The organism is Aliiroseovarius lamellibrachiae (genome assembly GCF_018599245.1).
GTDB lineage: Bacteria > Pseudomonadota > Alphaproteobacteria > Rhodobacterales > Rhodobacteraceae > Aliiroseovarius > Aliiroseovarius lamellibrachiae.
On sequence record NZ_JAHEVJ010000001.1, the window covers coordinates 222,684 to 335,852 of the forward strand.

Sequence of the window (113,169 nt, forward strand, 5' to 3'; positions counted from 1 at the left end):
ACCTATGGCACCGGGCTTCAGACCGTGGAATACACATCGTCAGCATTGGTGGACCTGGCGTTTCACGCAGGCGATGCCCCGGCGGACCCAATGGCAAAACAGGCCGACGTGTTGGCCGATCTGGGCATGCCCCACGCGATCCGTATGCGCCACGCCACGCCCCATTTCGCCCATGTGTTTTCCGGTGACGGCTACAGCTCTGGCTACTACAGCTACATGTGGTCCGAGGTGATGGATGCCGACGCCTTTGAAGCCTTCCAAGAGGCCGGCAGCGCGTTTGATCCCGAGATGGCGAAAAAGCTGGAAACCCACATTCTGTCGCGTGGCGGATCGGTGGAGGCCAAAGACCTCTACCTTGCGTTTCGTGGTAAAATGCCCGGCGTTGATGCGCTTTTGAAAGGGCGCGGGCTAAGCTGACCAAATGGGGGGGCTTCGCGGCCCCCTTTTTCTTGCCAGAAGCACCTCGGGGTGAACGAGCTTGCCTCGTGAGGGGCAGCGCCCCTTACCGCCGTTTGCGGCTGGGATCATCGGGATGTGGTTCCACCCCCACTGGATCCTTGTGCAACATCACATCAGAACGCGGATAGGCGTGCAAAATCCGGCGACGCAGACTGGCGCCAATCGCATGGGCCTCTTCCAGCGACAGGGTGCCGTCCAGCTCAATATGCAGGTTCACAAAGATCACTGACCCAGAGCGACGGGTTTTTAGCTCGTGAAACCCCTGAATGCCGGGATGCGCGCGGGCGATCTCTTCGATGCCGGTGATCATATCATCGGGCGCCGCGCGGTCCATCAACCCGTCCCACGCGGTTCTGAAAATCTGTACGGCCCCAATGGCGAGCATGATTGCAGCGCCAATCGCCACCACGCTGTCAATCACTTCCATGCCAAACAGATTGGCAGCCCAAAGCGACAGGATCGCGCCAATGTTTGGGATCAAATCGCCCAGATAATGCAGGCTATCGGCCTTAACAACGGCCGATCCGGTGGCGGACGCGACACGCCGTTGCCACAGCACCAGCGCCAGCGTCAGCACAATCGACACGACCATCACCACGATGCCTTTGTTGTGGGCCAGGATCGGCGCGGGTTCGCCAGACATCAACCGGACGATCGCCGCCCAGGTGATGATGCCGGCGGAGACTAAAATGAACAAAGATTGTCCAAGTGCGGCCAAATCCTCGGCCGCCGTATGCCCAAAGGTGTGATCCTCATCGGCGGGGCGTGAGGCATACCAAATCGCCGCGAGCGCCCCCAGCGACACCATCAGATCCATCGCTGAATCCGCCAAGGATGCCGCCACCGAAAGCGCGTTGGTTTCCCCCAAGGCCCACAGCTTCAATGCCACCAAAGTGATCGCCACACAGGCCGATGCGATCCCGGCGGAGAGGTTCATTTTAGTCGCATTTTCAGTCATTTAACAGGGTCTTCGCTGTTGGTTCGGTGCGGATCAAAGGATTAACGCCACATGGTTTTGTCGTAAAGACGGGCCAGAAACCGTTTGGCAAACACCTCTTTGGCGGGCTCAAATCCGTGCTTTTGCAAGCTCCAGTAAAAGTACTTTTCATAAGGAAAGTCGAACATCGCCAACGTGCCATACTCCAGCGCCTCGCGCAGATCCGCACGGTTTTTCGCGGTCAGCGTGGCGTGCCAATAGGGGGATTTCGCACAGGTGATCACCGGGCATTTTTGCATCAAAGCTTCAAAGCCTGCGGTGGCGTTCTGGGTGATCACCAGGTCAGAGGCTTCGACCAAATCATGGGTTGAGGCTTCGGACAGTTTCACGTTTGGATAATCCTGCGTGACGGCCATAACATGACGGCGTTCATCTTTGCTTTGATCAAGCGAGAGTTTCACATAGACGGTGGATGTCGTGTCAAACTCCGCTGCCGTGCGGATCATCTCTTCGGTGGTCAAATAGGCGGCATCCGCGGTGTCTTTCGCCTGAGCCTGACAAAACACCGTGGCCTTTGCCCCCTGCAATGTGCCACGCATCCGGTGCTCTTGCGGGTCAATCGACACGTTTTCGCGCAGCATATAGCCGCTGACCCCGTTGAAGAAATAGGTGGCGCGCTCTTCGTCGATGTTATGGCTGTCAAATTCGCTGAGACGGAGCGAGGATTGCCAGCCCGCGCCCAGTTCGTCCAAATGCCAAAACCCCCAGATCGGTGCCTGTGACAGATGCAGGATACGCGGCCCAAACAGGGCCGGTGCCCCCAACATAATATGCGCGGCGTCCGGGTCCAAAAGGGCAATCTCGGCCGCTTTGCTGGCGTGTTTGATCAGATGGCAGGGGATGGATTTTCCGGCCAAAACCTCTTCGATCTGTTTGAAAATCGGCGCGCTGTTGGCGTCAATCTGCGCCAGCCAATCGTCGGTGGCGTGAAACACCACCCTGCGGGCGCCAGTTGCGCGTGCTTTGCGAGGGGCGGTGACCAGCTCCATCTAATCCACCACCTCATCTGGGCGCACGCCCCAAAGGTTCGGCTTCACCGTCCAGCCGCGAATGCCATCGGCGGTCAACCGGCACCAAACGGGGCCACATTTCTCGATCCGGGCAATCACGCCGGCCTCAAGATAGGCGTTCACTTGTGACGTCTCATCCGCCCGACTGAAAAGCGGCGTCAGGTCGGTTTCAATGATCGCGTGGCGCGCGCCGGACAAAAGCGAGTAATGCATCCAACCGCCCACACCATCGCGGTCGCGCACTTGGCGCCAGTGGCCAAATTCACCGACAATCTCAAGCGGCATACCGGGGCGTTCAAACACCCAGTCAATCCGGTGGCGCAGGCTGGGCCCACGGCGCACGTTGCCTTCGGATGTTTTCAGCGACACAAAACGCGGGATCGGCAGGTTGGTCACCTTTCCGCGCGGCTGCTCTGGCGCGGCCTCGGCTGACATCACGGGCGACATTGCCCCAGACACCGCCAAAGACAGCCCAAAGCCTGACAGCGCCAAAAACAGAACAGTAAAAAATCGCATGAGAGTTCTTTTTATCTATTGCAGCCCCCGTTTTGCGCAATATTATTGCGTGTGCGTCACGGTGGCGGCTTGTGCCTGACCTCGTTCGCTGTCACTTTGGCAGGGAGATGCGCAAAAGGGAAGTGAAAGGGAGTGCCGCAATGGCCGCTGAACGTCTGAGTGTTGTTGTCACGCGACGGTTGCCCGAGGTTGTCGAGACCCGGATGAAAGAACTTTTTGATGTCACCCTGCGTGACGATGATGCGCCCATGTCGCGTGCCGCGCTGGCGGAGGCGATGAAAACCTGTGATGTTCTGGTCCCCACAATCAACGATCAAATTGATGCGGGTATGCTGGCAAGTGCCGGAGAACGCTTGAAATTAATCGCCAACTACGGGGCGGGTGTGGATCACATTGATGTGGGGTCGGCGCGCCAACGGGGCATTTTGGTGTCCAACACGCCGGGGGTGTCGTCAGATGACACAGCCGATATGGCGCTGGCGCTGATCCTGGCTGTGACCCGGCGATTCCCCGAGGGGATTCGCATGATGGCCGATGATAAATGGACCGGTTGGTCCCCCACCGCGATGCTGGGGCGCCGCATTCAGGGGCGCCGCGTGGGCATCCTTGGCATGGGGCGGATTGGTCAGGCCGTGGCCGAGCGGGCCAATGCCTTTGGGATGCAGGTGCATTACCACAACCGAAAACCCCTTCACCCCGATATCGAGGCGCGCTGTAAGGCGACCTATTGGGAAAGTCTGGATCAGATGGTGGCGCGTATGGACGTGATTTCCATCAACTGCCCGCACACGCCATCGACCTTTCACCTGATGAACGCGCGACGTTTGAAGTTGATGAAACCCGAGGCGGTGATCGTGAACACGTCACGCGGTGAAGTGATTGACGAAAACGCGCTTGTGCGGATGCTGAAGGCGGGTACCCTCGCCGGGGCCGGGCTTGACGTTTATGAAAACGGCAAAGAGATCAATCCAGAGCTGCGTGGGCTGCCCAATGTGGTGGCTTTGCCGCATATGGCGTCAGCCACTGTCGAAGGGCGTGCCGAGATGGGTGAAAAGGTCATCATCAACATCAAAACCTTTGAAGATGGCCACCGCCCACCGGATCAGGTTGTGCCGGGCATGCTGTAACCGGGCTGTTTCGGGGATGAATTTGACATTAAAACCGGGCGCAACACGTCCGGTTTTTTTGCGTTTGCGGTCCGGTTCGTGGGCAAACCGCCAGCCAAGACCCGAAATCCGCCAGTTCAATCTTGGCCCAATGTCGTTTTCGCCCCGTTTTCGGTCGGGCAGACTTTGAGATCTGTTGCGTCTTGCGGCATCACTATCCCAACAAATAGCCCCAAGGGAGTCGGCTGATGAAAACGGATGTGAAAGCGCTTGTTGTTGGCGGGGGGGCTGTTGGTGCCTCGATCGCGTATCACTTGGCCAAAGCTGGCTGGAACGATGTGATGCTCTTGGAACGTGACGAGCTGACGTCCGGCTCGACATGGCACGCCGCTGGTCTGCTGCCGCTTTTCAATATGTCCTATGCCACCACCCATATTCACGACTATTCGGTCAAGTTCTATAAAGAGCTTGAGGAAGAAACCGGGCTGAATGCAGGGTTTTCCGTGGTGGGCAACCTGCGGATGGCGCAGACGGATGAACGTATGGACGAATACCAGCTGTACGCGTCGACCGCCGATTCCGTGGGCATCAACTATGAATTCCTGACCCCGGATCAGATCAAGGAACGCTGGCCGCTGATCGAAACTTCGGATCTTAAAGGCGCGCTTTATCACACCGAAGATGGTTACATTAACCCCGCCGATGTGACCCAGGCCATGGCCAAAGGGGCGCGTCAGCGTGGCGTTGAGATTGTGCGTAAGCTACAGGCCGATGCCTTCCACTGGACCGGCACCCATTGGGAAGTGACCTGTTCCAAAATGGTGGAAAAAGGCGGCAATCTTATCGCCTCTGATGAAACCGTTGTGATTACTGCTGAACACGTCGTGACCGCCTCGGGCAACCACGCCCAACGCACCGCCAAAATGCTGGGCATCAAAATGCCCGCCATCCCGGTGGAACACACCTTTATCGTCATGGACAAAGACCCCGAGCTGGTGAAATGGCGCGAAGCTGGCAACCCCGAGCACCCTGTTGTGCGTGACGCCGACAACGAAAGCTATGCCCGTGAAGAGCGTGGCGGCTGGATCCTTGGCATCTATGAACGTGGCGCCCCGGCGCGTTTTGAACATGGCGTGCCCGACAGCTTCCGCGCGGACCTGTTCCCGCTGGATCTGGACCGGATTGCGGATCAGTATATGGCGATGGCCGAACGCGTGCCGTCCTGTGCTGACTCGGGTCTGAAAGACGACTTTAACGGCCCTATTTGCTACACCCCTGACGGCAACCCACTGGTGGGTCCGGCCCCCGGTCTACGCAATATGTGGTTGGCCGAAGGGTTCAGCTTTGGCATCACCGCGGCGGGCGGCACTGGCTATTACCTCGCGCAAATGATGGTGGATGGCGAGGCCGAGATCGACATGGCGTCGCTTGACCCCAAACGGTATTCGTCGAACTGGATGACCACCGAGTTTGCCGCGCGCAAAAACGAAGAATGCTACGAACACGTCTACATCCTGCACCACCCGGACGAAGAGCGCCCAGCGGCACGGCCCTTGCGCACCTCGCCCGCGTACGATCGCCAAGCCGCACGCGGTGCGCAATTTGGTTGGGTGAACGGATGGGAACGTCCAAATTACTATGCGCCACTTGGGTTTAACGACCATGACAGCCGCTCGTTCCGACGCGGTGGATGGTGGCAATATGCTGTGGAAGAGGCAAAAGCCATCCGCGAAGGCGTGGGCCTTGTGGATGCCACCGCCTTTACCAAACATGTCGTCAAAGGCCCCGGCGCCACCCAGTTTCTGGATTGGTTCACCTGTAACAAACTGCCAAAAATTGGCCGGATCAACCTGACCTATGCGCTGACCTCACACGGCACAACGCGCACCGAATACACCATCGTGCGCAATGGCGAAAACGACTATTACCTCGTTTCCGCCGGGGCCTGGACCGAGTATGACGCCGACTTCCTGCGCAAAGCTGCCGAAGACAAAATGGAAGAGTTTGGCTATATCGAAATCCAGGATGTGACCAGCCAATGGGGCGTGTTTGCCATCGCCGGGCCGAAATCGCGTGACGTGCTGAACGAGGTGATCGTGGACGCCGATCCGGCCACCGCGCTGACCAACAAACGCTTCCCGTGGCTCAGTGCCAAAAAGATCGAACTGGGCATGTGTCCTGTGAATGCGATCCGTGTGGCCTATACTGGCGAACTGGGTTGGGAGCTTCACCACCCGATTGAAATGCAAAACTATCTCTTTGATTTGCTTGAAAAAGCAGGCGAGAAACACGGCATGAAACTGGTTGGCGCGCGGGCGCAAAACTGGCTGCGGATGGAGAAATCTTACCGTGCATTTGGCACCGAGCTGGGGCGTGATGCGACCCCCGCCGAGGCGGACCTGCCGCGCTTTATTGATCTGGAAAAAGACTTCCACGGCAAAGAGGCGATGGTTGAAAAGGGTGTGCGTTTCAAGTGCTGCACGCTGTTGATCGACGGGCCGGATGACGCGGATCCATGGGGCCGCGAGGCGCTGTTCCTGGATGGTAAAAAGGTCGGTCGTTTGACCTCTGGCGGCTATTCGGTGGCGTTTGAGAAATCAATCGGCATGGGCTATCTGCCGCCCGAACTCGCCGTGCCCGGCACCAAGGTTCAGGTGAAAATCATGGGTGCGCTGTATGACGCCGAAGTCACCGTCGACAGCCCTTATGATCCGAAAAACGAAACCATTCGGAAAAACGCCGACGCTGCCTAATGTTTTGGTGTCTAACATGTTGGTTCAATTGAAAATAAAAGCCCCGGTGTGATGCCGGGGCTTTTCTCGTTTCGGGAATAAAACCGCGCAGGTTACCCCTGAAGCTTTTCCATAATGTCATCCACCATCGACCCGTCGCCATCCGCATCCAAAAAGGATGTGAGCATGGACAGATCCGGTGCGCCCGCTTGGGATTTGCCCATCAGGCCCCCCAAAAGCCCCATAATGCCACTGGCCCCTTCGGGTTTTGGCGCCATCGCGTTAAGGGCGGCGTCCGGCATGGTTTTCTGCATCCCGCCTTGTGCCATCGCCGCCAGAGCAGGCAAAAACGCCGAGACCTGGGCCAGATCAATTCCGGTGCGCTCTGCCGCTTGGGCGGCCAGATTATCCGCGCCACCATTGCCCAAAATACCGTTCAGAAAGCTCGCCCCTTGGGCTTGGCCGGCGTCCGTGACCGCCTCAATTGGGTTGTCATACATCGCGGCCTGATCTTCGCCCTGAAGCGCGCCAATGATGCCCGACAATCCGCCGCTTTCGGCCTGTGTTTTGGTGGCTTTTCCGATGACCGGCGCCAAAAGGGCCGTCAATTCACCGGCTTGGGCACTGTCGATCCCAATTTTGCCGGCCAATTCCGACAAGCCCTGACCGTTTTGTGCTTGTTGCAATAATTGCAATAGGGACATGATTTCCTCCTGAGAAATACGATTTTCCCCAACCTGCCAGATTGCGCTTGCTTGACCAAAGGGGAAAGCTTGCGGGATTTTACCCGTTCTGCAAAGCTGGCAGTTACGTTGCATCAGGTTTCAATGAGAAAACGGAGCGCAGTTATGACCGACGCACAAGATATGATCCAAGGCGCCTGCCACTGTGGCGCCGTCACGTTTGAGGTGAGCCGCCCCGAGTTTGCGGTGCGCTGTAATTGCTCGACCTGTCGCCGATATGCGGCCATCTGGGCGCATTGCCCGCCCAATACCGGCGCGATTTTGACCGGGCAAGATCATGTGCATGGGTACAGCTGGGGGGATCGCGGGATCACCTTTCACAGCTGTAAAACCTGTGGCTGCCTGACCCATTGGGGGCCGGGTGACAATGCCCAAGGCGACCGGTTTGCGGTAAACCTGAACATGGCGGATCCCAAAGATCTGGACGGGCTGCGCGTGCGCCGCTTTGACGGGGCGGACAGTTGGGAATTTCTCGACTGAGCCTTGGGGCGGGCGTTTTGGCCTGTCTTTGGGGTGCCGCTACACCGCAACCAGATGATTGTCCCACGACAACCGCTCTGCGCCCGCATCCACATCGGCGCCGGGGACCGGAATAAACCGTTCTTGCCGCTGACGACGAAGCATCATGCCGCCATCACAGGTGATCATCACGCCCCCGGTGCGCAGCTGCGCGGCCCCTGACGCTGTGCCATAGTGGCTGGACCCATCCGGGCCGCCGTGACGGTCAAAATACAGCACCGCACCGCCCTTGGGACCGGTCACAACAAAGCTGTCATCCTCGCCGTCAATGGCAATGGATCCTGCGTAGTTTTTCAGCGCCAGCTCGTCCGGGTGCGAGATCAGTTCCAACGCCTCTCCGCGTCTATGACGTGCCACCATCGGCACGCGCATCATCGGATTTCCCTGCCATTGCAAGGCGATAACCACCGTTCCATTGGGCGATATATCCATGTGTCGGATCGAATTTTGGTGCATGGTGCCGTCCATTTCCACCTGATCTTTCACGCCACCGTCCGGGGTCAGATAGGTCAGATTGGGGCGCATGGTGGGCAGGTTCAGCTTGCTGCGGGCCAGATCAGGATGGGTCTGAATGCCGCCATTGGCCACGACAAATCCACCATCTGGACGGCGCAAAATTTCATGCGGACCGATGCCACCAGAGGGGCGTTCACCGATCCGTTTATACCCTGCGCTGACGTCCCAAACACCCAGCACACCGGCGGGCGCGTCATAGTCATTCTCGGTTGTGAAAAGCGTCGTGCCATCCGCCGAAAACGCGCCGTGGCCATAGAAATGACGCCCCTCGGGGCTGTGCAGCCGGGCCACCTCTGCGCCTGTTTCGCAATCCAAAACCACGGCAAAGCGACCGGGGCGGCGCGCAAAACCCACCACTTCGGGGCGGTTGGGGTGCACGGCGGCGGCGTGGCCGCGACCGGGAATGGCGATCTGAAACCGGATGTCGCCGTCTTGCGTCAGCCCCACAAGGGACGAGGATTTATCGCCCTTGTTTGCCGCGGTAATGAAATCCGGCGCACCGGCCGCGGCCCATCCGGGGGAGGCCGCAAAAACTGCGGCTGCGGCTAAAAACTCACGACGTTTCATACTCAATCCCCATCACCCGCGCTGAACCCGGTTTCCACCCCAAGCCCGGGGCCCACGTCCTGATCCAATTGCCGTTGCAGATAGATCAGCTTGCTTTGCAGCCCTTCGATGCGCACCCGCATAGTGGGATCCTCAACCGCGTCTTTAATCGGCGCGCCGATCTTGTCCACTCGGGCTTGGGTGTCGCGAATGACCTGCACAATCCACGCGTGGGTCGGGTTGAACAATCCACCGGCAAATCCGCGGTCCACGATGGCAATCATCCCACCCAGTTGCGCGTTGATAATCTCATTGGTCAGCCCAGACCGCCATGCTTCGGCACGCTTGGGAAAGGCGCGTTCAAAGGTGCCAAGGGGGCGCCCCAAACGGTGCTCTTTGATGCGCAGAATGGAAAATCCAAGGGCGGTATAGATCTGTTTGGTGAACTCTTCATCACTGAGGTAAGTCGGATTGTCCGGCCCCGCCGTGCGCACCAGATCGGCCCAACCGCCATCGGAAAACCAGCCGTCATAAAGCGCGCTCGACACATTGGCGAGATTGCCTGTGATCCCAACCAACAGCGGGCAAGGGGATGTTTCGCCGTCGTAAATCAACCGCTCTATCGCGGGCAGGCCTTGGGTGGCCACACTTCGTTTGGCAATCACGGCGGGGGTCGCCTGATCCGCCTCTGACAGCTTGCGCGAGGCGCGTAAGGCCCGCGATACAAAGCCCTTTTTGTCGGGAAAGAAATTCACCGTCAGCGCGGCACCCTGCGTTTCAATCGGCCCAAACTGATAGGCGTCCAAAGGTGCCCACGCGAGCCATGTGTCGCGGAATGTGGCTTTCACCGTGTCCAGCGATCCCGCTTGGGCGCAATAGGCCGAGGCCGCCCCGGACAACTGATGCGCCGCCGTTTGAAACGCGCCAAATTGCCCCTCCAACACACCCAGCACACGGGTTTGCATGGCCTTGTGATCGGTTGGGCGCGGGGCGTCCGCCGCGCTGGCGGTGACGGGCAATAGACAGGCCAAAAGGCCAGAAAGGATAAGATGTTTCACGTCATAAAGACTCCAAAAAGGCGATTAATGCGTCACGGTCTGGGGCATCCATCCCGCGCAGGCTGTTTCGTGCAGACGTCGCCTCGCCGCCATGCCACAGGATCGCCTCCAGCAAGGTTTCGGCCCGGCCATCATGTAAAAATCCACGCGCGCCCGAGACGGTTTTGGTCAGGCCAAGCCCCCACAGGGGCGGGGTGCGCCACTCTTGCCCGTCGGCTTGCCACTCTGGTCGCTGATCCGCCAGCCCCGCCCCCATGTCATGCAGCAAAAGATCCGTGTAGGGCCAGATCAGTTGAAACGACCGCGCCGGGTCCTGTTCCAGCCGAGGGGTGACGTATTTCGGTGTGTGGCAACCGGTGCAACCGCTTGAATAAAAAAGCGCTTTGCCGCGCAGAACGTGTGCGCTTGCCACGTCCCGTCGGGCCGGAACCGCCAGATGTGTGGTGTAAAGCGTGATCAGATCCAGCGTGACTTGGCCCAGTTCATAATTGCCCTGTTCGGGCGTGTTGCCATCGCGCGCGTTGCGGCAGCCCACCTGCGCCTCGGTGCAATCGCCCCATGCGTTTGGAAACAGCGGGTTGGACAGTCCGATGTCGCCATTGGCCGCATCTGCGGATTGCTGACGCACGGTTGGATTGCCCGCTTTATGGCCAAACCGGCCCAGCATCCATTGGTCGTGTTCGCGCGACCAGACCCGGTTGGGGCGGCCTGAAATGCCATCATTATCGTTGTCATCAGGGTCGGCGCGGGCCAGAATATCCGCCTCGGAAATTGCCTCAAGCAGGCCCAGCCCAATCATCTGCGGCGCAATGCGCGGCGAGGTCATCAGGTCCGGTGAGGCAGCCCCATGCGCAAGGTCTCGCATTTCATAACGCGGCGCGCGCAGCTCAACCACGGTTCCATCGTCCAAAGTGATCGGCAGCGGCGTGTAGACCACGCGCAACTTCGCCTCGGCCGGTTGGCCCGCAATGGCGCGGTCCTGCAACTGCGCGCCGTAAATGGGCGCTGGCACAAAGGGGGCTTTCCCCGCGCTGCCGGGCACAGACAATCGCAGCATCAACCCCGGTGTTTCTTGGTCGTCCGAAGGGGGCACCGCGCGCCCATCGTTCACATGACAGGCCGAACAGGCGCGCGCATTGTAAAGCGGCCCCAACCCGTCAGAGGATATGGTGGACGAGGGCGCCACCACCCAGAGCTTTTCAAAAAGGGCCTCACCAAGGGTGAAATCCAACCGCAGATCTTCGGGCAGGATTGGCGAAGGGTGCGAAAACGGCGCGCGGCCAAAGGGTGGCATCAAGGTGCCAGCCCCGGCACTGCGATCTTCAAAGGCTTCTGCTTGGGTGAAACCCTTGGGCGCGCCCAGCACCGATGCTGTCTTGGCGGCGTCGCCGTCTTGGGGCGACAAGATCGTCAGATGCGGCATGCCCCACGGGCCAACAGCCGCCTGCGCCCAAAGGGGGGCGGGGGCCAACAGCGCGAGAAAGCCGGCGCTGTAACATGCAAGGCGTGGCAAGAGGGGCATCAGGATCACATCCGTTTTTGCCGCTTTTAGGCCGGGATCATCCTTGGGTAAAGCAAAAAGTTGAGTAAAATACTCAGGTAATCGACCCCAAACCCCATCTTACCCCACGCTCTGTGACGGTTTTATGATGCTCAGCTGAGTTTGGCGTTGTTGCGCACCAAAGCCTCGATCATTTGGGCCGGAATGGCACCCGCATGCCGTTTCACCTCGCGGCCGTTTTGATACAGCAACAGCGCCGGAATGCCGCGAATATTGTGCTTTTGCGAGACCTTGGGGTGGTCTTCGGTATTGATCTTCGCCAATCGCGCCTGTGGGGCCAGGCTGCGGGCTGCCTGTTGAAACGCCGGGGCCATCTGGCGGCACGGGCCACACCACGGCGCCCAGAAATCAATGAGCAGCGGAACGTCATCGTTTTTCATCGCTTTGGCCAGCGTGGCGGGGTCCAATTCACGCACTTTGCCGTCGTTCATACGCGCGCCACAGGTGCCGCATTTCGGCCCCGCGCTCAGCTTGTCACTGGGCACGCGGTTCACCGCACCACATTCAAAACAGGTCATTTTAAGGGGGGATGCCATGGGGGCCTCGCTTTATATATTCGTTATGACGCATATGTAGGGCGCCAAAGGGGAACGTCAAGGGAAGGGCATCACCTGAATGTCCCTGCACGAAAAGGCAAGACCCGCACGCAAATGTGACCCGAACGCCAAGGCCGGACGGGTCACAAAAGATCAGCCAATAAAGTCTTTATACTTGGCTTCAGACATATAATCGTCCATCGGGGACAGATCGGACGCCTTGATTTTGAAAAGCCACGCCTCGCCTTCGGGGTCGTCATTCACCGCATTTGGGTTGTCCACAAGGGCGTCATTCACTTCCGAAATCTCGCCGTCCAGCGGGCTCAGGATGTCTGACGCCGCCTTGACGCTTTCGATCACCACCACCTCGTCATCCACCGACACGGTGTCACCAACCTCGGGCAGTTCCAGAAAAACCACGTCCCCCAGTTGCTCAGCCGCATGGGCGGTGATGCCAACCACAATGTCGCCGCCCTCGACGCGCAGCCATTCGTGTTCTTCGGTGTATTTCATTGATGCTCTCCTGATCGTGTTCTGAATTTGGTAGCGGTCTTGGCCGGGACTGGCAATCCCCTCTGTGTGGCCCTTTTGTGGGGCGACGCCGCGCTTTCCAGGCTCTTGCAAAGACGGCACCGGCCCGGCAGGGTGGCGGGATGAATATTCCTGTGAAAGATCCGTATTTCTTTGGCTATGGGTCGCTCGTGAATGCGCGCACGCATGACTATGAAAATGTGCAAGCGGCAAAGCTGAAAGGCTGGCGGCGAGCGTGGCGGGCCTCGCCCTTGCGCGCGGTGTGTTACCTGACCGCGGTGCCTTGTGCGCAAAGTGAAATCGACGGTTTGATTGCCTCGGTTCCCGGCGCCGATTGGGATGCGTTGGACCACCGCGAACGGGCCTATGCGCGTGTGCCATTGGCGGGCGAAGTCACCCATCAAGCAGGGGACGTGGAGGTGGCGGTTTACGCGATTTCCGAAGGCGCGCATTCAGAACCCACGGCTGAAAACCCGGTGCTTCTCAGCTATTTGGACGTGGTGGTGCAGGGGTATTTGCACATGTTTGGCCGCGCTGGCGTGGACCGGTTTTTCGCCACAACCGATGGCTGGCACGCCCCCATTCAAAACGACAGGAACGCGCCGATTTACCCGCGCGCACAGTCCCTGACAACGGCCGAGCGCGCTTTGGTGGATGATTGGCTGGCCAGTTTACCGGCGGAAACTAAACAACGCCTGTAGCCGCCCCTGGCGCGCAAATTGGTCGGTTTGCGGGGTGCACGTCTCATGGTTCAGCATCCGCATAAACAGGATCAACGCGATCACCGCAAAGACAAAACCACCGACATTCCAACCGATCAACACCCCCGGCGCCCCCCAATATTGCCCACCAAGAATGACAAATGGCACGGTGCCCACCGTGTGACGTCCCCAGTTGATCAGGGTCGAGCGGAACGGATGGCCCAGATTGTTAAAGCCCGCGTTGGTGACAAAAATCACCCCGTTAAAAAACCACATCAGCGCAAGGGGACCACAAAAGAGATAGACCAGATCGCGGGTCAGCCCTTGGGCGTTGAAAAGATCCGCAATGGGCGCGCGGGCAAGGAACAGACCGGTGCTGACGACGCCGACAACAATGGCCGTGAACAAGATGCCTTCGCGAAAGGCCAGCCGCACCCGGTCCATTTTGCCAGCGCCGAAATTCTGGCCTATCACCGGCCCGATGGCACCCGACAGCGCGAAAATAATGCCAAAGGCGACCGGCACCAAACGCCCGGTGATGGCCATGCCCGCCACCGCATCTTCGCCGTGGCTCGACATGGATTTTGTCACATAGGCCTGGCCGATGGGGGTGGCGAATTGGGTCAGGATCGCCGGGATGGCGATCTTCATAAGATCTGGAAAATCCAGGCTGAATTCCGCCTTGGTGGGTTTGTCCAACCCGCCGTGATGGCGATAAATCGGCACCAAAGACAGCGCGCCAATGGTCAGGCGCGCCGCAACCGAGGCAAGGGCCGCCCCGGTCAGATCAAGCCCCAGCCCAAAGATCAGGATCGGGTCGAGCACCGCGTTCACGCCGCCGCCCCAGATGGTTGCATACATCGCCCGGCGCGCATCCCCATGGGCGCGCAAAATCGCCCCGCCGACCATGCCCATGATCAGAACAGGCAGCGATGGAATGATGATCTTAAGATAGGTTTCCGCAAGGTCCAGCGTATCCCCAGAAGCGCCCAAAAGTTCGGCCAAGGGACGCACGTTAAACCAAACGGCGGCGGCAAATATGGCCCCAAAGCCCGCGCCATACAGCACCGCGGTCGCCGCGCGTCTGCGCGCCTTTTGTGCGTCCCCTTCGCCCAAAGCCCGTGCCACCAAAGCGCCCGCCGCAATCGACATGCCGATGCCAAAGGAGGACGTGAAAAACAGGATTGCACCCGCATATCCCACCGCCGCCGCCAGCTCATCCCGGCCCAGCCATGAGATGAAAATCATGTCCACAAGGTCGACCATAAAGATCGCCATCAGCCCCACCGATGACGTCAATGCCATCACGGTGATGTGCCGCATCAAACTGCCGGTTAGGAATTTTGCCTGTGGGTTTTCGGGGGGGCTGCTGTCACTCATCACATTCTCCTGTTGCGCAGATCACTGTGGCGCAATTGCGGACCGGGCGCCAGTGGCAGGGATGCAGGGGGGCTGTGCGGGAATGCAGAGGGCGCGACCGTTGCTTGACCGCATGCCCCGACGCAGGCAGGCTCATTGGACTTTGACACCTGACCCAAAAAGGAGAACGGCATGTCCTGGCTACCCACTCTGATCACCGCAACGCCCGAAGAGGGCTATGATCTGGCGATCAAATTATCCCGAATGGCGGTGAAGAAAACCCAGCCCGATGACGACGCGCGCACAAAGATGCGCCCGGATTATGCCAACAGCGCCGACAGCCTGACGCAGGTGTCGGGGGTTGTGGCGACCAACTTTCAGACCGTGGCGCAGGCGAATAATTACTGGCGCTAAGCCCGCCGATATCTGTATCCCGAGCGAAGAAACGAGAAAAGGCCGCCCTAATTGGCGACCTTTTAGAATTTACCCCTTTGCGCGGATCACTTGCAGCAAGGGCAGAAGCGCGGACATATCCGGGCCGTGGTCCATGCCGGTTAGCGCTTTGCGCAGCGGCATGAACAGCCCGCGCCCTTTGCGACCGGTGGCGGCTTTCACCTCTTTGGTCCAAGCGCCCCATGTGTCGCCCGTGAAAGGACCGTTGGGCAACAAACCCAGCGCCTCAGCCACAAACTCTTTGTCTTCATCGGCAATCACCGGGTCGGCGCCGGTGGAACACAGCTCCCACCACGGGGCCAAGTCTTTGAGAACGGTGATGTTTTCGCGCGCCACATTCCAGAAGGCTTCGCCCTGATCCGCTGGCACACCCAAGGCGGTCACAGTGTCCGCGACATCCGCGTAAGGCTTGGCCGCCAAATGGTGCGCGGTCAGTGGGAACAGATCTTGCTCGTCAAATTTGGTGGGGGCCGCACCAAAGTTTGACAGATCAAACCCGTCCGCAATCTCATCCAACGACGACATCAGTTCAACCGGTTGGCTCGACCCAAGGCGCGCCATCAGCGACAGCAGGGCCAAAGGTTCCACACCCTGTTCGCGCAGATCGCGCAGCGCCAACGTGCCCAGCCGTTTCGACAGTGCCTCGCCTTGTGGACCGGTCAAAAGCGAATGATGGGCAAAGCTTGGCACCGTGCCCCCCAGCGCCTCGATGATCTGAATTTGCGTCGCCGTATTGGTGACGTGATCCGACCCGCGCACCACGTTTGTGATGCCGAAATCAATATCGTCACAGACCGAGGCCAGCGTGTACAGAAACTGACCATCGCCGCGAATAAGCACCGGGTCTGACACCGACGCCGCATCAATGGAAATGTCGCCCAGAATGCCGTCGGTCCAGGTGATGCGTTCTTGATTAAGCTTAAAGCGCCAATGCCCTTGGCCACGTTCCGCGCGCAGCTTGGCTTTTTCCTCATCAGACAAGGCCAACGCCGAGCGGTCATAAACCGGCGGCTTGTGCATATTCAGCTGTTTTTTGCGTTTGAGATCCAGTTCAACCGGCGTCTCGAAGCATTCATAAAACCGACCGTTATCGCGGAGTTCCTGGGCTGCCGCCTCATAACGCGCCAACCGATCCGATTGCTTTTCAACCCGGTCCCACGTCAGGCCCAGCCATTCCAGATCCTGCATGATCGCGTCGGCATATTCCTGCTTTGAACGCTCAGGGTCCGTGTCGTCGAGACGCAGAATGAACTGGCCGCCGGATTTGCGGGCGATCAGGTAATTGAAAAGGGCGGTGCGCAGGTTGCCCACATGGATGTATCCGGTGGGGGATGGCGCGAAACGGGTGGTGGTCATGGGTCGTGTCTCCTTGCCGCGTCGTCCTTTCACAATGCGGTGGATTTGTCCACCAGAAGCGTGCCAGGGCATGCCAGACGCGTGGATGGGGCATCAGGACCGATCTGGCGAAAACCCGCAAAATCGCGCGTGGCTTGTGTTTCATCAAGGCGCGCTGGCCGCGCGGTGTTAGCGTTGGGCAAAAGAGACCAGTGACGGAAGAGCAGATGTTTTACATGATTCTCTCGCTGCACCTGATTGGGGCGGCGATCTGGACCGGCGGGCATATTATCCTGGCGCTGACCGTGTTGCCGCGTGCGCTGGCCGCGCGGGATCCCGGCATTCTGACCCGATTTGAACAAGGGTTTGAACGGGTTGGCATGCCGGCGCTGTTGGTGCAGGTCGCGGGCGGGCTGTGGCTCGCCCATGATCTGGAGCCGGATTACGGGCTTTGGTTCAGCTTTTCTGATGCGCTTGTGACGGGTATTGCGGTCAAGCTGATCCTGTTGGCGGTGACGGTCATCTTTGCGATCAACGCCCGGTTCCGGGTGATCCCGACCCTGTCGGCTGACACGCTTTCGATCATGGCGTGGCACATTCGCGCGGTCACTGTTTTGTCGGTGCTTTTTGTCCTGACGGGTGCGTTTTTACGGACCGGTGGGTTTTAGGTTTTATGCCTCCGGCGGGGATATTTTTGGAAAGAGGAAAAGGCGCGGATCGGTTCGCGGGATCAGTTTGGATGGACGGGCCAGATTTTATCCAGGTCGGCAAGGCCGGTCTGGATGAGCTTGGCGAGGACATCGAGGTCGATGTCGTCTAGTTTATTGATATAAAGGCAGGATACGCCGGTTTTATGTTTGCCCAAACGGGCGAGGGTATCACGGTAATCCTGATATCCCGGCATGATGTAGATCGAAAGCGCGGCTTTGCGTGGGGAAAATCCTGTGGCGAGAAAATCGCCCTCGCGCCCGGTTTCATAGCGGTAGTGATAGCGCCCGTAACCGATGATTGATGGTCCCCAAAGCTGCGGATTAAATCCAGTGATGTGCTGAAAAAGCGCATTCAGCGTTTCGGCGTCTTTGCGGCGCCGTTCGGGTGTGACCGCGGCAATGAAATCCACAACAGAGGCCCCGGTTGGTTGGGTTTTGTTTTGGGTCATCTGTGGCTCCTTTCTTGTCACAATTATGTGACGCGCGTCATTGTGGCGTGGATTTGAAGTATACTGCGCCGGTCTGTTTTCGCGAAATTTGATCTGAGGGAGAGAGTTCATGTCCAATTCATTCCGTATCCAACGACGCCGTTTATTGCTGACGGCGGGGGCTGCGCCTTTGGCGGTGTTATCTGCGGCTCCGGTGCTGGCAAGTGCCGCGCAAATGGCCATTCCGACCGTTGATTTTCGCCGGTTTCGGGTGGGCCAGTTTGAGGTGACAACCTTGCTGGCGGGGATGCGTACGGTGGACAATCCACAGGCGATTTTTGGTATGAATGTCAGCGAAGAGGATTTTGCAGATGCCTCCACGGCGGCCAATATCCCCACCAATGCCGCGCAGTTTTTCTTTACCCCAACGCTTGTGAACACCGGGGCGGATCTGGTGTTGTTTGACACCGGGTTGAACCCCGCCGGGATCACGGCGGCCATTGGGGCGGCGGGCTATACGCCGGATCAGGTGGATATTGTGGTGCTGACCCATATGCATGGCGATCACATTGGCGGACTGTCAGGGGATATGGGCGTGACCTTTCCCAACGCGTCTTACGTCACCGGCGCGGTTGAGTTTGATCACTGGGCTGCCGCTGGCAACGATGGGTTTGACGCAAAAGTCGCCCCTTTGGCCGAGAAAATGCGGATGATTTCCGGCGGTGACGCGGTGGTGTCGGGCATTGAAGCGGTCGAGGCTTTTGGTCACACGCCCGGCCACATGGCGTTTCGGATCGACAGCGACGGGCAATCGCTTTTGATCGCGGCGGATTTTGCCAACCACTATGTCTGGTCCTTGGCCTATCCGACGTGGGAGGTGAAATTTGACAGGGACAAAGAAGCCGCCGCCGCAACCCGGCAATCCCTGCTGACCATGCTGGCGGCTGAGAAAATGCCCTTCGTCGGCTATCACATGCCGTTCCCCGCGCTGGGCTATGCCGAAGAACGCGCGGGCGGCTTTCATTATGTGCCGCACAGCTATCAGCTGTTGATGGGGGGATAGCCCGATTGGCGGGGGTGTTTACGACATGTCCCGCCAGCGGCTGACAATTGGATAACGGCGATCAAGCCAGAATGCGCCTTTGGTCAGACGCGTTCCGGGGGCCGATTGAAAGCGTTTGTATTCCGAGATGTAGATCAGGTGTTCGACCTTTTTCACGGTGGCTTTGTCAAAGCCCTCGGCGACCAGCTCGGCCACCGATTTTTCGTCGTCAATCAACCTTTCCAGAATGGCATCCAGCACCTCATAGGGGGGTAGGCTGTCTTCGTCTTTCTGGTCGGGGCGCAGCTCGGCCGAAGGGGGCTTGTCGATGATCGACACCGGGATCACCTCGCCCGCCGGGCCCATCATCCAGTCACGGTGATGTTCATTGCGCCAGCGGCATTGTTCAAAAACGCGGATCTTGTAAAGGTCTTTGATCGGATTGTAACCACCTGACATATCACCATAAATTGTGGCATACCCCACGGCGACTTCGGATTTATTCCCGGTGGTCAACAGCATCGCCCCGGTCTTGTTGGACAGCGCCATAAGCAGCAACCCACGCAGACGCGACTGGATATTCTCCTCGGTCACATCCGGTTTGGTGCCCTCAAAAAACGGTGCCAAAGTGTTGGTGATCGCATCGCGCCCTTCTTTGATCGGCACAAAATCATAAGGGCAACCCAAGCGCCCCGCGATGTCTTTGGCGTCATCCAATGACCCCTGCGAGGTATATTCAGACGGCAACATCACACAGCGCACATTTTCCGGCCCCAAAGCGTCCGCCGCGATGGTCGCGACAATGGCGCTGTCGATGCCGCCGGACAGCCCCAAAAGCACCTGTTTGAAACCCGTCTTGCCCATGTAATCGCGTAAGGACTCGACCATCGCGCGGTAGTCCTGTTCCCACGCGTCGGGCTGCGGGGCAACCTCTCCGGCCCGAATGCGCCAACCGTCGTCGGTTTGGTCAATGTCGATATGGCGGATCTCTTCATCAAAGACCGGCAGGCGCAGCGCCAGTTCCCCGCCGGGATTGAGCGCAAATGTCCCGCCGTCAAACACCTGATCGTCCTGACCGCCGACCATATTCAAGTAAATCAGCGGCAGTTCGCTTTCGACCACGCGCGCAACCATGTGATTAAGGCGCACGTCGTATTTGTTGCGGAAATAAGGCGAGCCATTGGGGATGAGCAGGATTTCAGCACCACTTTCCGCCAGCGTCTCGCACACATCATCCGCGTGCCATGCGTCTTCGCAGATCGGGCTTCCGATGCGCAACGGGCCAATGGAATAAGGGCCTTGAGGGTCGGCAGAGGTGAAGTGGCGCACCTCGTCAAACACGGTTTCATTGGGCAAGCGCTGTTTTAAGACGCGGGTTTTCACCGCGCCGCCGTCCAGAATGTAATACGCGTTATAAAGGTTGCGACCGTCGTGATACGGCCCGCCGATGCCCATCGCAGGGCCGTCGGCACACTCCGCAGCCAGCGCATCAATCAGACCCATTGCGTCTTGGTAAAACTGTGGGCGCATCACCAGATCCTGGGTCTGATAGCCGGTCACAAACGCTTCGGGCAAGGCCACCATCTGCGCGCCTGCGTCTTTGGCGTCTTGCCACGCGGCGCGCGCCTTGTCGGCGTTGGCCCGCAAGGCCCCCACGGTTGGGTTCAACTGGGCCAGGGTCAGGCGGAATGTCTCACTCATCGCGCGTCTCTTTTACCGTTTCACATTTCTCGGATCAGATGTAGCAGCATTTGGCCGAGGTTAAAGTGTTTCGCGAAAATCCCCACGGGGAAAATCCGAAATGCTATACCGACCGGGTAGGGGAAAAGCGTTGTTTCGGCAAGAGGCGTCCTTTACTCTGCCCCGCAAGGATCCCCGTTCACCGCCGCTGTTTGGCCGTGCCCCGTTCAGATGATGAGGTTGAAAATGCACCAGTTTTTACGAGTTGCCAGTCTGGGGATTTGCCTTGCCGCGCCTTTCGCCGCGCAGGGACAGGTGGAAACCAAGCAATATGAAGATGGCGCAATTTATGAGGGCAGCTTTAAGGGCGGGCTTCAGCATGGCATGGGCACTTACCGGCTGCCATCGGGCTATGAATACACCGGCGAGTTTGTGGACGGCGAGATTGTCGGGCAGGGGGTGGCGCGCTTTCCCAATGGGTCGGTTTACGAAGGGAATTTTGCCAAGGGCAAACCCGAAGGCTTCGGGCGCATCACATTTGCCGATGGTGGCACCTATGAAGGCGACTGGGTGGACGGTAAAATCAACGGGTCCGGCATGGCGATTTACGCCAATGGCGTGAAATACGAAGGCGGGTTTCGCAACGCGCTGCACCACGGCAAGGGCCGGATGGAAAGCCCAACGGGTTATGTCTATGAGGGCGATTGGGTGATCGGCGTGAAAACCGGTCGCGGCGTGGCCACCTATTCGGATGGGTCGGTTTACACCGGCGAGATGCGCGATGATGAACGCGACGGCGAGGGGACGCTGCTGGCCGCCGATGGAATGACCTATGAAGGACGGTGGGTGAAGGGCCAGATGAACGGCGTTGGCGTGCTGACACAGGTGAATGGTGACGTCTATGAAGGCGCGTTTGTCGGCGGCGCACGGCAGGGCAAAGGCAAAGTGACCTATGCCAACGGCGATGTCTACCTGGGGGAGTTTGCCGACGATAAACGGCAAGGCAAGGGCGCGTTCACCGGCGCAGATGGCTATCGCTATGACGGGACATGGGTGGCTGGCGTGATCGAGGGCGACGGGGTTGTGACCTATCCTGATGGCTCGGTGTATCAGGGGCAGTTTCGTGCCGGTTTGGCCGATGGGGTTGGCATGATCGTCTATCCCGACAGCAGTTCCTATGAAGGGGGCTGGGTCGGTGGTGTGATCGAGGGCAAAGGCATCGCGCGCTATGCCAATGGCGCGGTCTATGACGGCCAGTTTGTTGATGCACTTTATGATGGCGACGGGACGTTGACCGCCGCAGATGGCGCCAGCTATGTGGGTCAGTGGCAGGCGGGAAAACCGCATGGGGTTGGGGTCTCCACGCTGGCGGATGGCACGACCTATAAAGGCGCTTTTGTGGGGGGCTTGCGCGAAGGTGGGGGCAAGTTGACCACCCCCAAGGGCTTTACCTATGACGGCAACTGGCTGTCGGGTGAATTTCACGGCGAAGGCAAAGCGCTTTATGCAAATGGTGACCGATATGAAGGCGGGTTTGCCAAAGGAAAACGGCACGGCACCGGGGTTGTCATCCGTGCTGATGGCACGCGCGAAGATGGCGTCTGGCAGGATGGTGTGCTGCAGGGCGCGGTGAGCGCAGCAGAAACGCCTGTCGCGGCCCCCGTGGGCGCGGCTGAAGCCGACCAGAACGGCAGTGATCAAAACGGCACAGCCACTTCAAACTGACGCAACACAGGCCACGGGAAATGTAATAAGGGTACTGTAACGGGAACTGTAACCGGACCATTCAGCCTATCCAAATGGCCCGGATTTTTAACCGCATTTCGCGGCGGCGTTGTCAGCGAATTTTGTTTATTTTCAAAAGCTTCATTAATAGACGCTCGTAAAAAGGTTCGGAAACGCCTTTGCGAATTTTGCGCATGAAGTACCATTCAAACCCCAGTTTGGCCCAATGCACCCACCGTCCATACGAGACCCAGTTCACATTGCGCGGTGGGTTTTGTGGCATCGCCAGAAAGGCTGCCCCACGGTCGCCAAAATCGGCCAAGCATAGCGCGTTCCAGCTGGGCAGGTTGTTGGGGGCCTGCCCCTCTATCACGCGGGGCAAATTATGCGCGGTGGCGGTGACCATGCTTTCAATCATGAAACCGGTTTTCGGCACGCCGGTAGGCACCGGGGTGGCCACCGGCGGGGCGATGGCGATGCACACCCCAATGGCAAAGATGTTTTGAAACGTCGGGTTGCGCTGATATTCATCAACGATGACAAAGCCGCGCGGATTGACCAAACCCTCGATCCCCATCAAGGCGGGAATGCCACGAAACGCGGGCAAAAGCATCGCGTATTTCTGCGCGATCTCGTGGGTTTTCTTCTCGTTGCCCTGCTCGTCCAGCTCGGTCACATAGACCATGTCTTCGGTGAATTTTTCGGTGCGTGCATTGACCACCCAATTCACCGACCGTTCGCGCAGCATGCTTTCCAAAAGGCCCTTGGTGTCCCCCACGCCGCCCAGTCCAAGGTGGCCGATATAGGGTTCAGAGGTGACAAAGGTGATCGGTACCTTGTCACGGATTTTCCGCCGCCGCAGATCGGTTTCCACAGTGAACAGATATTCATAGGCCGGGCCAAAACAGCTTGCCCCCGGGGCGGCACCAATCACAATCGGGCCGGGGTTTGCACAAAATTCTTCCCATTGGTTCCCCGAGACTTCGGCGTGTTCAATGGTGCAGACCGAATGGGTGTGTCCGCCCTGATCCGCGGGGCCAAAGCCCTCGATTTCATCAAAGGCCAGCTCAGGGCCGGTGGCAATGACCAAATAGTCGTAATCCACCACGCGCCCACTGGCGAGATCAATCTGGTTGTCCTCAGGGCGCAGTTTTGTCGCCCCGTCGCAGATGAAATCAATGCCGCGTTTTTTCATCGTTGGCGCCAGTTCGATCACAATTTCATCGCGTGACCGCCACCCCACGCCCGCCCATGGGTTTGACGGGGTAAACTGGAAATATGACTTGTTGGAAATGACCGTCACCTTGTCTGATTTCGACAAGCTGTCCTTGAGTTCATAGGCTTGGATTGTCCCACCCAATCCGGCGCCCAAAATAACAATATGTGCCATGTTCTTCCTCTTGTTGTCATTCTGTCGGCAGCCGCCGCCAGAAGAGTGTGCCGCCTGCGTCCCGGCGGGAGTCCGATTTATATGTTAAAGACTTGTCTGGACGTATAGCAAGGGTTGATGGGAACATATAGGAATATTTGAATATAAATGTGAAGGTGAAAATTGTGAAAAAGGGGCTTTCCCCTCCGGAAATCCGCCCTATAGTCACCGCCATGGAACCGCAGACACATATCATCGCATCCGCCCCCTTGGGCCTAGCTGCACTTCTGCTTCTTAGCCGCCTCTGAGCGTGCCTTTTGGCGCGACCGCTCAGAGGAGACGCCCCGCGCCAAACACCGCCTGAAGATCCCGACACAATCGGACATTTCACAGGCCCCCAAGGGCACTGCTAAGCCATAATTTATCAAGATAAAGAGACACGACCATGACGAATGTACCTTCGGACAATGTGCTGATTTTTGACACAACCCTGCGCGACGGCGAACAATCCCCCGGCGCAACCATGACCCATGATGAAAAGCTCGAAATCGCTGAAATGCTGGACGATATGGGCGTGGACATCATCGAGGCGGGCTTCCCAATCGCCTCAGAAGGCGATTTTGCCGCCGTGTCAGAAATCGCGAAACGGTCCAAACAAGCGACAATTTGTGGGCTGTCGCGCGCAATGGTCAAAGATATTGACCGCGCCGCCGAAGCCGTGCGCCACGCTGGGCGTCCTCGCATCCACACCTTTATCGGGACCTCGCCGCTGCACCGCGCGATCCCTAACCTGACCATGGATGAAATGGCCGATGTGATCCACAACACCGTCAGCCACGCACGCAATCTGGTCGACGATGTGCAATGGTCACCGATGGATGCGACCCGGACCGAACATGACTACCTGTGCCGCGTGATTGAAATCGCCATCAAGGCCGGGGCCACCACCATCAATATTCCCGACACCGTGGGCTATACCGCCCCACGCGAAAGCGCCGATCTGATCAAGATGCTGCTGGAACGGGTGCCGGGCGCCGATGAAATCATCTTTGCCACCCATTGTCACAATGACCTGGGCATGGCGACCGCGAATGCGCTGGCCGCTGTAGAAGCAGGCGCACGCCAGATCGAATGCACCATCAACGGGTTGGGCGAACGGGCCGGCAATACCGCCTTGGAAGAGGTGGTGATGGCGCTGAAGGTCCGCCACGATATCATGCCGTGGAAATCACGCGTGGACACCACCAAGATCATGCAAATCTCGCGCCGCGTGGCGCAAGTTTCGGGCTTTGCGGTGCAGTTCAATAAAGCCATCGTTGGCAAAAACGCCTTTGCGCATGAAAGCGGCATCCACCAGGACGGCATGCTGAAAAACGCCGAAACATTTGAAATTATGCGCCCCGAGGATGTGGGCCTGTCTGCGACGTCGCTGGTGCTGGGCAAACACTCGGGACGCGCCGCACTTCGTGACCGTCTGAACCAGCTGGGGTTCGAGGTGGGCGACAACCAGATGAAGGACGTGTTTGTCCGTTTCAAAGAACTGGCCGACCGTAAGAAAGAGATTTACGACGATGACCTGATTGCGCTGATGACCGATGGATCGGATGCGGAAAATGACCGCCTTCAGGTCAAATTCCTGCGGGTGATCTGTGGCACAGAGGCGCCGCAATCGGCAGATCTGACCATGGAAATCGACGGGGTGGATCACCAGAAAACCGCCACCGGCGACGGCCCTGTGGATGCGACGTTTAACGCGATCAAAGAGCTGTTTCCGCATGAGGCCAGCCTGCAACTTTATCAAGTGCACGCCGTGACCGAAGGCACCGATGCGCAGGCCACCGTAACCGTGCGCATGGAAGAGGACGGCAAGATCGTCACCGGCCAATCGGCGGACACAGATACGGTTGTTGCCTCGGCGAAAGCCTATGTGAACGCACTTAATAACCTGATCACGCGCCGCGAAAAGACCAAACCTGACGCAGAATAAGCCTTTGTCGAATGTTCGGTAAGGACTGTTTTATCGGTGTTTTCAGCGCCAATAGCGGTGGTGATGTTGGTAAAATACAAGAGTGACCGTACCCGGTGGCGATAAGCCGCCGGGCACCACTCATTAGGGGTTTCACCCAAGCCACAGGACACTTATATATCCTCCGTCTGCCCTCATCAGAGTCGCGGACTTTTATTGATTTACGACAGGGATAGGCATCACAGATGGCAGGGTTTGCAGGATTGTTCTCGTCAGATATGGCAATTGACCTCGGGACCGCGAACACGTTGGTCTATGTCAAGGGCAAGGGCATCGTGCTGAACGAACCCTCGGTGGTGGCCTATCACGTCAAAGACGGCGTTAAAAAAGTGTTGGCTGTGGGCGAAGACGCCAAGCTGATGCTGGGGCGCACCCCCGGATCCATCGAGGCCATTCGCCCGATGCGCGAAGGGGTGATCGCGGATTTTGACAGTGCGGAAGAGATGATCAAACACTTCATCCGCAAGGTCCATAAACGCTCGACCTTCTCTAAGCCAAAGATCATTGTTTGCGTGCCTCACGGGGCAACGCCAGTGGAAAAACGCGCGATCCGCCAGTCGGTTCTGTCCGCCGGTGCGCGCCGCGCAGGTCTTGTGGCTGAACCCATTGCTGCGGCGATTGGCGCGGGCATGCCCATCACCGATCCCACCGGCAATATGGTGGTTGATATCGGCGGCGGCACCACCGAGGTGGCGGTTCTGTCGCTGGGCGATATCGTCTATGCGCGCTCGGTGCGCGTCGGCGGTGACCGGATGGATGACGCGATCATTTCCTATCTGCGTCGCAACCACAATATACTGGTGGGCGAGGCCACGGCCGAGCGGATCAAAACCGAAATTGGCACCGCCCGGATGCCCGATGATGGACGTGGCGCCAGCCTGATGATCCGTGGTCGTGACCTTCTGAGTGGTGTGCCAAAAGAAACCGAGATCAACCAAGCCCAAGTGGCCGAGGCACTGGCCGAACCGGTGCAGCAAATCTGCGAAGCGGTGATGACCGCGCTTGAGGCAACCCCGCCCGATCTGGCCGCTGACATCGTCGATCGCGGCGTGATGCTGACCGGGGGTGGCGCGCTTTTGGGTGAACTTGATCTCGCCCTGCGTGAACAAACCGGCCTGTCCATTTCTGTGGCTGACGAAAGCCTGAATTGTGTGGCGCTGGGCACCGGCAAGGCGCTTGAGTTTGAAAAACAACTGCGCCACGTAATTGACTACGACAGCTAAGCGCGGGATCCTCATAGGGATCCCAAGAGGTCGGAGGCCAATGTGGCGAAGCATAAGCAACAAAACCAGGACTACGCAGGGCCGCTCAAACGGCTTTTCGTTGGGATCTTGTGCCTTGCCCTGTTTGCCGTCTTTCTGGTCTGGCGCATTGACAGTCCGCGTGTGGAACGGTTCCGCGCGGGACTGATCGACCGGGTGGTGCCCAGCTTTGAGTGGGCCTTGGTGCCGGTGACCAAAGTGGTCGGCATGGTCGAAGGCTTTCAAAGCTACCATCGGATTTACGAACAAAACCAAGAACTTCGCCGCGAATTGCGCCAGATGAAAGCCTGGAAAGAAGCCGCCCTTCAGTTGGAACAGGAAAACGCCCAACTGTTGAACCTGAACAATGTGCGCCTTGATGCACAGCTGAGTTTCGTGACCGGCGTGGTGCTGGCCGACAGTGGATCGCCCTTTCGCCAATCGGTGCTGCTCAATGTGGGAACGCGGGACGGAATTGTGGACGGATGGGCGGCAACCGATGGGCTGGGACTGGTGGGGCGGATCTCTGGTGTGGGCAAGCAAACAAGCCGCGTTGTGTTGCTGACCGACAGCAACAGCGCGATCCCCATTACCGTGCAACCCTCTGGCCAAACTGCGCTTTTGGTGGGCGACAACACCGCCGCCCCCCCCATCCAGTTTCTGGAAGCCCCCGACAAAACGCGCCCCGGCGACCGGGTGATCTCCTCCGGGGACGGCGGGGTGTTTCCGGCGGGGCTTTTGGTGGGACATGTGGCCATGGGCGCCGATCATCGCCTGCGTGTGCGTCTGTCGGCAGATTACGAGCGGCTTGAATTCCTGCGTGTGTTGCGCAGCCATCCGGGCGAACGGGTGATCGACCCCAGCGCGTTGATTGTGACCAGCCCGGCCGCCCAAATGCCGCCGAAACCACAGACCCCGACCATATCCACGCCCGCAGATGCATCGCCAACCGAGGGCGGGCAATGATTGACCGGCTGACCCTCTCGCGTTGGTTTTACCGCCTTGTGCTGGTGGCGCTCGCGGTGGCGATCCTGTTTGCGCGCCTATTGCCGCTGGATCTTGGCGCGGGGCGCCTTCCAGGACCGGATCTTTTGCTGGTTTTGACATTTGCCTGGGTGGTGCGTCGCCCGGATTACGTGCCGCTTTGGCTGATTGGCCTGCTGTTTTTCCTCACCGATATGATGCTGTTAAACACGCCCGGCCTGTGGACGCTGATGGTGGTCATCGGCACTGAATTTCTGCGCGGTCGCGAAGGCAGCCTGCGCGAACAAAGCTTTTTGGTGGAATTCGGCATGGTCGCGGGCACGTTTGTCTTGATGATGCTGGGCCAAAGATTGCTGATGAGCGTCTTTTTGGTGGACCAGGTCAGCCTTGGCCGCGCTATTCTCTATCTGCTGGCAACCATCGCCGCCTATCCGCTGGCCGCCGCCGTCACCGTCTATGTGTTTGGCATCAAAAAGCTGCAACCGGGCGAAGATGAAATTTCGGGGCATTACGCATGAGACGCTCGCCAATTGACACCGATAAAAGTGCCCGCACGATCACCCGTCGTGGGTTGCTTTTGGGCGGGCTACAGGTGTCTTTTGCCGGGCTTTTGGCGGGGCGGATGCGATTTATGCAGGTGGATCAGGGCGAAGAATACCGCCTTTTGGCCGAAGAAAACCGCATCAATATTCGCCTGATCCCCCCCTCGCGCGGGTTGATCCATGATCGCAACGGCGTGCTGATTGCGGGCAATGAACAGAATTACCGCATCGTCTTGGTGCGCGAAGATGCGGGCGATCCAGAAAAAATCCTGACCCGACTGGCGAATATCATCTGGCTTAGCCCCGAAGATATTCAGGATGCCCTAAAAGAGATCAAACGCCGCAGCCCCTTTGTCCCCGTCACCGTGGCCGATCGCGTCAGTTGGAACGACGTGGCCGAGGTCGCGGTGAACACCCCAGCCCTTCCCGGTGTCACAGCCGAAGTGGGCCTGTCGCGCATTTACCCGCAGGGACCGGATTTCGCCCATATCACCGGCTATGTCGGCCCGGTGTCCGATTACGATCTGTCCAAAATCGAAGATCGGGATCCTTTGCTGCAAATTCCGCGTTTTCAAATCGGTAAATCCGGGGTTGAGGTCAAGATGGAGCGGCGCCTGCGCGGATCGGCTGGCAACCGCGAGGTAGAGGTCAACGCCCTTGGCCGTGTGATGCGCGAGCTGAGCCGCCAAGAGGGGAAATCCGGCGACAATGTCCAACTGACCATCGACGCCAAGCTGCAAGCCTATGTGCAGGCACGCCTGGCGGGCGAAAGTGCCGCTGCGGTGGTGATTGATACGCAAACCGGCGATGTGCTGTCGCTTGGCTCTGCGCCCAGCTTTGATCCGAATAAATTCGTGCACGGGATCTCGTCGGCGGACTATAAAGGGCTGCTCGACGACCCTTATCGGCCCTTGGCAGCAAAATCTGCTCAGGGGGCCTATCCGCCGGGATCAACGTTCAAAATGGTCACCGCCCTGGCCGCCCTTGAGGAGGGTGTGATTGACGTGAATGAAAGCGTGAATTGCCGCGGTCGGGTTGAGGTTTATAACCGCTATTTCCATTGTTGGAAACGGGCGGGGCATGGCAAGGTCGATCTGGCCAAAAGCCTGCGTGAAAGCTGTGATATCTATTATTATGAAATCGCACAACGTGTTGGTATTGAAAAGATTTCCGCGATGGCGCGGCGGCTGGGGCTGGGCACTAGATTTGATCTGCCGCTGTCAGCCGTGGCACAGGGATTGATGCCCACCAAAGCTTGGAAGCTGGACGTCAAAAAGGCCGAATGGGTGGTGGGCGACAGCCTGAACGCCGGGATCGGGCAGGGGTTTGTGCTGGCCTCGCCCTTGCAACTGGCGGTGATGACCGCGCGTCTGGCGACGGGCATGGCGGTGGAACCGCGCCTTGTGCGCTCGGTGAATGGGGTTGAAATTCCAGTGAAAGAGCAGGCCGCTCTGGGCATCAGTTCGCAAAACATCAACGCCATTCGCGGTGGCATGTATGAGGTGGTGAACGCGCGCCGCGGCACCGCGGGTCGGTCAAAAATTATTGGTGATGATTTTCGCATGGCGGGCAAAACCGGCACCAGTCAGGTGCGCAATATCACCAAGGCGGAACGTGCGCGCGGTGTGACGCGCAACGCGGATCTGCCGTGGAACCGTCGTGACCATGCGCTGTTTGTGTGTTTCGCCCCGCATGATGCCCCGCGTTATGCGGTGTCCGTGGTGGTCGAACATGGCGGCGGTGGATCCACGGCCGCCGCGCCAATTGCGCGTGATATCATGCTGCAAACGCTTTACGATGGCCGCCCCCCGCTTGAGGCGTATCCAACCTCGCAGCGCGCCACCATCCGGTCCCGTCAACGCGATATAGAAGAGTTGATGAACCGCCCAGACGCCCCCCCCTCAGACGGGAGCGAGCGCGCATGAGCTATCTGGAATACAGCGTCAAATATGTCCCCTCGGGCCTGCGCAAAATCCTCTATATCAACTGGTTTCTGGTGCTGTTGCTCACGGCGGTGGCGGGCGTTGGCTTTATGATGCTCTATTCGGTGGCGGGGGGCGATCTGCAGCCGTGGTCGATGGCACAGATGAAGCGGTTTGGCCTTGGCATGGGGATGATGTTTTTCATCGCGATGGTGCCGATTTGGTTCTGGCGCAATATGGCCGGGCTTGGCTATGTGGTGTCTGTGGTTCTGTTGGTGCTGGTGGAACTGATCGGCACAACCCAGATGGGCGCGCAGCGTTGGATTGACCTTGGCTTCATGCGCCTGCAGCCATCGGAACTGACGAAAATCACCCTGATCATGATGCTCGCCGCTTATTATGACTGGCTGGATGTGAGCAAGGTTTCGCGCCCCTTATGGGTGCTGGTGCCGGTGCTGTTGATTATCGTGCCAACCGCGCTTGTGCTGAAGCAACCCGACCTTGGCACCTCGATCCTTTTGCTGACCGGCGGCGCAACCATCATGTTCCTTGCCGGTGTCAGCCTGTGGTATTTCGCGGCGGTGATTTCCTCTGGTGTGGGCTTGGTGGCGGCGGTGTTTTTCAGCCGAGGCACGCCGTGGCAGCTGTTGAAAGACTATCAATATCGCCGGATCGACACATTTCTGGACCCGTCATCGGATCCGCTGGGCGCGGGCTATCACATCACCCAATCCAAGATCGCCTTGGGGTCTGGCGGTTGGACCGGGCGGGGGTTCATGCAAGGCACGCAATCGCGGCTGAACTTTCTGCCGGAAAAACACACCGACTTTATTTTCACCACATTGGCTGAGGAGTTCGGCTTTCTGGGGGGGGCATCCTTGCTGACCCTCTACGTGCTGATCCTGGCCTTCTGCGCCGTGTCCGCATTCCAAAACCGCGACCGGTTCTCGTCGCTGTTAACACTGGGTATCGCGGTCACGTTTTTCCTGTTTTTCTCGGTAAATATGTCGATGGTGATGGGGCTGGCACCCGTCGTGGGCGTGCCACTTCCGTTGGTCAGCTATGGGGGGTCGTCGATGCTGGTTTTGCTGATTGGCTTTGGGTTGGTGCAAAGCGCGCATGTGCACAGGGCACGACAGAAATAATATTCAAGAACAGGGGTTAGAGATGAGCGTGAACGTCCTTTTTGCCGCGCGCGACGCGATGTGGCCGATCTATGAACCTGCCTTGAAATCCGCCTTTGCCAAGGCGGGGATCGACGCGGATTTACGTCAGGATTTTGCGCCAAACGACGTGGATTACATCATCTACGCACCGTCGGGCGCAATCCGCGACCTGTCCCCCTACGTGAATTGCAAAGCGGTTCTTGGCCTGTGGGCGGGGGTCGAAAGCATCATCACCAATCCAACCCTGACCCAGCCCTATGCGCGTATGGTCGACACCGGATTGACCGAAGGCATGACCGAATGGGTGGTTGGCCAAGTGCTGCGCCACCATCTGGAATTGGATCTTGATATCTGCCGCAGTGACGCGAAATGGGTCGCGCATATCCCCCCCTTGGCGCGGGATCGTCGGGTCGGTGTCTTGGGGTTGGGCGAGTTGGGGCGCACGGCTGCCAAGGCTCTGGCACAGTTGAATTTTCAGGTGTCAGGCTGGAGCCGCAGCGCCAAAGAGATCGAGGGTATCACCTGTTACCACGGCGATGCGGGCCTGCGCGATATTCTGGCCACCAGCGATATTTTGGTGCTGCTTTTGCCAATGACGGCGGCAACCGAAAACCTGCTCGACGCCGAGCATATTGCGTTGATGCCGAAAGGCGCGGTGGTGATCAACCCGGGCCGCGGACCGCTGATTGATGATGACGCACTTCTGTCTGCCCTTGATCAGGGTCATCTGGGCCATGCCACGCTTGACGTTTTCCGGGTCGAACCCTTGCCCAAAGAGCACCCGTTCTGGGCGCATCCCAAGGTCACCGTGACGCCGCATATCGCCTCAGAAACCCGCCCCTCAACCGCATCAGAAGTGATCGCCGAGAACATCCGCCGGGGTGAGGCAGGGGAGCCGCTGTTGCATTTGGTGGATAAAACGCAGGGATATTAAGGGGGTGACCCTTCGGAAAACCAGAATACTAGTTTTCTAGTTTTCTAGTTTTCTAGTTTTCTAGTTTTTGGCCGAAATCCTCATCGTGGCCCCCCTAATTCTCCATCCAGATCGTGATCGGCCCGTCGTTCACGAGGCTCACCTTCATGTCTGCGCCAAACTGCCCTTGGGCAACGGGCAATCCCTGCGCACGCATTTGATCCGCGAAGTATTCATACAAAGGTTCACCAACCGAAGGATGTGCTGCGGTGGAAAACCCGGGGCGGTTGCCGCGCGATGTGTCCGCCGCCAAGGTGAACTGGCTGACCACCAAGACCGACCCGCCAATATCCAACACAGAGCGGTTCATTTTGCCGTCATCATCGGTGAAAATCCGCAGTTTCGCGACCTTCGCGGCCATTTTGTCCGCATTCGCTTCCTCGTCGCCCTCCATCGCACAGATCAGCACCAATAGCCCCTGCGCAATCTCGCCGACAACCGCGCCGTCCACACGCACGGCGGCCTCGGACACCCGTTGGATCAAAGCTCTCATGTTGCGTCTTCCTCTGTTTTTCCGTGCCAAGTGACCCATTCTGTCAAGGGCGCGCGTTCGGTGCGGAACTGATTGATCGGCGCGTCAGCCGCGCGGCCAAAGGCGATGCCACAGAGGATCACACGATCCTCGCCGATCCCAAACCAATCGCGCAAAAACGGCGCATAGGCGGCCACGGCGGCCTGCGGAATGCTGCCAACCCCGCGCGCTTGCGCGGCCAGTGTGAACCCGGTGACAAAGCCGCCGCAATCCAGATAAGCATAGGGGCCAAGCTCGGCCGGGGCGGTGATCAGCGCCATATGTGGTGCCCCAAAAAGCCGAAAGTTCTCAAGCATTTGCGCGCCAGATGCTGCGCGATCCCCGCGGGTGATCCCCACGCTGTCATAAAGTTGCAAGCCACAGGTTTTGCGCCGCCATTGATGCACGCCAGAGTACCGTTCAGGCCAGTCGATTTCGGGCGCATAAGGGGCGTCTTGCGCGTGGGCGAAAAGCGCCTCGCGCAGCCGGTCAGTTTCGGGTTTTTCGGTGATTTCAACCTTCCACGGCTGGGCATTGCACCAGCTGGGCACGCGTTGCGCAGCCTTTAATATCGCCTCAATATCCGCACGCGACACCGCCTCATCTGTGAACGCACGGCACGAATGGCGGCTGCGCAAAAGCGCATCAAACGCCTCAAAAGTCATTTCAGCCATAGGGGCCTCTTTTATTGGTTTTGTGCCACAATATAGCCGATGATCCCGGCGGCAATCAGCCCCAAAACCACCGCAAAGGCGATCTTCCACGCGGAATAGGGCCGTTCCCCTTCGACCTTACCGGTTTGTCCGTTGACCACAAAGCGGTAGGTCTTGCCACGGTATTTATAGGCCGCCAACCAGACCGGCAGCAGGATGTGTTTGAACGTCACATCCGCAATCGACGTATCCAGGCTTGCCACCCGTTGCCGGTCGCCGCCAATGTCAAATTTCACGTCCCGCAGGATCACCCGGTCCATGTAATCACGGGCCTCAGAAAACCCATCTGTCAGCTCAACCGTATAGCCTTCAGCGCGAAATCCAGCGAGGTATTCCGGGCTGTAAGGCTCCAACCGCGACAGATCCCAAGGGGCGAGCGCCGTGGTGTATTTTTTCGGCAATCCGCGCGAGGCCATGATCAGCACATCGTCGAAAAACCGCGCCACACGACCACGGGCGGGGTGCCAGCGCACATGCTGCTTGCGTCGGGTCTGGCGTTTGCCGTCGACCATCACGGTGTGTTCGGTGTAATACACCTCTCCGCGTTGGCCCGTATATTGGGTTTTGGTGTCCGCATCAAACGTCCAATACGGCACATAAATGCCGGACATTTTACGCCCCTTGCGGGCATATTCAGTCAGGCCGCCGGGGGCAAACCACAGCTTGCCCAACCACTTGCCCATCGCCGCGCGCGCGTCGCCTTCGGTCAGTGCAAAAGGCAGCGCGCCTTTGGGTTTCAGATGCCGATGCGTCCCCGTGTCGGTGACCACGGGGGTTGCGCAAAACGGGCATTCGGCGGCATGGATATCGGCGTCAAATTCGGTTTGGGCGGCGCAGTTTGGGCAGGACACAACCCGCGTTTCCTCAACCTCGTTGTCGGGAAAATCCTCGGTGATGGCGCGCTGGTAATCCAGTTCAGAGATTGCGTGTGGTCCGTCCTCACGCAGAGCCGCCTGAAACCCGCAATGGTCGCAAGACAACTGTCCTGTGCGGGGATCAAAACGCAAATCCGCCCCGCATTGATCACAGGGAAACCGGTGTTCTTGGGTCGGTGTGGCGGTGTCTTCGGCGGGAAAGGCCATGCCGGGTCCTTTACAGGTATTTGTGCAAAATGCGTGGGGTCATGATGCGTAATGCGTTGTCTTTCAACACAAAATGACGCCAGAGGTGAAAGGCCACATGGGCCGCAATTGCGATCATCATCGCGTCAAATGCAATCTCATGCACCTCTTCGGCAAACTCATGAATGCCCTTGCTGCCCCATGCCGGATTGATCTGAACCAGATCAAAAGCGCGGATCGCAAAGGGGGCGGCCAGCCCCGCAAACGCACCCGTGGCCACCGTCACCGGCAGGCCAATTTGCAAGACCTTATGCGACAGCGCGTGAAAGCGTTTGCCCCAACCTGGCAGTTTTGGCCCCGCCCGCCCCGCAAGCCCCTTGAACAGAAACATGCCAAGCCAGATCGCCGCGACCAACGCCAGCAAAACCCCAACCCCCGAATGGGTGGTCAGACCAAGGCCGGGATTGCCCCGCACCTCATCAGGTTCCACCAAAAAGAAATAGAGCATCAGCCCAGCGGCCAACCAATGCAGCCATTTGATCACGCTTCGACGGTTCATAATTGTCCTATGTGTTTACGCACCGGGCGGAGGGGGCGGCGCGATGGTGAAAAGCTGCGCCAGTTCTGCCACGTCTTCGGCCCGTTTCCAACCGTCCTGACCAGGGGTCCAGACAAAGCTGTCGCGGCTAAGATCGCCGGCCGTGGCCATCCGTCCAAGGCGCGCTTTGGAAAATGGCCCAGAGGTCTCGCCGCCTTCGGCCACATGCCAGACATGTTCCACCGGTGGGGGCGGGGGGGCGATTGGCGCGGCCTGTGGGGCCGCTTGGGGTGCGGCTTGCGGGGCCACTTGTGGGGCGGCCCCCCACGGGCCAGATTGTGCCATCGCCATGCCCATGCCAGCACCCATGCCAGCCCCCATCGACGCGGCCATGGCCGACCCTTCGGTCCCCCCCGAGCTCAGTGCCTCGGCGGCGTTGAACTTCATGTAATTGTCCAAATTGCCCGCGATCCCCATCGAGGTGCGCTTGTCCAACACCTCTTCCACCGCAGGCGGCAACGAGATGTTCTCAATATAAAACTCAGGAATGCTCAGCCCGTAATCGGCCACAACTTTGCTGATTTCCGTGGCGACAATTTTGCCCAGATCGGCGGTGTTGGCGGCCATGTCCAAAACCGGAATGCCGGCCCCCGCGATCACGCGGCTAAAGGCCTGCACGATGATGTTGCGGATCTGAAAACTGATCTCATCCATGGTAAACTCGCCGTCCGTGCCGACAATCTCGGTCAGGAACCGCGCGGGGTCCGACACGCGCACCGAATAGCTGCCAAAGGCGCGAATGCGGGTCGGGCCAAATTCCGGATCACGCAGCATAATGGGGTTTTTGGTGCCCCATTTCAGGTCGTTAAACCGGGTCGTGTTGACGTAATAAATCTCCGACTTGAACGGCGATTTAAACCCATGATCCCAATGGTTTAGCGTGGTCATGATCGGCATGTTATTGGTCTCAAGCATGTAAAGACCGGGGGTGAACACATCGGCCAATTGCCCTTCGTGCACAAACACCGCCGATTGCCCTTCGCGCACCGTCAGCTTGGCACCATATTTGATCTCATGCCCCTCGCGTTCAAACCGCCACACCATCGTGTCACGGCTGTCATCGACCCAATGGATCACGTCAATAAATTCGCCGGTTAGAAAATCGAAAATTCCCATTTGCTCCTCCTTCAAGGGCGCGGATTGGTGTAAATCTTAATTGGGTGACGGGGCATTTTCGCCCGCAAGATGATCGGTGAGCGCATCCACAAACGTCTCAAACGCCTCATCTTTGGAAAACATTTGACGGGCGACCGAGAGTTTACCGCCCGAGTGGTGAATGTGCAAAAAAACCTGGTTCTGAACCGAGGTCCGCTCCAACCCGGTAATGCTGTCGAGCGGCACGGTGACAAGGCGTGCGTTAAGCCCGGATTTTGGACAAATCACTGCCTCAGACGTCAATTCCAGAACGTTTTTCGAGGTCAGCCCACGCCAAAACCCAACGCAGCCCGCCAACACAAAAAGCGCACTAAGCACCGTCAAGACGCCGTAAAAATAGCTCGCCCCTTGCGGGCCAAATTCAATCACGCGCATTAGGCGCACCCCTTGGGTGTTGGTCAGCGTGGCCTGAAACAACACCGCAGCACAGGCCCCGAAAAAAAGCACAACCAAGCCCATCAACCAGGGTTTGGGCTTATACGAAAAAGCTAGGGGTAATGTTTGTTCGTGCATTCGTTTTCCTCTAGACGGCACCGCTGCCGGTCAATTCCGCCGCGATCTGGGTGACAATTGGCCGGGCCTCAGCCGCGGACATGCCGGGGCGCAGACGTGGGTCATAGAGGATGCGCAGAAGCATTTCGTCATGGGTGGTCAACAGGCCAAATTCCTCGTCATCGTTAAAGATCGACGGGCGCGCTTGTGGGCTGTCATTGGACAGGCCAAGCCCCTGCGCGATCTCTTCATGGTAACAGGCTTTGCGCATCAGATCCGGATGCTCGGCCCGGATCACCGCCACCGCCTGTTGCAATCGCCCGCTGCCCATGCTGTCGCCGGTAAACACCACGCAATAGGTGTCGCGCGGCATGTTAATGACGGCGTTCACGGTGGTGGAACTGATGCCCGGCACCACGCGGCGCAGCTCGGGTCCCATCGCGCGGCGTTCATCCTCATCCAGCACATAAACGCGGAAATTTCCGTTTTGCGCCAACGAGATAGGGTGGCCGGTCACCCGCCCCAGCCGGCTGGCATAACGTGCGGTAAAACCGCGGTCTTTGTTGCGAATATCCTCCGGCACCGAGGCGCCAAAATGCATCGACAGCCGCACCCCGTTGGGCCAGCGCGACATATGCACCGCGCTTTCGCGCGCCACATAAAGCCCGCCCGAGGTGCTGTATTCATTATAAAACGCAATGCGCATAAAGTTGCGCGCCAGCATCATGCCGGTGAACGGCACATCCGCCCCACCACCGTCCACCCGCAACAACCCTTGGGTCAGCAGGCTGCGTTGAACCGAGACGTAATACTTCGCCATCGCAAGGCTGTTTTCTGACGGCACATAGGCCACAGGGGCCGGGCGCGGTTGCGGTGTGGGCGACCTGCGCACCGGGTCGGTGCCGTTGCACCCCGCCACCACAAGCGCCATGAAGACGCCGGTTGCGCAGACGGAAAACCGCCCCCGCATCCAACCCGATATGGCGCGCCCCATCATGCGTTAGCCCGCGCGCGGCGCGGTGCGGCTGGTTTTGGCCGCGGCGAGTGTGGATTTCAACTCGGCCTCCATTTTCACCAATTCGTCTTCGGCCGCGGCCCGTTTGGCTTTGCCTTCATCGGCGATCTCAAGACTGTCTTCAATTGTGGCAATCAGGTCTGCGTTGGCCGATTTGATCGCCTCAATGTCAAACACCCCACGTTCCATTTCGCGGCGCACCATGGCGTTGGCTTCGCGCAGGTTTTCGGCGTTGGCTTTTAAGAGCTCATTGGTCAGATCGGTGGCATCCTTCACCGCCGCTGCCGCTTCGGTAGAGCGCTGGATGGTCACCGCTTGGGCCAATTGGGTTTCCCAAAGCGGCACGGTGTTGACCAGGGTCGAGTTGATTTTGGTGACCAGCGACTTGTCATTTTCCTGTACCAAGCGGATGGATGGCAAGGACTGCATCGTCACCTGACGGGTCAGTTTCAGATCATGCACCCGGCGTTCCAGATCATCGCGCGCGGATCGTAGATCCCGCAATTCCTGCGCCTTCAACACACCCTGATCGTCCGGCGCCGCGGCGACTTCGGCCTCTTTTTCCGGAATGGTCTGCGCGTCCAGCTCGTCGATTTTCGCCTCACCCGCCGCGATGTAAAGCGCCAGCTCGTCGTAGAATTCCAGCGTTTTCTCGTAAAGCTTATCAAGCGATTTGATGTCTTTCAAAAGCGTGTGTTCATGGCCCAGAAGATTGTCGGTGATCTGGTCGATCTGCCCCTGAACATCCTCATATCGCGCCATAAATTTGGCGGCAGGCGCCATCCGACCCAACAGTTTTTCCCACCACGACCGCTTGCGCCGCATATCGAGTTCCGAGATGGAAAATCCGCGAATGGTGGTGACAATCCCGCGCAGCCCATCGCCCGCCGGACCCAGATCCTTGTTGCGCACACCTTGCAGCATGTCTTGCGAAATCACCTGTAATTCCGATTGCGCCGCGGACCCAAATTCGATGATCGACTGGCTGTCACCCATGTCAATTTCGGCCATGCGCTTTTCAATTTCTTCGCTGGTGCCGGCGTCTGCGGCCTCAAGCGTGACCAACTCGCCCACCGGTTCGGGCAGGGTCACGGCGGTCACATCCTGGAGTTCCTTCAGGGCTGTTTCACTGGGCAATTTCGACATCATAAAATCCTCTCGGGTCAATCCATACGCACGCCCTCACGGGCGAGCCTGTCACGAAGCACTTCGATCTCAACATCAAGATCGGTGCGGTTGTCTGTTAGTAATGCGTTGGTTTTGGCGGTGAAATTCCGTTCCAGATCATCCAACAGCGCCTCGTAATCTGCACGCGTATTGCTGTCGCGGCTTTGGGCGTAAAGGTCTGAAAACTTCACCGTCGCATCGCGGGCACCGCGCAAATAAACCGACAGGTATTTGCGCGCCGCCACCAGATCGCGCGGGTCATTTTCCACCGCGCGAAACATGTCGCGCGCGGTGATTTGAAAGCGTTCAACACGGGATTTCAGCCGCGCGTCCCGCGTGCGCAGGATCGCGTCCGCCATGCCGGACAAAAGCGCCTCGGCGTCATTCACGGCGCGGGCCACGCGGTCGGTTTGAAACGCATCCACCCCTTCGCCGCCCTTGGATCGCATCGGATCAAGCCCAAAGGAGAACATGTGCAGACCCGCGCCCAAAATGCCGTATGCCGTCGCCAATCCAATTGTACCATCAACCAATCCGGCCATCGCAAGCCCCGCACCGGTTAAAACCGATCCAAAGATTTTGCGCGGAATGGCCGGCCGGCGGGCGATTTTGCGTGCGTCAAACGCTTCGTGTGCGCGCACCCCGTCGCGGGTCAGCCAGGCCGCCGCCATCAACGTGGCAAAGCCCGCAAGCGACAGGATCATATCCGAAGGCGCGCGGAAAAACGCCAAGACCATCAGCGGCAAAGGGGCGATGAACAAAAGGTTCAAACGCGCCCCCGCGCGCGCCGGGGTTTTACCCTCGAGCGGGGAGCGTTTGCGCGGGGCGTTTTCTGCCTCGGCATGTCCGCCCCGATCCGCTTTCCCCTCAGGGCTATAGGCCCCGCCATACCGCTCTGCCATCACGCGCCCCCCGTCATCGAGACATAGGTGATCAGCGCAATCAGAACGAAAAATGCGGTTTTCTGAAGTCCGCTTCCTGACATTGTTTCCGTCCCCTTTTTGGCCGTTTCATGACCGCGTTATTGGCCGTGATTTTGGCCGATGTGCTGGCGATGTGCTGGCGATGTGCGTTTAATATAGGCATGGTTTTGCCCATTTGCCACGCGACTTAATGCTTTTGCGCAGCCGTCCGCTCGGCGGCGAGTTTGCGCGAGTACCCCGACTGGATCGCCTCAACCACAAACAGCACCACAACCGAGAAATAGAAGGTCGATTTCGACATCGGCACAATGTCATAGCCAAAGACCTTGATGGTCAGGCTGTCGTCGTGCATCGCATGGGCCGCCGCTGGGCCCGCTTCGCCGAGCAACACCACGCCGACGATCAACAGGATGAACAGGCCGAGCACCTCATACATCCGGTTCTTTTCCAGAAATCGCGTCACGCCATCCGCCAAAAGCAGCATCGCAAGACCCGAAAGCAGGATCGCTGCGGCGAGCACTGGAAAGACGTCGGTGATCGCAAGCGCGGACAACACCGAATCAAAGCTGAAGATCAGGTTCATCAACACAATCATCGCCACCACTTTGGCCGCCGATTTGCCGGATTTATGCGACACATCGGTGTTCAGATGATCCACCGACAGCATGTGGCTGATTTCTTTCACCGCCGTGTAGATGATGAAGATGCCGCCAAAGACAAAGACGAGGGTGGCAAAGTTCACACCGCCCTCAAGCAGGCCGGGAAAGTTGAAGGTGAAAAACGGTTCAGACATCGCGCCGATCAGTTTGATCATCGCAAACAAAAGCACCACGCGCAGGATCACGGCCAAGATAATGCCCCAGAACCGGACCGCCGCCTGATGCGCCACAGGGGCACGTTGGCTTTCGATCGAAATATACAAAAGGTTATCGAACCCCAGCACCGCTTGCAAAAAGCAAAGCATCAAAAGGTTGCCCGCGTTCTCAAAGCTTAAAAGCCCAGACAGTTGTCCAGCCATCCAATCCATTTATCCATCCCTTCAACATGTTTGCGCTCACCATAAGGGGGGGTGGGGGGCAGGCAAGGGGGAAATCTGGGCCGGGTTTGTCAGGGGTGAGTGTCAGGGGGATTGTCAGGGGGCGTGCGGCAGGTGCAAAGGGGCCGCAAAAAACTTTAAAGTTTTGCAGAGCACGCCCGGAAAACTTTAATGTTTCGCGTTTCGTTCCCTTTAAAGAGTTTACAGTTTTGCTGTTTGAAACATTAAACAGTTTAAAGATTTTCGGCATTGTCCGGTTGGGTTCGGATGCGGTTCCAATTGGCCAGCGCACGCCCCATCACCCGGTTCCAAAGGGTCGGCATCAAGGCCAGCGTTGCCATGGTCGGCAATGAATAGGGCAGCATCGGTGCCTGCATCGCGGTGGGCAATCTAAGCGCCGGGTAAGGTCGCGCCGGATGGGCGTGATGATCTGAATGGCGCGGGGCGTTCATCATCAAATGCGAGGTGAACCAATGCGGTGAATTCCAGCTGTGGTGATCGCCCACGGGTTCATAGCTCCCGTTCTCACGTTTTGCCCGCATCAGCCCATAATGTTGAACGTAATCAGATAGTAAGAGCTGTAGTTGCGCGTGCGCACAGAGCGCGAGATAGACCAGAACGGCGCCAAATCCGCCGATCAGATAGGCAAGCACCAGCATCAAAATAGCACCCGCGATATAAGTCACATAGGGGTTCAGGCGGCGTTTTTGCGACCGCGCATTATCCGCCTTTTCCATCTCATATCCGGCGACAAACGACCCAATCCAAGCGCGCGGTGCAAAGGCATAAAAGCTTTCCCCTTCGCGGGCGGAATTGGGATCGTCTTCTGAGGCGACAAAACGATGATGTACCTTGTTGTGCGCGGATGTGTGATGGCCAAACAAAAGCGAGATATAGACCCATTTCCCCATATTAAACAGGCACTTATCGGTGCGGTGGATCAATTCATGCGCGTTGGAATTGGACACTTGGCCAAAGAAAAGTCCCGCCGCAATCAGCAACGCCAAGCTGGCCCAAACACCAATGCCCGTCCCGCCAGAAATGGCAAAAACCACCAGTGGCAACAGTATAAAATGTGCGCCCGCCAGCATGGCCGACAGGCGATTGGCGTCGGTGAAATCCTCATCCGCGTCCGCCGTTCCGGCGATTTTGCTGACCCCTTCGTCCAGAAAAAAAGACAGTAAGGTGATGTAAAGCAAAGATAAAACGGCAAAGAACCCGCCGAAAACAGCCCCAAGCGCAATCAGCACCACAGGCGTTAAGGCGGCAATCGCAAAGAATCGCAGCGGATGTGTCATCAGAATTCCCCTTGGTGGCCCCTCAGCCACGAAACCTATCGCACGCGTGCAAACTATCGGTAAATTTTCGCGCCAAGGCAACGCGATACCGCACAGGATCCGCCCGCAGATACGCAATCTGTTACATCTATGTCGTTTTTGGCTCGCTCGTCGTGCTGCGCGGGCGTTAAGTTAGGGGCGAACGGTTGATGGAGTGGGCAATGGCTCTCGATGAGAAAAAAGGCATCTGGAAAAACGCGCGTGGCAAAGGTCGGCGTGTGCCCAAGGGGCGTCAGGTGGATATGGATGCGCTGGATGAAATCCTTGCCTTGTTGGGCGACCGCGCACGCCGCCGCGATCACTTGATCGAATTTTTACATTTGATCCAAGATACTTACGGGCATTTGTCCGCCCGCCATATTCGCGCTTTGGCGCAGGAAATGGGCTTGGGTCAGGCCGAGATTTATGAGGTTGCCAGTTTTTATGCCCACTTTGATGTGGTCAAAGAGGATGACACCCCGCCCCCCGCGCTGACCATTCGGGTCTGCGACTCGCTGTCATGTGAACTGGCCGGGGCCGAGCAGCTTCAAAAGGCGCTGGAAGACGGGTTGGATGCGTCAGAGGTTCGCGTCTTGCGCGCGCCCTGCATGGGCCGCTGTGACACAGCACCTGTGCTGGAAATCGGCCACAACCACATTGATCACGCCACACCGGAAAAGGTTCTGGCCGCGATCAAAGCGGATGACACCCACGCACATATCCCAGAATATCAAACACTTAGCGCCTATCAGGCCGAGGGTGGCTATGCCAAACTCACCGATCTGCGCGCCGGTGGGGATTGGGACAAAGTGCAAGACGAGGTGCTGACCGCTGGGCTGCGTGGCCTTGGTGGTGCGGGCTTCCCGTCGGGCAAAAAATGGGGCTTTGTTCGCATGAACGAAGGCACGCGCTATCTGGCCGTCAACGGCGACGAAGGCGAGCCGGGCACATTCAAAGACCGTTACTATCTGGAACGCACCCCGCATGAGATGCTCGAAGGTATGTTGATTGCCGCTTGGGCGGTCGAGGCGGAAACCTGTTTCATCTATATGCGCGACGAATATCCGGCCGTGTTGAAAATCCTTGCCGATGAGATTGCCGCGCTGGAAACAGCGGGCATTGTGACCCCCGGATATATTGAACTGCGCCGGGGCGCGGGGGCGTATATCTGCGGCGAAGAAAGCGCGATGATTGAATCGATTGAGGGCAAGCGCGGCATGCCCCGTCACCGCCCGCCCTTTGTGGCGCAGGTGGGGATTTTTAACCGGCCGACGCTGGTGCACAACGTTGAAACTTTGCTTTGGGTCACGCGGATTTTGCGGGACGGCCCAGAGGTGCTGACTTCGGTTGAGAAGAACGGCCGCAAGGGTCTACGCTCGTTCTCAGTCTCTGGTCGTGTGGCCAACCCCGGTGTGCATTTGTTGCCCGCGGGATCCACCATTCTGGATGTGATTGAGGCCTGTGGCGGCATGGCGAATGGCCATGTATTTAAGGCCTATCAGCCCGGTGGGCCCTCGTCTGGATTGCTGCCAGCAGATATGTCCGACATCCCGTTGGATTTTGATATGTTGCAACCGCATGGCACCTTTATTGGCTCTGCCGCTGTGGTGGTTTTGTCGGATCAGGACAGCGTAAAAGACGCCGCGATCAACATGCTGAAATTCTTTGAGGATGAAAGCTGTGGGCAATGTACGCCGTGCCGTGTGGGCTGTGAAAAAGCCGTGAAACTGATGCAGGCGGACAGCTGGGATCAAGGGCTTTTGGGCGAGCTGTGTACCGCGATGCAGGACACGTCGATCTGTGGCTTGGGGCAGGCGGCGCCGAACCCGATTTTGCTGACGATGAAGCATTTCCCAGATGATATCTGACGATATCTAAGGGTGTGACGCCTATGGGCGCAGTAAAAGATAGATGAAACGCGCGGCAGGGCAACTTGCCGTGCGTTTTCATTTTAAGTCTTTGCGCTGTGTTTTGACGGCTACCCGGCCGGTTCCGTCAACGTCAGGCTTGACCCACACAGCGAACCTGCGCATCGATTGGGCATGATGACATCTCTGTTTCCCGCCTATCTTGGCCTCGCGATTGCGCTGATCTATTTGCCCTTTACCAATGGGGGCGTGTCGTGGCGGCGATCCATCCACAAAACGCTGCCGCTTTTGCTGTTCGCACTGGCCGCCTACCTCACGGATGCGCCCGCGTTTTTGGTGGCGGGATTGTTCTTATCCGCGCTCGGGGATTTTGGGCTGTCACGCGACGGGAACAGCGCGTTTCTTTACGGATTGTCCGCCTTTGCGTTGGCGCATGTGCTTTATATCCTTCACTTTTTGTCATTGGCCCACGCCCCCTTGTGGGAGGTGTTTAGCGTCGCCCCCATGCCCGCCATCGCCTTGCTTGCCTTGCTTGTGTCGACCGAACTTTGGCTTGCCCCGCACACCGGCGCCCTGGGGCTTCCGGTGCGGATCTATGTGATGGTGATTGGCGCGATGGGTCTGTCTGTTCTGATGATCCCTGTGGGGCTAAGCACCTTGGGGGCGGGGCTTTTCATCCTGTCTGATCTGATCCTCGCGGTAGAGCTTTTTCGCATGAAAGAGGATCACCCGCAAAAGCCCCTCGCAGGGTATCTTGTGTGGGTCTTTTACATTGCCGGGCAGGGGCTGATCCTGTTTGGTGGCATCTGAGGCATTCTCGCGACTTAAACGGCCACAGATCGGCTGACCTCTTCCATCTGCGCCCATTGTGTCTTAGGTGATGGGAAAGAACCGGAGGCACCTATGGCGTTTTTCTCAAAGCTCAAGGATCGTTTGTTTAAATCCTCGTCCAAGCTCGAAGAGGGGCTTGAGGCGATTGTCGAGGACGGCGGCGAAGAAGAGGTGGTGGCAGATGCGCCGCAGCCGGATGTCGTGCCCGTGGAACGCGACGGTGCCGCCCAAGAGGGTGTCGTCGACGATGCGATTGACGATGGCCCCGCGCAGCCCCCGGTCGACATCAGTGCCCATGATGGGGCGCCCGTTGAAGACAATACGCCCGCGCCCGCGCCCGTGAAATCAGCCCCACAGGCCGAAGAGATCACGACACCGGCAATCCCACCGGCAATCCCAGAGAGCGCCTCCCCCGCCAAACCCACCGAGAAACCGGGCCTGATTGGGCGCATGCTGGGCCGCAGTGGCGCCACCAGCGCGCCAAGCGCTGTCACCCGCCGTTTGGTGGATGACGACATGCTTGAAAACCTCGAAGACCTGATGATCACCTCTGATATGGGCGTCGATACCGCGATGCGCGTGACGGCCAATATTTCGGCGGCGCATTTCGGTAAGAAGCTGTCGGTGGATGAAATCAAAACCGTGTTGGCCGGCGAAGTGACCCGCATTATGGACCCCGTCGCCGTGCCGATGCCAATCTATCCCAAGCGCCCCCAAGTGGTGCTGGTGGTTGGCGTGAACGGGGCTGGGAAAACCACCACCATCGGCAAGCTCGCCAGCCAGTTTACCGCCGCTGGGAAAAAGGTGGTGATCGCTGCGGGCGACACATTCCGCGCCGCCGCGGTCGAGCAGTTGCAGGTCTGGGGGGATCGCGCCGGTGTGCCAGTTTTAACCGCCCCCGAAGGGTCCGATCCGGCCTCGTTGGCCTATGATGCGATGACAAAAGCCGAAGAAGATGGTGCCGATCTTTTGATGATCGACACCGCAGGGCGCTTGCAAAACCGCTCTGATCTGATGGAAGAACTTGCCAAAATTGTCCGTGTTATCAAAAAGAAAGACGACACCGCCCCGCACAACACCCTGCTTGTGCTTGATGCCACCACCGGCCAAAACGCGCTCAGCCAAGTGGGCACCTTCCGACAGCTCGCCGATGTCTCTGGCCTCGTGATGACCAAACTCGACGGCACCGCAAAAGGCGGGGTTCTGGTGGCGCTGGCGGATAAATTTGCGCTGCCCATCCACGCCATCGGGGTCGGCGAACAGATCGACGACCTTGCCCCATTTGACCCGGAAGAATTTGCAAACGCCCTGATCGGCATCGCGCCCTAATCTTCCTCTTTCCCTAAATATCCCACGGGGGTCTGGGGGTGTGAAACCCCCAGCTGACTGACATGAGCGATTGGCTAATTTCCCTTGAAGGCACAGAGGCCGGGCATCAACTTGCCCTGATCCTCGCGCTGACGGCAGCCTTTCTTCACGCGCTTTTTGGGGCTTTGCAAAAGGGCCGACATGATCCGTGGCTGTCGCGCGGGGCTATTGACCTTTCCTATGGCATTATCGCCGCCCCCTTTGCACTGTTTGTGGTGCCGTGGCCAGAACCGCATATGTGGCCCATTTTTGCCGCGGTGTTTGTGGTGCATGTGGGCTATAAGCTTGCGCAAAGCTACACCTATGCGCTTGGCTCTTACACGGTGGTTTACCCTGTGGTGCGTGGCACCGGGCCGCTTTTTACGGTCATTGGGGCGGGGTTTATCTTTGGCGAAAGCTACAGCTTGGCCCAATGGGCCGGGGTCTTTGCCCTTTTGGCGGGGATCTATGCGCTGGCGGTTTATAACCTGAAACACTGGCATCTTGGACGCGCGTTGCTGAAGCCCGCGCTGGCGATGGCGGTGCTGACGGGGCTGTTTGTCGCGGCCTACACCACGCTGGATGCCTACGGCATTCGCGCAACCATGAACCCCTTCACCTTCCTTGCTTGGTTTTTCTTTATCGACGGGTTTTTCATGCCGGTCATCGCGGGCGTGCGCTGGTGGAACATGGCCGATCGCCCGGCCCTTGGCCCCTTAATGGGGCGCGGGGTGTTGGGCGCCTTTGTGGCTTACGCAAGCTTTGGGTCGATCATGATGGCCACCCGCCTTGATAGCGTGGGCGAGGCCGCGGTGTTGCGCGAAACATCTACCGTTTTTGCCGCCCTCATCGGCTGGTTGGTGCTGGGCGAAAAAGTTGGACCGCGCCGCGTTGCGATGATGGCTTTGATTGCCGCGGGCGCCGTGTTAGTCGAGATGGGCGGATAAGGAGCAGACATGACCGAGCAAGACCAACAGACAAAACCCGTGAACCCAACATTGAAAATGGTGCTGGAATATGGGCCGATTATCCTTTTCTTTGTGGCCTATACCTTCTTGAAAGATCGTAGTTTTCTGGTCGCGGGTACGGAATATTCAGGCTTTGTTGCGGTCACCGCACTGTTCATCCCGGTGCTGGCGCTGGCCACTTTGGGCATGTGGAAGCTGACCGGGCATCTGTCGAAAATGCAGGTGATGACCCTGATCTTGGTGGTGGTCTTTGGCGGATTGTCGATCTGGTTCAATGACGAGCGGTTCTTTAAGATGAAACCCACCATGATTTACCTGTTGTTTGCGGGCATTCTGGGGTTTGGCTTGATGCGCGGGCAAAGCTACCTCGAAGGGGTGTTGGACGCTGCCCTGCCGCTGAAACGCGAAGGCTGGATGATCCTGACCAAGCGCTTGATGTTCTTTTTCATCGGACTTGCCATCGCCAACGAGGTGATCTGGCGCATGATGACAACCGATGCTTGGGTGAATTTCAAAACCTTTGGTCTGCCCCTTGGAACCCTTGCGTTTTTCATGGCGCAGGGTGGGTTGTTCAAACGCTATTCCACCGAAGAGGACGGCGAATAAGACCAGCCCAAAGTGGCGCTTGGGGGGCAGCCATGAGGGTTGACGCCCATTTGCCCACAAGCTAGGCAGGTTTCGTGGCGATTTGTTTACCGGATTGCGGGCCACACAAAGCGTTCAGATCAGAACCGCTTTATTAAATAATTCCGCTAAAGAGGTCAGGGACACGCGGCGGATGCCGTATTCAGCCCCCGACGCTCTGCGGTTGGGGGCTTTGTTGTTTGAAAGGACCAGACAATGACAAATGCGAATAAGTGCAATTGGAATAAACGCACGGCGGCCGTGCATGGCGGCACACGCCGCAGCCAATATGGCGAAGTCAGCGAAGCGATGTTTCTGACCCAGGCGTTTGTCTATGACACCGCCGAAGCCGCCGAGCAGCGCTTTATCAAAAGTGGCCCGGATGAATTCATCTATGCCCGTTACGGCAACCCCACCAATCGCATGTTCGAAGACCGTTTGGCCGCCCTTGAAGGCACCGAAGATGCGTTCGCCTGTGCCTCTGGCATGGCGGCGGTCAACGGCGCGTTGATGGCGCTGACCAAAGCGGGTGATCACGTTGTCTCGTCCCGCGCTTTGTTTGGATCCTGCCTTTATGTGCTTGAGGATATCTTGGGCCGGTTCGGTGTGGAAATTACCTTGGTTGACGGCACGGATAACGCGGCATGGGAGGCGGCGATCCGCGAAGACACCAGCGTTGTGTTCCTTGAGGCGATCTCAAACCCGACGCTAGAGGTGATTGACCTTGCGCATGTGGTCAAACTCGCCCATGCCAAGGGCGCTTTGGTGGTGGTTGATAACGCCATGCCAACCCCGGTCTTTTCCTATGCCACCCGTTTGGGCGCCGATTTGGTGGTCTATTCGACCACAAAACATGTGGACGGGCAGGGGCGGATGCTGGGCGGGGCCATCTGTGGCTCGCGCGAATTGATCCGTGGACCGATTGAAACCTATGTCAAACACACCGGCGGGGCGATCAACCCCTTTGCGGCCTGGACCCACCTTAAGGCCCTTGAAACCATGGATCTTCGCGTGCGAACGCAGGCCGAAAGCGCGATGCAGATTGCCGAGGCTCTGGCCGGTCACGACAAGCTAAGCGACATGCGTTATCCGCAACACCCCAGCCATCCCGAACATGCGATTGCGATGCAGCAATCGCCCTCGGGCGGGACTGTGCTTGCGATTGAGGTCAAAGGCGGCAAGGACGCGTGTTTCCGGTTCCTGAACGCGCTGGAGATTTTCACGATCTCAAACAACTTCGCCGACAGCAAGTCCATCGCCACACATCCCGCCACCACCACGCACCAACGCCTGCCGCAAGAGCAAAAAGACACCCTTGGAATTTCCGACGGTCTGGTGCGCTTGTCGATTGGCCTTGAGGACGTGGAAGATCTGATCCGCGATCTGGAACGTGGCCTAAACGCGGTCTGATTTGTCGCATCTTAGCCAGTGCGTTTGGCAAATACGTGGCAAACCGGATAAGGTAAGATAGGCGTCAGGGTCGGGAGGCCACGGTGAATCAGATGAAACGCGGGTCAGGAATGGCATCAGATCGGGACGAAGCCCCCAATCGGGATGAAGCAAAAGCGGCTTTGGCCACGCTGAAGGCATGGGCGGCCAAGGCCGACCCTGTCGAAGTGGCCGGGCTTGATCCCTCGATTGCGCGGCTTTTGCCCGGTGGCGAGGTGTCAAATTACCCCGCATTGCGCCGCGAATATCCGCAAGATTTTCAACCCGACGCGACCTATAAAGCCTCGATGCCGGACTTGCAAAATGGCCCGGCAAGCCTGATCCAGGGGGCCAAACGCCACATCCAGCACGTCGGGATTTCCAATTTCCGCCTGCCGCTGCGCTTTCACACCCGCGATGGGTCGAATGTGACGTTGGAAACCTCGGTCACCGGCAGTGTCAGCCTTGAGGCGGGCAAAAAGGGCATCAACATGTCGCGCATTATGCGCAGCTTTTATCAACACGCGGAAAAGACCTTTTCCTTTGATGTGATCGAAGCGGCCCTTGACGGGTATAAAACCGATCTGGAAAGCTTGGATGCGCGGATTGAAATGCGCTTTTCCTATCCTGCCAAGGTGGAAAGCCTGCGTTCTGGCCTGATGGGGTATCAATATTACGACATCGCGCTTGAGCTGTTTGAGCATAATGGGCGGCGCAAGAAATTCATGCATTTGGACTATGTCTATAGCTCCACTTGCCCGTGTTCACTGGAACTTTCCGAACATGCGCGCCAGCAGCGCGGCCAATTGGCGACCCCGCATTCTCAGCGGTCTGTGGCGCGGATTTCGGTGGAAAAGATCCATCAGCCGGGCAACACGCTGTGGTTCGAAGATCTGATCGACATGTGTCGTGTGGCCGTGCCAACCGAGACGCAGGTGATGGTGAAGCGCGAAGATGAACAGGCGTTTGCTGAACTGAATGCCGCCAATCCGATCTTTGTCGAAGATGCCACGCGGCTGTTTTGTGAGCAATTGCAACAAGACCCAAGGATCGGCGATTTCCGGGTGGTGGCCAGCCACCAAGAAAGCCTGCACAGCCATGATGCAGTGTCTATCCTGACCGAAGGCGCAACATTTGAGGCGCAATCGCTGGATCCCAAACTGTTTTCAACCCTGTTCCATGTGGGCTGACGGCGTCTGAAAAGACAAAGAAAACCATCAACCTATCAGATCAGCGCGGTTGCGCCTTGTGCATGGCGGGGTTGCGGCATCAGATCTGGTCGCCGTCGAGGCGGCCCCCTATCTAGGTCGCAACCGGGGACAGCCCCCACAGATATGCGACGAGGTTTCCAATGGCTACGCAAGCAACAAACATTCCAATGCCCTCCCGTCAGGCCAGTTTTGGGCTGCGTGCGCGGTTGACACAATGGGTCGGCGCGTTCTGGCAAGCGCTTGAAGATCAAGCAAACAATGGGCGTTTTGCAACCACCATCCGCCTCTTGGAAGCGAAAAGTGATGCGGAACTGGCAGATTTGGGCCTGACCCGCGATGAGATCCCGCAATATGCAATGCGGCAGATGTATTACATCTAACATCTCTTATCAGCGACCCGGTTCGGGCCGTTCCAAAGATGAGAAGAACCCAGACCAAAAGCCCACAGATCGCTGTGGGCTTTTGCGTTTCATGGCGGGCGTTGCTGTGGTCACGCGTGAAGAACACCGCCGAATGCCGTGGTGCTGCCGACCTTGGGGTGGTGTTGAAGGCATAGGTGGGAATTTGTCTTTGCAGGCGCGGCGGATACGGGTTGACACTCGGCACCCGGAACGCCAACCCTGCGCCTATGTTTGACCTTCGCCCCGTTGCCTATGTCACCGGTCTTTTGGTGATGGCGCTTGGTGTTTCAATGCTGATCCCGATGGGGATCGATTTGTTATACGGAAGCGCGGATTGGCTTGTCTTTTTGGAAAGTGCCGTGCTGACCACGCTTGTGGGCGGGTCGATGGCGCTTGCCACGGCCAATGGGGTCGGGCGTGGATTGTCGATCCAACAGACCTTTTTGTTGACCACGGGGGTCTGGCTGGCGCTGCCGTTGTTTGGCGCGTTGCCCTTTTCATTGTCAGAACTGGACGCCCGCCCGGTGGATGCGTTTTTCGAGGCAATGTCCGGGCTGACCACCACAGGGGCCACGGTGCTTTCCGGTCTGGATGATATGCCGCGGGGAATATTGTTCTGGCGTGGGATGCTGCAATGGTTTGGCGGCATCGGCATCATTGTTGTGGCAATGGTTTTCTTGCCCGAACTGCGCGTGGGTGGGATGCAGATTTTCCGCTCGGAAGCCTTTGATACAATGGGTAAAGTTTTACCTCGCGCTGCGGAAATTGCGGGTAGGATCAGCTGGATCTACCTGTTCTTGACCGTCCTTTGTGTGCTGAGCTACCTCGCGGTGGGGCTGCAACCCTTTGATGCGGTGGTGCATGCGATGACCACGATTTCGACGGGCGGATTTTCCACGCGGGATGCGTCATTTGGGGCCTTTCAAGGGGTGCCGGAATATGTGGCCTCGGTGTTCATGATCCTCGCGAGCATGCCTTTTGTGCGTTATATTCAAGTGGTGGCAGGCACAGCGCGCCCGATTTTGGTTGACCGGCAAATCCGTGCCTATTTGGCGACAATCTTGCTCATCACGCTTGCGATGACGATCTATCGTTTGGTGGCCAACGGCGACCATATCGAACATGGGTTCCGCGAAGGGCTGTTCAATGTCACATCGATCATCAGCGGCACGGGGTTTGCCTCGGTCGATTACCAACTTTGGGGGACTTTCCCCGCGGTTGCGTTTTTCTTTATCGGCTTGATTGGTGGCTGCGCTGGGTCAACAGCCTGTTCGGTGAAAATCTTTCGCTATCAATTGCTGTTCTCCTCTATCCTGGCGCAAATCCGCGCGATCCATTCGCCGCATGGGGTTTTCACGCCGCGCTTTAATGGCAAACGCGTGGATGACGATGTGCTGTCTTCGGTCATGAGCTTTTTCGTGTTCTTCGTGGTGACATTGGGCGTGGTGTCGGTGTTGCTCGGGTTGACGGGGCTTGATTTTATCACATCCGTCTCAGGGGCGGCGACAGCGGTGGCCAATATTGGTCCGGGCCTTGGCGAAGACATCGGCCCCTCGGGCAATTTTTCGGGGCTGAATGATACAGCGAAATGGATTTTGGCGGTTACAATGTTGATTGGCCGGCTGGAGCTGTTGGCGGTGTTTGTCCTGTTCACGCCAGTGTTCTGGCGCGGATAAGGCGGCCCTTTGGGGCCACAAATTATGAACGAAAGCGTTTCGCCAAAAACCTGAATCACTGGTTTCGGCGAAGCACGCGAAGCACGCGAAACACTGAAATGTTGGGAAGCGTTTCGAATAATCCCTGTCACAGGTCTAATTCGAAACGCGTTAGGGAAGAGAGTATGGCAGATAAACCCTTGGGCGCACAAATCTCACATATGTTGAAATCACGAGGTGTCGACGTGGTTTTCGGCATCCCCGGTGTGCATAATGTAGAACTCTATCGCGGTATTGAAGAGGCCGGGATTCGCCATATTCTTGTGCGCCACGAACAAGGGGCAGGCTTTATGGCCGACGGGTTTGCGCGTGCCACCGGCCAGCCCGGCGTGTGTTTTCTGATCACTGGTCCGGGGCTGTGCAATGCGATGACCGCGCTGGGGCAAGCCTATTCCGATAGCGTCCCGGTGCTGGCAATCTCGTCTTGTTTGAACCGGGCCGATCTGGGCATTGGGCGCGGACGTTTGCATGAAATGAAAGATCAAGAAGGGGCCGCGGGGGCCGTTTCCGACTGGTCGCACACCGCGATGGATGGCGCCACGGCTTATCGCCTCGTCGACAAGGCCATGACCGAATTTGCCACCCGGCGCCCCCGACCTAAACATATACAGGTGCCGATTGATGTGTTGGGTAAACGGGTCGCAGCGGCGCCAGATGCCGGCATGACGCCAGCACGTCCTTTGGCACGACCAGAGGAGGTGGCCGCCGCAGCCGAATGGTTGCTGGGCGCCGAACGTCCGCTGTTTGTCTTTGGCGGCGGGGCCGTGGCGGGCGCGGCGGCTGCGCGCAAGCTGGTTGAACTGACCGGGGCCGCCAGTATTTGCACCATCGCCGGGCACGGTATTATCTCTGACATGGCGCCGCTGGCGTACGGCCCTATTTTGTCGCGCCCTGACAGTGTGCGCGAGATTGCCAAGGCCGATCTGGTGATTGCGGTGGGCACTGAACTGTCCGAAGTGGACCTTTGGCGCGATCATTTGGGGCATAGATCCCCGATGATCCGTGTTGATATTGATCCGCATTCCCTTGCGGATGAAAACCGGGCTGAGCTGCCTATTTTGGGGGATGCTGCGCCGTTCCTTGAGGAGTTGTTGGCCATGGTGGATGGCCAGGTGCGCCCCTCGACCCAGTGGCAACAGACCGAGATTTCCACCGCCCGCGCGCGGTTTCATATGGAGGCGGATCAGGCCCGCCCGCACATTCTGTCGATCTGCGAAAAGCTTGGCCCCGTGATGCCGGATGATACGATGTTCTTCACCGATATGACCCAGTTTGCTTATGTGGCCGGTGAGGTTTGGCCGCTGGAACGCCCGGGCCACTGGCACCATCCGTCGGGGTTTGGCACGCTTGGTTATGCGCTGCCGGCGTCGATTGGGGGCAAAATTGGCCGTCCCGAGCTGCCGGTGATGGCGATCACGGGGGATTACGGGTTTCAGTTCACCTTGCAAGAGCTGGGGGTCGCGGTGGAACTTGGCCTCTCGCTTCCGATCCTTTTGTGGGACAACGGCAAGCTGAAAGAGATTGAAGACTGTATGGTGGAAAGCCAGATTGCCCCGAACGCGGTGGTCGCGCGCAACCCGGATTTCTGCGCGTTGGCAAAGGCTTATGGTGCCAATGCAGAAAAGCCCACGAACTTAGAGGCGTTGCGTAAGGCGGTGTTGGCGGCGTTTGACGCGGACGGGCCAACGCTGATTCACGTCACGCCAGAAGTGGTCAACGGCTGAGTGTTGTTCGTGGAGACCAGACATAGAAAACCCCGCGCGGATCGGCGCGGGGTTTTCTGATTTAACCTGCATAAAACGAGATCAGTTCCAGCAGCTCACCAAGACTGTCAGATCCGCGGCCATGGCAGAAATGTCCACCGGATCCATAGACGCCATGGCGTCCGTCGCGGTTGGTGTCACGCCGTTGGCGGCAAGAAATTCCGCGACCGAGCCAGATTTGCGCGCAAAGCTGACGTCCGCGGGCAAGCTTCGGCCGCTGTCGGTGTCGCGGGCCATCAACATGCCGACGACCGCGCCGCCAGCGTCCAACACGGGGCCACCTGCGTCACCGGCCATGGCATTCACCATAAGGCGGCTCATGTCACGTTGCCCTTGCAACCCTGCCAAATCGGCAAGGGTGCCAAAGGTCATGCTGGGGCTGCCGAGGCGCCCTTCGTAGGAAAAGCCAGACACGGCGATGTCGCTGTTTAAGCGGGGGTCTGTGGTCAGGAACGAGGCGACCGCCATTGGGGCCAGCGGTGTTTCGGTTTGCAAAAGCGCAAGCCCTAGTGTGTCGTCGCGCGCGGTGACGGATGCGGTATATTCGTCGTTCACGGTGATTGAGCTGCAGCTTTTCACAGCCGCTGCGGTGGTCAGGATCGTGCCTTTTTCGTCCACAAAAAAGCCAGAACGCGACAGGTCGGGGCGGCGAATTTCAAGGCCCGAAATCAGGTCGATGTCCTGCACCGCCGCATCCAGCCCGGCGTTGTCCGCAAGTGCTTCGCCGCCCAATGAGGCGAAGCTTTTCTGCATTTCGCCAAGCACCATCTGACGGCGTTTGTCGTCGCCTTTGGGCCAGACAAGCGTAAAGCCTTTGACCGTGCCATCCACCAGGCGCGCATAGGTGTGCGAGACGATATTGGCGTCTTCACCTTCAAGGGTGAATTCCTTGTCTTTGCGTGTGCGCGGGCCATTCTCTGGTACAATTTCAAGGGTTTGCAGAATGTCATAAAGGCCAAACAGCGTGTCTTGGTTGCCTGACTGGCTGATCAAAACCACTTTCGCGCCAGAGCCGTCTTTGGTTTTGAAATGCGCAAAAGGGGCCTCATAACGGTCAAATTCCACCACGGCTTTTGGCAAAGCGATAGAGATCCCCGCGCGGGGGTCGTCATATTGTGCCATGCCGATGCTATCCAGCACAGATTGACGTTCAAGCGTCACGGCGGCGCGTTGTTTGGTGGTCAGGATGCCGGTGACATCATATCCGCGCGCCTCTTGCCAGGCCGCCATTGAGCGGCGGGTGCCTTTGCCATAGGCGCCGTCGATGGACGATGTGTAAAAGCCCGCAAATTTCAGCGCGCGCTGCAAATCCATACGCTCTTCGCGGGTCAACAGGCGTTCGCTGGCTTGTGCTTCGCGTTTGGTTTCATCCGGCAGTGTCATGGGCAGTTCTGTCCCAAGATCAGCCGCTGGATCCGCCACAGGGGCTGCGGTTTCCACGGGTGCGGGACCGGGCGCGATTGGCGTCTCGATCGGGGCTTGGGTCAGGGCGTTTGCCCCAATTGGCCAAAACTGTTGGCGCAGCTGACGCGAGCGCACCAGAAAGCTGTCGCGCGGGATCGCGCCCTGCGCGCGCAATTGGCGCAACTGAATATCCGCCGCCTGTTGCGTGAATGGTCCCAGCACAACCGCATACCAGTTGCCGCCAACACGAAATCCGCTGACACCGTCGATCTGGCCTGCATAGGCGCGCACGCGATCCTCTGCGGCGCGCAAAGTGGGGTGGGCTTCGATTTGTATCCAAATAAGGTTTTCAGTTTGCGCCGCTTGGGCGTGGCCCATTTGCGGAACCAGGGTGACACTCGACAATGTGGTGGCGCCTGCAAGCATGGCAGAAGCAAATAGCTTTTTCATAGATCCTCGTGGCCTCAGGGCTCTTATGGGTGTTTTGAATTCGGTTGAAGGCAAGTAACACAACATGCCCCGGTCTGGTCAACTCTCTGATGGTGCTTTGGGATCACGATCTGCGCCTTGGTGAAAGATTGTGACCCCAATTCGGCAAATCCCCATGCAGCGATTGACCCTTTGAGAGCCAATGCCTATTGAGAAGGCCAAGTTGAATTGACGAGACAGGCGTGGATCATGGGCCAGCAAGACATTAAACCGCAAAGCTTTCAGGAGATTATCCTGAGGCTGCAGAATTACTGGGCGCAAATGGGCTGTGCGGTGCTTCAGCCTTACGACATGGAAGTGGGTGCGGGCACGTTTCACCCGGCCACAACTTTGCGCTCGCTTGGGTCAAATCCTTGGGCCGCGGCCTATGTGCAACCTTCGCGTCGTCCGACCGATGGGCGGTACGGTGAAAACCCGAACCGTTTGCAGCATTATTACCAGTACCAAGTGCTGATCAAACCCAGCCCACCCAACCTGCAAGATCTTTATCTTGGATCCCTGCGCGCGATCGGGATCGACATGGATCTGCACGACATTCGCTTTGTTGAGGATGACTGGGAAAGTCCCACTTTGGGCGCTTGGGGTCTGGGGTGGGAAGTGTGGTGCGACGGCATGGAAGTCAGCCAATTCACCTATTTCCAACAGGTCGGCGGCTATGATTGCAAACCTGTGTCCGGCGAGCTGACTTACGGGCTTGAACGCCTCGCGATGTATATCCTTGGCGTCGATCATGTGATGGACATGCCCTATAATGCGCCTGACGCGCTGATCCCACTGACCTATGGTGACGTCTTTAAACAGACCGAGGAAGAATACGCGCGCTGGAACTTTGACGTGGCCAACACCGATGTGCTGTTGCGCCATTTTGAAGAGGCCGAGGAAGAGTGTAAAACCATCCTTGATCAGGCGCATGTCGACCCGAAAACCGGCAAGCGCATTGTCATGGCTCACCCAGCCTATGACCAATGCATCAAAGCCTCGCACCTCTTTAACTTGCTTGATGCGCGCGGGGTGATTTCGGTCACCGAACGTCAGGCTTACATTGGCCGTGTACGCGCGCTGGCCAAGCTATGCGCCGATGCCTTTGTGCAAACCCGTGCGGGCGGCTGGACCTCCGAAGGGGACGTGGCGTGAGTGGGAAATTACTGGGATCTATCATCGTGTTAGCAGGATTGATTGCCGGCGGTCTGGTCTATTGGCTGCAAATCTACGCCTTTTATGACGAGGCCTCTTCCGACACCCAAATCCGCCTGACCAACATGGTCACCGGCGAACCTGAAGTGGTGCTGTTTGACAGCTTTCAGGGCATCGACGCCAATTCGTCCCCGCTGCGCTTTCGGGGCTGTTTCACCACCACAATGTCGCTTGCGATGTTGACGGAAACCTATGAGGTGGTCGAAGGCGCCGAACCCCGCGTTGCCCCCGGCTGGTTCGACTGCTTTGACGCGTCAGAAATTGGCCATGCCCTGACCGAAGGCGGCGCAATTGCCTTTCTGGGCGAGAAAAACATCCAAGATGGCATCGACCGCGTGGTCGCCGTCTTTCCTGATGGCCGGGGCTTCGCCTGGCATCAGTTGAACGAAAAATATGACGAATAGAACGGCGAGACCATCCCATGCCTGATCTGCTGATTGAACTCTTTTCCGAAGAAATCCCCGCCCGGATGCAAACCCGCGCCAGCGAGGATTTGAAAAAGCTTGTGACCGATGGGTTGGTTGAGGCGGGCCTGACCTATGCCGGTGCCCATGCGCTCTCAACCCCGCGCCGTTTGACACTGGCGATTGACGGGCTGTTGGCCCAGTCGCCAGACACGCGCGAAGAACGCAAAGGCCCCAAAGTGGGCGCGCCTGATAAAGCAATCGAAGGGTTTCTGCGCGGCGCAGGTCTGACCCGCGATCAGCTTGAGGAACGCGAAACCCCCAAAGGTCCGGTCTATTTCGCGCTGATCGAGAAAAAGGGCCGTCCAGCGGCGGACATCATCGCCGAGGTGCTGGAAAACACCATTCGCAACTTCCCATGGCCAAAATCCATGCGCTGGGGCACGGGATCGCTGAAATGGGTGCGCCCGCTGCATTCCATCCTTTGCATTCTGTCGGATGAGGCCGGGCATGAGGTTGTGCCATTGGATGTCGACGGCATCGCGTCAGGGAACAGCACCGAAGGCCACCGCTTCATGGGATCAGGCCGCTTTTCGGTCACGTCTTTTGAAGATTACGAGACGAAGCTGAAGGCAAACAAGGTTGTCCTGAACCCACAAGACCGCGCCGACCATATCTGGGAAGACGCCAAAAACGCCGCCTTCGCCCAAGGGCTTGAGATTGTCGAAGACATGGGCCTGTTGAAAGAGGTCGCCGGTCTGGTCGAATGGCCCGTCGTGCTGATGGGCGACATCGCGGATGACTTCATCGCATTGCCGCCAGAGGTGTTGCAAACCTCTATGCGCGAACACCAAAAATTCTTTTCTGTGCGCAACCCGAAAACCGACCGGATTGAAAAATTTGTCACCGTCGCCAACCGGGAAACCGCCGACAATGGCGCAACCATTCTGGCGGGCAACCAAAAGGTGCTGTTTGCGCGTTTGGCCGATGCGAAATTCTTCTGGGAAAACGATCTGCGCGTGGCCGAAGCGGGTGCCGCGCCGTGGCTGAGTAGCCTTGAAAATGTGACCTTCCACAACAAGCTCGGCACCCAAGGCGCACGCATTGAACGCATCGCCGCATTGGCCGCCGCAGTGGCCCCCGCGGTTGGCGCGGACGCCGCCGTGGCCGGGGCCGCAGCGCGCTGGGCCAAAGCGGACCTGTCGTCAGAAATGGTCTATGAATTCCCGGAACTTCAAGGGCTTATGGGGAAATACTACGCTGGTCCCGCGGGGCATTCGCTGGATGTGGCCAACGCAGCACTTGAGCATTACTCGCCGCTTGGCCCATCAGACGACGTGCCGTCCGCGCCCGTGTCTGTGGCCGTGGCGCTGGCCGATAAGCTTGATACCCTCACTGGGTTTTGGGCGATTGACGAGAAACCCACTGGGTCAAAAGACCCCTTCGCTCTGCGCCGTGCGGCCTTGGGCGTGATCCGGTTGGTGCTGGAAAATGGGCTGCGAGTAGAGCTGGATAAGCTCTTTGATGCGCAACTTCTGCGCCATGAAATTTCTCTCACAGATGATGCGGCCCTTCGTGTTGCGCTGATGAAAGATCTTGATCGTGAGATCGCGGACCACGGCGTGTTCGGCGCAGCGATCCGCACCCTTTTGGACCACTTTGATGGGGATTTGTCCAAGCAGCTTGAGGCCGTGAAAACCAGCCTGCCTGATGCGTCCGACGATCTTTTGTCTTTCTTCCACGACCGCCTAAAAGTCTACCTGAAAGACCAAGGTATCCGCCACGATGTGATCGACGCTTGCCTCGCCATGCCGAAGAACGACGACCTCACACTGCTCGTCAATCGCGCCACCGCTCTGGCCGCGTTCCTGAAAACCGACGATGGTGAAAACCTTCTGCAAGGCTTCAAACGTGCCAACAACATCTTGGCGCAGGCCGAGGAAAAAGACGGGGTTGAATACTCCTATGGCGCCGACGTGAAATTTGCCGAAGACGACAGCGAAAAGGCATTGTTTGCGGCGCTTGATACGGCGGAAACGGCGATCAAGCCCGCGATGGAAACAGAAGATTTCGCCACCGCGATGACCGCAATGGCCAGCCTGCGCGCGCCGATTGATGCCTTCTTTGAAGCCGTCCAGATCAACTCCGACAATGAAATTATTCGTCGCAACCGTCTGAACCTTCTGTCGCGTATCCGGCAAATCTGCCTCTCGGTTGCAGATCTGAACAAGGTCGAAGGCTAAAGAGGCGCGGCCGCAACGCCGCCCTCTTTTTCTTGCTTCAAATACCTCGGGGTGAGACCGCAGGTCGAGGGGCAGCGCCCCTAACTCCGATTTCACGCCATGCAACCCTTGTGTGATGCGCCGCCCTTGTTATGCTGCAAAAAACAACAGTGCTGCGGTGCAGAAAAATGATCGACCTTGGATTTACAGAAATCACCCCGACCGCTCCGATCCAAACGGATGAGCATGGCGGGCGTGCAAAATGCCTGCAACGGCTGATCCGCCTCGACATGCCCGTGCCCAAAACCATGGCGCTGTCATTTGATACTGTGCGCGGGGTGTCGGCCGGCGATATGCCGGATCTGGAGGCCATGCTGGCGCTGTTTGGCGAAGATCCTCTGATCTCAGTTCGGCCGTCATCCGAAGACCCCGATTGGGGCGGGCCCGGTGCCATTCTAAACATCGGCATGAACGATGTGGTCCACGCGAAATTGATCGAAAGCCATGGCGAACTTGCGGCCAACGCGTTGTATTTGCGGTTTATTCAGGCTTATGCGGTGCATGTTGGTCGTTTGGACCCCGATGAATTCGAAGGTATTTCCACCCCCTGCGCAGACACGCTTCAGGCCGCTCTTGATCACTATGAGGAAGAGACCGAAAGCTATTTTCCGCAGGACCCAAAGGAGCAACTGACGGAGGTGTTACGGTCCATGTCGCGCGCCTGGCAGGGCACCACCGCGCGGCTTCTGCGCGAGGCGAAAGGTGCGCCGGCGGATGCGGGGCTGGGGCTGGTTGTGCAGAAAATGGCGATTGGCGTCGGGCGTGATATCTGTGGTTCTGGCGTGATCCAATTTGTGAACGGTCAAACCGGGCACCGCGAGATTCGCGGACGGTATCTGTGCAAAAGCCAAGGGCGCGATGCGCTGACCGAAGCGGACGCGCGCGATGTGATGTTTTTGACCAAAGACAAACGCGGCCGCTCGATCGAAGAGGTGCTGCCGGACATGTTTCAGGCGCTTCTGGACTGTGGTGATCTGTGCCGAACCCGTCTTCGTGAAGAGATGGAAGTGGAGTTCACCATTGATAATGAACAACTTTTCATCCTCGACGCGGTGCGTGTGGCCCGCAGCGAACGGGCCAATGTGCGCATTGCGGTGACGTTGGCCAAGGATCAAGTAATCTCGCGCGAAGAGGCCGTTTTGCGCATCCCACCACGCGCGCTGAGCGAGCTTTTGCACAGCCAAATTGATCCCGAAAGCCCGCGCGACGTGTTTGTTTCCGGTATTGGCGCAAGTCCCGGTGCTGCGACCGGCAAGATCGTCTTTTCCGCGCGCGCCGCCCAAGCGATGGCGGCGCAAGGCGAAGACTGTATTATGGTGCGCCGTGAAACCAGCCCGGAAGACATTCGCGGGATGCATGCGGCCAAGGGCATCCTGACCATTCGCGGCGGCATCACCAGCCATGCAGCGGTGATTGCGCGGGGGCTTGGCCTGCCTTGCGTGGTTGGTGCGAGTGGTCTGTCGCTTGAGAAGAAAAAGCAAAAACTGACGGCAACGGACGGGCGCGTGTTGCGCGAAGGGGACGTGATCACAATCGACGGCGCCGAAGGGCAAGCCCTGATGGGGAAGGCAGAGATGCTGCCGCCGGAGTTGGGCGAAAGCTTTCGCACCTTGATGGAGTGGGCGGATGAATTTCGTGATATCGGCGTGCGCGCCAATGCCGACACCCCCCCGGATGCCCGCAACGCCCGCATGTTTGCCGCCGAAGGCATCGGCCTGTGTCGGACCGAGCATATGTTCTTTGACGATGACCGCCTGCTGGCCATGCGCGAAATGATCTTTGCGGACAAGCCCGTGGATAGACGGGCCGCCCTTGATCGGTTGTTGCCGATGCAACGTGATGATTTTACAGAATTATTTGGGATTATGCAGGGCCTTCCTGTGTGCATTCGTCTGTTTGACCCGCCATTGCACGAGTTCCTACCCCATGGTCGCGAAGGCATGCGCGAGCTGGCTGAAGCGCTGGATTTGCCGCTGTCTGACGTGACCCGCCGGGTCGATGGCCTGCGCGAATTTAACCCGATGCTGGGCATGCGCGGGGTGCGGTTGGGCGTCACCGTGCCAGAAATTTACGACATGCAGGCCCGTGCGATTTTTGAGGCCACTTTGGATGCGTCAAAAACCGGCGATCCAATTGTTCCAGAAATCATGATCCCGCTTGTGTCTGCCAAACGCGAGGTCGAAATCGTGAAGGCGCGTATTGATGCGGTGGCCGCTGCGGTGAAAATCGAACGGGGCGAAGAGTTCACCTATCGTCTGGGGGTCATGGTCGAAACGCCGCGTGCCGCCCTTCGGTCCGGTGAAATTGCCCAGCATGTGCATTTCATGTCCTTTGGCACCAATGATTTGACCCAAATGACTTATGGTCTGTCGCGTGATGATGCGGGGCGGTTCATGGGGGAATACGTCAATCAGGGGGTTTATGAAGAGGATCCATTCCATGTGCTTGACACCGAAGGGGTGGGGGAGCTGTTGGAAATTGGTGCCGCGCGTGGTCGGGCGGAAGACCCGGATTTGACCCTTTCGATCTGCGGGGAGCATGGCGGAAACCCCGAATCAATTAAGTTTTGCAGAGACGCTGGATTTACATATGTGTCTTGTTCGCCGTTCCGGGTACCGGTTGCGCGATTGGCCGCAGCCCAATTGGCGGTGACGGCACGCCTAGCGGGCGGGGTATAATTCACCACCAGATGTTGCGGCGCCAGGGTCACTTCGGCGCGTAAGCCGTTGTGTTTCAAGCCCGCTTTAGCTCTGCGTTCAAAGGCCACACTAGACGAAAGCGTTAATTTGTCTTAAACCGCCGCGTCAACTGTGCCGTATTCTGCGGTCCTGGGAGTGGGCAAAATGCTGAACACAATGTTGAAGCGCCTTTTAGGGGCGATGATTTTTGCGGGAACGCTTAGTGTTGCACCTGTGGCTGCTGTGGCAGATGCAGATGGGGCACAGGACCCGATCGTGGCGTTGTTCACCAAGCTTTTTCACACTGAAAAAGCCGGGGTCTCGGCGATGTCAGATGGTCAGATCCAGCGTTTGGCCAGCCTTCCATCCGCAAAATCTCGCAGCAACGAGGCCCTGAGCTATGACGAGAACTGGCTGGCCATGCAGCCCAAACCCAAAGGCGGCAAGGAATGGCAATGCCTGACCGAGGCGCTGTATTTTGAGGCCCGTGGCGAAAGCCTGAAAGGTCAGTTTGCTGTCGCAGAAGTGATTATGAACAGGGTTGACCATGCGCGGTTTCCCAATTCGGTCTGCGGTGTGGTCAATCAGGGCACAGGCAAGAAGTTCCAATGCCAGTTTACCTATACCTGCGACGGGCGCGCCGAGGTCGTCAACGAACCTGCCGCGTTTGAACGCGTGGGAAAAGTGGCCCAAGCCATGATCGACGGTGCGCCGCGCCCATTGACCAATGGGGCGACCCACTACCATACCACGGCTGTACGTCCAAAGTGGGCTAAGCGGTTCGAAAATACAGCAAAAATTGGCGTTCACCGCTTTTACCGTATGCCCGTCCGCGTGTCGTCAAACTGATCATACTCTGTCCGGTTTTGCACCTGTTTGGGTCGGTTCGCACTGGTCTTTCCCCGTGATTTCTGGGCAACATCGGCGCAGAAAAACTGTGGAACCCCGAGGCCAGTATGACGTCAAACAACAGCACAGCATTTGAACCCCTGATCGCGCGTGTCGATGCGATGGGGAAAAGCCGCCCGGCGGACCGAATTTCGGTGCGCGATCATGTGGTTGCCGTTGAAATCGGCGCGTTTCAGGCAGAACGGGATGTCACCCAGAGGGTCAGTTTTAGCGTGGTGGTCGAAGTGGCGCCAAGTGCCGGTGCTGAAACCGATGATGTCGATGACATCTTGTCCTACGATACCATCACCGAAGCAATCGCGACCGAACTGGCCGCGGAGCGCCTGAATCTGTTGGAAACACTGGCAGAACGGATTGCCGACCGGATCTTGCGCGAACCACAGCCGTTGCGGGTGTTCATCCGTATCGAGAAATTGGACCGGGGGCCGGGCAAGCTGGGTGTGGAGATTATGCGCGACCGGACCGCAGCGCAAACCTTGGACGCTGCCGAAATTCCGGCACCACTGATTGTGCATTTGGGCAATGCCGCGATTGCGTCCCCTTGGTTGGGGGGATTTTTGGACCGCTGCGCCGCAGATCCTCGCGCCGTGGTGTTGATGGTTGGCGCAGGGGAGGTGCCCGCCCCGCAGACCGGTGAGCCCCGCAGCCAACGCTGGATAGATCTATTGGCGATGGAACAAAACGCCTGTCTTTTGTCCGCCCGCGATGCACGCCTTAAGGTGGTGGCCACAAGAACCGAGTTGGATTGGGGCATGAAAAACGCGCAATTGTCGATCTGGGCACCAACCAAAATGGTGATGGATGCCGTCGAGGGGCCAGAGGCGCTGACCGATCGGGCAATGACGGGCTGGCTTGTGCGCGAGTTGGGCGCGTCGGGCACACGCTTTATCGATACCGCCAATGGGTTGGAGGATCCGTTGTGAGCACTCCTGCGCGCCTCTATCACCACGCTCTTCCCCGTCAGGGTGCGCCTTTTGCCGGGCCTGATCTGGCCGGGTGCGGGCATGTTTGGTTTGATCAGGTGATGTGCCGTGATCGGGCCGGGCGCGAAGACGTCCTATCGGTGGGGGAATGTGACGAGCGCGTTGTGGCGCGCTTGTCTGCCCCCCGTGCGCCGATCGCCGGGCTGACACTTGATCGCCCTCGAATTATGGGGATTTTAAACGTCACGCCGGACAGCTTTTCGGATGGGGGCGATCTTGCAACCGTTGCGGCGGCGGTGGCTCGCGCGCGTGATATGCAAGACGCGGACATCCTGGATATTGGCGGCGAAAGTACCCGTCCGGGCGCAGAAACGGTTGGGATCGCCGAGGAAATCCGTCGCACGGCCCCGGTTATTCGCGCCCTGCGCGAGGCGGGTATCACCACGCCCATTTCTATTGATACGCGCAAGTCCGCCGTGGCCGAGGCTGCTTTGGACGCTGGGGCGGATATCGTCAATGACGTCTCGGCCTTTGTGTATGATCCCGAACTGGCGCAACTGGTGGCAGAGCGGGCCGTGCCAGTCTGTTTGATGCACGCTCAGGGGCAACCTGAGACGATGCAGCATGATCCGCGCTATGAGAATGTGATTTTTGATGTCGTGGATCACCTTCAAGAGCGACTTGAAACAGCCATGAAGGCGGGGATCCGCGCAGAAAATATCATCGCGGATCCGGGCATTGGGTTTGGTAAAACTCTGCAGCACAATGTGACTTTGCTACGGTCGCTTGCACTGTTACACGACCTAGGGTTGCCAATGTTGCTGGGGGTGTCTCGCAAACGGTTCATTGGCACTTTGGGTGGGGCTGAGGTCGCCAAGGATCGCGTTGCGGGATCTGTGGCGGTGGCATTAAACGGTGTGGCACAAGGCGCGCATATTTTACGCGTGCATGACGTGGCCGAGACCGCGCAAGCTCTGCGATTGCAGATGGCATTGACGACAAAGGATACGATGTGACGCAAAAACTATTTGGAACCGACGGTGTGCGCGGGCTGGCCAATTGCTGGCCCATGACCGCTGAGATGGCGTTGAAACTTGGGGCCGCCGCAGGGCGACATTTCCGCCGTGACGGATCCAACGGCCACCGGGTGGTGATCGGCAAAGACACGCGCCTGTCGGGCTATATGATCGAAAATGCGCTGACGGCGGGGCTGACATCAACAGGGATGAATGTGCTGCTTCTCGGGCCGGTACCAACACCAGCTGTGGGGCGGATGACCCATTCGATGCGCGCGGATCTGGGCATCATGATTTCGGCCTCGCACAACCCGTTTCACGATAACGGCATCAAATTTTTTGGCCCCGACGGCTTTAAGCTGTCGGATGAAGATGAGGCTGAAATTGAGCGGTTGGTGCAGGTTGGCGTCGATCCGGTGCAACCGCAAAACATTGGCCGGGCCAAACGTATTGAAGAAGCGCGACAGCGCTATACCGAATATCTGAAAACCACCTTCCCGGATCAGAAAAGACTGAATGGTATCAAGGTGGTGATTGATTGCGCAAATGGCGCAGGATACCGCGTGGCCCCCGACACATTGTGGGAGCTGGGGGCCGAAATTGTGCCCATCGGCGTGACCCCGGATGGCACCAATATCAACAAAGGGTGTGGGTCAACCGATACTGCGCTGGCGGCCAAAACCGTGGTTGAAACCGGCGCCGATCTGGGCATTTGTCTGGATGGGGACGCGGACCGGATCATGATCATTGATGAAACGGGTCGCGTGGCGGACGGCGATCAGATCATGGGTTTGTTTGCGAGCCATTGGGCGGCGCAGGACCGTTTGAAAGGGGGCACTTTGGTTGCCACCGTCATGTCCAACCTCGGGTTAGAGCGTCACATGCAGCGTCAGGGGCTTGAACTGTTGCGCACCAAAGTCGGCGATCGCCATGTGGTCGAAGCAATGCGTGCCGGCGGCTTTAATCTGGGTGGCGAGCAATCGGGCCATATTGTGATGTCAGATTTTGCCACGACCGGGGACGGACTTTTGGCGGGTCTGCAATTTCTGGCGTGTATGGTGGAAAGTGGTAAACGGGCGTCTGAGCTGTGCCAAGTCTTTGAAACTGTTCCGCAACTTTTGAAAAATGTGCGTTACGGCGCGGGGCAGGCACCGCTGAATGTGGACAGTGTAAAGGCAGCGATTGCCGATGCCGAGCACGTATTAAGCGGCAAGGGGCGTTTGCTTATTCGCAAATCTGGAACCGAACCGTTAATCCGGGTGATGGCGGAATGCGAGGATTCGGCGCTGTTGTTGCAGGTCGTGGATGGAATCGTTGCCGAGATACAGGACGCAACACGTTAGCCCTCGCCATTAGGCCAAAGCAAAGAAGCGAAAACAGAGCAGCCCCTGTGATCAGGTGCTGCTTTTTTTCTGGCTGGAAAACAACCGTTTTAACGCGCCCGCCTGCGAGATTGCCACACCCATCAGGATCAGGCCCATCGCCCAGAATAGGCTGGGGGGAAGGGTTTCTCGCAAAAAGACACTCCCCAAGATCACCGACCAAACGGGCACTTGGTAATTCACCAGACTGGTGAACGTCGGCCCCGCATCCCGCACCAATGTCACCACCAGAATTTGCGCCAAAGCGGTTGGGATTAACCCCAACAGAATGATCGCGGCGATGGCGCTGGCGGTGGGGACCTGCGTCGGCAGCCCCTCTTGCCACAGCGCGACGGGCAGGATGAGCATGGCACCAGAGACAAGAACCGCCGCGGAAAATGCGCGCCGGTCTACATCCGGGCACAGCCGCGCGACAATTGACCCAATCGAGTAACAGGCCGCTGCACTGATACAGACGATCCGCGCGATGTTTTCCATATCACCCCCGCGGGATTGCAGTGCCGATGGACCAATCAAGACAGCCACCCCCGCAAAGCCAATTATGATGCCGATGAACCGACGCAGGGTGATGTTCTCGCCGACAATAAAGAAATGCGCGAGCACCAAGGTGATCAGCGGACCGGCCGCCATCGACACACCGGCAAAGCCCGAGGCGACGTGATATTGCGCCCATCCCAGCAGAAAAAAGGGCAGGGCGTTGGAAAAGATCCCCATACCAATCGCGGCCGCCCAGATCGCCATACCTTTTGGCGCAAAGACGGATGGCATTTTGCGTCCGCTCGCCTTGGCAAAAACTGTCAAAACCACAGCCCCCAGGGCGATGCGCCCGGCGGCGAGGGTCAGTGGCGCAAACCCCTTCAGCGCAATCGCCATACCCATAAAAGACGCCCCCCAGATCAAACCGAGGGCCGCGAGGATCAACCAATCTTGGCGAGAAGGATGCGACATTGGCGGACAATTGCACAACGCTTTGGCAGGCGAAAGGCACAATGCGCTGCATGCGCAATCTGATCCAGGTCGGGCGTTTGTCTTTGGGCGCGTTTTGCACCGGCTCAACTTGCCGCCGCGGCGCGCGGTGTGTTGGGAGTTGGTACTTTCCATGAAAAAAGGCGCCCCGAAGGGCGCCTTTCAGCCAACAGGGACGCCTGCGTGGCTTAGTTTTTCGCTTTGTCGACCATTTTTCCTGCGGAAATCCAAGGCATCATGTCGCGCAGCTTTTTGCCAACAACTTCGATCTGATGCTCGTCGTTTGCACGACGCGACGCTTTGATGGTCGGCTGACCAACAGCATTTTCCAGCATGAAGTCGCGAACGAATTTGCCAGACTGGATGTCTTGCAGTGACTCTTTCATGGCTTTCTTGGTCGCTTCGTAGGGCAGGATGCGTGGGCCGGTGACGTATTGGCCGTATTCTGCGGTGTTCGAGATCGAGTAATCCATATTGGCAATGCCGCCTTCATAGATCAGGTCCACGATCAGCTTGGTTTCATGCAGACACTCGAAATAGGCCATTTCCGGCGCGTAACCCGCTTCAACCAGGGTTTCGAAACCGCAACGGATCAGTTCAACGATGCCGCCACATAGAACAGCTTGTTCGCCGAACAGGTCGGTTTCACATTCTTCACGGAAGTTGGTCTCGATGATGCCCGAACGACCGCCACCGATGGCAGAGCAATAAGACAGGCCGATTTCCAGCGCTTTGCCGGTCGCGTCTGTGTTCACAGCAACAAGGCATGGCACGCCGCCGCCTTTGGTGTATTCGCCGCGCACGGTGTGACCGGGGCCTTTGGGGGCCATCATGATCACGTCAACGCCTTCTTTAGGCTCGATCAGGCCGAAGTGTACGTTCAAGCCGTGGGCAAATGCGATGGCTGCACCGGGTTTGATGTTGTCATGCACGTATTTTTTGTAGGTTTCGGCCTGCAGCTCGTCGGGCATGGTGAACATGATGACGTCACACCAAGCCGCGGCTTCTGCGATGCCCATGACTTCCAGACCTTCAGCGGCGGCTTTTTTCGCCGAAGCAGAGCCTTCGCGCAAAGCAACCACGAGGTTTTTGGCGCCGGAATCGCGCAGGTTCAGCGCGTGGGCGTGACCTTGTGAGCCATAGCCCAGGATCGCCACTTTTTTGTCTTTGATCAGGTTAATGTCGCAATCGCGATCGTAATAAACGCGCATGATGTGTCCTCGCGGTTTGTGTGTCTATGGGTCGTTTGATGGGCATCATATGGATTTTTCGGATGGGTGCGAGGTGTGAAAGATGGAAAATTACCGGAAATTGGTATGGTATCATTCGCATGATTGGCCTAATTTGTAAAAATCATGCTTGATGATCAGGATCGACGCATATTGCGGCAAATGCAAGCCGACCCGATGATGGCGCCTCCTGAATTGGCAGAGCGTCTGGGGATGACGCCTGCGCGTTTGACGCGCCGGGTGGAACGACTGCGGGATCGCAAAATCCTGCGCGGCCCGCGCGCGGTGATCAATTGGCGCGCTTTGGGCTATGCGGTGGAGGTGAGCCTTCGGGTCACGTTAGACAAAACACAACCGCGCGCGTTTGATGAGTTCATCGAGGCCGCACGCGGCATCGCCGAAGTCACCGCCATCCAGACCTTTTTGGGTCGCGTGGACGTACGCCTGTCCGTGATCGCACGCGATATGGCGCATTATCAGGCGATTTACCGCGACCAAATTCTCGGCCTGCCGCATATCGCAGATATCGAAGCGCTGATGCATGTGGCGCGGATCAAATATGACGACAGTCTGCCGCTATGATGGACCTTGATGAAATAGATTTTGCCCTGATCCGTGCCCTTGCCGAGGATGCCACGCAATCGGCAGGCGCCTTGGGACGTGATGTTGGGTTAAGCCAGCCGGCAACCTGGCGACGCATTCGGCGCTTGATGGATCAAGGCGTGCTGGACGGTCGTCGTTTGGATCTGGACCACGAGGCGCTTGGCTTTGGGGTCACGGTGTTTCTGGGCGTGAAACTGGCCACGAAAGGGCGCGTCAGCCTTGAGGATTTTGAACGTGCGGTGTCTGCAATTCCCGAAGTGCAAACGGTGGAGCATGTGTTGGGGCTGTATGATTACCGCCTGCGTGTGGTTGCCCGTGATCTGGCCGATTTTGAACGTGTGTTGCGACGGCGTGTGATGACGTTGCCCGGAGTTGGCGATGTTGAGGCCAATGTTTTGCTGTCAGAAGAGCGTCGTCCTGGGCCGATTTAAGCTGCAATCTTAGAAGCATAGCGCGTGGTTAGGATACTGTGCACGTTTTCCATCGACGCCAGTAACGACTGGGGAGTCATTCGGTAAAAGGCTTCGGGCCCTTTGCGTTTTCGGCTGATGAGCCAAGCGCGCTCCATCTCGCGCAGGTGATGGACAAGGGTGGTTGTGCTGAGGCGTGTTGCGGTTTGCAGCGCCTTAAAGCTGAGCGTGCCAGTGGGGTGGGCAGACAAAAGGCGAAAGATGGCCATGCGCCGTGGGTGTGACAGTGCTTTTAGACTGTTTGCGATGTTTTGATTGTCAAAATCTGGCATGTGAACCCTCCTGATATCTTTCGTCAGCTTGGCAGGGCGTGGTTAACAGGGCGTAAAGCTTCCATAAAACTTGACCTATCTTTCGGATAGGTGGCCCGCTTCACTAGAAAACTAGAAAACTAGAAAACTAGAAAACTAGAAAACTAGAAAACTAGAAAACTAGAAAACTAGAAAACTAGAAAACTAGAAAACTAGAAAACTAGAAAACTAGAAAACTAGTTTTCTAGTATTTTCTTCACAGGAAACGATTGGGACATGTTTTCTCTTTCGGGCAAAAGAGGCTTTCAAATTGTCAACAATTGGGGTTTGCTAAAGGCTGATCAAAGGAGTCTCCCATGAAAGCGCTTTTACCTGATATCGACCCAGAGGGGATGTTGGAATTTTCGGTGGTGTTCACCGACCGCTCGCTGAACCATATGTCCAAAGCCTTCCAAGGCGTGATGACCGACATCTCGACCACTTTGAAAGAGGTGTATAACGGCGACGCAGTGGCCCTTGTCCCCGGGGGCGGCACCTACGCGATGGAGGCGGTCGCGCGGCAATTTGCGACCGGAAAACGCGTGATGGTGATCCGGAATGGGTTCTTTTCCTTCCGCTGGTCGCAGATCTTTGAAATGGGCGGGATCCCGGCGTCCGAAACCGTGATGAAAGCGCGCCGCGTGGGTAATGCGCCAGACGCGCCCTTTGCCCCTGCGCCAATCGAAGAGGTGGTGGCGCGCATCTACGACGAAAAACCCGATGTGGTCTTTGCGCCCCATGTGGAAACCGCCAGCGGAATGATCCTGCCTGACGATTACATCACGGCGGTGACCGAAGCCGTGCATGCGGTGGGCGGGCTTTTTGTGCTTGATTGCATTGCGTCGGGTTGTGCTTGGGTCGATATGCAGGCCACCGGTGTAGACGTGCTGATCTCCGCGCCACAAAAAGGCTGGTCCGCCAGCCCATCCGCCGGGATTGTGGTGATGAACACCGCCGCGCGTGATATTGCCCTGGCTGCAACCTCCACCTCTTTTGCGGTGGATCTGGGCAAATGGCTAAACATCATGCAGGCCTATGAAAATGGCGGCCATGCCTATCACGCAACCATGCCAACAGATGCGCTCCGGGCGTTTCGCGATACGATGCTTGAAACCAAAACCTACGGGTTTGACAAGCTGCGCGATGCCCAGTGGGAACAGGGCAATCGGGTGCGCGCCTTGCTTGCCGATAAGGGGATTAAATCTGTGGCCGCGCCGGGTTTTGAAGCCCCCGGTGTTGTGGTGGCCTATGCCCCTAGTGAAGAGGTCAAAATGGGCAAGCCTTTTGCGGCAGAAGGCGTGCAAATCGCCGCGGGCGTGCCGCTGATGTGCGACGAAGGTGACGACTATCAATCGTTCCGGCTTGGGTTGTTTGGGCTTGATAAGCTTTACGACGTTGACGCATCGGTTGCACGGTTGGATGCGGTCCTGTCCAAGGTGCTGTAACCTGCCGATACCAACAAAAAAGGCGCGTCCCAATCGGGCGCGCCTTTGTCATTTCAGCAGTGGAAAGGCTAGCCCTTGCCGCCCGCCATCAACACCAACATCACATAAATCACAGCCACCAGCGCCAAAGCTACCATGCCAACGCCGGGCAGGCCCATGGTCAAAAAGCCCCCAAGAAGGCCCACAACGATCAGGACAATAATGCCCCATGCTTTTTTCTCGGCACTTGCTTCAGCAGCTTTTTGTTCTGGGCTCAGTTCAGCGGACATGGCGCGTCTCTCCTCTAAAATCCTGCGCCCTTATGGGTCACAAGGCGTTAAAATGAAAGGCCGACAGGTGGGTTGCGCCAGCATGTCGCATGACACAATCGGCGTGGCGTCCTTTGCCTTTGACGGATCAAGAGGGGCCAAGCCCCGCGCGCATCACCGATTTTCGCACTGGTGCCACATCATGCACCGCTTTTAATCCAAGCAAACGAACGGCTTGCAACGCCCCGTCGCCCGACCGTGTCACCCGGTTAAACAGATCAATCACCCGTGCGCGCCGGGCAATGTCGGACCCTCGCGCTTTGTCATAGGCGGCCATCATCGTTGCGCTGCCCAAGGTCGCCGGGGCGCGTTCGGCAAGGTCCAACAAGGCAATCACATCATTCAGCGAAGTGTTCAGCCCCTGTGCGCCAATTGGCGGCAAAGCATGTGCCGCCTCGGCCACCACCGCCACGCGACCGGCCGACAAATGATCTGCGGTTTGGGTGATGATCGGCCAGACCGACCGGTTCCCCTCCAGATGCATACGTCCCAACAAACCGGTAGAGCGTTGATACATCACCTCTTCAAACTCTGGCACCGGCATCGCCATCAGCTCCACCGCGCGCGGCCCTTTGTTCATCCAGACAATCGCCGAGGCATGCTTGCCGTCCATATCGGGCAAGGGGACAATGGTGAACGGGCCACCCTCGTTGTAAATCTCGGTTGAGATATTGTCGTGCGGCGCATCATGCGTGACCGTGAAGGCCAGCGATTTTTGACCGTAGCGCGTGGTGGTGACATCAATGCCGACGGCTTCGCGCAAAGGCGAGAATTTTCCGTCCGCCGCAATCCCCATCCGCGCACGCACCGTGTCGCCATTCTCAAGCCCCACGATGATCTCTTCTGATCGGCTGACGATGGATTTAAACCCGGTGCCGTAAAGTGCTGTGATCTTGGGTTGCTCTTGCAAATATCCCCACAGCTCGCGCCGCACGACCCAATTCATCAGGTTCCAGCCAAAGGGCTCATGGTTCACATCGCTGCTCATATCCGCTGACTGAAAGACCCGCCGGTCGCGCACCTCTGGTGGCCAGCCGGTGGTGTCGATCACCGCCAATTTGTCCAGCGGTTTGGCGTGCGGGGCCAGCACATCCCACAACCCGATGCGGTCAAACAGCCCGCGCGCCGGCTGCAAAAACGCGGTGGAGCGCAGGTCGGATTTCTCTTCCCCTGCGGATGTGACCGGCACAAAAGGATCCACCATCACAACCGAAAATCCGGCGGCCGCGAAGGCGCAGGCCGTGACCTGACCCGCGATGCCGCCGCCTGAGATAAAGATATCCGCCTGATGACGTGTCATGGCGTGGCCTTTCAGCTGTTGACCAACCGGGCCAGAAACCCGGTCAGGTCGTCGGTGTGATGATGAATATGATCGGTGGGCACTGTGCTGGGCAGGGCTTCGGGCGCGACATGGACGGTGCGCATTCCAAGGGCGTGAGGCACGGCGAGATTGCGCGGATCATCCTCAAACATCGCGGCGCGTTTGGGGCTTAACCCATCACGCGTAAAGACGGTGTCAAAGGCGGCGCGGTCTGGTTTCGGGTGAAAATCCGCGTGCTCCACACCGTAAATTGCATCAAAAAGCCCCGACAGACCGCGCGCGGCCAGCACCTGTTCGGCATAGGGCGCGGTGCCATTGGTGTAGACAATGCAGCGCCCCGGCAGGGCCTGGATATGACGGGCAAGTTCCGGATCTGGGGTCAGGCTGTCGAAGGAAATGTCATGCACATCGTGCAGATAGGGGGCGGGATCCACGTCATGCAAGCGCATCAAGCCGGCAAGCGTCGTGCCATGCTCGCGCCAGTATGTGCTGCGCAACCGGTTGGCTTCGGGCTGATCAACCCCCAACTCGCGCATCACCCAATTGGTCATCCGCACCTCAATCTGGTCAAACAGACGCGCGGCGGGCGGGTAAAGCGTGTTGTCCAGGTCAAAAACCCAGTCGGACACATGTGTGAAATGATCAGCAACCATGGCGCAAATCTAGCCCTTGTGTGCGCCGGGGAAAAGGCGTGAATTTGCGGGATGCCGGATCTGCGACGAGATGTGGCGTCTTGGGGGTTTGCTTTGCCCGCATGAGCGTGCATTAATCAGGGAAATTTTTGGTCAGGAGGGGCCGGTGACAGACGTGAAGACAGGGCAGAAAGATGCCTATGAGTTGATCCTCGAAGCGATCGACATCGGACTTTACAAACCGGGTGACCGCTTGGTGGAAAGCGAACTCGCGGAGCGATTTGGCGTGTCACGCACCCCTATTCGCGAAGCGTTGCAACGGCTTGAAACGCAGTCGCTGTTGGCACGCGACGGGCGAAGCCTGATTGTGGCCTCTCTGGATCATAACCAATTGGCCGAACTATATGTGGTCCGGGCGGAACTGGAAGGGCTGGCCGCATCTTTGGCCGCCCAACATGCCGCCCCAGAAGAGATCCGCGTTTTGCGCGAAATGGTTGAAGACGATCGGCAGCGTTTGGATGATCCTGCCGCTTTGGCTCGGTCCAACCGGCGGTTCCATAAGCAACTGCATTTGGCCTCGCACAACCGCTATCTGGTGCAGCAACTTGACCTTGTCCACCGGACCATGGCGCTGCTTGCGACCACGTCTCTGGCGGCCGAAGGGCGCAGCGAAAAGGCGGTTGGGGAACATGACGCAATTGTCTCTGCGCTTGAGGCACGGGACCGTGACGGCGCACATGCGGCCTTGAAAACTCATATTTCCACGGCGTTTGAGACGCGGCTTAAACTCGATAGCGGGTCTGACGCGGCGGGGTAATGCCGCCGTCATCCTCTTTCAATCCCAAAGTGGTGATCGGCCCCGCGGCCAGGGTGTCATATTTCCCATGCTGGGTTTTGTCCCAATAAAAGGGCTTGGTCACAATCTCTACAAACCCTTTTAATGCGGCGGCTGAGGCAAGTGGATAATAAAGATGCAGGGTCGGGACCCACACCCGTAACCAGCGATGTTTGGCCCCGCTGACGGCCTGAATGCCAATGGTGATGGTCAAAAGCTCTGCTGCCACAAATGTTGTCCCCAATAAGATCAGCAACCCGTCTGGCATCACCCCGCGTAAAGGGTGCGGCAACCCCAGGGGAAACGCCCAGAATGTCCACAGCAGTGGCGCAAGTAACACACCGGACAAAGATCCGAGGAACAGGATCTGAAAACCGATAAATTTTCGCCAGCCAAGATCCGCAAGCAATTGTCGCGGTTGACGCATATGCACGCCGTAGGTCATCGCATAGCCCTTGATCCAGCGCGAGCGTTGCTTGATCCAAGGCCAGGCGCGGCAGTTGGCCTCTTCTTCGGTGACGGTATCCACCAACTCGGTTCGATAGCCATGGCGCGCCAAGCGCATGCCCAAATCAGCGTCTTCGGTCACATTATGCGCGTCCCAGCCACCCAATTCCTCTAACGCATGACGCCTGAAGAAAAGTGTGGTGCCGCCCAGCGGTATGGCAAATCCCATTTTTTCAATGCCGGGCAAAATCAACCGCCACCAGCTTGCATATTCAACGGTAAAACAACGGCTTAGCCAGTTGGTGCGCGCGTTGTAAAAATCCAGCTTCCCTTGCAGACAGGCCACATCCGGCCCGCGCTCAGCAAAGCGTTGGGTGATTTTCAAGATCTGATCAGCGGCGGGTGCATCCTCGGCGTCATAAACTCCAATGATCGAGCCACGGCAGAAATCCAATGCAAAATTCAACGCGCGCGGTTTGGTTTTTACAATTCCGCGCGGCACAATGACTTGGCGCATCCACCGGGGCAATCGCACCCTGCCAAGGGTGTTTTGGGTGAGGATATCATCTTCTTCAACGACCAGGCAGATTTCCAACAACTCACGAGGATAATCAATAGATTCCAGCCGCTTAACCAAACGACCCGCGATCTCACGCTCTTTGTAAAGCGGCACCATGATCGACACCATTGGAAGGCGCGCGGTTTCGTTTTCCTGCGTCGGTGGGGGGGCGTCAATCGAGGTTTTTCGCCCCTCTTTCCAATACAGATAAGACGCAATGACCTTCAGCCCCGTGTTCATCACCAAGGTGAAAACCGCCCATCCCACCAGCAACGAGAACCCGGCCAAGGTCGAATAGAAAAACAAAGCGGAAAGACCAAGGATCAGCGTCAGCGCATAGCGCAACACGTTTTTCGAATTCCACCCTCGGCAACTTTCATGCCCGGCAACGCGGTTTTCGGCCCGTTGTGTCAGGGTGCGATGGCGCATTGCGACCAGCCGGTCAAGAATGTCTTCTTCCGGTGCGATGGCCAGAAACGTGCGACCCCAGTGGGCGGGAAACTCATGCTGAAGTGTCGTAAATTCGTCCGGGCGCGAGCAGATGATCACCGTCCCGGCGCCGACCTGTTTCCAGGGAACCACCCGATTTCGAATGCAAAAATCAGCCCCGACATCGTCGATCAATCGTGCATCCGGCGGCTGTCTGCGCAGGTCAGCAATAGCACAGTTGAACTGACGGGCAAGGGCGGCATAAAGGTCCGCTTTACGGACAAACCCATGCGCCAACAGGATATCACCCAGGCGAACATCGCGCTTTTTCTGAAGGGTTGTTGCAATGGTCAGGTGGTCCGGCGAAAGCGCGCCCATTTCCATCAGCACCTGCCCCAGTTGCTTGCGAGGAGGGGGCGGCACGCGCGTCTGTTCATCCGCCGCATGAGAGGCGGATGAAGCGGTGTCAGATTGAACAAGGCGAAGATGCGCTGCGGACATGAGAGATATGAAAGCCGGTTGTGACGTCGAGACCGGTCCAAAATGCCCCCGAAACCATTAACGCATGGTTAACCTACCCAAAAATAGCGAGTTGATCTGGCATTAACCTAAAACGGCCCGCGCGGTGGGGGACGCACGGGCCGAATACTGATCTTAAGCTGGACTTACTTGCGCGCGTCCATCGCCTCGGCAAACCGCTCAAACAGGTAATAGCTGTCCATCGGGCCGGGGCTGGCCTCTGGGTGGTACTGCACTGAAAACACCGGGCGATTTTCCATTTTGATGCCACAGTTTGATCCGTCAAACAGGGACACATGGGTTTCTACCACACCTGCGGGCAAGGTCTGTGCATCCACTGCAAACCCGTGGTTCATCGAGGTGATTTCAACTTTGCCGGTGTCATTGTCTTTCACCGGGTGGTTGGCGCCGTGATGGCCGTGGTTCATTTTGATGGTGTTGGCGCCCAACGCCAATGCGAGCATTTGGTGGCCCAAACAAATCCCAAACACGGGCAAGTCGGCCGCGAGGATCTCTTTGATCATCGGCACCGCATATTCACCCGTGGCCGCGGGGTCGCCGGGGCCGTTGGAGAGGAACACGCCGTCAGGATTATGGGCCAGAACTTCGGCTGCGGTCGCGGTGGCGGGCAACACCGTCACCTCACAGCCAGCCGATGCAAGACAGCGCAGGATGTTGCGTTTGGCACCAAAATCGAGCGCGACAACCTTGTGGCGTGGGGCGGTTTGGGTTGGATACCCATCAGGCCAGGCCCACCGCATTTCATTCCAGTTGTAGGATTGCGCGCAGGTGACCTCTTTGGCCAGGTCCAAACCTTCAAGCCCGGAAAAGGCGCGGGCTTGGGCAACCAAGGCTTCCACGTCAAAGTTGCCCTCTGGGTCGTGGGCGATGGCCACATGCGGCGCGCCTTGTTGGCGGATCGCACGGGTCAGGCGGCGAGTGTCAATGCCGCCCATGCCAATCCGGCCCCGTTTGGTCAGCCATGTGGTCAGCTCGTCTGTTGCGCGCCAGTTTGATGGATCGGTTGGGTCCCATTTCACCACCATGCCCGCGGCCACAGGGTCGCCGGTTTCGTCATCTTCGGGTGTCACACCCGTGTTGCCGATATGGGGAAAGGTGAAGGTCACAACCTGGCCCGCATAGCTGGGGTCGGTCATGATTTCCTGATAACCGGTCATGGCGGTGTTAAAACACAGCTCAGCCGTTGTGGTTCCGGTGGCGCCGAAGCCCACCCCGTAAAAGACGGTGCCATCCGCAAGGGCAAGGCAGGCAGTGGGGGTAGCGGTTTCTAGGTGGGGGGCAGCAGACATTTTTCCGACTCCGGTGGGCCAAATTTGCGCGAAACTAAGGGCCACAGGCGGCTGGGTCAAGGGGGGTGATGCGGCAGGGCGCAGAATAAGATAAAATGGCTTATTCCCTTATTTCAAAGGCTTAGCTTGGAAAATCCGCTGTTGAATGAAATGGTGGTTTTCGATACATTCGGGCTTCGGACCCAAAAAGGACCCAAAAGGACATGGACATGCGTGCCCGTATCAATGACGCCCTGAAAACGGCGATGAGAAACAAAGACGCCGTGCGGCTGTCGACCCTGCGTTTGATCAATGCTGCGATCAAGGATCGTGACATTGCGTTGCGTGGAACCGATGAAGAGGGAGAGACCTCGGACACGGATATTCTGGCGATCCTTGGTAAGATGGTCAAACAACGCCAGGAAAGCGCGCGCGCCTATGAAGAAGGCGGCCGGCTTGAGCTTGCGGAAAAGGAGTTGGGTGAGATTACCATCATCGAAGATTTCCTGCCCAAACAGCTGACGGCGGAGGAAACCCAAGCCGCTGTGGATGCCGCCATTGCCTCGGTTGGGGCGGACAGTATCCGCGACATGGGCAAAGTCATGGGCGAGCTGAAAGGCAAATACACCGGCCAGATGGATTTTGGCCGCGTCGGGCCAATGGTAAAGGACCGTTTGGGCTAACTTCCCAAGGGTTATGCTTTCAATTTGGAAGCAATCAGATAGAAAAAACGCGCCCCAGATTTTCGGGCGCGTTTTTTATTGGAGAATTAGATGTCCAAACGATCCCTCTTCCTGCCGGTTTTCGCCCCGGCCCTTTTCCTTTTCGCCTGCACAGAACAGGTGGTCGAGCAGCCCGTACAGCCCAGTGGCGAGCTGTTTCATTTCTATGCCGAGGGGCTCGGCAGCCGCGCAAGCTATCGCTGTATCTCTGGCCCCTCTTACCCAGATACAAAATCCCGTGCCGAAGCGGCGCATGCTGTGTTTATGTCTGCGCTACAAGACACCCTTGGCCGCGAAGTGACGACAGGCCCCATCGCAACCGCAGCCCAGATGAAAGAGGTCGGACAGTCCGTCGCGCCCCAACTTGGCAAAGCATATCGTTGTGTGATGGTTGCGCAGTAGTTGCCCCGCGGTACGCCCTGTTGAGAGACCTCAAACCAGAGGGGGATGCGGAATGGGGCAATGACGCGGCTAGGAATGTGATTTCGAATCCCTGAGCGTCTGCAACAGGTCCCTATAAAGAACGGGGCGTTCGTCTTCGGAAAGAAACGCCCCGATCTCAACCTCACGCCCACCCCCCTTTAACGTGATGTAATCCGGCACTGGCCCCCCGGTCTTGTGACACTCAACCGTGACCCAATAGGGGTTGGCCTGCCACTCAGAATGCGCGCCGCGTGGCCCGTCGCGCGTGAGCGTGATGCGATCAGAGGTCAGGATCAACACCTCAAGGATTTCGCCGTCTTTGTACGACCGTTCAATAAAATACCAAACCAATCCCAATGTCCCCAACAAGATCGGCAGAAACAGCCACAGGATCACATGGCCGATAAAAGCAAACAGCGGCACCGCCAATCCACACGCAAGCAGCCCCATCAACCAGACAAAGCCGCGCCGTGGCAGGGATCGATAAGGCCACAGGTGCAACTCGGCCTTGGCCCCCTTTGACTTGTCTGTTGTGATCCACTCATACGGCATCCGCGCGCCCTTTTCCTCTTTCCAAAAATATCCCGGGGTGAGACCGCAGGTCGAGGGGCAGCGCCCCTCCTTTCAGGATCCCAATATTTAACACCCCCAAAAGAAAAGGCCCGGGGGGTGCCCGGGCCTTTCAATATCTAACTCACCTTAGTGCGAGTGGCCCTTATCCCACTCTTCCTGCTTTGGCAGGGTTTCAAAGGTGTGCTCTGGCGGTGGGGATGGAAGGGTCCATTCCAATGTATCCGCATATTCGTTCCAGTAATTGTTCTCGGTCACGCGTTTGCCGCGCGTGAGGGTGTAGAACACCACGCCGATGAAGAACACAAACGAAGCAAACGAGATGAACGCGCCGTAAGAGCTGATCTTGTTCCAATACGCAAAGGCTTCTGGATAGTCGATGTAACGACGTGGCATGCCCTGACGACCCAAGAAGTGTTGTGGGAAGAAGGTCAGGTTCACACCGACAAAGAAGGCCCAGAAATGAAGCTTGCCCGCCCACTCAGGATACTGACGACCCGACATCTTACCGATCCAGAAATAGATCCCGGCAAAGATACACATCACCGCACCAATCGACATCACATAGTGAAAGTGCGCCACAACATAATAAGTGTCGTGATACACACGGTCCACACCAGCCTGCGACAGCACAACGCCGGTCACGCCGCCAATGGTGAAGAGCCACAAGAAACCGAAAGCAAAGAGCATCGGGGTTTTGAACTCTACCGAACCGCCCCAGATCGTTGCAATCCATGAAAAGATCTTAACGCCCGTGGGCACCGCAATGACCATCGTCGCCAGCATAAAGTAAGACTGCTGGGTCAGCGACATGCCAACGGTGTACATGTGGTGCGCCCACACAACAAAGCCGATCACACCAATGGCGATCAAGGCCCAGACCATTGGCAGATACCCAAAGATCGGTTTGCGGCTGAAGGTGCCGATGACATGTGAAATCAGACCAAAACCGGGCAGGATCACGATGTACACTTCCGGGTGGCCAAAGAACCACAGGATGTGTTGGTAAAGGATCGGATCGCCGCCGCCTGACGGGTCAAAGAAGGTCCCGCCAAAGTTACGGTCAATCAGCAACATGGTGATCGCGCCAGCCAGAACAGGCAGCGACAGAAGGATCAACCAACCGGTGATAAAGACCGACCAGGCAAACAATGGCACCTTAAAGAGCGTCATGCCAGGGGCACGCATGTTCAGGAAGGTGGTGATGATGTTGATCGCCCCCAGGATCGAGGACGCCCCCGAGACGTGTACCGCGAAAATCGCCAGATCGGTCGAATACCCGCCTTCGGTGGTCGACAGCGGTGGATAAAGCACCCAGCCAATACCAGACCCAAGTTGGTCATTGCCACCGGGCGACAGCATAGAGGCCACGCCAAGCGCAACACCCGTGGCATACAGCCAGAACGACAGGTTGTTCAAACGTGGGAACGCCATATCCGGCGCACCGATCTGAAGCGGCATGAAATAGTTGCCAAACCCGCCAAACAGCGCCGGAATAACAACAAAGAACATCATCAGAACGCCGTGATAGGTGATCATCACGTTCCAAAGATGCCCGTTCGGGGTACACTCAGCAGAGGCATCTGCGATAAAGCGCGCGCCTTCAAGGCACATATACTGAACACCGGGATCCATAAGCTCCATACGCATGTACACGGTGAAGCTGACCGAAATCAGACCCGTGAGACCTGCGAGGAACAGGTAAAGGATGCCGATATCCTTGTGGTTGGTGGACATGAACCAACGCGTGAAAAATCCGCGTTCGTCGTGGTGATCATGGCCCTGAATGGCTGCGTCCGCCATAGATACCTCCCTTTGGGATTAAACATTATAGACAAAGAGTCACTTCGCCCGATTTTTAACGTGTTTAGTATGGGAAGGGGGTCTGGCGCAACGGCGTGTTGCATATGAGGCATGAAAAAAATGCGCCCCGGTCAGGTATTTACCTGCCGGGGCGACATGTCGCAGCGTTCAAAAGACGCAAATGCTTAGTTGGACGCGGCCGAATCAGCTTCTGCAGCGGGTGCTTCGTCTGCTGGCATCTCCATGGCCGGTGCCACGCTTGCCAGATAGGCGATGATGTTTTCAGGCTTTTTCCACTTGAAGGTCATCTTCGTCTTGGCTTTGCCATCCCCCAATTGCTCTTTCAGGAAGCCTTTGGGGTCTTTGACGTAGGTTTCCAGCAGCTCGACGGTCCAAACGGCGCCGGTTTCACCCAGAGCCGCGATTGAAGCCCCATATTTAAAGCCTTCATAGCTCGCAATTGGGCGCCCAACGATACCGTAAAGGTTCGGGCCGGTTTTTCCGCCTTTAAAGATCACGTCGCCGTCAGGGTTTGCGATTGTGTGACAGGCTTTACATTTTTTGAAGTCTTTTTCGCCTTTGGCGGCGTCACCTTCGGCATGGGCCGCACCAACCAGTGCAAAAAGAAGAGCGGCGGACGTAAGAACTTTTTTCATCATTGACCTCATGTTTGACAAAGACACGCAACAGGGCGTGGCATTCCATATTCACGAGGGAACTTGCTATAAAACGCGCGAAATGAAAAGGGGCCTACCTGTGACGAATTGTACGGGCAGGAAATGGCCGAACCGCTAATACTCAGTTAACGGTGAACGGGATTTGATGACTGACGGATGATGTTTCGCGATGGATCCCAGTTGTTTGCGGCACGGATCTGGATGCCACTGAAAACAGTGAAAAACATGCAGAAGACCTTGGCGCTGGTTGCGCGCCCGGATGCGACCCGGGCAACGCTTACGACGCAAAAAAGGCGTGCAGGTAGGGGGCGGGGATCTCGGGATTGTGAGTTTTATCAGCGGCGAGGGGGCAGTTGCTTTGCCCTGTCGCAGCTGGCGGGCCTATGGCTGGGCCTCTCTGGGCGCCGCGACCCGCCGATACGACTGTCTTTGGCGATTCTATCCCAAAGGCAGGTTTCGACAGGGTCGCTTATCCAAACACATCCTCAAAACACCGTTTCAACGCCACATCTACATCATCCATCGTGACGGGCAGACCCAGATCCACAAGGCTGGTGACACCGTGGTCGGTGATGCCGCACGGGACGATGCCAGAGAAATGCTCCAGATCCGGTTCGACATTGATCGAGATACCGTGAAAGCTGATCCATTTCCTGAGCCGCACACCAATGGCGGCGATTTTATCTTCGGATTTCACCCCCATTGCGGTCATCGGCTTGTCGTCGCGCACAACCCAGACCCCAACACGTCCGTCCCGTTTTTCGCCGGTCACGTTAAACTCGGCCAATGTCTTGATGACCCAATCCTCAAGCGAGGCGACAAATTTGCGCACGTCACGCCCGCGTGCGCCCACATCAAGCATCACATAGGCGACCCGTTGCCCCGGACCGTGATAGGTGTATTGCCCACCGCGTTTCGACGGGTAAACCGGAAAGCGATCCGGCGCGACCAGATCTTTGGCGTCCGCGGAGGTGCCTGCCGTATATAAAGGGGGGTGCTCCAACAGCCAGATCATCTCGCCCGCCTCACCACGCGCCATCGCGTCGGCGTGCGCCTCCATTCGGGCCACGGCGGCCTCGTAATCGACAAGCGTGTCGGCGGTTTCCCAAGTGACTTTAGGGGGGGTGGGCGGCATTTGATCAGGTGCTTTCATACCCCCTCATTTGGCAGCGAACGGGGCGAATGTCAAAAAGCAGAAATAAATCGTGATGCACATGCATTTTGCGCTTCACATCACCGGGGCGCTTCGCTATGTAGCCCCTCACCAAAGCTAGACTTGCGGTCGTGGCGGAATTGGTAGACGCGCAGCGTTGAGGTCGCTGTGAGGTAACACTCGTGTGGGTTCGAGTCCCACCGACCGCACCATAGTTTTATGGTTTCCCCAGCACAACGAATGACAACACGCCCCCCGGCGCTGATCTTTATTGTCAGCTTCTCGTGGCCCGCTATGCTGCGCGGATGACCGATACATCTGACACCGCCTTGCTCACCGATCTTTTTAATGCTGCCATTGCGGCGGCGGATCCAAAACGCGCTTTGGCGCGGCATTTGCCCAAGCCCCCCAAGGGGCGGACCATTGTGATTGGCGCGGGCAAGGGGGCGGCCCAAATGGCGGCGGCGTTTGAAGCCCTGTGGACGGCGCAAGGCAACGGTCCTGTTGAGGGCATCGTTGTCACCCGCTACGGATATGGCGCGATTTGCGATAAGATCCGTGTGTTTGAGGCCGCGCATCCCGTGCCAGATGCCGCAGGGCTTGCCGCCAGCACGGCGCTTTTTGGCTTGGTGCAAAACCTGACCAAAGACGATCTTGTGGTGGCGTTGATCTGCGGCGGTGGGTCGTCCTTGCTGCCCAGTCCACCCAAGGGGCTGACGCTAGAGGATGAACAGGCGCTGAACCAAGCGCTGCTGGCGTCTGGCGCGCCGATTTCTGCGATGAACGCGATCCGCAAGCATGTGTCGGGCATCAAAGGCGGGCGGTTGGCGGCGGCGTGTCATCCGGCCAAAGTGGTCAGCCTGGTGGTGTCTGACGTGCCCGGCGATGACCCGGCGCAGGTTGCCTCTGGCCCCACGGTGCCGGACAACACCACGCAAGCGGATGCCTTGGCCGCGATCAGTGCCTACCGCATTTCCCTTCCTGAAAACTTGATGAAACATATTCGCAATCACGCGGCCCCCGACCCAGAGGATCCGGTCTTTGCAGGCAACGAGGTGCATGTGATCGCCTCGGCCGCTTTGTCGCTTGAGGCGGCGGCCACGCGCGCGCAGATGCTGGGCCTTCCTGCGGTGATCTTGTCGGACGCCATCGAAGGCGAAGCGCGCGACATTGGCCGGATGCATGGGGCGATTGCGCGCGAAGTGGTTGCCAAAGATCGCCCTTTCCCGAAACCTGTGGTGATCCTGTCGGGCGGGGAAACCACGGTGACCTTGCGCGCCAAAGGCCGAGGGGGGCGCAACACGGAGTTTCTGTTGTCGTTTGCGCTGGATATTGACGGCGTTCAAAACATCACGGCGCTGGCTGCGGACACCGATGGGATTGACGGATCCGAAGACAATGCCGGTGCCTTTGCGGATGGGGCCACCGCGTCGCGCATGCGCCTTGCGGGGGGCGATCCTATGGCGCTTTTGTCCGGCAATGATGCGTATACCGCGTTTGAATTGGCGGGGGATTTGTTTGAACCGGGCCCGACTGGGACCAATGTGAATGACTTTCGCGCCATCTTGATCCGCTGACAAAGCGGCCCGGCGCATGTGCACCGGGCAACGTCATTTCTGGGTTGTTCGCTCAGGCGGCAAGCGCATCCACGCCGGCTTCTGCACCGGACAGCCCGTCGGCGCCGGCGGCCCCAATTACCTCGACATCTGTGATGCCCATAAAGGCGAACATATGCTTAAGGTAGGGGGTGGCGAAATCCATGGGGGATCCCACCGGCACACCGCCAGAGGCGAGCAGCACCACAACGCGCTTGCCTTTCAACAGGCCCACGGGACCGTCTTCGGTGTAATGAAAGCTGACGCCCACACGGGCGAGGTGGTCAAGCCATGCATTCAGGGTGGAGGGGATGGTGAAGTTGTAAATCGGCGATGAGATCACGATGGTGTCTGCGGCGTTCACTTCGGCCAACAGCGCGTCTGATAAGGCGAGGGCAGCGTTTTGATCATCTGAACGCGCTTCTGGTGGGGTAAAGGTGGCCCCGGCCCAAACGCCATCCAAATGGGGCAGGCCATCGGCCAGATCGCGGGTGGTGACATTGCCGGTCAGGCGCGCCACGTAACGGTCTGCGAGGCTGCGGGAAATTGAGCCCTCACGGCGGGCGGAGCTGTCGATACGGAGGATGTTGGTCATTTTGGAACCCTTTCGAGGAAACTGGTGTTGAGGGCAACATGAAGCTTTGCAAAAACGAACTCAATCTGAGATAACCAGCATGAAGTGTGCGCAAATGCACAGGGGTTTGGATTTTGCTGCGAAGGACGCCTCACATGGAACATTGGGATGAAATCCGCACCTCGTATTATGTGGTGCGCGAAGGGACCGTCAGTGGTGCGGCCGATGCGCTGGGGGTGCATCATGCCACGGTGATCCGCCATATTGACGCGCTTGAGGCGCGCTTGGGTGTGAAGCTTTTCCAACGTCATGCGCGCGGGTATACGCCCACCGAAGCCGGGGCCGATCTGGCGCGGGTGGCACAAACCACCGATGATCAGTTTTCGCAGCTTGGCGGGCGCCTGAAAGGGCAGGGGGAAAATGTGACCGGCGAATTGGTGGTCACCGCGTTGCCCACCTTTGCCGAACGCATCACGCCGATATTGGCGCAGTTTCAACGCGATCACCCTGACGTGCGCGTACGATTTCTGACCGATGCCCGCGTGTTTCGCTTGGAATACGGCGAGGCGCATGTGGCCCTGCGCGCAGGCGCTGCCCCAGAGGAACCCGACAATGTGGCCCAGCCCTATGTCAGCCTGGATATGGGGCTTTTTGCGTCAACGGATTACATCGCACAATTTGGCATCCCAACGTTAGAGACATTGGATCAACACCGGTTTGTTGGCTTTGCAGACATCCGGTCGCGCGCCCCGTTTATGCAGTGGCTAGAGGCCCATGTGCCGCAATCCGCCATCTGGTTTCGCGCCTCGGATGATCGGTCTATGGCGGCGGCGGTGCGGGGCGGCGTTGGGCTTGGCTTTTTGCCCGTTTGTGACGCCGGGGATTTGAACGAAGTGATGGAGCGGCAGCCGGAATGGGTGGCCAAGACATGGCTTGTGACCCATGTGGATCTGCACCGATCCGCCAAGGTTCAAGCGGCGCTTGCGGCCTTTAAGGGGGCGGCGCAAGGGTGGTGTTCATGCGAAGATGGGGTGAATTTGCCATGACGATGGTGCCCGCGATGACGCGCGATGTGCTGTCGGGCCATTTGGTGATGCTTGCCTTTTCCGCCCTTGTGGCAGGATCCCACGCGCTGGGCGGGGTTGTGGCGGGCGATATGGCGCCGGTGCCATTGATGGCGCTGCGGTTTTTGCTGGGCGCGGCGGTCATTGGCGGCTTGGTCCTGGCGGGGCCGGGGTTTCGCCGGTCGGATTTTGACGCGCCTTGGCGATATGCGCTGACGGGCGGAATTTTTGCGGTCTATTTTGTGCTGATGTTTGAGGCACTGAAAACGGCCCCTCCGGTCAACACGGCGGCGCTGTTTACCTTGGTCCCTGCGGCGACGGCGGTGCTGGGCTGGTTCATCCTGCGCGAACGTAGCTCACGGCGGATGCGTGTGGCGCTGTTTGTCGGCGCAATCGGTGCGCTGTGGGTGGTGTTTCGCGGAAATCTCGCGGCGCTTTTGGCGCTGGATCTGGGTTATGGCGAGGCGATGTATACAATTGGCGTGCTGGCCCATGCGGCCTATATCCCCTTGTTGCAGCGGCTGAACCGGGGCGAAAACGGTTTGGTCTTTACCTTTGGCGTGCTCATGGGCGGCGGGCTTTTGTTGCTTGTCTTGTCGGGTCCCGCGCTTTGGTCCATGGATTGGGCGATGATCCCGACACGGGTCTGGAGTGTGCTTGGGTATCTGGTGGTGTTTTCCACGGCGATCTCATTTTACTGCCTCCAATTTGCGTCCAGTCGCCTGCCGGGGGCCAAGGTCATGGCCTATGGCTATCTGACCCCAAGCTGGGTGATTTTATGGGAGCTGGCTTTGGGGCACGGTGGGCCAAGCCCGATTATTTTGGTCGGTGTGGGGTTCACGGTTTTGGCGTTGGTGATGCTGCTTAAGCAGGAATAGGGGCGCTGCCCCCGCCTACGGCTCCCCCGAGATATTTAAGACAAGAAAAAGATCAGACGTCCGAGAGTTGCACTTCGAGGAATTTTTCAAAATCATCAAGGTTCACCGGTTCAAACTGGCCAAACCCTTGCATCCAGACCGAAGCATCTTTCAGCGCGCCGGGTTCCAGTTTGCACCATTTTACTCGCCCGCGTTTTTCCTGCGAGATCAGCCCGGCGCGGGTTAGGATCGTGAGGTGCTTTGAGATTGCGGCCAGCGACATTTCAAACGGGTGCGCCACATCTGTGACCGCCATGTCATCCTCAAGCAGCATTGTCAGGATCGCCCGACGGGTTGGGTCGGCGAGGGCGGCGAAGGCAAGATCTAGCGCGTGGGCTGCGGCGTTTGTCATGGTTTATGGGTATTGGGGTCCTGCGCAATCGTCAACCAAATGGTTAAACATGCTGGAATCCCGCAAAACGGCCATTTGTGGGCGGTTTGGCCTGTCTGAGAAATGGGTTTCTTTTGGAAGTTCTTTTAAAACAATGGGTTGCGCGGGGTGATGTTGGCGCTAAACAGCGTTGACTCATGTCGTCTTGCCCCTTAGCAAAGGCGCAACTGTTCACATAGGGGTGATCCATGTCTGACGAGCCCGATCCCGAGCGCCTGAAAGCGCTTGAGACACGCCTGAAAAAGGCCAAGGGGATCGAGGATGAGGCACCGGTGAATGACGCGGCCTATAACCAAGCTTCGTTTGCTTGGCAGATGGTCATCGAATTGGTCGCCGGTCTTGGGATCGGTTTTGGTATCGGATTTGGGTTGGACGCTGTCTTTGGCACAAGACCTATTTTCATGGTGCTGTTCATAATGTTGGGGTTTGCGGCGGGCGTGAAAGTCATGCTTGGCACCGCGGCCCAGATGCAAAAGACACCGGAGGCGGCGGGCGCGGACACGGATCCAACCCCAGAGGCGCCTTTGAAAGAGGAAAAGGGTAACACACGTGGCTGATCAAAGCGCAAAACAAGGTTCGGGCGGTATCGCCAAAATCGCATTCTTCGTCGTCTTGGCGATTGTGATGGTGTCGGGTCTGATCTTTGCACCCGAGCATGCAGGTTTGGCCATTCACCCGATGGATCAGTTCCAATTGGCACCATTGTTCGGTGGCGAGCATATTGGCACCTTTACCCCGACCAACCAAACACTGTGGCTGGTTCTGGCGCTTGTCGGCATCGTCCTTTTGATGGTGGTTGGCACCGCAGGCGGAAAAGAAGTGCCCACGCGCACACAATCCGTGGCCGAAATGGCATATGGTTTTGTTTACAAGATGGTTGAGGATGTTGCCGGCAAGGACGCCGTGAAATATTTCCCCGGCATCATGACCTTGTTCATGTTTATCGTGTTCGCCAACTTCTTGGGCCTGATCCCACAAAGCTTTACACCAACCTCGCATATCGCTGTGACCGCGGTGCTTGCGATGACCGTGTTTGTCTTTGTGACCGTGCTGGGATTTGTGAAAAACGGTGCTGGGTTTCTGGGCCTTTTCTGGGTCTCATCCGCACCTTTGGCGCTGCGTCCGATCCTTGCAGTGATCGAGTTGATTTCCTATTTCGTGCGCCCCGTTAGCCATTCCATTCGTTTGGCTGGTAACGTGATGGCAGGCCACGCAGTTATCAAAGTGTTCGCCGGCTTTGCCGCAGCACTGGGCTTGTTCGGGTTCTTCCCGATCCTCGCCATCTCGGCTGTCTATGCACTCGAGGTGCTGGTGGCCTTTATCCAGGCATATGTGTTCACCATCCTGACATGTGTGTACCTGAAAGACGCTCTGCATCCGTCGCACTAAGCAACGGTTGCAGCCCGCTAAACTAACTTATTCAAGAATTCCATCGTAAGGAGAAACATCATGGAACTCGTAGCAGCAGCAGCTCTCGGTAAATTCATCGGCGCAGGCCTGGCCGCAATCGGCTCAGGTGCAGCAGCCATCGGTGTTGGCCACGTTGCAGGCAACTTCCTCGCCGGCGCATTGCGCAACCCTTCGGCAGCCGCCGCACAAACCGCGACCCTGTTCATCGGCATCGCGTTTGCAGAAGCTTTGGGGATCTTCTCGTTCCTCGTTGCTCTGCTGTTGATGTTCGCTGTCTAAGACCTGAACCATCCTTACGAAGGGGTGGATCTTTGTTGATCCGCCCCATCTAATCCGGTTCCAGGAGACAAGACATGTCGAGTACCACACAGACCACGGAAGCTGCACAAGAGGCGGCGCTTCACGCAATCGACGCCCATGGTGCGGCCGAAGCCGCGGGCATGCCACAGCTGGACTTTTCCACGTTTGCAAACCAGATCTTCTGGCTTGTGGTGACGCTGGTCGTGATCTTTTTCGTGCTGTCCAAGATTGCATTGCCCCGTATCGAGGCGATCCTTCAGGCACGTCAAACCCGGATCACCAACTATTTGTCCACCGCTGAGGACATGAAGCAAAAAGCCGTTGAGGCCGAAGCCGCATATAATCAAGCGCTGGCAGACGCCCGCACCGAGGCCAATAAAATCGTGGCCGAAGCGCGTGCTGAAATTCAGGCTGAGGTGGATGCCGCCGCTGCCAAAGCAGATGCAGAGATTTCCGCAAAGGCCGCCGAAAGCGAAGCCGCAATTGCTGAAATCCGCGCAGGTGCTGTCGACAGTGTGAAAGCTGTGGCCAAAGATGCCGCCAAGGAAATCCTTGGTGCCATGGGTCACAAGGCTGACGCCAAAACCGTTACTGCGGCTGTGACCGCACGGATGAAAGGGTAAGAACATGATGAAACGCGTTCTCGCCCCCATCGCTTTGATCGTTGCACAACCGGCCTTTGCGGCTGGTGGTGGGTTGGATCTGTCAAACACCAACCTGGTTGTTTGGCTGGCCTTCCTGCTGTTTGTAACGTTCCTGGGCTATATGGGCGTCCACAAATTGCTGGGGGGCAAGCTCGATGAGCGTGCCGACGGCATCAAGTCCGAAATCGAAGATGCCCGGATGTTGGCCGAAGAGGCTAAAGAAGTTCTGGCGACTTACGAGCGTAAGCAGAAAGAAGTAGCGGATCAGGCCGGGCGCATTGTTGCCCATGCCAAAGAAGAAGCTGCCAATGCTGCTGAGCTGGCCAAAGAAGATCTGAAAGCCTCGATTGCGCGCCGTCTGGCCGCCGCCGAAGATCAGATTGTCTCAGCTCAAACCGCCGCCATTAAGGAAGTGCGCGACAGCGCAGTGACCGTGGCTGTGGGCGCTGCCCGTGACGTGATCGCCAAACAGATGACAGCCGCCGACGGCAATTCGCTGATCGACGCCGCCATCAAAGATGTCGAAGCCAAGCTTCACTAAGCATTCTGCAGATCATGATTTTAACCCCGGCCAGACCTGTTCTGGCCGGGGTTTTCTTTGGCTTGGTTGACATATTCCCAAAATGGAATATATACGTTTCACCACACCAAGGAGACACCCCATGAACGCCCAACGCGCCACTATGTCCATCGCCGGAGTTTTCATTCTGCTCAGCTTGCTGCTGGGACATTTGACCGGCCAAATCAACCTCGCACAAGCAAGCTGGTCCTGGCTGACCGCCTTTGTCGGCTTGAATCTGTTTCAATCCGGCCTGTCCGGGTTTTGCCCTTTGACCCGGATCCTGACCCGCCTTGGATTGCGCGCCGCGTGACGCGCGCGCCGCTATTTTTCCTGCTCGTGCTCTAGTCGCAGGCGGGCGACCTCTTCGTTGCGCTCGGCACGGCGAAAATCGCTGTAGGATTGGGTAACATAATCCATATGCGCCTCGACCGCTGCCCGGGCGCGGGCCGGGTCGCGGGCCTGAATGCCGTCATTGATTTCGCGGTGTTGTTGCAACAGATCCGCGCGCGTATTGTACATCTGCAAGATGACCTTTCGGTTGTACAAGACACCGCGCTTGAGCAGATCATACATCGCGCGCATCACATGCACGATCATCACATTGTGGCTGGCTTCCACGATGGCAGAATGGAAATCCGCATCCAGATCGGCGCCTTTGCCGGCGGGGGCGGCTTCCATTTTCTTAAAGATGCTGTCGATGACTTTCAGGTCGGTGTCTGACGCCATGCGCGCGGCACGCTCCACCGCCAAGCCTTCAAGATCGCGGCGAAAATCAATATAGTCATAAACCGCCTCGTCATGGCGCGAAAGCAATCCGGTAAGGGCTGGGGAAAACGAACTGTCCAATCGGTCCGAGACGAAAATCCCAGACCCGGCTTTGGTTTCCAAAAGCCCCGTTTCCTGAAGCTCTGACACCGCTTCGCGCAGGGACGGGCGCGACACGCCCATCCGGTCTGACAAATCGCGTTCCGACGGCAACCGTTCACCGGGGCGCAACACGCCACGCAAAATCAAAAGCTCAATCTGTTCCACCACAGATTTCGACAGCTTCCCGGCATTGATCTTCTGAAACGGCATCCTGCCTCCTTTGTAACTGGTCAAAAGATATGACCACAGGGGGGCGGCAAGCTCAAGCCCTGAGGAGGGAATGTTGGCGAATGGGGCGGTCGTGTGAAACGAGTTTGGCTTTGTGTCTGCGGGGTCCCCCGAGTTGACGCGATTTTGCATCGTGAGGTTAAGGGCGACCATCGTCAACGAAATGTGATGGGGAAATGTGATGGGGAAATGCGATGGGAAAGCCCCTTAGCTGCGGGGGCCGGATCCGTTGGGAAAGGGGTTTCGATCTGGGCTTTGCCGGACAAAGGCGCACGCCCCGATGGGCAAGGGCCTCCGCTCGACGTCTGCCTGTCGCGCGATATCAAACAAAAAAGGCCGGGCGCAATCTGCGACCCGGCCGTTCTGTGCTCATCAACACCTGATGTTAGTTGTAAGGGCGAATGATGATTTCGACCCGACGGTTTTGCTGACGGCCGGTGGCGTTCAGGTTTGACGCAATGGGGCTGTCTTCGCCGCGGCCAATGGTGATCACACGCGAGCTGGGCACGCCATTTGCAAACAGAACCTGTGCCACAGAATTGGCGCGATCACGCGACAGCGACAGGTTGTAATCGGCGCCGCCCACGTTATCGGTGTGACCAATCACTTCGACGGTCGAATTGGGATAGTTCAACAGGTTGCGCGACAACGCCCCCAGATCACCGCGAAGGCCGCCATTCACAACAGAGCTACCAGAGGCAAACAGGATGTCTTGTGGCATGGTCACAACCAGCGCTTCGCCGGTGTTGACGATTTGCACCTGATCATTGCCAATGGATTGCTCCAGCTCGCGCGCTTGCTTGTCAAGCTCGCTGCCAATCGCACCGCCAATACCGGCGCCGATCGCAGCCCCAACAGCGGCACGCCCCAATTTGTTGCCATTGCCAGTGACGGCGCCAAGGATGCCGCCAATCGCGGCCCCGGTAACGACCCCATTTTTGGTGCGTGGGCCCAGTTCGCCGGTTGGCGAGGTGCAGGCTGTGGTGGTCAGCACCGCAATTGTGCTGAGAAGAATAAGGGGTTTAGCGTGAAACATTTCTGCCGCTCCTGAAAATGTTAGGGTTATGCGTTCAACTCGCGCATTTCTAACATGATGCCCCTTTGTTATCGAATAACAAGGGGGAGAATGCGCGACAGATCGCCTGTGTAGAGAAGGTGACGTTGGGGGAGGGGGAACCGCTGATGTAGTCGCGCCGAACGCTCAACCAGAGGTCGCGTTGGACGCCATGTCAGACGCGCGCGCTGCCGGTGCGGTGCTTTCCAGATCTGCGGTTTCCCACGCCAAAAGTGCGCGTTTCACCGGAAGGCCCCAGTGATAGCCCCCCAAGGCGCCCGATTTGCGCAGGGCACGGTGGCAGGGAATCATCCAGCTGACCGGATTGCGCCCAACGGCGGTGCCCACGGCGCGCACGGCGCGTGGTTTACCAATCACCTCCGCGATATCGCCATAAGTGGTCACATGGCCCGACGGGATCGTCAAAAGCGCCTCCCACACTTTGATCTGCAACGGGGACCCGATCAGATGCAGCGGCGTCTTGCCCGTTTCACCCGGTTCCATGTCATAGGCGGCCAGCACCCAGGGCTGAAGAAACATCGGATCCTCGACGAAATTGGCATTTGGCCAGCGCGAGATCAGATCCTGAAACGCCAGTTCCGGCCCGGTTTCCTCAGCAAACCCAATGCCGCATATGCCCTTTTCGGTGCCCATCACCAAAGACGGCCCAAACGGGCTGTCAAACCAGCCCCAAAAAATGGTCAGCCCCGCGCCGCGCTTGGCGTAATCTCCGGGGCTCATCGCTTCCCACCGCAAGAACAGATCATGCAGACGCCCCTGACCGGACAGCCCCACCGAATGGGTGGTGGCCAGGGTCGAAAACCGCTCGCGCAGCAGGGTTTTGGCGTGGCCCAAGGTGAGGAACTGTTGATAGCGTTTCGGCGAGACCCCAACGAATTTTGAAAACACCCGTTGGAAATGCGCAGGCGACAGCCCGATGCGCGCGGCAAGCTCGTCCAGCGACAAGTTTCCTTCGGCGGCATCAATCTCTTTGATCGCACGACCGATGATTTGGTAATGATAGCTTTCGTCCGCGTTGGTCATCTTGGCTCTCCTGTTGGGGTCAGTTTGCCGCAATCCATGCGCCGGTGCGACCCGATTGTTGCGCCTTTTGTTGCCATATGGACCCGCCCCTTGGATGCGGCCACTTTGCACCTTGTCTGGCGCGGGGCGGGCGGGCATATCATGCGCCATGGGAAAAATGCCAAAACAGATGAGCTATCACGACATCCGCGAGGTGTTTCGCCGGTTTCACGAAGCCGAGCCTGAGCCGAAAGGCGAGCTGGATCACACCAATGTCTACACGCTGGTGGTCGCCGTGGCCCTGTCCGCACAAGCGACAGACGTTGGCGTGAACAAAGCCACCAAAGATCTGTTTCCCATCGCCGACACCCCGCAAAAGATGCTGGATCTGGGCGAAGAGGGCCTTATCGAGCACATCAAAACCATCGGGCTTTACCGGCAAAAGGCCAAGAATGTCATCAAGCTCAGCCAAATTCTGGTGGATGAATTCGGCGGCGAGGTGCCATCCTCGCGCGCGGCCCTTGAAAGCCTGCCCGGCGTGGGGCGCAAAACCGCCAATGTTGTTTTGAACATGTGGTGGAACGTGCCGACTCAAGCGGTCGACACCCATATTTTCCGCATCGGCAATCGCACCGGCATTGCGCCCGGCAAAGATGTCGTTGCGGTCGAACGCGCGGTCGAGGATCACATCCCGGCCGAATATCTGCAACACGCGCATCACTGGCTGATCCTGCACGGACGCTATGTGTGCAAGGCGCGCAAACCTGTTTGCGGCAATTGTCTGATCCGTGACATCTGCCCGTTTGAGGATAAAAACCTATGAAAAAATATGATGTTGTCGGGATCGGCAATGCGGTTGTGGATGTTCTGACCACGGCGGATGACAGCTTTCTGGAGCTGATGGGCATTGAAAAAGGCATTATGCAGCTGGTGGAACGCGACCGGGCCGAGGTGCTTTACGGCGCGATGGATGATCGCAAACAGGCGGCGGGCGGATCGGTGGCCAACACCATCGCGGGCGTCGGCAATCTGGGGCTTTCAACCGGATTTGTGGGCCGTGTGCATGATGACGCGCTGGGGCGCTTTTACGCAGAAGCGATGGAAATGGACGGCACGCGGTTTGTGAACGCGCCGGTGCCGGGCGGCGAATTGCCCACCTCACGCTCGATGATTTTCGTCTCGCCGGATGGCGAGCGGTCGATGAACACCTATCTGGGCATCTCGGCCGAGCTTGGGCCAGAGGACGTGGATCTGGACGTGGCGGCCAATGCCAAGATTGTTTTTCTCGAAGGGTATCTCTTTGACAAAGACAAAGGCAAAGAGGCCTTCACCACCATGGCGCGCGCCTGCCGGGCGGCCGGTGGGCAGGCGGGGATTGCGATTTCTGACCCGTTCTGTGTGGAACGTCACCGCGATGATTTTCTGGCGCTGATCAAAGATGAGCTGGATTATGTGATCGGCAATGAGGCCGAGATTAAATCGCTGTGGCAAACCGAGGATCTGGAAGAGGCGCTGGTCAAAACGGCACAGATTTGCCCGCTGTTTGCCTGCACCCTATCAGGTGACGGCGTGACCATCGTGTCCGGCGAGACCCGGGTGAGCGTGGGGGTTGAACGCATTGTGCCGGTGGATGCCACCGGCGCGGGCGACGGTTTTGCGGCGGGCTTTCTGTACGGGTTGGCCACCGGGGCCGATCTGAAAACCTGCGGCGAAATGGGCTGTTTGGTGGCGGGCGAAGTGATCCGCCACATTGGCCCACGCGCGGGTCGTGACCTGAAGGCGCTTTTGCAGGAAAACGGATTGTTGGGCTGATCTGACAGTTCAACGTACAAAAAAAACGGGCCGTCCTGCGAAGGGCGGCCCGTTTTGTTTGGAATTGTGAGCGCTGCGGTTAATCCGCCTCAATCACCTCAAAATCATGGGTCACGGTCGCCGTGGCCGCAAGCATCGCTGAGGCAGAGCAATATTTGTCCACCGACAGAGAGATCGCCCGCGCGACCTTATCGTCGGCCACACCGCGCCCTTTGATGATGAAATGCATATGGATGCGGGTGAATACCTTTGGATCGGTGTCGGCCCGATCCGCGTCGACCTCGACCTGAACGTCCTGAAAATTCTGACGACTTTTCTCAAGGATCGACACAACGTCATAGGCAGAACAGCCCGCCGCCCCCAGCAGCATCAATTCCATCGGGCTGGGGCCGGGGGTGCCGCCCTCGCCGTGGCTGGTGCCCAGAACGATATTATGGCCGGTGCCAGAGGTGCCGACAAAGGTGCGGGCCTCGGCCCATTTCACGCGTGCTTTCATGGTGTTCTCATCCGTGGTTCGGGGCAGGGGTTATTCGCCCAGTTTCGCGTGGACCTCGTCCAAATCAATCTCGCCAATCGGCATTTTGTTGGCGGGGTTCTCAAAATCATATTTGAACAGATTGAAATCGCGTTTGAAGATTTCATAGACCAGATGCATCGACATATCGTCAAAGTAATCCTCAACCGGATGGGCGCGTTTTGGGCCGTGCCCCTCGCTTTCGTTAAAGCGGGGAATGCTGCCCAGATCGACCTTATGCGGTGTCTCTATGCTGTCGATCACATCCTGCATGCCGTCGTTGAACTTTTCGGTCCAGACGATTTTGTCGTATTGGCCACCGTTCAGGATAAAGGTCGACACATGGCCGGACATGGCGGACCAGTGAATGTCAGGATCCATCGGACGGCGCCAGCGAATGGTGTCGCGGGCAAACAGCAAAAACCGGCGAAAGCTTTTGATCTGGTCAAAGTCAAAATCATCCTCGGGGCTGCCCACCTCAATCCCGTATTTCTGAATGAGCAGCGGCACAAGGTTGCCGCGATAGCGTTTGCCATTGCGTTGAATGCCGCAAATCTTGTCAAAAAAGCTCGACAAAATGCGGGTGTACGGGTTGCGTACACAGGTGAAGGCATAGCTATTGTGCGCTTTGACGTTGGCTTCGATCAAAGGTTGCGACTTGTCTTGTGCCCATTTGTGCAAGCGATCCTTGCTGTCGTGGATATCGCCGTCGAAAAATTCACCGTGGTCCGAATAATACATGATCTGACCGATGGTCGAGCAGGCACATTTCGGGACCACCCGATAGACCATGCTTTCACTTTCCGTCATCCAAGTGCCGGGAAAACCCATATGCTCTCGCCTCCTTGGCGCAATAAAATGGCAGCTTTACGCTTCTCTATCTGTTCTTCGTAGAAAAAAAGCAAAGAAATGCTGTTTTTTCAATGGTTGTTCACGTTATCTATGGCAACAATATCGCCTAATACGAGGGATTGGTTACATTTATGGCGAAAATTGCCTTTATTTTGTTGTGTCACAAGGACCCCGACGCGATCATCAACCAGGCCACCCGTCTGACTGCGGCGGGGGATTGTATGGCTATACACTTTGATGCGCGCGCTAAACCAGAACATTTTGCGCGTATTCGCGATGCCTTAAAAGACAATCCCAATGTGACCTTCGCAAAGAAACGCATCAAATGCGGGTGGGGGGCTTGGTCGCTGGTGCAGGCCACGCTTTACGCGGTTGAGGCCGCGGTGGATGCGTTCCCGCGCGCGACGCATTTTTACATGGTGTCCGGCGATTGCATGGCGATCAAATCCGCCGAATACGCGCATAAATTCCTTGATGACAACGACGTGGATTATGTCGAGAGCTTTGATTACTTTGAAAGTGACTGGATCAAGACCGGGATGAAGGAAGAGCGGTTGATCTACCGCCATTTTTTCAACGAACGCGCACAGCCTAAGTTGTTTTATACAAGCTTTAACTTGCAAAAAAAGTTCAACTTAACGCGTGAGATCCCCCACGACATCCAAGTGCAGATCGGCAGCCAATGGTGGTGCCTGCGCCGCCGTACCATCGAATGGATCTTGGAATTCACCCGGAAACGCAAAGATGTCATGCGGTTTTTCCGCTCGACCTGGATCCCGGATGAGACGTTTTTCCAGACGCTTGTGCGCCATATCGTGCCGGAAAAAGAGATCGAAACCCGCACGCTCACCTTCTTGATGTTCACCGATTACGGCATGCCGGTGACCTTTTATAACGACCACTATGACCTTCTTTTGTCACAGGATTTCTTGTTCGCCCGCAAAATCAGCCCCGACGCCCATGTGCTAAAACGCCGCCTTGGGGATCTTTATGCGGAGGAAGGGGTGAATTTTCAAATCTCCAACGAAGGGCGCTCGCTCTTTAAATTCCTGACCGGGCGCGGGCGGGCAGGGCACCGGTTTGCCCCGCGGTTCTGGGAACAGGAAAGTACCCTTGGCCGGGAACGCGAATTGCTGATTGTCGTGGCCAAGAAATGGCATATCGGCAAGCGGGTTGCGCAGCGGTTAACACAAGCCACCAACATCCCGATGATCGAATATTTGTTCGACGAAGAAAGCTGCCCAATGCCCGATCTGGGCGGAATTCAGTCCAGCCTGGGCAAACGGACCCGTCACCGCCGGGCCTTGATGCGCATGTTGTTTGACTATTATGAAACCGACCGGCTGATTATCTGTCTGGACCCCAACAACCGCGACCTGATGCGCGATTTCTTCTCGGATCGGTCGATGACGCGCTTGCTTGAGGTCGAAAGCCATTTCACCGACGATTATCTTCTGGGGCATGCCATGCGCGTCGGACTTGCGGGCGAAAACACCGCGCAAGAAACCATCGACCGTCTGCTGCCGACCATTCGTGCGGATGTGATGAATGAAAGCGATGCGATCAAAGACGAAGGGTTTGACGAATATTATCGGATCACCGAAAATGCGAGCATAGAGGTCAACACCCGCCCCCTTGCACGTTTCTTGTCGATCCCCGAAGATCGCGCCCGAGATATCATCGAAACAGAACATCTCTTTGCAGATTGATCGACCCGTTCGGAGCCCCCATGCCTTATACTTATGACGACCAAAATATCTTCGCCAAAATCCTGCGCGGCGAAATCCCCAATAATACCGTGTTTGAAAACGATCACGCCTTGGCGTTTCGCGATATCACCCCACAGGCTCCGGTGCATGTTTTGGTGATCCCGAAAGGGCGGTATGTGAACCACGACCATTTCGCAAACGAAGCATCTGATGCCGAAATCGTCGGCTATGCCCGCGCGATCGGCGCGGTCTGTAAGCTTGAAAATGTCACGCCGGGCGACGGGCAATCAGGGTATCGCAGCATCGCAAACTCAGGCGAAGATGGCGTGCAGGAAGTGCCGCATTTCCACACCCATATCCTTGGCGGCCGCCCCCTTGGCCGGATGCTTGCCCGCGCCTAACACGCGCCTCACTCGGGCCTAACACGCGGCTAACTCGGGCCCGCCCCGCGCATGCGTGGGGCAACAGGGCGCGGTTTGCATCGTGTAAATGCGGGGCGAATAACGTTCTCTCTTGCCGCCACCGCCGCGATGGCTATCATGCGCCCAACGGACAAATTAAGGTGGACCCATGACCCAGACCGCACCAGAAACCAAGATTGTGGACAGCTATAAAGTGTCGTGTGACGGGGGCGAAGGTGCCCTTGGTCACCCGCGTGTGTATCTGCAAATTCCCAATGAACATGGCTGGGTGGAATGCCCCTATTGCGATTGCAAATTTGTGCATAAAGACCACCAAGACAAAGCGGCCTGAAGGGCCGATTGTTAAGATTTTTTCGGCCGCAAGCAGCAGCTTTGCGGCCGTTTTTGTCCCCAGCGTGGGGGCGCTGATTTAAGGGAGACGCGCCATGGGTGCCCAAGAGACTGGTTTCGGAAAAGGGTGCCATTTGCATCTGGTGGACGGCTCTGCCTTTATCTTTCGCGCCTATCACGCGCTGCCGCCGCTGACGCGAAAATCCGACGGGCTTCCCATTGGTGCCGTGGCCGGATTTTGCAACATGCTGCAAAAGTTTGTTGAGGATAACACCGGCCCCGATGCGCCCACCCATGTGGCGGTGATCTTTGATCACAAAGGCAAAACCTTCCGCTCGGATATCTATCCCGAATACAAAGCCAACCGCCCCCCCGCGCCGGAAGATTTGCGCCCGCAATTCCCCCTGACCCGCGATGCGACCCGTGCGTTTAACATCGCCTGTCTTGAGGTAGAGGGGTTTGAGGCCGACGACATCATCGCCACGCTGGCCCGCCAAGCGGATGAGGCAGGCGGGCGTGTCACCATCCTCAGCTCGGACAAAGACCTGATGCAACTTGTGGGGGGCGGCGTGGAAATGCTTGATCCCATGAAAAACAAACGCATCGACAGCGAAGGCGTAGAAGAAAAATTTGGCGTGGGGCCAGACCGTGTGGTCGACGTACAAGCCCTTGCGGGCGACAGCGTCGACAACGTGCCCGGCGCGCCCGGCATCGGCATCAAAACCGCGGCCCTTCTGATCAATGAATTTGGCGATCTCGATGCGTTATTAGAGCGCGCAGGTGAGATCAAACAACCCAAACGCCGCCAGACCCTGATCGACAATGCCGACCAGATCCGCATGTCCCGCGCGCTGGTGAAACTTGACACCCACATGGATCTCGACATTGATCTGGGTTCGTTTGAACTGCGCGATCCAGAGCCTGAAACGCTCCTGTCGTTCTTGGCGGACATGGAGTTTCGCACGCTGACCAACCGCGTCGCAAGCCGCCTTGGCGTCGAGGCCCCCGAGATTAAGCAACCCGAAGGCACGCCCGATTTGGCCACACCCGGGGCCCCGGCGATTGACCCTGAAAAATACGAATGGGTGAAAGACGCCGATGCGCTGCGGGCATGGGTCGCCAAGATCAACCAACGCGGCTATGTCGCCGTGGACACGGAAACCACCGGCCTTGACGAAATGCGCGTGGATCTTGTGGGCATCTCGCTGTGTGTCGAGGCGGGCGAGGCCTGTTACATCCCGCTCCTCCACAAAACCGCAGCCACCGATGATCTGTTTGGCGGTGATGATCTGGCTGACGGGCAGATGGGCGTGGACGACGCCTTAGCGATTTTGCGCCCCGTGCTTGAGGATCCCGCGATCCTGAAAATCGGCCAAAACATGAAATATGACGCCAAAATCTTTGCCCGCAACGGCGTGGCGGTGGCGCCCATTGATGACACGATGCTGATGTCCTATGCGCTGAATGCCGGGCGTCACAATCACGGCATGGACATCCTGTCGGAACGCTATCTCGATCACAAGCCCATTTCGATCAAGTCGTTGTTAGGAAGCGGAAAATCGGCAATCACCTTTGACCGGGTTCCTGTGGAAGACGCGGTGAAATACGCCGCCGAAGACGCCGATATCACCCTGCGCCTGTGGCAACTTTTAAAGCCACGTTTGCACACGGCCAGTGTCACCCGCGTTTATGAACGCCTTGAACGCCCCTTGGTGCCTGTGCTCGCGGAAATGGAGATGAACGGCATCAAAGTGGACCGTGATGTGCTCAGCCGGATGTCGAACGCTTTTGCACAGAAAATGGCAGGCTATGAGGCGGAATTATATGAGCTCGCGGGCCATGAATTTAACGTACAAAGCCCGGCACAAGTGGGTGCGATCCTCTTTGATCAGATGGAATTGCCCGGCGGGAAGAAAACCAAAACGGGGCAATGGTCGACGCCTGCCGACGTGCTGGAAGACCTCGCCGCAGAGCATGATTTTGCCGCACGCGTGCTGGATTACCGCCAGCTGCAAAAGCTGAAATCGACCTATACCGATGCGCTGCAGGATCATATCCACCCGGAAACGGGTCGGGTGCATACCTCTTATCTTCAGACCGGTGCCAACACCGGGCGTATGGCGTCGAAAGACCCGAATTTGCAAAATATTCCAGTGCGTTCTGAGGAAGGCCGCCGTATTCGCGAGGCCTTCATCGCCCCCGAGGGGCGCACCCTGATCAGCCTCGACTACAGCCAGATCGAGCTCAGAATTCTCGCCCATATGGCCGGAATTGACGCGCTGAAACAGGCGTTCCGCGATGGTCTCGATATTCACGCGATGACCGCGTCGGAAATGTTTGACGTGCCGCTGGATCAGATGACACCAGACGTGCGCCGGCAGGCAAAAGCGATCAACTTTGGTGTGATTTACGGCATCTCGGGCTTTGGCCTGGCCCGCAATCTGCGCATTCCGCGCGCCGAAGCGCAGGGGTTCATCGACCGCTATTTCGAACGCTTCCCGGGCATTCGCACATACATGGATAACACCGTGGAATTTGCCAAGGAACACAAACGGGTTGAGACGCTTTTTGGCCGTCAAATTCACACCCCAGAGATCGGCGCCAAAGGCCCGCAGGCGGGTTTTGCCAAACGCGCCGCGATCAACGCGCCGATCCAAGGCACCGCCGCCGACATCATCCGCCGTGCGATGATCCGCATGCCGGACGCCATCAAGGGCCTGCCGACCAAAATGCTGTTACAGGTGCATGACGAATTGATCTTTGAGGTGGACGACGCCGCAGTTGATGAGGTGATCGGCGTGGTGCGCGGCGTGATGGAAGGGGCGGCGGAACCCGCCATCAAACTCGACGTGCCCCTGGTTGTGGATGCGGGGCAGGGGCAGAATTGGGCCGAGGCGCATTAACCCAGCCGGCGTTTCAATGATCCTCGTCACATTGGTCATGATCGCCAAAGGCGGCCAGAACCGAACAGGTGTCACCGTCCGCGGTGCCACCCGAACAGCGTGTTGAAATCCGAACCAGCTCTGCCTCCAGCCGCATAAGCCGGGCAATCCGGTCACGAATATCCGCAAGATGCGCGTTGGCAATGCGGTGCCCTTCGGCGTGATCTGTGGGGTCCATCCCGGCCAGCACACGGATCGTTTCAAGCGGCAGGCCAAGATCGCGCCCGTGGCGAATGAAGTGTAACCGTTCCAGGCCCTGTTTCGAAAACCGCCTTTGATTGCCCGCCGTGCGCGCCTCCGCCGCGATCAGACCCATCTGTTCGTAATAGCGAATGGTGGGAACTTTCACCCCGGTGCGGCGCGACAACTCTCCGATGGAAAACATGAAAAACCCTCTTGAAGCTCTAGGGACTAGAGGGAATATGGTGTGAGTCGATCAAAATTCAAGAGGCCACAATGTCGACCATTCCGATACGCTCTGCCACCCATTTGCGCGATGTCGCGCGCCCCAGCCCGCGCCAATGGGTGAGAGGGCGCAGTTGGACTGATCTGTCCGCCCCCCTGATGCCACCCCCCGCGCAGGAGCCATCCAATGTCGCATGATCACAAAGACAGCCACCATGGTCACGCCCATCACCACATAGACCCAGACGCCGGCGACTTGCGGGTTGGTCTGGCCGTGGCGGTGAATGTGCTTTTGACCATCGCGCAAATCATCGGCGGGCTTTTGTCCGGCTCGGTCGCGCTGATTGCCGACGCGATCCACAACCTATCAGACGCCGCCTCGCTCGCCATTGCGTTTTTCGCCCGAAAAGTGGCACGCAGACCCACCGATGCGGTGATGACATTCGGCTATAAACGGGTCGAACTGGTGGCGGCGCTGATCAATCTGACGACGTTGGTCGTGATCGGCATTTACCTCGCCTATGAAGGCATCATGCGGTTTTTCGCCCCGCCCGAAGTGGCCGGGTGGATGGTGATCTTCGTCGCGAGCATTGCCCTTTTGGTGGACACGATCACCGCGCTTTTGACTTGGCGCATGGCCAAAGACAGTGCCAATATCCGTGCGGCCTTCCTGCACAATGTGGCTGATGCGCTTGGGTCTGTCGCGGTCATCATTGTGGGCATCCTGGTCGTCGCCTTTGACTGGTATCTGGCCGACCCCATCGCCACCTTGGGCATCGCGGGATACATTATCTGGATGGGCCTCGGCGAGTTGAAATCCGTCTCGCGAATCCTGATGCTCGGTGCGCCCGAAGGGCTGGACGCCGAACAGGTTTTGGCCGCGATGGAGGGCATTCCCGGTGTCGAAAACATACATCACCTACACCTTTGGCAGATCAGCGAAGAGGTCACGTCGATTGAGGCGCATGTGGTTGTCACGGCCGCCCAATGGCCAGGTGCAAGCGCCGTGAAAGCCGCGGTGAAAGAGATGTTGCAAGCTCAATTCGGCATTGGTCATGTGACGTTGGATCTGGAAGAGGAGGTGACAGCCTGTGCCGCGCCACAGCCTATCGGTGGTACGCGCTAAGGGTTTGGATCTATGCCCTTTTTGGCAAGATCTGCATAAAGCGCGACCAGCGATTTTTCGCGCTCGTCCCGAAATTTTTCGCCCGTGGTGAACCCGGAAATCCGGTCGATGCGAAACATCCGAAAATCCTCGCGCAGTTCGCACCAACTGACCACGCACCAGCCGTTTTTCCAAAGCCACAGCCCCAAGGGGCGGATGGTGCGGGTGGATTTTGCGCCGTTTTCATCGGCATAGGTCAGCGACAGGCGTAGACGTTCGCTGACAGCGGCCTCGATTTGGTCGATGAAATGGCGATCCCGTACGGTGGGCATCAAGCTGGGCCCGGCATGGATTTCCACCCGGTCCGCTTCGCTACCAAGCGTGTCTGGTAAAACGGCGCGGATTTTCACAAGCGCCTCACGCGCGGCTTTGGCCATACTGGCCCCCCCCATGCGTTCGATCATCCGGGTGCCCGCGATCACCGCCATCACCTCGTCGCGGGTGAACATCAAGGGCGGCACATCATAGCCCGCACGCATCACATAGCCAACGCCCGCTTCGCCTTCGATTGGCACACCTGATCCGATCAAATCGGCGATGTCGCGATAAATTGTGCGTTCAGAAACCTCAAGCTCCTCGGCCAGATCGGCGGCGCGGGTCAACCGTCCACCGCGTAACAGCTGTACAATTTGGAAAAGACGATCGGCGCGGCGCATGGGGGCTCCTTTGGCATATCAACGCAGGTCTTCTCCTGACATTGGGCAGTAAAGGGATGCTAAAATGTCAGGAGGCCCGGCGCCAGCCATGTTCTGCCGCTAGATGGATTTGAATTGGCTCAGCAAGGCAAATCTTTCGTGTCGTCGAACGGTGAAGGCGCGACTGTCCCGCCGCCAAACTGATGTGGGCGGCGGGCAGCGGTTATGTGGCTTTCGCTTCAAACAACCCAATGGTGTTGCCGTCTGGATCCGTCGCAAGGGTGAACCGACCGGGCGGGATTTCCACCGGATCAGAGATAAGCTCCCCTCCGGCTTTGACCCAGTCATCCATCGCCGTTTCCAGTGTGCCCGTTAGGCCAATGTGGATGATGTTCCCAGTGCCCGGGGCGGCGGGCTTGCCCTCATATAGGTTGCCGGACACGGTATTCATCCGCCCACCAAGCACAGCCATAGGAACCGGGCTATCCTCATAGGCTTCCATGTTCCAGCCAAAGGCCGCGTTGTAAAAGGCGATCGCTTTTCCCAAATCGCGCACCGGAATTTCGGTCCAGACAACAAGGGGGTTTTCGGCGTGAGCAGTCATGATTTTGATCCTTCATCAAATGTTGATAAGGCTCTTATGGCACCCCCCTCCTGACAGCATCATGTCAGGAGCCTGTCAGGCGTGGGGATTTTCTTACAGTCCGTCGCGCATCCAGATCAGGCCAGCGCCGGTTTGGGCCGTGGGATGATATTCACCACTGACCCAACCGTTATATCCTTCGCGATCCAATTGGCGAAACCATGCGGGATAATCAAAATCGCCGCGAATGGGTTCTTTGCGGTCGGGAATACCACCGACCTGAATATGGCGCACCAAATGGCGGTGTTTGGCCCAGCACGCCAGCACATCGCCGGTGATCCTGTCGGCATGATAGGCATCAAACTGCAGGCCGACATTCGGCGCGTTCACTTCGGCAATCACCTCGGCGGCTTGGTCGAAGTCGCTAAGGAAGTAGCCCGGCATATCCCCGGTATTGATCGGTTCAATGGTCAGGCTTTGCTTGGGGGCCGTTTTTGCCGCCCACTTCAGGTTCTCGACATAGGTTTTATGCGCCACGACGCCCTGTGCTTTGCCCGCCATAATATGAATGTGGCTGGCGCGAAACGCTTGGGCGTAGCGCAGGGTGCGTTTGAAATCATGCTGGAACCGCGCCTGGCCATTTGGGGTCGCGGCAAAGCCACGCGTGCCGCCGGTATAATTGGGCGGCGGCGTGTTGATCAGCACCATATGCAGCCCATTTGCCACCAGCTGTCGGGTGATCAAATTGGCGGCATCATCATAAGGGAAAAGCACCTCTACGGCTTGAAAGCCCGCCTCGGCGGCGGCCTGAAACCGCTCCAGAAACGGCAATTCCTTGAACAATAAGGTTAGGTTGGCGGCAAATCTGGGCATTACACCTCTAGCTCATGTGATGGGATGACCGGGAAAAACTTTCCCCCCGACCAAAGCCCGAACCACTGCGCGCCATCATGCGGTTCATGACAGCCAAGATCAATCAATCGGTAAAAGCTTTTGCGGTCAATAAGCGCTTCGAGATTGGCGCGCACCAGCACGTAAGGCGATGGTTCCCCGGTGACGTCATCCCGCACAACCCGGATCGGCGCATCCGGCCCTGCCACCGTCACATCGCCGACATGGGTGGTAAAGGTCAAAACCTGTTCGCGCCCTTCGCCGGACACCTCAAAATCCTGCGCCACAAACGGTGCATCCTCAACCTGAATGCCAACCTTTTCCACCGGGGTCACCAGGAAATAATCCTCGCCATCTTTTCGAATGATCGACGAGAACAGCTTGACCAGCTCATGGCGCCCAATCGGGGTGCCCAGATAAAACCATGTGCCATCGCGTGCGATGCGCATATCCAGATCGCCACAGAACTCGGGATGCCACAAATGCACCGGCGGCGGACCCTTCTGAGAGGCCGCCCGCGCGGCTTGGGCCAGCCCCTCCGCGGTCTGGTTTGGTGTGTTTTTCGGCGATTTCCCGTCAGATTGCGCTTTTGTCATTTGTTCCCCGCGTGAATTCAGACTTAAATACAACCTAATATTCATTCGGAGGAAATTCCATGCAGAAGACCACCGTAATTGAAACCGCACCCGAGACCCCCTCTGGTGCCGTCTTTGAATTGGAAACCCTGTCCGGCCAATTGGTTGCGGCCCGTGACGAGATCACCACCTGGATTATTGGGCAAGAACAGGTGATCGAACTGGCGCTTGCGGCCCTTTTGTCCGGCGGTCACGCACTTTTGGTCGGCTTGCCGGGGCTGGGCAAAACCCGCCTGGTGGAAACAATGGGAACCGTGATGGGGCTGAATGATCGGCGCATTCAATTCACCCCCGACCTGATGCCATCCGATATACTGGGCGCCGAAGTGCTGGAAGAGGCCACCGATGGCACCCGCCATTTTCGCTTTATCCACGGCCCGGTCTTTTGTGAACTTCTGCTGGCCGATGAGATCAACCGCGCCAGCCCCCGCACCCAATCCGCCCTGCTGCAAGCGATGCAAGAAGGCGAAGTGTCGATCGCCGGGCAAACCCATGATCTGCCCACACCCTTTCACGTCCTCGCCACACAAAACCCGCTGGAACAAGACGGCACCTATCCGTTGCCCGAAGCACAGCTGGATCGGTTTTTGTTGCAAGTCGACGTGGGCTACCCGTCGCGCGATGCGGAACGCGATATTCTTTTGGCCACAACCGGGGTGCAATCCGGCCCGCCGAAACAGGTGATGGATGCACAGGGGTTGATCCGCGCGCAAGAACTTATCCGCCAAATGCCGGTTGGCGAGGCGGTAATGACGATGATCCTCGATCTGGTACGAAGCTGTCGCCCCGACGACCCGACCGCGACTGATGCGTTAAAACAGGCGGTCAGTTGGGGGCCGGGACCACGGGCCGCACAGGCCTTGATGCTGTTGGTGCGGGCGCGGGCTTTGCTGGATGGGCGTCTGGCGCCAAATGCCAGCGATGTGCGGGCCTTGGCCCGGCCGGTGCTTCGTCACCGGATGGCGCTGGGATATGGTGCGCGTGCCGAAGGGATAGAGTTGGGCGCGTTGATTGATGCGGCGCTGTCCCGGCTGGACGCGGCCGCGTGACCCTCGCCCCGCGACCTCACTCCCAAATGCCGCAAAAGGTGGCGCCACAGGCGTTGGGGCAGAAGGCGGCGACGCTTGCCGCTGGCTTGCCGCCCTTGCTGAGTGACGCCCGCCATTTGGCGGATACCGTGATGCTGGGGGATCATGGGCGCAGACGGGCAGGGCAAGGCGATGCGTTTTGGCAATTTCGCCCCGCCCAACCGGGCGATCCGGCGCACCGGATTGATTGGCGTCGATCCGCGAGATCGGATCAGGCCTATATCCGCGATCGCGAATGGCAGGCGGCACAAACCATCACACTTTGGGTCGATCCGGCACTGTCGATGCGCTATGGCTCGGATGCAAATGGCCCCAGTAAATCCACGCGCGCCACGGTGATCGCGCTGGCCGCCGCCATGCTGTTTTTACGTGCGGGAGAGCGGGTTGGATTTTTGGGATCCGCGCGAGCGCCGCTGTGCGCTGAGGCGACGTTGCCCGACCGTTTGACAGATCTGTTAGCCGCGCCAGAGGTGCCAAAAGACCTGCGTCCGCGGGGCCGTGCGATTTTCCTGACCGACGGGTTGGGCGACCCAAACCTGCTGGATGCCGCCCTCAGCCAAGCCGCGAGCCGCAAGGTACACGGCGCGCTTTTGCAAATTCTCGATCCGGCAGAACAGGACTTTCCCTTTGCCGGGCGCAGCCTGTTTCAGGATATGGGCGCCGTTCTGGAGATGGAAACACAAGAGGCCGCCGATCTGCGCGCGCCCTATCTTAAACGGCTCGCGGCCCGCAAAGATGCGCTTGCCGCCATGTGCCGCCGCAGGGCGTGGGCCTATCATTGCCATGACACCTCTGCCCCGCCAAGTCACGCGCTGTTATGGCTGTATCACGCGTTAGAGGCGCGGCGCTGATGGGGGCTTTGGCATCTTTCGGATTTCTGTCGCCTTGGATCTTGGTGGCGCTGATCACCCTGCCGGTGCTGTGGTGGCTGTTGCGCGCCGTCCCGCCCGCCCCGATCCGCCGGGTGTTCCCCGCGATGACATTGCTGTTGGGCTTGAAAGAAGATCGACCCGAGGCGCAGCGCAGCCCGTGGTGGTTGATCTTGCTGCGACTTTTGGCAGTTGCCGCGCTGATCATTGGCTTTGCGGGGCCGGTTTTGAACCCGCAAGAGCGCGCCGCGCAAAAAGGTCCGCTGGTGGTGTTTATCGACAGCTTCTGGCCCGCAGCCGCCAATTGGCAAGCGCGCGTTGATGCGGTGGATCAGGTGCTTCTTGAGGCCCAGCAACAGGGGCGTATGGCGGTTGTGGTGCGCTCGCATCTTTCTGAAATCGCGCCCTTTTCCGCGGCTGGCCTGTGGCGTGAAAAACTGGCCGCGATGCAGCCTGCCGCGTGGGATGCCCCTTACGACACGCCCGCTTTTATGTCGCTGCCCAAAGGGGAATTTCTGTGGCTGTCAGACGGGATTGCCCGCGATGGCCGCGCCGAGATCCTGAACAGCCGGTCCAACAAAGGCACCGTTACAATCCTTGAACCCAACAGCGCGATTTACGGATTGCCCCCCGCGCAGATGACAAACGGCGAGATAACGCTCACCGTGCAGCGCGCGCACGCAGGGCCAGCCAAAACCCTTTTGATACAAGGGATGGGCCGTGATCCCGCCGGGCAATTGCGCCCCTTGGTGCAGGCGGATGCGATATTTGCTGCTGGCGCTGATCAGGCGGAAATCACCCTGTCCCTGCCGCCGGAATTACGCCACCGCATCAGCTGGTTCGAACTGCCCGATGCCAAAAGCGCAGGGGGCGTGACATTGGTGGGCGAGGCGCTGACCCGTCGCCGCGTGGCCCTGATTGGCGCACAAAAGAATGAGACCTTGGCGCTCCTGTCGCCCGACCATTTCCTGCGTGCGGCCCTTGAACCAAGCGCCGAAATCATCGAGGCGCTGCAAATCGACGATGTGCTGCGCGCAAGCCCCCATGTGATCATCCTGCCTGACGTGCCGAAGCTGGCTGAACCGGATCAACGCGCATTGGCCAAATGGGTGGCCAATGGCGGGCTTTTGTTGCGCTTTGCCGGGCCGCGACTGGCCGCGGCACAGGCGTCACGCGGCGGGCAGGGCGCGCAGGGCGGCTTTGCCCGCGAAGACGTGCTGCTTCCGGTGCGTCTGCGGGCCGGGGGGCGTGTGGTTGGTGGCGCGATGAGTTGGGGCAGCCCGCAAACCCTCGCGCCATTTGCGGCAAATAGCCCGTTTTACGGCCTCGATATTCCCAGCGACGTCACCGTGGCACGTCAGGTTCTGGCAGAACCCGACCCTGATCTCGCGGCCCGCACTTTGGCGGAACTGGCCGATGGAACCCCGCTGGTGACGCGCAAGCTTTTGGGCGGTGGGCAGGTGATCTTGGTGCATGTGGGGGCAAATGCGGAATGGTCCTCGCTTGTCCTCTCCGGGCTCTTTGTCGAGATGCTGAAACGGCTGATGACAAGCAGCGCGGGGGGCGCAGGTCAGGCGACGAACGGCGAGGTCATCGTGGCGGAGGGGGGCAGGTCGGATCGTCCGCCCGTCTGGCAGCTAACCCGGAAACTCAGTGCGGACGGACGGCTTGTCGCACAAGACCCCGTGCGCCCCATCGACAATCATGCCCTGCAGCAGGCGGTTCAAACCCGCGCCAGCGCCGCCGTGCCGCCGGGCGTGTATCAAGATGAAACCCGCCAGGCTGTGGTCAATGCTTTGGCGATGGGCGATCACCTGAAATCCGCTCAATGGCCCGCAACGATTGTGCCTGAATGGGGTCAAACCGATCGGCTGCGCGATCTGTCGGGCCCCGTGCTGAGCCTTGGCCTGACGCTTCTTTTGATCGACGTGGTTGCAACGCTTTGGATCACCGGAAATTTGGCGCGGCGCAAGGCGGCGCAGACGAGCGGGATGATCGTCGCCCTTGCTTTGGTCATGCCGCTGATCTTGCCCTCAATGGGCAACGCGCAAGAACAGCCCTCCGCCGAAGTGGACGTGATCGCCGCCGCCGCCGAGGTCACATTGGCCCATGTTTTAACGGGCGACGCTGCGCTGGACGCCTTGGCGCAGGCGGGTTTGCAGGGGCTGTCTGATGCCCTTTTTATCCGTACGTCGGTGGAACCCGCTTTGCCGGTCGGGGTTGATCTGGAACGTGATCCGCTGGCTGTGTATCCCATTTTGTATTGGCCAATTTCCAGCGCGCAGGCACAGCCTTCATCTGCGGCCTATGACCGGCTTTCACGGTATTTGGCGGCGGGGGGATTGATCCTGTTTGACACGCGCGATGCCGGGGTTGGCGGCGATGGACCCGAGGCGCGAAAACTGCGCGCCCTTGCCGGGCCTTTGGGTCTGCCGCCGCTTGATCCGGTGCCGGAAGACCACGTTGTCACCCGCGCCTTTTATCTGCTGGATGCCTTTCCCGGCCGTCACGTCGGGCCGGTTTGGGCGGAGGCTGCGCCGCCGGGGGCCGAAGCGCAAGAGGGGGTGCCGTTCCGCGTGCTAAACGATGGGGTCACCCCGGTGATGATTGGCGGCAATGATTGGGCCGGGGCCTGGGCCGTGCGCCCTGATGGTGCGCCGCTTTTGCCCGTCGGGCGGGGGCGGGCGGGGGACCGGCAACGCGAAATGGCGCTGCGGTTTGGGATCAATCTGGTGATGCATGTTCTGACCGGCAATTACAAATCCGATCAGGTGCATATTCCGGCGTTGCTGCAAAGGTTGGGGCAATGACGGGGGGGATGACGGGCTGGCAGATCTTTTTCGCCCCATGGGTGCCAATGGGGCTGATCTGGGTGTTGGCTGGATGCACAATTATGGTTCTGGGCGTGGCGCTGTGGCGCGGATTGGCGGGCTGGGTCCTGCGCGGGCTGGCGCTTGTGTCAATTTTGCTGGCGCTTGCGGGCCCGTCGGTACAGTTGGAAACCCGAGATCCCTTGCCAGACGTGCTTTTGGCATTGGTGGATGACAGCGCGTCGCAAAGTCTTGGTCCGCGCCTTGGGCAAAGCCAACAGGCCTTGCGCTGGCTTCGCGAGGCCGCAGCATCGGCCGGAGCAGAGCTGGTTCTGCGCCGCGTGGGGGATGACGCCGAAGGGCGCGGCACCCTTATGGCCGCTGATCTGGACGCCGCCTTGGCCGAGATCCCGGCGGATCAATTGGCCGGCGTTGTGGTGATCGGCGATGGCGCGGTTGAAGACGCGGGGCAATTGACTGGGCGCGTGGCCACACTCGCGGCCCCTGCGCATGTGTTGTTAAGCGGCGTGCGCACCGCGTGGGATCGCCGATTGAGTGTGGCCGAAGCGCCTCGTTTCGCCGTCACGGGCGAGGAAATCACCCTGCGCCTGCGCGTCGAGGCGTTGGGGCCTGCCCCTGACCAGCCTGCTGAAATTCTTCTGTCCATTGATGGGGCCGCCCCGACCCGCCATCAGGTCGCAGCGGGGCGCGATCTGACCCTGCCGCTGACATTGACGCATGGGGGGGAGACATTGGTGCATCTGGCCCTGACCCCGCTGGATGGTGAGCTGACCCCACGCAACAATCAGGCCGCCATTCGCATCAATGGCATTCGGGATCGTCTGCGGGTGCTATTGGTCACGGGCGCGCCACATCCT

Annotated in this window: 110 protein-coding genes and 1 tRNA gene (2 of these 111 running past the window's edge); 61 read left to right on the plus strand and 50 right to left on the minus strand. The window is 58.1% G+C overall.

Translation table 11 applies throughout. From position 1 onward, the window contains the following. Window positions 1-417, plus strand: the 3' portion of a protein-coding gene (locus tag KKW20_RS01145) for a M3 family metallopeptidase (protein WP_214565375.1). 1,602 nt of this gene lie to the left of the window's left edge; only the last 417 of its 2,019 coding nucleotides appear in the window; its start codon lies off the left edge, out of view; the stop codon is at window positions 415-417. Window positions 418-502: 85 nt separating this feature from the next. On the opposite strand, the gene KKW20_RS01150 is transcribed toward KKW20_RS01145, so the two are convergent. From KKW20_RS01150 to KKW20_RS01160, 3 genes are read right to left on the minus strand one after another with little or no spacing between them, the layout of a single operon-like run. Beyond that, window positions 503-1,417, minus strand: a complete 915-nt coding sequence (locus KKW20_RS01150) for a cation diffusion facilitator family transporter (RefSeq protein WP_214565376.1) — start codon at window positions 1,415-1,417, stop codon at window positions 503-505. Window positions 1,418-1,458: 41 nt separating this feature from the next. Continuing rightward, window positions 1,459-2,445, minus strand: coding sequence for a capsular polysaccharide export protein, LipB/KpsS family (locus KKW20_RS01155; protein ID WP_214565377.1), 987 nt, complete (start codon window positions 2,443-2,445; stop codon window positions 1,459-1,461). After that, window positions 2,446-2,982: an SH3 domain-containing protein gene (locus KKW20_RS01160; protein WP_214565378.1), complete on the minus strand. Its 537-nt coding sequence runs from the start codon at window positions 2,980-2,982 to the stop codon at window positions 2,446-2,448. Window positions 2,983-3,122: 140 nt separating this feature from the next. On the opposite strand from KKW20_RS01160, the gene KKW20_RS01165 reads away from it, so the two are divergent. Together KKW20_RS01165 and KKW20_RS01170 are read left to right on the plus strand one after the other, a co-directional pair. Further along, window positions 3,123-4,109 (plus strand): 2-hydroxyacid dehydrogenase, encoded by a 987-nt coding sequence (locus KKW20_RS01165; RefSeq protein ID WP_214565379.1) that lies wholly within the window; start codon window positions 3,123-3,125, stop codon window positions 4,107-4,109. 227 nt (window positions 4,110-4,336) lie between these two features. Then, the gene (locus KKW20_RS01170; RefSeq protein ID WP_214565380.1) at window positions 4,337-6,841 is read left to right on the plus strand and encodes a GcvT family protein; all 2,505 of its coding nucleotides are present in this window, start codon (window positions 4,337-4,339) and stop codon (window positions 6,839-6,841) included. A gap of 92 nt (window positions 6,842-6,933) precedes the next feature. On the opposite strand, the gene KKW20_RS01175 is transcribed toward KKW20_RS01170, so the two are convergent. After that, window positions 6,934-7,524: a DUF937 domain-containing protein gene (locus KKW20_RS01175; protein WP_214565382.1), complete on the minus strand. Its 591-nt coding sequence runs from the start codon at window positions 7,522-7,524 to the stop codon at window positions 6,934-6,936. Window positions 7,525-7,668: 144 nt separating this feature from the next. On the opposite strand from KKW20_RS01175, the gene KKW20_RS01180 reads away from it, so the two are divergent. Continuing rightward, window positions 7,669-8,043: a GFA family protein gene (locus KKW20_RS01180; RefSeq protein ID WP_214565384.1), complete on the plus strand. Its 375-nt coding sequence runs from the start codon at window positions 7,669-7,671 to the stop codon at window positions 8,041-8,043. Between the two features lie 39 nt (window positions 8,044-8,082). On the opposite strand, the gene KKW20_RS01185 is transcribed toward KKW20_RS01180, so the two are convergent. The 5 genes from KKW20_RS01185 to gcvH form a co-directional block, all read right to left on the minus strand. After that, on the minus strand, window positions 8,083-9,165 hold the full coding sequence (locus tag KKW20_RS01185; protein ID WP_214565386.1) for a DUF1513 domain-containing protein: 1,083 nt from the start codon (window positions 9,163-9,165) through the stop codon (window positions 8,083-8,085). 2 nt (window positions 9,166-9,167) lie between these two features. Next, entirely contained in the window at window positions 9,168-10,202 is a 1,035-nt protein-coding gene (locus KKW20_RS01190; protein ID WP_214565387.1) for an imelysin family protein, read from the minus strand. 1 nt (window position 10,203) lies between these two features. Further along, on the minus strand, window positions 10,204-11,724 hold the full coding sequence (locus tag KKW20_RS01195; protein ID WP_214565388.1) for a di-heme oxidoreductase family protein: 1,521 nt from the start codon (window positions 11,722-11,724) through the stop codon (window positions 10,204-10,206). Window positions 11,725-11,855: 131 nt separating this feature from the next. Beyond that, on the minus strand, window positions 11,856-12,299 hold the full coding sequence (gene trxC / locus KKW20_RS01200) for a thioredoxin TrxC (protein WP_214565389.1): 444 nt from the start codon (window positions 12,297-12,299) through the stop codon (window positions 11,856-11,858). Between the two features lie 153 nt (window positions 12,300-12,452). Further along, window positions 12,453-12,812: a glycine cleavage system protein GcvH gene (gene gcvH / locus KKW20_RS01205; RefSeq protein ID WP_214565390.1), complete on the minus strand. Its 360-nt coding sequence runs from the start codon at window positions 12,810-12,812 to the stop codon at window positions 12,453-12,455. A gap of 140 nt (window positions 12,813-12,952) precedes the next feature. On the opposite strand from gcvH, the gene KKW20_RS01210 reads away from it, so the two are divergent. Then, window positions 12,953-13,531 carry a gamma-glutamylcyclotransferase family protein gene (locus tag KKW20_RS01210; protein ID WP_214565391.1) on the plus strand — a complete coding sequence of 193 codons (579 nt, stop codon included), beginning with the start codon at window positions 12,953-12,955 and terminating at the stop codon, window positions 13,529-13,531. Here the strand turns inward: KKW20_RS01210 and KKW20_RS01215 are convergent. Continuing rightward, the gene (locus KKW20_RS01215; RefSeq protein WP_214565393.1) at window positions 13,502-14,911 is read right to left on the minus strand and encodes an MATE family efflux transporter; all 1,410 of its coding nucleotides are present in this window, start codon (window positions 14,909-14,911) and stop codon (window positions 13,502-13,504) included. The genes KKW20_RS01210 and KKW20_RS01215 overlap by 30 nt on opposite strands. A gap of 171 nt (window positions 14,912-15,082) precedes the next feature. Between KKW20_RS01215 and KKW20_RS01220 the strand changes: the two genes are divergently transcribed. Then, window positions 15,083-15,304: a hexameric tyrosine-coordinated heme protein gene (locus KKW20_RS01220; RefSeq protein ID WP_214565394.1), complete on the plus strand. Its 222-nt coding sequence runs from the start codon at window positions 15,083-15,085 to the stop codon at window positions 15,302-15,304. 69 nt (window positions 15,305-15,373) lie between these two features. Here the strand turns inward: KKW20_RS01220 and gltX are convergent, their stop codons facing one another. Next, window positions 15,374-16,699 carry a glutamate--tRNA ligase gene (gene gltX / locus KKW20_RS01225; RefSeq protein WP_214565396.1) on the minus strand — a complete coding sequence of 442 codons (1,326 nt, stop codon included), beginning with the start codon at window positions 16,697-16,699 and terminating at the stop codon, window positions 15,374-15,376. 206 nt (window positions 16,700-16,905) lie between these two features. On the opposite strand from gltX, the gene KKW20_RS01230 reads away from it, so the two are divergent. Next, on the plus strand, window positions 16,906-17,346 hold the full coding sequence (locus tag KKW20_RS01230; RefSeq protein ID WP_214565398.1) for a hypothetical protein: 441 nt from the start codon (window positions 16,906-16,908) through the stop codon (window positions 17,344-17,346). Between the two features lie 62 nt (window positions 17,347-17,408). On the opposite strand, the gene KKW20_RS01235 is transcribed toward KKW20_RS01230, so the two are convergent. Continuing rightward, a complete protein-coding gene (locus KKW20_RS01235) occupies window positions 17,409-17,837 on the minus strand; it encodes a DUF1801 domain-containing protein (protein ID WP_214565400.1) in 429 nt (142 codons plus the stop codon). Between the two features lie 109 nt (window positions 17,838-17,946). On the opposite strand from KKW20_RS01235, the gene KKW20_RS01240 reads away from it, so the two are divergent. Beyond that, window positions 17,947-18,879, plus strand: a complete 933-nt coding sequence (locus KKW20_RS01240) for an MBL fold metallo-hydrolase (protein WP_214565402.1) — start codon at window positions 17,947-17,949, stop codon at window positions 18,877-18,879. An 18-nt stretch (window positions 18,880-18,897) separates the two neighbouring features. On the opposite strand, the gene KKW20_RS01245 is transcribed toward KKW20_RS01240, so the two are convergent. Then, the gene (locus KKW20_RS01245; RefSeq protein ID WP_214565404.1) at window positions 18,898-20,559 is read right to left on the minus strand and encodes an NAD+ synthase; all 1,662 of its coding nucleotides are present in this window, start codon (window positions 20,557-20,559) and stop codon (window positions 18,898-18,900) included. Window positions 20,560-20,772: 213 nt separating this feature from the next. Here KKW20_RS01245 and KKW20_RS01250 point away from each other — a divergent pair, with 213 nt between their 5' ends. Continuing rightward, a complete protein-coding gene (locus tag KKW20_RS01250) occupies window positions 20,773-22,263 on the plus strand; it encodes an MORN repeat-containing protein (protein WP_246534381.1) in 1,491 nt (496 codons plus the stop codon). Between the two features lie 112 nt (window positions 22,264-22,375). Here KKW20_RS01250 and KKW20_RS01255 read toward each other — a convergent pair whose 3' ends face one another. Continuing rightward, window positions 22,376-23,653, minus strand: coding sequence for an NAD(P)/FAD-dependent oxidoreductase (locus KKW20_RS01255; protein ID WP_214565406.1), 1,278 nt, complete (start codon window positions 23,651-23,653; stop codon window positions 22,376-22,378). 424 nt (window positions 23,654-24,077) lie between these two features. Here KKW20_RS01255 and KKW20_RS01260 point away from each other — a divergent pair, with 424 nt between their 5' ends. The 7 genes from KKW20_RS01260 (at window position 24,078) to KKW20_RS01290 (ending at window position 32,447) form a co-directional block, all read left to right on the plus strand. Further along, entirely contained in the window at window positions 24,078-25,619 is a 1,542-nt protein-coding gene (locus tag KKW20_RS01260; RefSeq protein WP_214565407.1) for a 2-isopropylmalate synthase, read from the plus strand. Between the two features lie 224 nt (window positions 25,620-25,843). Then, window positions 25,844-26,881 (plus strand): rod shape-determining protein, encoded by a 1,038-nt coding sequence (locus tag KKW20_RS01265; RefSeq protein ID WP_214565408.1) that lies wholly within the window; start codon window positions 25,844-25,846, stop codon window positions 26,879-26,881. 42 nt (window positions 26,882-26,923) lie between these two features. Further along, on the plus strand, window positions 26,924-27,865 hold the full coding sequence (gene mreC / locus KKW20_RS01270; protein WP_214565409.1) for a rod shape-determining protein MreC: 942 nt from the start codon (window positions 26,924-26,926) through the stop codon (window positions 27,863-27,865). Then, on the plus strand, window positions 27,862-28,401 hold the full coding sequence (locus tag KKW20_RS01275; protein ID WP_214565410.1) for a rod shape-determining protein MreD: 540 nt from the start codon (window positions 27,862-27,864) through the stop codon (window positions 28,399-28,401). Before mreC ends, KKW20_RS01275 begins: the two co-directional genes overlap by 4 nt. Continuing rightward, window positions 28,398-30,350, plus strand: coding sequence for a penicillin-binding protein 2 (gene mrdA / locus KKW20_RS01280; protein WP_214565412.1), 1,953 nt, complete (start codon window positions 28,398-28,400; stop codon window positions 30,348-30,350). Before KKW20_RS01275 ends, mrdA begins: the two co-directional genes overlap by 4 nt. Then, window positions 30,347-31,492, plus strand: a complete 1,146-nt coding sequence (rodA, locus tag KKW20_RS01285) for a rod shape-determining protein RodA (RefSeq protein WP_214565414.1) — start codon at window positions 30,347-30,349, stop codon at window positions 31,490-31,492. The genes mrdA and rodA overlap by 4 nt, the downstream gene beginning before the upstream one ends. Before the next feature lie 22 nt (window positions 31,493-31,514). After that, complete coding sequence (locus tag KKW20_RS01290; RefSeq protein WP_214565415.1) at window positions 31,515-32,447, plus strand: 2-hydroxyacid dehydrogenase; 933 nt, start codon at window positions 31,515-31,517, stop codon at window positions 32,445-32,447. Between the two features lie 94 nt (window positions 32,448-32,541). On the opposite strand, the gene dtd is transcribed toward KKW20_RS01290, so the two are convergent. The 11 genes from dtd to KKW20_RS01345 form a co-directional block, all read right to left on the minus strand. Beyond that, window positions 32,542-32,979 (minus strand): D-aminoacyl-tRNA deacylase, encoded by a 438-nt coding sequence (dtd, locus tag KKW20_RS01295; RefSeq protein WP_214565416.1) that lies wholly within the window; start codon window positions 32,977-32,979, stop codon window positions 32,542-32,544. Further along, window positions 32,976-33,671 (minus strand): nitroreductase, encoded by a 696-nt coding sequence (locus KKW20_RS01300; protein ID WP_246534382.1) that lies wholly within the window; start codon window positions 33,669-33,671, stop codon window positions 32,976-32,978. Before KKW20_RS01300 ends, dtd begins: the two co-directional genes overlap by 4 nt. Window positions 33,672-33,682: 11 nt before the next feature. After that, complete coding sequence (locus KKW20_RS01305) at window positions 33,683-34,792, minus strand: TFIIB-type zinc ribbon-containing protein (protein ID WP_214565417.1); 1,110 nt, start codon at window positions 34,790-34,792, stop codon at window positions 33,683-33,685. A 10-nt stretch (window positions 34,793-34,802) separates the two neighbouring features. Further along, window positions 34,803-35,330 carry a cytochrome b gene (locus KKW20_RS01310; RefSeq protein WP_214565418.1) on the minus strand — a complete coding sequence of 176 codons (528 nt, stop codon included), beginning with the start codon at window positions 35,328-35,330 and terminating at the stop codon, window positions 34,803-34,805. Window positions 35,331-35,345: 15 nt separating this feature from the next. Next, window positions 35,346-36,485: an SPFH domain-containing protein gene (locus KKW20_RS01315; protein ID WP_214565419.1), complete on the minus strand. Its 1,140-nt coding sequence runs from the start codon at window positions 36,483-36,485 to the stop codon at window positions 35,346-35,348. A gap of 36 nt (window positions 36,486-36,521) precedes the next feature. Continuing rightward, window positions 36,522-37,037 (minus strand): hypothetical protein, encoded by a 516-nt coding sequence (locus tag KKW20_RS01320; protein ID WP_214565421.1) that lies wholly within the window; start codon window positions 37,035-37,037, stop codon window positions 36,522-36,524. Between the two features lie 10 nt (window positions 37,038-37,047). Then, a complete protein-coding gene (locus KKW20_RS01325; RefSeq protein WP_246534383.1) occupies window positions 37,048-37,947 on the minus strand; it encodes a DUF2927 domain-containing protein in 900 nt (299 codons plus the stop codon). A 69-nt stretch (window positions 37,948-38,016) separates the two neighbouring features. Beyond that, complete coding sequence (locus KKW20_RS01330; protein ID WP_214565422.1) at window positions 38,017-39,177, minus strand: toxic anion resistance protein; 1,161 nt, start codon at window positions 39,175-39,177, stop codon at window positions 38,017-38,019. 17 nt (window positions 39,178-39,194) lie between these two features. After that, window positions 39,195-40,100, minus strand: coding sequence for a 5-bromo-4-chloroindolyl phosphate hydrolysis family protein (locus KKW20_RS01335; RefSeq protein WP_214565423.1), 906 nt, complete (start codon window positions 40,098-40,100; stop codon window positions 39,195-39,197). Between the two features lie 208 nt (window positions 40,101-40,308). Continuing rightward, entirely contained in the window at window positions 40,309-41,148 is an 840-nt protein-coding gene (locus KKW20_RS01340; protein WP_425514246.1) for a TerC family protein, read from the minus strand. 242 nt (window positions 41,149-41,390) lie between these two features. Next, entirely contained in the window at window positions 41,391-42,455 is a 1,065-nt protein-coding gene (locus KKW20_RS01345) for an alkane 1-monooxygenase (protein WP_214565424.1), read from the minus strand. A gap of 200 nt (window positions 42,456-42,655) precedes the next feature. Between KKW20_RS01345 and KKW20_RS01350 the strand changes: the two genes are divergently transcribed. From KKW20_RS01350 to KKW20_RS01395, 10 genes are all read left to right on the plus strand, one after another. Beyond that, window positions 42,656-44,341, plus strand: a complete 1,686-nt coding sequence (locus tag KKW20_RS01350) for an NAD(P)H-dependent oxidoreductase subunit E (RefSeq protein ID WP_214565425.1) — start codon at window positions 42,656-42,658, stop codon at window positions 44,339-44,341. A 174-nt stretch (window positions 44,342-44,515) separates the two neighbouring features. Continuing rightward, window positions 44,516-45,151 carry a lysoplasmalogenase family protein gene (locus tag KKW20_RS01355; RefSeq protein ID WP_214565426.1) on the plus strand — a complete coding sequence of 212 codons (636 nt, stop codon included), beginning with the start codon at window positions 44,516-44,518 and terminating at the stop codon, window positions 45,149-45,151. Between the two features lie 93 nt (window positions 45,152-45,244). Next, window positions 45,245-46,501, plus strand: coding sequence for a signal recognition particle-docking protein FtsY (gene ftsY, locus KKW20_RS01360; RefSeq protein WP_214565427.1), 1,257 nt, complete (start codon window positions 45,245-45,247; stop codon window positions 46,499-46,501). A gap of 62 nt (window positions 46,502-46,563) precedes the next feature. Continuing rightward, window positions 46,564-47,466, plus strand: a complete 903-nt coding sequence (locus KKW20_RS01365; protein ID WP_214565428.1) for an EamA family transporter — start codon at window positions 46,564-46,566, stop codon at window positions 47,464-47,466. 9 nt (window positions 47,467-47,475) lie between these two features. Then, window positions 47,476-48,093, plus strand: a complete 618-nt coding sequence (locus KKW20_RS01370) for an inner membrane-spanning protein YciB (RefSeq protein WP_214565429.1) — start codon at window positions 47,476-47,478, stop codon at window positions 48,091-48,093. A 234-nt stretch (window positions 48,094-48,327) separates the two neighbouring features. Then, window positions 48,328-49,521 (plus strand): O-succinylhomoserine sulfhydrylase, encoded by a 1,194-nt coding sequence (gene metZ / locus KKW20_RS01375; RefSeq protein ID WP_214565430.1) that lies wholly within the window; start codon window positions 48,328-48,330, stop codon window positions 49,519-49,521. A 92-nt stretch (window positions 49,522-49,613) separates the two neighbouring features. Then, window positions 49,614-50,729: a GTP cyclohydrolase FolE2 gene (gene folE2 / locus KKW20_RS01380; RefSeq protein ID WP_246534417.1), complete on the plus strand. Its 1,116-nt coding sequence runs from the start codon at window positions 49,614-49,616 to the stop codon at window positions 50,727-50,729. A gap of 161 nt (window positions 50,730-50,890) precedes the next feature. Continuing rightward, entirely contained in the window at window positions 50,891-51,130 is a 240-nt protein-coding gene (locus tag KKW20_RS01385) for a YjiS-like domain-containing protein (protein WP_214565431.1), read from the plus strand. A gap of 248 nt (window positions 51,131-51,378) precedes the next feature. After that, window positions 51,379-52,827: a TrkH family potassium uptake protein gene (locus KKW20_RS01390; protein ID WP_214565432.1), complete on the plus strand. Its 1,449-nt coding sequence runs from the start codon at window positions 51,379-51,381 to the stop codon at window positions 52,825-52,827. 164 nt (window positions 52,828-52,991) lie between these two features. Beyond that, entirely contained in the window at window positions 52,992-54,590 is a 1,599-nt protein-coding gene (locus KKW20_RS01395; protein ID WP_214565434.1) for a 5-guanidino-2-oxopentanoate decarboxylase, read from the plus strand. Window positions 54,591-54,671: 81 nt separating this feature from the next. Here the strand turns inward: KKW20_RS01395 and KKW20_RS01400 are convergent, their stop codons facing one another. Then, entirely contained in the window at window positions 54,672-56,483 is a 1,812-nt protein-coding gene (locus tag KKW20_RS01400) for a trypsin-like peptidase domain-containing protein (RefSeq protein WP_214565436.1), read from the minus strand. Between the two features lie 228 nt (window positions 56,484-56,711). Between KKW20_RS01400 and KKW20_RS01405 the strand changes: the two genes are divergently transcribed. The 8 genes from KKW20_RS01405 to glmM all read left to right on the plus strand — a co-directional run bounded on the left by KKW20_RS01405 (window position 56,712) and on the right by glmM (window position 67,271). Next, the gene (locus KKW20_RS01405) at window positions 56,712-57,656 is read left to right on the plus strand and encodes a glycine--tRNA ligase subunit alpha (protein ID WP_214565438.1); all 945 of its coding nucleotides are present in this window, start codon (window positions 56,712-56,714) and stop codon (window positions 57,654-57,656) included. Then, window positions 57,653-58,120 (plus strand): DUF6446 family protein, encoded by a 468-nt coding sequence (locus tag KKW20_RS01410; RefSeq protein ID WP_214565440.1) that lies wholly within the window; start codon window positions 57,653-57,655, stop codon window positions 58,118-58,120. Before KKW20_RS01405 ends, KKW20_RS01410 begins: the two co-directional genes overlap by 4 nt. Before the next feature lie 17 nt (window positions 58,121-58,137). After that, window positions 58,138-60,363 (plus strand): glycine--tRNA ligase subunit beta, encoded by a 2,226-nt coding sequence (gene glyS / locus KKW20_RS01415; protein WP_214565441.1) that lies wholly within the window; start codon window positions 58,138-58,140, stop codon window positions 60,361-60,363. 167 nt (window positions 60,364-60,530) lie between these two features. After that, entirely contained in the window at window positions 60,531-63,080 is a 2,550-nt protein-coding gene (locus KKW20_RS01420) for a putative PEP-binding protein (RefSeq protein ID WP_214565442.1), read from the plus strand. A gap of 165 nt (window positions 63,081-63,245) precedes the next feature. Then, window positions 63,246-63,929, plus strand: coding sequence for a cell wall hydrolase (locus KKW20_RS01425; protein ID WP_214565444.1), 684 nt, complete (start codon window positions 63,246-63,248; stop codon window positions 63,927-63,929). 107 nt (window positions 63,930-64,036) lie between these two features. Then, window positions 64,037-64,912, plus strand: a complete 876-nt coding sequence (locus KKW20_RS01430) for a dihydroneopterin aldolase (protein WP_214565446.1) — start codon at window positions 64,037-64,039, stop codon at window positions 64,910-64,912. Further along, on the plus strand, window positions 64,909-65,928 hold the full coding sequence (gene folP / locus KKW20_RS01435; protein WP_343207540.1) for a dihydropteroate synthase: 1,020 nt from the start codon (window positions 64,909-64,911) through the stop codon (window positions 65,926-65,928). The genes KKW20_RS01430 and folP overlap by 4 nt, the downstream gene beginning before the upstream one ends. Beyond that, window positions 65,925-67,271: a phosphoglucosamine mutase gene (gene glmM, locus KKW20_RS01440; protein WP_214565449.1), complete on the plus strand. Its 1,347-nt coding sequence runs from the start codon at window positions 65,925-65,927 to the stop codon at window positions 67,269-67,271. Before folP ends, glmM begins: the two co-directional genes overlap by 4 nt. A 51-nt stretch (window positions 67,272-67,322) precedes the next feature. Here glmM and KKW20_RS01445 read toward each other — a convergent pair whose 3' ends face one another. Together KKW20_RS01445 and ilvC are read right to left on the minus strand one after the other, a co-directional pair. After that, window positions 67,323-68,258 carry a DMT family transporter gene (locus KKW20_RS01445; protein WP_214565451.1) on the minus strand — a complete coding sequence of 312 codons (936 nt, stop codon included), beginning with the start codon at window positions 68,256-68,258 and terminating at the stop codon, window positions 67,323-67,325. Window positions 68,259-68,464: 206 nt separating this feature from the next. Beyond that, entirely contained in the window at window positions 68,465-69,487 is a 1,023-nt protein-coding gene (gene ilvC, locus KKW20_RS01450; protein ID WP_214565452.1) for a ketol-acid reductoisomerase, read from the minus strand. Window positions 69,488-69,631: 144 nt separating this feature from the next. On the opposite strand from ilvC, the gene KKW20_RS01455 reads away from it, so the two are divergent. Both KKW20_RS01455 and KKW20_RS01460 read left to right on the plus strand, forming a co-directional pair. Further along, a complete protein-coding gene (locus tag KKW20_RS01455) occupies window positions 69,632-70,087 on the plus strand; it encodes an Lrp/AsnC family transcriptional regulator (RefSeq protein ID WP_214565454.1) in 456 nt (151 codons plus the stop codon). Beyond that, on the plus strand, window positions 70,084-70,539 hold the full coding sequence (locus tag KKW20_RS01460) for an Lrp/AsnC family transcriptional regulator (RefSeq protein WP_214565455.1): 456 nt from the start codon (window positions 70,084-70,086) through the stop codon (window positions 70,537-70,539). Before KKW20_RS01455 ends, KKW20_RS01460 begins: the two co-directional genes overlap by 4 nt. Here the strand turns inward: KKW20_RS01460 and KKW20_RS01465 are convergent. Next, a complete protein-coding gene (locus KKW20_RS01465) occupies window positions 70,536-70,850 on the minus strand; it encodes an ArsR/SmtB family transcription factor (RefSeq protein ID WP_214565456.1) in 315 nt (104 codons plus the stop codon). The genes KKW20_RS01460 and KKW20_RS01465 overlap by 4 nt on opposite strands. A gap of 335 nt (window positions 70,851-71,185) precedes the next feature. Between KKW20_RS01465 and KKW20_RS01470 the strand changes: the two genes are divergently transcribed. Beyond that, window positions 71,186-72,313: an aminotransferase class V-fold PLP-dependent enzyme gene (locus tag KKW20_RS01470; RefSeq protein WP_214565457.1), complete on the plus strand. Its 1,128-nt coding sequence runs from the start codon at window positions 71,186-71,188 to the stop codon at window positions 72,311-72,313. 68 nt (window positions 72,314-72,381) lie between these two features. Here the strand turns inward: KKW20_RS01470 and KKW20_RS01475 are convergent, their stop codons facing one another. The 3 genes from KKW20_RS01475 to KKW20_RS01485 form a co-directional block, all read right to left on the minus strand. Further along, window positions 72,382-72,582 (minus strand): hypothetical protein, encoded by a 201-nt coding sequence (locus tag KKW20_RS01475; RefSeq protein ID WP_214565458.1) that lies wholly within the window; start codon window positions 72,580-72,582, stop codon window positions 72,382-72,384. A gap of 127 nt (window positions 72,583-72,709) precedes the next feature. After that, entirely contained in the window at window positions 72,710-73,921 is a 1,212-nt protein-coding gene (locus tag KKW20_RS01480; protein WP_214565459.1) for an FAD-dependent monooxygenase, read from the minus strand. A gap of 11 nt (window positions 73,922-73,932) precedes the next feature. Then, window positions 73,933-74,595 (minus strand): pyrimidine 5'-nucleotidase, encoded by a 663-nt coding sequence (locus KKW20_RS01485; protein WP_214565460.1) that lies wholly within the window; start codon window positions 74,593-74,595, stop codon window positions 73,933-73,935. Between the two features lie 154 nt (window positions 74,596-74,749). On the opposite strand from KKW20_RS01485, the gene KKW20_RS01490 reads away from it, so the two are divergent. Continuing rightward, the gene (locus KKW20_RS01490) at window positions 74,750-75,391 is read left to right on the plus strand and encodes a GntR family transcriptional regulator (RefSeq protein WP_425514251.1); all 642 of its coding nucleotides are present in this window, start codon (window positions 74,750-74,752) and stop codon (window positions 75,389-75,391) included. On the opposite strand, the gene KKW20_RS01495 is transcribed toward KKW20_RS01490, so the two are convergent. Together KKW20_RS01495 and carA are read right to left on the minus strand one after the other, a co-directional pair. Next, window positions 75,357-77,345 (minus strand): glycosyltransferase family 2 protein, encoded by a 1,989-nt coding sequence (locus tag KKW20_RS01495; RefSeq protein WP_214565463.1) that lies wholly within the window; start codon window positions 77,343-77,345, stop codon window positions 75,357-75,359. The genes KKW20_RS01490 and KKW20_RS01495 overlap by 35 nt on opposite strands. Before the next feature lie 164 nt (window positions 77,346-77,509). Continuing rightward, window positions 77,510-78,673, minus strand: coding sequence for a glutamine-hydrolyzing carbamoyl-phosphate synthase small subunit (gene carA / locus KKW20_RS01500; protein ID WP_214565465.1), 1,164 nt, complete (start codon window positions 78,671-78,673; stop codon window positions 77,510-77,512). A gap of 203 nt (window positions 78,674-78,876) precedes the next feature. On the opposite strand from carA, the gene KKW20_RS01505 reads away from it, so the two are divergent. Continuing rightward, window positions 78,877-79,335 carry a GatB/YqeY domain-containing protein gene (locus tag KKW20_RS01505; RefSeq protein WP_214565467.1) on the plus strand — a complete coding sequence of 153 codons (459 nt, stop codon included), beginning with the start codon at window positions 78,877-78,879 and terminating at the stop codon, window positions 79,333-79,335. 90 nt (window positions 79,336-79,425) lie between these two features. Next, window positions 79,426-79,776, plus strand: a complete 351-nt coding sequence (locus KKW20_RS01510) for a hypothetical protein (protein WP_214565469.1) — start codon at window positions 79,426-79,428, stop codon at window positions 79,774-79,776. A gap of 69 nt (window positions 79,777-79,845) precedes the next feature. Here KKW20_RS01510 and KKW20_RS01515 read toward each other — a convergent pair whose 3' ends face one another. The 4 genes from KKW20_RS01515 to lipB all read right to left on the minus strand — a co-directional run bounded on the left by KKW20_RS01515 (window position 79,846) and on the right by lipB (window position 84,000). Beyond that, on the minus strand, window positions 79,846-80,349 hold the full coding sequence (locus KKW20_RS01515) for a DUF2244 domain-containing protein (protein WP_214565471.1): 504 nt from the start codon (window positions 80,347-80,349) through the stop codon (window positions 79,846-79,848). A gap of 147 nt (window positions 80,350-80,496) precedes the next feature. Continuing rightward, on the minus strand, window positions 80,497-82,170 hold the full coding sequence (locus KKW20_RS01520) for a cytochrome c oxidase subunit I (RefSeq protein WP_214565473.1): 1,674 nt from the start codon (window positions 82,168-82,170) through the stop codon (window positions 80,497-80,499). Between the two features lie 185 nt (window positions 82,171-82,355). Beyond that, on the minus strand, window positions 82,356-82,826 hold the full coding sequence (locus KKW20_RS01525) for a c-type cytochrome (protein ID WP_214565475.1): 471 nt from the start codon (window positions 82,824-82,826) through the stop codon (window positions 82,356-82,358). Window positions 82,827-83,316: 490 nt separating this feature from the next. Next, entirely contained in the window at window positions 83,317-84,000 is a 684-nt protein-coding gene (gene lipB / locus KKW20_RS01530) for a lipoyl(octanoyl) transferase LipB (protein WP_246534385.1), read from the minus strand. A 125-nt stretch (window positions 84,001-84,125) separates the two neighbouring features. On the opposite strand from lipB, the gene KKW20_RS01535 reads away from it, so the two are divergent. Both KKW20_RS01535 and KKW20_RS01540 read left to right on the plus strand, forming a co-directional pair. Next, window positions 84,126-84,212 (plus strand) — tRNA-Leu (locus KKW20_RS01535). A gap of 93 nt (window positions 84,213-84,305) precedes the next feature. Continuing rightward, complete coding sequence (locus tag KKW20_RS01540) at window positions 84,306-85,577, plus strand: glycerate kinase type-2 family protein (protein ID WP_214565477.1); 1,272 nt, start codon at window positions 84,306-84,308, stop codon at window positions 85,575-85,577. A 52-nt stretch (window positions 85,578-85,629) separates the two neighbouring features. Here KKW20_RS01540 and KKW20_RS01545 read toward each other — a convergent pair whose 3' ends face one another. Continuing rightward, on the minus strand, window positions 85,630-86,190 hold the full coding sequence (locus KKW20_RS01545) for an FMN-dependent NADH-azoreductase (protein ID WP_214565479.1): 561 nt from the start codon (window positions 86,188-86,190) through the stop codon (window positions 85,630-85,632). 134 nt (window positions 86,191-86,324) lie between these two features. Between KKW20_RS01545 and KKW20_RS01550 the strand changes: the two genes are divergently transcribed. Beyond that, complete coding sequence (locus tag KKW20_RS01550) at window positions 86,325-87,215, plus strand: LysR family transcriptional regulator (RefSeq protein WP_214565481.1); 891 nt, start codon at window positions 86,325-86,327, stop codon at window positions 87,213-87,215. Next, complete coding sequence (locus KKW20_RS01555; protein ID WP_246534386.1) at window positions 87,188-88,111, plus strand: DMT family transporter; 924 nt, start codon at window positions 87,188-87,190, stop codon at window positions 88,109-88,111. Before KKW20_RS01550 ends, KKW20_RS01555 begins: the two co-directional genes overlap by 28 nt. Window positions 88,112-88,163: 52 nt before the next feature. On the opposite strand, the gene KKW20_RS01560 is transcribed toward KKW20_RS01555, so the two are convergent. Beyond that, complete coding sequence (locus KKW20_RS01560; protein ID WP_214565483.1) at window positions 88,164-88,502, minus strand: ArsR/SmtB family transcription factor; 339 nt, start codon at window positions 88,500-88,502, stop codon at window positions 88,164-88,166. Between the two features lie 227 nt (window positions 88,503-88,729). On the opposite strand from KKW20_RS01560, the gene KKW20_RS01565 reads away from it, so the two are divergent. The 6 genes from KKW20_RS01565 to KKW20_RS01590 all read left to right on the plus strand — a co-directional run bounded on the left by KKW20_RS01565 (window position 88,730) and on the right by KKW20_RS01590 (window position 91,767). After that, window positions 88,730-89,098, plus strand: coding sequence for an AtpZ/AtpI family protein (locus tag KKW20_RS01565; protein WP_214565485.1), 369 nt, complete (start codon window positions 88,730-88,732; stop codon window positions 89,096-89,098). 67 nt (window positions 89,099-89,165) lie between these two features. Then, window positions 89,166-89,930 (plus strand): F0F1 ATP synthase subunit A, encoded by a 765-nt coding sequence (locus tag KKW20_RS01570; RefSeq protein ID WP_246534421.1) that lies wholly within the window; start codon window positions 89,166-89,168, stop codon window positions 89,928-89,930. 60 nt (window positions 89,931-89,990) lie between these two features. Then, on the plus strand, window positions 89,991-90,230 hold the full coding sequence (locus KKW20_RS01575; RefSeq protein WP_039017421.1) for a F0F1 ATP synthase subunit C: 240 nt from the start codon (window positions 89,991-89,993) through the stop codon (window positions 90,228-90,230). 74 nt (window positions 90,231-90,304) lie between these two features. After that, window positions 90,305-90,874: a F0F1 ATP synthase subunit B' gene (locus tag KKW20_RS01580; RefSeq protein ID WP_214565487.1), complete on the plus strand. Its 570-nt coding sequence runs from the start codon at window positions 90,305-90,307 to the stop codon at window positions 90,872-90,874. 7 nt (window positions 90,875-90,881) lie between these two features. Then, window positions 90,882-91,436 carry a F0F1 ATP synthase subunit B family protein gene (locus KKW20_RS01585; protein WP_214566034.1) on the plus strand — a complete coding sequence of 185 codons (555 nt, stop codon included), beginning with the start codon at window positions 90,882-90,884 and terminating at the stop codon, window positions 91,434-91,436. Window positions 91,437-91,557: 121 nt separating this feature from the next. Continuing rightward, window positions 91,558-91,767, plus strand: a complete 210-nt coding sequence (locus KKW20_RS01590) for a YgaP family membrane protein (protein WP_214565489.1) — start codon at window positions 91,558-91,560, stop codon at window positions 91,765-91,767. Window positions 91,768-91,778: 11 nt separating this feature from the next. On the opposite strand, the gene KKW20_RS01595 is transcribed toward KKW20_RS01590, so the two are convergent. From KKW20_RS01595 to KKW20_RS01605, 3 genes are all read right to left on the minus strand, one after another. Beyond that, complete coding sequence (locus KKW20_RS01595) at window positions 91,779-92,534, minus strand: FadR/GntR family transcriptional regulator (RefSeq protein WP_214565491.1); 756 nt, start codon at window positions 92,532-92,534, stop codon at window positions 91,779-91,781. A 403-nt stretch (window positions 92,535-92,937) separates the two neighbouring features. Next, window positions 92,938-93,588, minus strand: a complete 651-nt coding sequence (locus KKW20_RS01600) for a YiaD family glycine zipper/OmpA-like lipoprotein (RefSeq protein WP_214565493.1) — start codon at window positions 93,586-93,588, stop codon at window positions 92,938-92,940. 165 nt (window positions 93,589-93,753) lie between these two features. Beyond that, window positions 93,754-94,650, minus strand: coding sequence for a bifunctional helix-turn-helix domain-containing protein/methylated-DNA--[protein]-cysteine S-methyltransferase (locus KKW20_RS01605; protein ID WP_214565495.1), 897 nt, complete (start codon window positions 94,648-94,650; stop codon window positions 93,754-93,756). Between the two features lie 157 nt (window positions 94,651-94,807). On the opposite strand from KKW20_RS01605, the gene nth reads away from it, so the two are divergent. Further along, window positions 94,808-95,452 (plus strand): endonuclease III, encoded by a 645-nt coding sequence (nth, locus tag KKW20_RS01610; protein ID WP_214566035.1) that lies wholly within the window; start codon window positions 94,808-94,810, stop codon window positions 95,450-95,452. After that, on the plus strand, window positions 95,449-96,441 hold the full coding sequence (locus KKW20_RS01615; RefSeq protein WP_214565497.1) for an adenosine kinase: 993 nt from the start codon (window positions 95,449-95,451) through the stop codon (window positions 96,439-96,441). Before nth ends, KKW20_RS01615 begins: the two co-directional genes overlap by 4 nt. A gap of 79 nt (window positions 96,442-96,520) precedes the next feature. Here the strand turns inward: KKW20_RS01615 and KKW20_RS01620 are convergent, their stop codons facing one another. Then, on the minus strand, window positions 96,521-96,937 hold the full coding sequence (locus tag KKW20_RS01620; RefSeq protein WP_214565499.1) for an OsmC family protein: 417 nt from the start codon (window positions 96,935-96,937) through the stop codon (window positions 96,521-96,523). A gap of 30 nt (window positions 96,938-96,967) precedes the next feature. Next, the gene (locus KKW20_RS01625) at window positions 96,968-97,786 is read right to left on the minus strand and encodes a sulfotransferase family protein (RefSeq protein ID WP_214565501.1); all 819 of its coding nucleotides are present in this window, start codon (window positions 97,784-97,786) and stop codon (window positions 96,968-96,970) included. 152 nt (window positions 97,787-97,938) lie between these two features. On the opposite strand from KKW20_RS01625, the gene KKW20_RS01630 reads away from it, so the two are divergent. From KKW20_RS01630 to polA, 4 genes are all read left to right on the plus strand, one after another. Then, complete coding sequence (locus tag KKW20_RS01630) at window positions 97,939-99,516, plus strand: DUF5928 domain-containing protein (RefSeq protein ID WP_214565503.1); 1,578 nt, start codon at window positions 97,939-97,941, stop codon at window positions 99,514-99,516. Between the two features lie 20 nt (window positions 99,517-99,536). Next, the gene (locus KKW20_RS01635; RefSeq protein WP_214565505.1) at window positions 99,537-99,917 is read left to right on the plus strand and encodes an HIT domain-containing protein; all 381 of its coding nucleotides are present in this window, start codon (window positions 99,537-99,539) and stop codon (window positions 99,915-99,917) included. A gap of 169 nt (window positions 99,918-100,086) precedes the next feature. After that, window positions 100,087-100,269 carry a zinc-finger domain-containing protein gene (locus KKW20_RS01640; RefSeq protein WP_214565508.1) on the plus strand — a complete coding sequence of 61 codons (183 nt, stop codon included), beginning with the start codon at window positions 100,087-100,089 and terminating at the stop codon, window positions 100,267-100,269. A gap of 94 nt (window positions 100,270-100,363) precedes the next feature. Further along, a complete protein-coding gene (gene polA, locus KKW20_RS01645) occupies window positions 100,364-103,171 on the plus strand; it encodes a DNA polymerase I (RefSeq protein ID WP_214565510.1) in 2,808 nt (935 codons plus the stop codon). Between the two features lie 13 nt (window positions 103,172-103,184). Here polA and KKW20_RS01650 read toward each other — a convergent pair whose 3' ends face one another. Next, window positions 103,185-103,595 carry a MerR family transcriptional regulator gene (locus tag KKW20_RS01650; protein WP_214565512.1) on the minus strand — a complete coding sequence of 137 codons (411 nt, stop codon included), beginning with the start codon at window positions 103,593-103,595 and terminating at the stop codon, window positions 103,185-103,187. A gap of 207 nt (window positions 103,596-103,802) precedes the next feature. Here KKW20_RS01650 and KKW20_RS01655 point away from each other — a divergent pair, with 207 nt between their 5' ends. After that, the gene (locus KKW20_RS01655) at window positions 103,803-104,741 is read left to right on the plus strand and encodes a cation diffusion facilitator family transporter (protein ID WP_214565514.1); all 939 of its coding nucleotides are present in this window, start codon (window positions 103,803-103,805) and stop codon (window positions 104,739-104,741) included. Here KKW20_RS01655 and KKW20_RS01660 read toward each other — a convergent pair. The 4 genes from KKW20_RS01660 to KKW20_RS01675 form a co-directional block, all read right to left on the minus strand. Further along, a complete protein-coding gene (locus KKW20_RS01660; protein WP_214565515.1) occupies window positions 104,738-105,436 on the minus strand; it encodes a helix-turn-helix transcriptional regulator in 699 nt (232 codons plus the stop codon). The two genes, KKW20_RS01655 and KKW20_RS01660, sit on opposite strands and share 4 nt — an antisense overlap. Window positions 105,437-105,638: 202 nt before the next feature. Beyond that, on the minus strand, window positions 105,639-106,019 hold the full coding sequence (locus KKW20_RS01665) for a VOC family protein (RefSeq protein ID WP_214565516.1): 381 nt from the start codon (window positions 106,017-106,019) through the stop codon (window positions 105,639-105,641). Window positions 106,020-106,112: 93 nt separating this feature from the next. Then, window positions 106,113-106,871: a hydroxypyruvate isomerase family protein gene (locus KKW20_RS01670; RefSeq protein WP_214565517.1), complete on the minus strand. Its 759-nt coding sequence runs from the start codon at window positions 106,869-106,871 to the stop codon at window positions 106,113-106,115. Then, window positions 106,871-107,485 carry a DUF1285 domain-containing protein gene (locus KKW20_RS01675; RefSeq protein ID WP_246534387.1) on the minus strand — a complete coding sequence of 205 codons (615 nt, stop codon included), beginning with the start codon at window positions 107,483-107,485 and terminating at the stop codon, window positions 106,871-106,873. Before KKW20_RS01675 ends, KKW20_RS01670 begins: the two co-directional genes overlap by 1 nt. 59 nt (window positions 107,486-107,544) lie before the next feature. Here KKW20_RS01675 and KKW20_RS01680 point away from each other — a divergent pair, with 59 nt between their 5' ends. The 4 genes in view from KKW20_RS01680 to KKW20_RS01695 are tightly spaced (at most 26 nt apart) and all read left to right on the plus strand, a layout consistent with a single transcriptional unit that may run on beyond the window. Further along, the gene (locus KKW20_RS01680; RefSeq protein ID WP_214565519.1) at window positions 107,545-108,573 is read left to right on the plus strand and encodes an AAA family ATPase; all 1,029 of its coding nucleotides are present in this window, start codon (window positions 107,545-107,547) and stop codon (window positions 108,571-108,573) included. A 26-nt stretch (window positions 108,574-108,599) separates the two neighbouring features. Further along, a complete protein-coding gene (locus KKW20_RS01685) occupies window positions 108,600-109,463 on the plus strand; it encodes a DUF58 domain-containing protein (protein WP_214566036.1) in 864 nt (287 codons plus the stop codon). Beyond that, the gene (locus KKW20_RS01690; protein WP_246534388.1) at window positions 109,430-112,291 is read left to right on the plus strand and encodes a DUF4159 domain-containing protein; all 2,862 of its coding nucleotides are present in this window, start codon (window positions 109,430-109,432) and stop codon (window positions 112,289-112,291) included. Before KKW20_RS01685 ends, KKW20_RS01690 begins: the two co-directional genes overlap by 34 nt. A gap of 8 nt (window positions 112,292-112,299) precedes the next feature. After that, window positions 112,300-113,169, plus strand: partial view of a hypothetical protein gene (locus tag KKW20_RS01695; protein ID WP_214566038.1) — the 5' end (the start) only. 1,218 nt of this gene lie beyond the right edge of the window; 870 of the gene's 2,088 nt are visible here — the first part of the coding sequence; the start codon lies at window positions 112,300-112,302; the stop codon falls past the right edge of the window.

Excerpts from the sequence above, each read along its gene's own strand:
- KKW20_RS01150 (WP_214565376.1), bottom strand. The coding sequence starts at position 1,417 with ATGACTGAAAATGCGACTAAAATGAACCTCTCCGCCGGGATCGCATCG.
- KKW20_RS01155 (WP_214565377.1), bottom strand. The coding sequence starts at position 2,445 with ATGGAGCTGGTCACCGCCCCTCGCAAAGCACGCGCAACTGGCGCCCGC.
- KKW20_RS01160 (WP_214565378.1), bottom strand. The coding sequence starts at position 2,982 with ATGCGATTTTTTACTGTTCTGTTTTTGGCGCTGTCAGGCTTTGGGCTG.
- KKW20_RS01165 (WP_214565379.1), top strand. The coding sequence starts at position 3,123 with ATGGCCGCTGAACGTCTGAGTGTTGTTGTCACGCGACGGTTGCCCGAG.
- KKW20_RS01170 (WP_214565380.1), top strand. The coding sequence starts at position 4,337 with ATGAAAACGGATGTGAAAGCGCTTGTTGTTGGCGGGGGGGCTGTTGGT.
- KKW20_RS01175 (WP_214565382.1), bottom strand. The coding sequence starts at position 7,524 with ATGTCCCTATTGCAATTATTGCAACAAGCACAAAACGGTCAGGGCTTG.
- KKW20_RS01180 (WP_214565384.1), top strand. The coding sequence starts at position 7,669 with ATGACCGACGCACAAGATATGATCCAAGGCGCCTGCCACTGTGGCGCC.
- KKW20_RS01185 (WP_214565386.1), bottom strand. The coding sequence starts at position 9,165 with ATGAAACGTCGTGAGTTTTTAGCCGCAGCCGCAGTTTTTGCGGCCTCC.
- KKW20_RS01195 (WP_214565388.1), bottom strand. The coding sequence starts at position 11,724 with ATGCCCCTCTTGCCACGCCTTGCATGTTACAGCGCCGGCTTTCTCGCG.
- trxC (WP_214565389.1), bottom strand. The coding sequence starts at position 12,299 with ATGGCATCCCCCCTTAAAATGACCTGTTTTGAATGTGGTGCGGTGAAC.
- gcvH (WP_214565390.1), bottom strand. The coding sequence starts at position 12,812 with ATGAAATACACCGAAGAACACGAATGGCTGCGCGTCGAGGGCGGCGAC.
- KKW20_RS01210 (WP_214565391.1), top strand. The coding sequence starts at position 12,953 with ATGAATATTCCTGTGAAAGATCCGTATTTCTTTGGCTATGGGTCGCTC.
- KKW20_RS01215 (WP_214565393.1), bottom strand. The coding sequence starts at position 14,911 with ATGAGTGACAGCAGCCCCCCCGAAAACCCACAGGCAAAATTCCTAACC.
- KKW20_RS01220 (WP_214565394.1), top strand. The coding sequence starts at position 15,083 with ATGTCCTGGCTACCCACTCTGATCACCGCAACGCCCGAAGAGGGCTAT.
- gltX (WP_214565396.1), bottom strand. The coding sequence starts at position 16,699 with ATGACCACCACCCGTTTCGCGCCATCCCCCACCGGATACATCCATGTG.
- KKW20_RS01230 (WP_214565398.1), top strand. The coding sequence starts at position 16,906 with ATGTTTTACATGATTCTCTCGCTGCACCTGATTGGGGCGGCGATCTGG.
- KKW20_RS01235 (WP_214565400.1), bottom strand. The coding sequence starts at position 17,837 with ATGACCCAAAACAAAACCCAACCAACCGGGGCCTCTGTTGTGGATTTC.
- KKW20_RS01240 (WP_214565402.1), top strand. The coding sequence starts at position 17,947 with ATGTCCAATTCATTCCGTATCCAACGACGCCGTTTATTGCTGACGGCG.
- KKW20_RS01245 (WP_214565404.1), bottom strand. The coding sequence starts at position 20,559 with ATGAGTGAGACATTCCGCCTGACCCTGGCCCAGTTGAACCCAACCGTG.
- KKW20_RS01250 (WP_246534381.1), top strand. The coding sequence starts at position 20,773 with ATGAGGTTGAAAATGCACCAGTTTTTACGAGTTGCCAGTCTGGGGATT.
- KKW20_RS01255 (WP_214565406.1), bottom strand. The coding sequence starts at position 23,653 with ATGGCACATATTGTTATTTTGGGCGCCGGATTGGGTGGGACAATCCAA.
- KKW20_RS01260 (WP_214565407.1), top strand. The coding sequence starts at position 24,078 with ATGACGAATGTACCTTCGGACAATGTGCTGATTTTTGACACAACCCTG.
- KKW20_RS01265 (WP_214565408.1), top strand. The coding sequence starts at position 25,844 with ATGGCAGGGTTTGCAGGATTGTTCTCGTCAGATATGGCAATTGACCTC.
- KKW20_RS01275 (WP_214565410.1), top strand. The coding sequence starts at position 27,862 with ATGATTGACCGGCTGACCCTCTCGCGTTGGTTTTACCGCCTTGTGCTG.
- mrdA (WP_214565412.1), top strand. The coding sequence starts at position 28,398 with ATGAGACGCTCGCCAATTGACACCGATAAAAGTGCCCGCACGATCACC.
- rodA (WP_214565414.1), top strand. The coding sequence starts at position 30,347 with ATGAGCTATCTGGAATACAGCGTCAAATATGTCCCCTCGGGCCTGCGC.
- KKW20_RS01290 (WP_214565415.1), top strand. The coding sequence starts at position 31,515 with ATGAGCGTGAACGTCCTTTTTGCCGCGCGCGACGCGATGTGGCCGATC.
- dtd (WP_214565416.1), bottom strand. The coding sequence starts at position 32,979 with ATGAGAGCTTTGATCCAACGGGTGTCCGAGGCCGCCGTGCGTGTGGAC.
- KKW20_RS01300 (WP_246534382.1), bottom strand. The coding sequence starts at position 33,671 with ATGGCTGAAATGACTTTTGAGGCGTTTGATGCGCTTTTGCGCAGCCGC.
- KKW20_RS01305 (WP_214565417.1), bottom strand. The coding sequence starts at position 34,792 with ATGGCCTTTCCCGCCGAAGACACCGCCACACCGACCCAAGAACACCGG.
- KKW20_RS01310 (WP_214565418.1), bottom strand. The coding sequence starts at position 35,330 with ATGAACCGTCGAAGCGTGATCAAATGGCTGCATTGGTTGGCCGCTGGG.
- KKW20_RS01315 (WP_214565419.1), bottom strand. The coding sequence starts at position 36,485 with ATGGGAATTTTCGATTTTCTAACCGGCGAATTTATTGACGTGATCCAT.
- KKW20_RS01320 (WP_214565421.1), bottom strand. The coding sequence starts at position 37,037 with ATGCACGAACAAACATTACCCCTAGCTTTTTCGTATAAGCCCAAACCC.
- KKW20_RS01325 (WP_246534383.1), bottom strand. The coding sequence starts at position 37,947 with ATGGCGCTTGTGGTGGCGGGGTGCAACGGCACCGACCCGGTGCGCAGG.
- KKW20_RS01330 (WP_214565422.1), bottom strand. The coding sequence starts at position 39,177 with ATGTCGAAATTGCCCAGTGAAACAGCCCTGAAGGAACTCCAGGATGTG.
- KKW20_RS01335 (WP_214565423.1), bottom strand. The coding sequence starts at position 40,100 with ATGGCAGAGCGGTATGGCGGGGCCTATAGCCCTGAGGGGAAAGCGGAT.
- KKW20_RS01340 (WP_425514246.1), bottom strand. The coding sequence starts at position 41,148 with ATGGATTGGATGGCTGGACAACTGTCTGGGCTTTTAAGCTTTGAGAAC.
- KKW20_RS01345 (WP_214565424.1), bottom strand. The coding sequence starts at position 42,455 with ATGACACATCCGCTGCGATTCTTTGCGATTGCCGCCTTAACGCCTGTG.
- KKW20_RS01350 (WP_214565425.1), top strand. The coding sequence starts at position 42,656 with ATGGCTCTCGATGAGAAAAAAGGCATCTGGAAAAACGCGCGTGGCAAA.
- KKW20_RS01355 (WP_214565426.1), top strand. The coding sequence starts at position 44,516 with ATGATGACATCTCTGTTTCCCGCCTATCTTGGCCTCGCGATTGCGCTG.
- ftsY (WP_214565427.1), top strand. The coding sequence starts at position 45,245 with ATGGCGTTTTTCTCAAAGCTCAAGGATCGTTTGTTTAAATCCTCGTCC.
- KKW20_RS01365 (WP_214565428.1), top strand. The coding sequence starts at position 46,564 with ATGAGCGATTGGCTAATTTCCCTTGAAGGCACAGAGGCCGGGCATCAA.
- KKW20_RS01370 (WP_214565429.1), top strand. The coding sequence starts at position 47,476 with ATGACCGAGCAAGACCAACAGACAAAACCCGTGAACCCAACATTGAAA.
- metZ (WP_214565430.1), top strand. The coding sequence starts at position 48,328 with ATGACAAATGCGAATAAGTGCAATTGGAATAAACGCACGGCGGCCGTG.
- folE2 (WP_246534417.1), top strand. The coding sequence starts at position 49,614 with ATGAAACGCGGGTCAGGAATGGCATCAGATCGGGACGAAGCCCCCAAT.
- KKW20_RS01385 (WP_214565431.1), top strand. The coding sequence starts at position 50,891 with ATGGCTACGCAAGCAACAAACATTCCAATGCCCTCCCGTCAGGCCAGT.
- KKW20_RS01390 (WP_214565432.1), top strand. The coding sequence starts at position 51,379 with ATGTTTGACCTTCGCCCCGTTGCCTATGTCACCGGTCTTTTGGTGATG.
- KKW20_RS01395 (WP_214565434.1), top strand. The coding sequence starts at position 52,992 with ATGGCAGATAAACCCTTGGGCGCACAAATCTCACATATGTTGAAATCA.
- KKW20_RS01400 (WP_214565436.1), bottom strand. The coding sequence starts at position 56,483 with ATGAAAAAGCTATTTGCTTCTGCCATGCTTGCAGGCGCCACCACATTG.
- KKW20_RS01405 (WP_214565438.1), top strand. The coding sequence starts at position 56,712 with ATGGGCCAGCAAGACATTAAACCGCAAAGCTTTCAGGAGATTATCCTG.
- glyS (WP_214565441.1), top strand. The coding sequence starts at position 58,138 with ATGCCTGATCTGCTGATTGAACTCTTTTCCGAAGAAATCCCCGCCCGG.
- KKW20_RS01420 (WP_214565442.1), top strand. The coding sequence starts at position 60,531 with ATGATCGACCTTGGATTTACAGAAATCACCCCGACCGCTCCGATCCAA.
- KKW20_RS01425 (WP_214565444.1), top strand. The coding sequence starts at position 63,246 with ATGCTGAACACAATGTTGAAGCGCCTTTTAGGGGCGATGATTTTTGCG.
- KKW20_RS01430 (WP_214565446.1), top strand. The coding sequence starts at position 64,037 with ATGACGTCAAACAACAGCACAGCATTTGAACCCCTGATCGCGCGTGTC.
- KKW20_RS01445 (WP_214565451.1), bottom strand. The coding sequence starts at position 68,258 with ATGTCGCATCCTTCTCGCCAAGATTGGTTGATCCTCGCGGCCCTCGGT.
- ilvC (WP_214565452.1), bottom strand. The coding sequence starts at position 69,487 with ATGCGCGTTTATTACGATCGCGATTGCGACATTAACCTGATCAAAGAC.
- KKW20_RS01455 (WP_214565454.1), top strand. The coding sequence starts at position 69,632 with ATGCTTGATGATCAGGATCGACGCATATTGCGGCAAATGCAAGCCGAC.
- KKW20_RS01460 (WP_214565455.1), top strand. The coding sequence starts at position 70,084 with ATGATGGACCTTGATGAAATAGATTTTGCCCTGATCCGTGCCCTTGCC.
- KKW20_RS01465 (WP_214565456.1), bottom strand. The coding sequence starts at position 70,850 with ATGCCAGATTTTGACAATCAAAACATCGCAAACAGTCTAAAAGCACTG.
- KKW20_RS01470 (WP_214565457.1), top strand. The coding sequence starts at position 71,186 with ATGAAAGCGCTTTTACCTGATATCGACCCAGAGGGGATGTTGGAATTT.
- KKW20_RS01475 (WP_214565458.1), bottom strand. The coding sequence starts at position 72,582 with ATGTCCGCTGAACTGAGCCCAGAACAAAAAGCTGCTGAAGCAAGTGCC.
- KKW20_RS01480 (WP_214565459.1), bottom strand. The coding sequence starts at position 73,921 with ATGACACGTCATCAGGCGGATATCTTTATCTCAGGCGGCGGCATCGCG.
- KKW20_RS01485 (WP_214565460.1), bottom strand. The coding sequence starts at position 74,595 with ATGGTTGCTGATCATTTCACACATGTGTCCGACTGGGTTTTTGACCTG.
- KKW20_RS01495 (WP_214565463.1), bottom strand. The coding sequence starts at position 77,345 with ATGTCCGCAGCGCATCTTCGCCTTGTTCAATCTGACACCGCTTCATCC.
- carA (WP_214565465.1), bottom strand. The coding sequence starts at position 78,673 with ATGTCTGCTGCCCCCCACCTAGAAACCGCTACCCCCACTGCCTGCCTT.
- KKW20_RS01505 (WP_214565467.1), top strand. The coding sequence starts at position 78,877 with ATGGACATGCGTGCCCGTATCAATGACGCCCTGAAAACGGCGATGAGA.
- KKW20_RS01510 (WP_214565469.1), top strand. The coding sequence starts at position 79,426 with ATGTCCAAACGATCCCTCTTCCTGCCGGTTTTCGCCCCGGCCCTTTTC.
- KKW20_RS01515 (WP_214565471.1), bottom strand. The coding sequence starts at position 80,349 with ATGCCGTATGAGTGGATCACAACAGACAAGTCAAAGGGGGCCAAGGCC.
- KKW20_RS01520 (WP_214565473.1), bottom strand. The coding sequence starts at position 82,170 with ATGGCGGACGCAGCCATTCAGGGCCATGATCACCACGACGAACGCGGA.
- KKW20_RS01525 (WP_214565475.1), bottom strand. The coding sequence starts at position 82,826 with ATGAAAAAAGTTCTTACGTCCGCCGCTCTTCTTTTTGCACTGGTTGGT.
- lipB (WP_246534385.1), bottom strand. The coding sequence starts at position 84,000 with ATGAAAGCACCTGATCAAATGCCGCCCACCCCCCCTAAAGTCACTTGG.
- KKW20_RS01540 (WP_214565477.1), top strand. The coding sequence starts at position 84,306 with ATGACCGATACATCTGACACCGCCTTGCTCACCGATCTTTTTAATGCT.
- KKW20_RS01545 (WP_214565479.1), bottom strand. The coding sequence starts at position 86,190 with ATGACCAACATCCTCCGTATCGACAGCTCCGCCCGCCGTGAGGGCTCA.
- KKW20_RS01550 (WP_214565481.1), top strand. The coding sequence starts at position 86,325 with ATGGAACATTGGGATGAAATCCGCACCTCGTATTATGTGGTGCGCGAA.
- KKW20_RS01555 (WP_246534386.1), top strand. The coding sequence starts at position 87,188 with ATGCGAAGATGGGGTGAATTTGCCATGACGATGGTGCCCGCGATGACG.
- KKW20_RS01560 (WP_214565483.1), bottom strand. The coding sequence starts at position 88,502 with ATGACAAACGCCGCAGCCCACGCGCTAGATCTTGCCTTCGCCGCCCTC.
- KKW20_RS01565 (WP_214565485.1), top strand. The coding sequence starts at position 88,730 with ATGTCTGACGAGCCCGATCCCGAGCGCCTGAAAGCGCTTGAGACACGC.
- KKW20_RS01570 (WP_246534421.1), top strand. The coding sequence starts at position 89,166 with ATGGTGTCGGGTCTGATCTTTGCACCCGAGCATGCAGGTTTGGCCATT.
- KKW20_RS01575 (WP_039017421.1), top strand. The coding sequence starts at position 89,991 with ATGGAACTCGTAGCAGCAGCAGCTCTCGGTAAATTCATCGGCGCAGGC.
- KKW20_RS01580 (WP_214565487.1), top strand. The coding sequence starts at position 90,305 with ATGTCGAGTACCACACAGACCACGGAAGCTGCACAAGAGGCGGCGCTT.
- KKW20_RS01585 (WP_214566034.1), top strand. The coding sequence starts at position 90,882 with ATGAAACGCGTTCTCGCCCCCATCGCTTTGATCGTTGCACAACCGGCC.
- KKW20_RS01590 (WP_214565489.1), top strand. The coding sequence starts at position 91,558 with ATGAACGCCCAACGCGCCACTATGTCCATCGCCGGAGTTTTCATTCTG.
- KKW20_RS01595 (WP_214565491.1), bottom strand. The coding sequence starts at position 92,534 with ATGCCGTTTCAGAAGATCAATGCCGGGAAGCTGTCGAAATCTGTGGTG.
- KKW20_RS01600 (WP_214565493.1), bottom strand. The coding sequence starts at position 93,588 with ATGTTTCACGCTAAACCCCTTATTCTTCTCAGCACAATTGCGGTGCTG.
- KKW20_RS01605 (WP_214565495.1), bottom strand. The coding sequence starts at position 94,650 with ATGACCAACGCGGACGAAAGCTATCATTACCAAATCATCGGTCGTGCG.
- nth (WP_214566035.1), top strand. The coding sequence starts at position 94,808 with ATGCCAAAACAGATGAGCTATCACGACATCCGCGAGGTGTTTCGCCGG.
- KKW20_RS01615 (WP_214565497.1), top strand. The coding sequence starts at position 95,449 with ATGAAAAAATATGATGTTGTCGGGATCGGCAATGCGGTTGTGGATGTT.
- KKW20_RS01620 (WP_214565499.1), bottom strand. The coding sequence starts at position 96,937 with ATGAAAGCACGCGTGAAATGGGCCGAGGCCCGCACCTTTGTCGGCACC.
- KKW20_RS01625 (WP_214565501.1), bottom strand. The coding sequence starts at position 97,786 with ATGGGTTTTCCCGGCACTTGGATGACGGAAAGTGAAAGCATGGTCTAT.
- KKW20_RS01630 (WP_214565503.1), top strand. The coding sequence starts at position 97,939 with ATGGCGAAAATTGCCTTTATTTTGTTGTGTCACAAGGACCCCGACGCG.
- KKW20_RS01635 (WP_214565505.1), top strand. The coding sequence starts at position 99,537 with ATGCCTTATACTTATGACGACCAAAATATCTTCGCCAAAATCCTGCGC.
- KKW20_RS01640 (WP_214565508.1), top strand. The coding sequence starts at position 100,087 with ATGACCCAGACCGCACCAGAAACCAAGATTGTGGACAGCTATAAAGTG.
- polA (WP_214565510.1), top strand. The coding sequence starts at position 100,364 with ATGGGTGCCCAAGAGACTGGTTTCGGAAAAGGGTGCCATTTGCATCTG.
- KKW20_RS01650 (WP_214565512.1), bottom strand. The coding sequence starts at position 103,595 with ATGTTTTCCATCGGAGAGTTGTCGCGCCGCACCGGGGTGAAAGTTCCC.
- KKW20_RS01655 (WP_214565514.1), top strand. The coding sequence starts at position 103,803 with ATGTCGCATGATCACAAAGACAGCCACCATGGTCACGCCCATCACCAC.
- KKW20_RS01660 (WP_214565515.1), bottom strand. The coding sequence starts at position 105,436 with ATGCGCCGCGCCGATCGTCTTTTCCAAATTGTACAGCTGTTACGCGGT.
- KKW20_RS01665 (WP_214565516.1), bottom strand. The coding sequence starts at position 106,019 with ATGACTGCTCACGCCGAAAACCCCCTTGTTGTCTGGACCGAAATTCCG.
- KKW20_RS01670 (WP_214565517.1), bottom strand. The coding sequence starts at position 106,871 with ATGCCCAGATTTGCCGCCAACCTAACCTTATTGTTCAAGGAATTGCCG.
- KKW20_RS01675 (WP_246534387.1), bottom strand. The coding sequence starts at position 107,485 with ATGACAAAAGCGCAATCTGACGGGAAATCGCCGAAAAACACACCAAAC.
- KKW20_RS01680 (WP_214565519.1), top strand. The coding sequence starts at position 107,545 with ATGCAGAAGACCACCGTAATTGAAACCGCACCCGAGACCCCCTCTGGT.
- KKW20_RS01685 (WP_214566036.1), top strand. The coding sequence starts at position 108,600 with ATGCCGCAAAAGGTGGCGCCACAGGCGTTGGGGCAGAAGGCGGCGACG.
- KKW20_RS01690 (WP_246534388.1), top strand. The coding sequence starts at position 109,430 with ATGGCTGTATCACGCGTTAGAGGCGCGGCGCTGATGGGGGCTTTGGCA.